Origin of the sequence: Clostridium cellulovorans 743B (genome assembly GCF_000145275.1) — a bacterium.
Classification (GTDB): domain Bacteria; phylum Bacillota; class Clostridia; order Clostridiales; family Clostridiaceae; genus Clostridium_K; species Clostridium_K cellulovorans.
Map to the genome: position 1 here is coordinate 4,152,347 of NC_014393.1, position 115,343 is coordinate 4,267,689.

At 31.0% G+C, this 115,343-nt stretch carries 98 protein-coding genes, 1 pseudogene, 1 riboswitch and 2 other annotated features (1 of these 102 cut by a window edge); of the genes and pseudogenes, 26 read left to right on the forward strand and 73 right to left on the reverse strand.

Going from position 1 to position 115,343, the window contains the following annotated elements:
- On the forward strand, nucleotides 1-409 hold the 3' portion of the coding sequence (locus CLOCEL_RS16930) for a hypothetical protein (RefSeq protein ID WP_010073467.1). It extends 56 nt beyond the left edge of the window; the window shows 409 of its 465 coding nt (coding positions 57-465); its start codon lies beyond the left edge, outside the window; it ends in the stop codon at nucleotides 407-409.
- Between the two features lie 19 nt (nucleotides 410-428).
- On the forward strand, nucleotides 429-737 hold the full coding sequence (locus CLOCEL_RS16935) for a DUF4190 domain-containing protein (protein ID WP_010073468.1): 309 nt from the start codon (nucleotides 429-431) through the stop codon (nucleotides 735-737).
- Nucleotides 738-1,144: 407 nt separating this feature from the next.
- Here CLOCEL_RS16935 and CLOCEL_RS16940 read toward each other — a convergent pair whose 3' ends face one another.
- Both CLOCEL_RS16940 and CLOCEL_RS16945 read right to left on the reverse strand, forming a co-directional pair.
- Nucleotides 1,145-1,543 carry a hypothetical protein gene (locus CLOCEL_RS16940; RefSeq protein ID WP_010073469.1) on the reverse strand — a complete coding sequence of 133 codons (399 nt, stop codon included), beginning with the start codon at nucleotides 1,541-1,543 and terminating at the stop codon, nucleotides 1,145-1,147.
- A gap of 93 nt (nucleotides 1,544-1,636) precedes the next feature.
- Nucleotides 1,637-3,040 carry a multicopper oxidase domain-containing protein gene (locus tag CLOCEL_RS16945; protein WP_010073470.1) on the reverse strand — a complete coding sequence of 468 codons (1,404 nt, stop codon included), beginning with the start codon at nucleotides 3,038-3,040 and terminating at the stop codon, nucleotides 1,637-1,639.
- 237 nt (nucleotides 3,041-3,277) lie between these two features.
- On the opposite strand from CLOCEL_RS16945, the gene CLOCEL_RS16950 reads away from it, so the two are divergent.
- Complete coding sequence (locus CLOCEL_RS16950) at nucleotides 3,278-3,592, forward strand: hypothetical protein (RefSeq protein ID WP_010073471.1); 315 nt, start codon at nucleotides 3,278-3,280, stop codon at nucleotides 3,590-3,592.
- Nucleotides 3,593-3,843: 251 nt separating this feature from the next.
- On the opposite strand, the gene CLOCEL_RS23720 is transcribed toward CLOCEL_RS16950, so the two are convergent.
- From CLOCEL_RS23720 to CLOCEL_RS17015, 14 genes are all read right to left on the reverse strand, one after another.
- On the reverse strand, nucleotides 3,844-3,966 hold the full coding sequence (locus CLOCEL_RS23720; protein ID WP_010073472.1) for a hypothetical protein: 123 nt from the start codon (nucleotides 3,964-3,966) through the stop codon (nucleotides 3,844-3,846).
- A 23-nt stretch (nucleotides 3,967-3,989) separates the two neighbouring features.
- Nucleotides 3,990-4,304, reverse strand: coding sequence for a zf-HC2 domain-containing protein (locus CLOCEL_RS16955; RefSeq protein ID WP_010073473.1), 315 nt, complete (start codon nucleotides 4,302-4,304; stop codon nucleotides 3,990-3,992).
- Nucleotides 4,301-4,777, reverse strand: coding sequence for an RNA polymerase sigma factor (locus CLOCEL_RS16960; RefSeq protein WP_010073474.1), 477 nt, complete (start codon nucleotides 4,775-4,777; stop codon nucleotides 4,301-4,303). The genes CLOCEL_RS16955 and CLOCEL_RS16960 overlap by 4 nt, the downstream gene beginning before the upstream one ends.
- 347 nt (nucleotides 4,778-5,124) lie before the next feature.
- Nucleotides 5,125-6,768 carry a sensor histidine kinase gene (locus CLOCEL_RS16965; protein ID WP_010073475.1) on the reverse strand — a complete coding sequence of 548 codons (1,644 nt, stop codon included), beginning with the start codon at nucleotides 6,766-6,768 and terminating at the stop codon, nucleotides 5,125-5,127.
- 377 nt (nucleotides 6,769-7,145) lie between these two features.
- Complete coding sequence (locus CLOCEL_RS16970) at nucleotides 7,146-8,906, reverse strand: 1-deoxy-D-xylulose-5-phosphate synthase (protein WP_010073476.1); 1,761 nt, start codon at nucleotides 8,904-8,906, stop codon at nucleotides 7,146-7,148.
- 371 nt (nucleotides 8,907-9,277) lie between these two features.
- On the reverse strand, nucleotides 9,278-10,078 hold the full coding sequence (locus CLOCEL_RS16975) for a hypothetical protein (RefSeq protein WP_010073477.1): 801 nt from the start codon (nucleotides 10,076-10,078) through the stop codon (nucleotides 9,278-9,280).
- Nucleotides 10,075-11,100, reverse strand: coding sequence for a MerR family transcriptional regulator (locus tag CLOCEL_RS16980; protein WP_010073478.1), 1,026 nt, complete (start codon nucleotides 11,098-11,100; stop codon nucleotides 10,075-10,077). Before CLOCEL_RS16980 ends, CLOCEL_RS16975 begins: the two co-directional genes overlap by 4 nt.
- Before the next feature lie 155 nt (nucleotides 11,101-11,255).
- Complete coding sequence (locus CLOCEL_RS16985) at nucleotides 11,256-11,837, reverse strand: class I SAM-dependent DNA methyltransferase (RefSeq protein ID WP_010073479.1); 582 nt, start codon at nucleotides 11,835-11,837, stop codon at nucleotides 11,256-11,258.
- A gap of 219 nt (nucleotides 11,838-12,056) precedes the next feature.
- On the reverse strand, nucleotides 12,057-13,049 hold the full coding sequence (locus CLOCEL_RS16990) for a WYL domain-containing protein (RefSeq protein WP_010073480.1): 993 nt from the start codon (nucleotides 13,047-13,049) through the stop codon (nucleotides 12,057-12,059).
- Nucleotides 13,033-14,322: a helix-turn-helix transcriptional regulator gene (locus CLOCEL_RS16995; RefSeq protein WP_010073481.1), complete on the reverse strand. Its 1,290-nt coding sequence runs from the start codon at nucleotides 14,320-14,322 to the stop codon at nucleotides 13,033-13,035. Before CLOCEL_RS16995 ends, CLOCEL_RS16990 begins: the two co-directional genes overlap by 17 nt.
- 19 nt (nucleotides 14,323-14,341) lie before the next feature.
- On the reverse strand, nucleotides 14,342-15,565 hold the full coding sequence (locus tag CLOCEL_RS17000; protein WP_010073482.1) for an RtcB family protein: 1,224 nt from the start codon (nucleotides 15,563-15,565) through the stop codon (nucleotides 14,342-14,344).
- Nucleotides 15,546-17,009: a TROVE domain-containing protein gene (locus CLOCEL_RS17005; RefSeq protein WP_010073483.1), complete on the reverse strand. Its 1,464-nt coding sequence runs from the start codon at nucleotides 17,007-17,009 to the stop codon at nucleotides 15,546-15,548. Before CLOCEL_RS17005 ends, CLOCEL_RS17000 begins: the two co-directional genes overlap by 20 nt.
- Before the next feature lie 554 nt (nucleotides 17,010-17,563).
- Nucleotides 17,564-18,529: a tRNA dihydrouridine synthase gene (locus CLOCEL_RS17010; RefSeq protein ID WP_010073484.1), complete on the reverse strand. Its 966-nt coding sequence runs from the start codon at nucleotides 18,527-18,529 to the stop codon at nucleotides 17,564-17,566.
- Nucleotides 18,530-18,587: 58 nt separating this feature from the next.
- Complete coding sequence (locus CLOCEL_RS17015; protein WP_010073485.1) at nucleotides 18,588-19,151, reverse strand: hypothetical protein; 564 nt, start codon at nucleotides 19,149-19,151, stop codon at nucleotides 18,588-18,590.
- Nucleotides 19,152-19,529: 378 nt separating this feature from the next.
- On the opposite strand from CLOCEL_RS17015, the gene CLOCEL_RS17020 reads away from it, so the two are divergent.
- Entirely contained in the window at nucleotides 19,530-20,315 is a 786-nt protein-coding gene (locus CLOCEL_RS17020; RefSeq protein ID WP_010073486.1) for a C39 family peptidase, read from the forward strand.
- Between the two features lie 199 nt (nucleotides 20,316-20,514).
- On the opposite strand, the gene CLOCEL_RS17025 is transcribed toward CLOCEL_RS17020, so the two are convergent.
- The 13 genes from CLOCEL_RS17025 to CLOCEL_RS17085 all read right to left on the reverse strand — a co-directional run bounded on the left by CLOCEL_RS17025 (nucleotide 20,515) and on the right by CLOCEL_RS17085 (nucleotide 35,488).
- The gene (locus tag CLOCEL_RS17025; protein WP_010073487.1) at nucleotides 20,515-20,856 is read right to left on the reverse strand and encodes a hydrogenase maturation nickel metallochaperone HypA/HybF; all 342 of its coding nucleotides are present in this window, start codon (nucleotides 20,854-20,856) and stop codon (nucleotides 20,515-20,517) included.
- Nucleotides 20,857-21,117: 261 nt separating this feature from the next.
- The gene (locus tag CLOCEL_RS17030; RefSeq protein ID WP_010073488.1) at nucleotides 21,118-23,799 is read right to left on the reverse strand and encodes an FAD-dependent oxidoreductase; all 2,682 of its coding nucleotides are present in this window, start codon (nucleotides 23,797-23,799) and stop codon (nucleotides 21,118-21,120) included.
- 35 nt (nucleotides 23,800-23,834) lie between these two features.
- The gene (gene hypB, locus CLOCEL_RS17035) at nucleotides 23,835-24,506 is read right to left on the reverse strand and encodes a hydrogenase nickel incorporation protein HypB (RefSeq protein ID WP_010073489.1); all 672 of its coding nucleotides are present in this window, start codon (nucleotides 24,504-24,506) and stop codon (nucleotides 23,835-23,837) included.
- A 371-nt stretch (nucleotides 24,507-24,877) separates the two neighbouring features.
- On the reverse strand, nucleotides 24,878-26,629 hold the full coding sequence (locus CLOCEL_RS17040; protein ID WP_010073490.1) for an oleate hydratase: 1,752 nt from the start codon (nucleotides 26,627-26,629) through the stop codon (nucleotides 24,878-24,880).
- A 227-nt stretch (nucleotides 26,630-26,856) separates the two neighbouring features.
- Nucleotides 26,857-27,837, reverse strand: a complete 981-nt coding sequence (locus CLOCEL_RS17045) for a DUF5692 family protein (RefSeq protein ID WP_010073491.1) — start codon at nucleotides 27,835-27,837, stop codon at nucleotides 26,857-26,859.
- Between the two features lie 114 nt (nucleotides 27,838-27,951).
- Complete coding sequence (locus tag CLOCEL_RS17050; protein ID WP_010073492.1) at nucleotides 27,952-28,533, reverse strand: TetR/AcrR family transcriptional regulator C-terminal domain-containing protein; 582 nt, start codon at nucleotides 28,531-28,533, stop codon at nucleotides 27,952-27,954.
- A gap of 138 nt (nucleotides 28,534-28,671) precedes the next feature.
- On the reverse strand, nucleotides 28,672-30,330 hold the full coding sequence (gltX, locus tag CLOCEL_RS17055) for a glutamate--tRNA ligase (protein WP_010073493.1): 1,659 nt from the start codon (nucleotides 30,328-30,330) through the stop codon (nucleotides 28,672-28,674).
- A 59-nt stretch (nucleotides 30,331-30,389) separates the two neighbouring features.
- Nucleotides 30,390-30,845, reverse strand: a complete 456-nt coding sequence (locus CLOCEL_RS17060) for an 8-oxo-dGTP diphosphatase (protein WP_010073494.1) — start codon at nucleotides 30,843-30,845, stop codon at nucleotides 30,390-30,392.
- Between the two features lie 117 nt (nucleotides 30,846-30,962).
- Nucleotides 30,963-31,217, reverse strand: a binding site (T-box leader).
- A 160-nt stretch (nucleotides 31,218-31,377) separates the two neighbouring features.
- Nucleotides 31,378-32,598: an L-lactate MFS transporter gene (locus tag CLOCEL_RS17065; protein WP_010073495.1), complete on the reverse strand. Its 1,221-nt coding sequence runs from the start codon at nucleotides 32,596-32,598 to the stop codon at nucleotides 31,378-31,380.
- Nucleotides 32,582-33,127, reverse strand: a complete 546-nt coding sequence (gene purE / locus CLOCEL_RS17070; RefSeq protein ID WP_010073496.1) for a 5-(carboxyamino)imidazole ribonucleotide mutase — start codon at nucleotides 33,125-33,127, stop codon at nucleotides 32,582-32,584. Before purE ends, CLOCEL_RS17065 begins: the two co-directional genes overlap by 17 nt.
- A 103-nt stretch (nucleotides 33,128-33,230) precedes the next feature.
- Nucleotides 33,231-34,406: a 5-(carboxyamino)imidazole ribonucleotide synthase gene (purK, locus tag CLOCEL_RS17075; RefSeq protein WP_010073497.1), complete on the reverse strand. Its 1,176-nt coding sequence runs from the start codon at nucleotides 34,404-34,406 to the stop codon at nucleotides 33,231-33,233.
- Between the two features lie 120 nt (nucleotides 34,407-34,526).
- Nucleotides 34,527-34,889, reverse strand: a complete 363-nt coding sequence (locus CLOCEL_RS17080) for a Na-translocating system protein MpsC family protein (protein ID WP_010073498.1) — start codon at nucleotides 34,887-34,889, stop codon at nucleotides 34,527-34,529.
- 218 nt (nucleotides 34,890-35,107) lie between these two features.
- Nucleotides 35,108-35,488, reverse strand: coding sequence for a DUF3888 domain-containing protein (locus CLOCEL_RS17085; protein WP_010073499.1), 381 nt, complete (start codon nucleotides 35,486-35,488; stop codon nucleotides 35,108-35,110).
- Nucleotides 35,489-35,833: 345 nt separating this feature from the next.
- Between CLOCEL_RS17085 and CLOCEL_RS17090 the strand changes: the two genes are divergently transcribed.
- The 3 genes from CLOCEL_RS17090 (at nucleotide 35,834) to CLOCEL_RS17100 (ending at nucleotide 39,083) form a co-directional block, all read left to right on the forward strand.
- On the forward strand, nucleotides 35,834-36,682 hold the full coding sequence (locus tag CLOCEL_RS17090; protein WP_010073500.1) for a DMT family transporter: 849 nt from the start codon (nucleotides 35,834-35,836) through the stop codon (nucleotides 36,680-36,682).
- 31 nt (nucleotides 36,683-36,713) lie between these two features.
- A complete protein-coding gene (locus CLOCEL_RS17095) occupies nucleotides 36,714-37,568 on the forward strand; it encodes a DMT family transporter (protein ID WP_010073501.1) in 855 nt (284 codons plus the stop codon).
- Nucleotides 37,569-38,033: 465 nt separating this feature from the next.
- Entirely contained in the window at nucleotides 38,034-39,083 is a 1,050-nt protein-coding gene (locus CLOCEL_RS17100) for a galactose ABC transporter substrate-binding protein (protein WP_010073502.1), read from the forward strand.
- 427 nt (nucleotides 39,084-39,510) lie between these two features.
- Here the strand turns inward: CLOCEL_RS17100 and yjbM are convergent, their stop codons facing one another.
- The 4 genes from yjbM to hcp form a co-directional block, all read right to left on the reverse strand.
- Nucleotides 39,511-40,299 (reverse strand): GTP diphosphokinase, encoded by a 789-nt coding sequence (yjbM, locus tag CLOCEL_RS17105; RefSeq protein WP_010073503.1) that lies wholly within the window; start codon nucleotides 40,297-40,299, stop codon nucleotides 39,511-39,513.
- A 104-nt stretch (nucleotides 40,300-40,403) separates the two neighbouring features.
- On the reverse strand, nucleotides 40,404-41,021 hold the full coding sequence (locus tag CLOCEL_RS17110; RefSeq protein WP_010073504.1) for an NUDIX hydrolase: 618 nt from the start codon (nucleotides 41,019-41,021) through the stop codon (nucleotides 40,404-40,406).
- Between the two features lie 225 nt (nucleotides 41,022-41,246).
- Complete coding sequence (locus CLOCEL_RS17115; protein ID WP_010073505.1) at nucleotides 41,247-42,227, reverse strand: glycoside hydrolase family 113; 981 nt, start codon at nucleotides 42,225-42,227, stop codon at nucleotides 41,247-41,249.
- Nucleotides 42,228-42,497: 270 nt separating this feature from the next.
- Nucleotides 42,498-44,129, reverse strand: a complete 1,632-nt coding sequence (hcp, locus tag CLOCEL_RS17120) for a hydroxylamine reductase (RefSeq protein WP_010073506.1) — start codon at nucleotides 44,127-44,129, stop codon at nucleotides 42,498-42,500.
- 1,011 nt (nucleotides 44,130-45,140) lie between these two features.
- Here hcp and CLOCEL_RS17125 point away from each other — a divergent pair.
- A complete protein-coding gene (locus CLOCEL_RS17125) occupies nucleotides 45,141-45,965 on the forward strand; it encodes a flagellin N-terminal helical domain-containing protein (RefSeq protein ID WP_013291847.1) in 825 nt (274 codons plus the stop codon).
- Between the two features lie 132 nt (nucleotides 45,966-46,097).
- Here the strand turns inward: CLOCEL_RS17125 and CLOCEL_RS17130 are convergent, their stop codons facing one another.
- The gene (locus CLOCEL_RS17130) at nucleotides 46,098-46,634 is read right to left on the reverse strand and encodes a tryptophan transporter (RefSeq protein WP_010073507.1); all 537 of its coding nucleotides are present in this window, start codon (nucleotides 46,632-46,634) and stop codon (nucleotides 46,098-46,100) included.
- Nucleotides 46,635-46,786: 152 nt separating this feature from the next.
- Nucleotides 46,787-47,033: a binding site (T-box leader), on the reverse strand.
- A gap of 615 nt (nucleotides 47,034-47,648) precedes the next feature.
- Between CLOCEL_RS17130 and CLOCEL_RS17135 the strand changes: the two genes are divergently transcribed.
- Together CLOCEL_RS17135 and hydG are read left to right on the forward strand one after the other, a co-directional pair.
- Nucleotides 47,649-47,897, forward strand: a complete 249-nt coding sequence (locus CLOCEL_RS17135; protein ID WP_010073508.1) for a TM1266 family iron-only hydrogenase system putative regulator — start codon at nucleotides 47,649-47,651, stop codon at nucleotides 47,895-47,897.
- A gap of 23 nt (nucleotides 47,898-47,920) precedes the next feature.
- Nucleotides 47,921-49,330 (forward strand): [FeFe] hydrogenase H-cluster radical SAM maturase HydG, encoded by a 1,410-nt coding sequence (hydG, locus tag CLOCEL_RS17140; RefSeq protein ID WP_010073509.1) that lies wholly within the window; start codon nucleotides 47,921-47,923, stop codon nucleotides 49,328-49,330.
- A 55-nt stretch (nucleotides 49,331-49,385) separates the two neighbouring features.
- Here the strand turns inward: hydG and CLOCEL_RS17145 are convergent, their stop codons facing one another.
- The 3 genes from CLOCEL_RS17145 to CLOCEL_RS17155 form a co-directional block, all read right to left on the reverse strand.
- Entirely contained in the window at nucleotides 49,386-49,586 is a 201-nt protein-coding gene (locus tag CLOCEL_RS17145) for a hypothetical protein (RefSeq protein ID WP_010073510.1), read from the reverse strand.
- Nucleotides 49,587-49,613: 27 nt separating this feature from the next.
- Nucleotides 49,614-50,438 carry a B12-binding domain-containing radical SAM protein gene (locus CLOCEL_RS17150; protein ID WP_010073511.1) on the reverse strand — a complete coding sequence of 275 codons (825 nt, stop codon included), beginning with the start codon at nucleotides 50,436-50,438 and terminating at the stop codon, nucleotides 49,614-49,616.
- Nucleotides 50,439-50,567: 129 nt separating this feature from the next.
- Complete coding sequence (locus CLOCEL_RS17155) at nucleotides 50,568-51,599, reverse strand: ABC transporter permease (protein WP_010073513.1); 1,032 nt, start codon at nucleotides 51,597-51,599, stop codon at nucleotides 50,568-50,570.
- Nucleotides 51,600-52,088: 489 nt separating this feature from the next.
- Here CLOCEL_RS17155 and CLOCEL_RS17160 point away from each other — a divergent pair, with 489 nt between their 5' ends.
- Both CLOCEL_RS17160 and CLOCEL_RS17165 read left to right on the forward strand, forming a co-directional pair.
- Nucleotides 52,089-52,949: a YihY/virulence factor BrkB family protein gene (locus tag CLOCEL_RS17160; protein WP_010073515.1), complete on the forward strand. Its 861-nt coding sequence runs from the start codon at nucleotides 52,089-52,091 to the stop codon at nucleotides 52,947-52,949.
- A gap of 246 nt (nucleotides 52,950-53,195) precedes the next feature.
- Nucleotides 53,196-54,041: a sigma-70 family RNA polymerase sigma factor gene (locus tag CLOCEL_RS17165; RefSeq protein WP_010073516.1), complete on the forward strand. Its 846-nt coding sequence runs from the start codon at nucleotides 53,196-53,198 to the stop codon at nucleotides 54,039-54,041.
- Between the two features lie 85 nt (nucleotides 54,042-54,126).
- On the opposite strand, the gene CLOCEL_RS17170 is transcribed toward CLOCEL_RS17165, so the two are convergent.
- From CLOCEL_RS17170 to surE, 6 genes are all read right to left on the reverse strand, one after another.
- Nucleotides 54,127-55,296, reverse strand: a complete 1,170-nt coding sequence (locus CLOCEL_RS17170) for a hypothetical protein (protein ID WP_010073517.1) — start codon at nucleotides 55,294-55,296, stop codon at nucleotides 54,127-54,129.
- Nucleotides 55,289-55,777: an RNA polymerase sigma factor gene (locus CLOCEL_RS17175; protein ID WP_010073518.1), complete on the reverse strand. Its 489-nt coding sequence runs from the start codon at nucleotides 55,775-55,777 to the stop codon at nucleotides 55,289-55,291. Before CLOCEL_RS17175 ends, CLOCEL_RS17170 begins: the two co-directional genes overlap by 8 nt.
- 54 nt (nucleotides 55,778-55,831) lie before the next feature.
- Nucleotides 55,832-56,746, reverse strand: a complete 915-nt coding sequence (locus tag CLOCEL_RS17180; RefSeq protein ID WP_010073519.1) for a hypothetical protein — start codon at nucleotides 56,744-56,746, stop codon at nucleotides 55,832-55,834.
- 213 nt (nucleotides 56,747-56,959) lie between these two features.
- On the reverse strand, nucleotides 56,960-60,394 hold the full coding sequence (locus CLOCEL_RS17185; protein WP_010073520.1) for a S8 family peptidase: 3,435 nt from the start codon (nucleotides 60,392-60,394) through the stop codon (nucleotides 56,960-56,962).
- A 280-nt stretch (nucleotides 60,395-60,674) separates the two neighbouring features.
- Nucleotides 60,675-61,748 (reverse strand): alpha/beta fold hydrolase, encoded by a 1,074-nt coding sequence (locus CLOCEL_RS17190; protein WP_013291848.1) that lies wholly within the window; start codon nucleotides 61,746-61,748, stop codon nucleotides 60,675-60,677.
- A gap of 27 nt (nucleotides 61,749-61,775) precedes the next feature.
- Nucleotides 61,776-62,525, reverse strand: a complete 750-nt coding sequence (gene surE, locus CLOCEL_RS17195) for a 5'/3'-nucleotidase SurE (protein WP_010073522.1) — start codon at nucleotides 62,523-62,525, stop codon at nucleotides 61,776-61,778.
- A 404-nt stretch (nucleotides 62,526-62,929) separates the two neighbouring features.
- Here surE and CLOCEL_RS17200 point away from each other — a divergent pair, with 404 nt between their 5' ends.
- Nucleotides 62,930-64,258, forward strand: coding sequence for a hemolysin family protein (locus CLOCEL_RS17200; protein ID WP_010073523.1), 1,329 nt, complete (start codon nucleotides 62,930-62,932; stop codon nucleotides 64,256-64,258).
- Nucleotides 64,259-64,466: 208 nt separating this feature from the next.
- Here CLOCEL_RS17200 and lgt read toward each other — a convergent pair whose 3' ends face one another.
- Nucleotides 64,467-65,237, reverse strand: coding sequence for a prolipoprotein diacylglyceryl transferase (gene lgt, locus CLOCEL_RS17205; RefSeq protein WP_010073524.1), 771 nt, complete (start codon nucleotides 65,235-65,237; stop codon nucleotides 64,467-64,469).
- A 461-nt stretch (nucleotides 65,238-65,698) separates the two neighbouring features.
- On the opposite strand from lgt, the gene CLOCEL_RS17210 reads away from it, so the two are divergent.
- Together CLOCEL_RS17210 and CLOCEL_RS17215 are read left to right on the forward strand one after the other, a co-directional pair.
- Nucleotides 65,699-66,376 (forward strand): response regulator transcription factor, encoded by a 678-nt coding sequence (locus CLOCEL_RS17210; RefSeq protein ID WP_010073525.1) that lies wholly within the window; start codon nucleotides 65,699-65,701, stop codon nucleotides 66,374-66,376.
- Nucleotides 66,376-67,674, forward strand: a complete 1,299-nt coding sequence (locus CLOCEL_RS17215; RefSeq protein ID WP_010073526.1) for a sensor histidine kinase — start codon at nucleotides 66,376-66,378, stop codon at nucleotides 67,672-67,674. Before CLOCEL_RS17210 ends, CLOCEL_RS17215 begins: the two co-directional genes overlap by 1 nt.
- 236 nt (nucleotides 67,675-67,910) lie before the next feature.
- On the opposite strand, the gene CLOCEL_RS17220 is transcribed toward CLOCEL_RS17215, so the two are convergent.
- The gene (locus CLOCEL_RS17220; RefSeq protein WP_010073527.1) at nucleotides 67,911-68,354 is read right to left on the reverse strand and encodes a GNAT family N-acetyltransferase; all 444 of its coding nucleotides are present in this window, start codon (nucleotides 68,352-68,354) and stop codon (nucleotides 67,911-67,913) included.
- 285 nt (nucleotides 68,355-68,639) lie between these two features.
- Between CLOCEL_RS17220 and CLOCEL_RS17225 the strand changes: the two genes are divergently transcribed.
- Genes CLOCEL_RS17225 through CLOCEL_RS17235 form a run of 3 tightly spaced genes read left to right on the forward strand, consistent with a single transcriptional unit; the run spans nucleotide 68,640 to nucleotide 71,980 of the window.
- Nucleotides 68,640-70,112 carry an efflux RND transporter periplasmic adaptor subunit gene (locus CLOCEL_RS17225; protein ID WP_010073528.1) on the forward strand — a complete coding sequence of 491 codons (1,473 nt, stop codon included), beginning with the start codon at nucleotides 68,640-68,642 and terminating at the stop codon, nucleotides 70,110-70,112.
- A 21-nt stretch (nucleotides 70,113-70,133) separates the two neighbouring features.
- Entirely contained in the window at nucleotides 70,134-70,796 is a 663-nt protein-coding gene (locus CLOCEL_RS17230; protein ID WP_010073529.1) for an ABC transporter ATP-binding protein, read from the forward strand.
- An 11-nt stretch (nucleotides 70,797-70,807) separates the two neighbouring features.
- Nucleotides 70,808-71,980, forward strand: coding sequence for an ABC transporter permease (locus CLOCEL_RS17235; RefSeq protein ID WP_010073530.1), 1,173 nt, complete (start codon nucleotides 70,808-70,810; stop codon nucleotides 71,978-71,980).
- A gap of 155 nt (nucleotides 71,981-72,135) precedes the next feature.
- On the opposite strand, the gene CLOCEL_RS17240 is transcribed toward CLOCEL_RS17235, so the two are convergent.
- The 8 genes from CLOCEL_RS17240 to CLOCEL_RS17275 all read right to left on the reverse strand — a co-directional run bounded on the left by CLOCEL_RS17240 (nucleotide 72,136) and on the right by CLOCEL_RS17275 (nucleotide 84,656).
- Nucleotides 72,136-73,380: a murein hydrolase activator EnvC family protein gene (locus CLOCEL_RS17240; protein ID WP_010073531.1), complete on the reverse strand. Its 1,245-nt coding sequence runs from the start codon at nucleotides 73,378-73,380 to the stop codon at nucleotides 72,136-72,138.
- Nucleotides 73,381-73,565: 185 nt separating this feature from the next.
- Complete coding sequence (locus CLOCEL_RS17245; protein ID WP_010073532.1) at nucleotides 73,566-75,797, reverse strand: methyl-accepting chemotaxis protein; 2,232 nt, start codon at nucleotides 75,795-75,797, stop codon at nucleotides 73,566-73,568.
- A 269-nt stretch (nucleotides 75,798-76,066) separates the two neighbouring features.
- Entirely contained in the window at nucleotides 76,067-78,394 is a 2,328-nt protein-coding gene (gshAB, locus tag CLOCEL_RS17250) for a bifunctional glutamate--cysteine ligase GshA/glutathione synthetase GshB (RefSeq protein ID WP_010073533.1), read from the reverse strand.
- A 27-nt stretch (nucleotides 78,395-78,421) separates the two neighbouring features.
- The gene (locus CLOCEL_RS17255; RefSeq protein ID WP_010073534.1) at nucleotides 78,422-78,640 is read right to left on the reverse strand and encodes a heavy-metal-associated domain-containing protein; all 219 of its coding nucleotides are present in this window, start codon (nucleotides 78,638-78,640) and stop codon (nucleotides 78,422-78,424) included.
- 179 nt (nucleotides 78,641-78,819) lie between these two features.
- The gene (locus CLOCEL_RS17260; protein ID WP_010073535.1) at nucleotides 78,820-79,083 is read right to left on the reverse strand and encodes a metal-sensing transcriptional repressor; all 264 of its coding nucleotides are present in this window, start codon (nucleotides 79,081-79,083) and stop codon (nucleotides 78,820-78,822) included.
- Nucleotides 79,084-79,294: 211 nt separating this feature from the next.
- Nucleotides 79,295-82,393 carry a WD40/YVTN/BNR-like repeat-containing protein gene (locus tag CLOCEL_RS17265; protein WP_010073536.1) on the reverse strand — a complete coding sequence of 1,033 codons (3,099 nt, stop codon included), beginning with the start codon at nucleotides 82,391-82,393 and terminating at the stop codon, nucleotides 79,295-79,297.
- Between the two features lie 345 nt (nucleotides 82,394-82,738).
- A complete protein-coding gene (locus CLOCEL_RS17270; RefSeq protein WP_010073537.1) occupies nucleotides 82,739-83,935 on the reverse strand; it encodes an ABC transporter permease in 1,197 nt (398 codons plus the stop codon).
- Nucleotides 83,928-84,656: an ABC transporter ATP-binding protein gene (locus CLOCEL_RS17275; protein WP_010073538.1), complete on the reverse strand. Its 729-nt coding sequence runs from the start codon at nucleotides 84,654-84,656 to the stop codon at nucleotides 83,928-83,930. The genes CLOCEL_RS17270 and CLOCEL_RS17275 overlap by 8 nt, the downstream gene beginning before the upstream one ends.
- Before the next feature lie 312 nt (nucleotides 84,657-84,968).
- Between CLOCEL_RS17275 and CLOCEL_RS17280 the strand changes: the two genes are divergently transcribed.
- Nucleotides 84,969-85,268, forward strand: a complete 300-nt coding sequence (locus CLOCEL_RS17280) for a rhodanese-like domain-containing protein (protein WP_010073539.1) — start codon at nucleotides 84,969-84,971, stop codon at nucleotides 85,266-85,268.
- 356 nt (nucleotides 85,269-85,624) lie between these two features.
- Here the strand turns inward: CLOCEL_RS17280 and CLOCEL_RS17285 are convergent, their stop codons facing one another.
- Genes CLOCEL_RS17285 through CLOCEL_RS17295 form a run of 3 tightly spaced genes read right to left on the reverse strand, consistent with a single transcriptional unit; the run spans nucleotide 85,625 to nucleotide 88,588 of the window.
- A complete protein-coding gene (locus tag CLOCEL_RS17285) occupies nucleotides 85,625-86,803 on the reverse strand; it encodes an ABC transporter permease (RefSeq protein WP_010073540.1) in 1,179 nt (392 codons plus the stop codon).
- 2 nt (nucleotides 86,804-86,805) lie between these two features.
- Nucleotides 86,806-87,486, reverse strand: a complete 681-nt coding sequence (locus tag CLOCEL_RS17290; protein WP_010073541.1) for an ABC transporter ATP-binding protein — start codon at nucleotides 87,484-87,486, stop codon at nucleotides 86,806-86,808.
- Nucleotides 87,479-88,588 carry an efflux RND transporter periplasmic adaptor subunit gene (locus CLOCEL_RS17295; protein WP_010073542.1) on the reverse strand — a complete coding sequence of 370 codons (1,110 nt, stop codon included), beginning with the start codon at nucleotides 88,586-88,588 and terminating at the stop codon, nucleotides 87,479-87,481. The genes CLOCEL_RS17290 and CLOCEL_RS17295 overlap by 8 nt, the downstream gene beginning before the upstream one ends.
- A gap of 498 nt (nucleotides 88,589-89,086) precedes the next feature.
- On the opposite strand from CLOCEL_RS17295, the gene CLOCEL_RS17300 reads away from it, so the two are divergent.
- Together CLOCEL_RS17300 and CLOCEL_RS17305 are read left to right on the forward strand one after the other, a co-directional pair.
- Complete coding sequence (locus CLOCEL_RS17300; RefSeq protein ID WP_010073543.1) at nucleotides 89,087-90,796, forward strand: methyl-accepting chemotaxis protein; 1,710 nt, start codon at nucleotides 89,087-89,089, stop codon at nucleotides 90,794-90,796.
- A 242-nt stretch (nucleotides 90,797-91,038) separates the two neighbouring features.
- The gene (locus CLOCEL_RS17305; protein ID WP_010073544.1) at nucleotides 91,039-91,452 is read left to right on the forward strand and encodes a bacteriohemerythrin; all 414 of its coding nucleotides are present in this window, start codon (nucleotides 91,039-91,041) and stop codon (nucleotides 91,450-91,452) included.
- A 196-nt stretch (nucleotides 91,453-91,648) separates the two neighbouring features.
- Here the strand turns inward: CLOCEL_RS17305 and CLOCEL_RS17310 are convergent, their stop codons facing one another.
- From CLOCEL_RS17310 to CLOCEL_RS17330, 5 genes are all read right to left on the reverse strand, one after another.
- Nucleotides 91,649-92,497, reverse strand: coding sequence for a cysteine ABC transporter substrate-binding protein (locus CLOCEL_RS17310; protein ID WP_010073545.1), 849 nt, complete (start codon nucleotides 92,495-92,497; stop codon nucleotides 91,649-91,651).
- A complete protein-coding gene (locus CLOCEL_RS17315; protein ID WP_010073546.1) occupies nucleotides 92,494-93,264 on the reverse strand; it encodes an amino acid ABC transporter ATP-binding protein in 771 nt (256 codons plus the stop codon). Before CLOCEL_RS17315 ends, CLOCEL_RS17310 begins: the two co-directional genes overlap by 4 nt.
- A gap of 125 nt (nucleotides 93,265-93,389) precedes the next feature.
- Nucleotides 93,390-94,067, reverse strand: coding sequence for an amino acid ABC transporter permease (locus CLOCEL_RS17320; RefSeq protein ID WP_010073547.1), 678 nt, complete (start codon nucleotides 94,065-94,067; stop codon nucleotides 93,390-93,392).
- Complete coding sequence (locus tag CLOCEL_RS17325; RefSeq protein ID WP_010073548.1) at nucleotides 94,048-94,713, reverse strand: amino acid ABC transporter permease; 666 nt, start codon at nucleotides 94,711-94,713, stop codon at nucleotides 94,048-94,050. The genes CLOCEL_RS17320 and CLOCEL_RS17325 overlap by 20 nt, the downstream gene beginning before the upstream one ends.
- A 158-nt stretch (nucleotides 94,714-94,871) precedes the next feature.
- Nucleotides 94,872-96,041: a M20 metallopeptidase family protein gene (locus tag CLOCEL_RS17330; protein WP_010073549.1), complete on the reverse strand. Its 1,170-nt coding sequence runs from the start codon at nucleotides 96,039-96,041 to the stop codon at nucleotides 94,872-94,874.
- A gap of 428 nt (nucleotides 96,042-96,469) precedes the next feature.
- Between CLOCEL_RS17330 and CLOCEL_RS17335 the strand changes: the two genes are divergently transcribed.
- Complete coding sequence (locus CLOCEL_RS17335) at nucleotides 96,470-97,411, forward strand: IS982 family transposase (RefSeq protein ID WP_010077629.1); 942 nt, start codon at nucleotides 96,470-96,472, stop codon at nucleotides 97,409-97,411.
- Between the two features lie 358 nt (nucleotides 97,412-97,769).
- On the opposite strand, the gene cysK is transcribed toward CLOCEL_RS17335, so the two are convergent.
- Entirely contained in the window at nucleotides 97,770-98,705 is a 936-nt protein-coding gene (gene cysK, locus CLOCEL_RS17340) for a cysteine synthase A (RefSeq protein ID WP_010073550.1), read from the reverse strand.
- 498 nt (nucleotides 98,706-99,203) lie between these two features.
- Nucleotides 99,204-99,306: riboswitch (SAM riboswitch) on the forward strand.
- 182 nt (nucleotides 99,307-99,488) lie between these two features.
- On the opposite strand from cysK, the gene CLOCEL_RS17345 reads away from it, so the two are divergent.
- The 3 genes from CLOCEL_RS17345 to CLOCEL_RS17355 all read left to right on the forward strand — a co-directional run bounded on the left by CLOCEL_RS17345 (nucleotide 99,489) and on the right by CLOCEL_RS17355 (nucleotide 102,538).
- Entirely contained in the window at nucleotides 99,489-100,622 is a 1,134-nt protein-coding gene (locus CLOCEL_RS17345; protein WP_010073551.1) for a trans-sulfuration enzyme family protein, read from the forward strand.
- Nucleotides 100,623-100,769: 147 nt separating this feature from the next.
- Nucleotides 100,770-101,945: a MalY/PatB family protein gene (locus CLOCEL_RS17350; protein WP_010073552.1), complete on the forward strand. Its 1,176-nt coding sequence runs from the start codon at nucleotides 100,770-100,772 to the stop codon at nucleotides 101,943-101,945.
- A gap of 50 nt (nucleotides 101,946-101,995) precedes the next feature.
- Complete coding sequence (locus CLOCEL_RS17355) at nucleotides 101,996-102,538, forward strand: flavodoxin domain-containing protein (protein WP_010073553.1); 543 nt, start codon at nucleotides 101,996-101,998, stop codon at nucleotides 102,536-102,538.
- 183 nt (nucleotides 102,539-102,721) lie between these two features.
- On the opposite strand, the gene CLOCEL_RS17360 is transcribed toward CLOCEL_RS17355, so the two are convergent.
- The 10 genes from CLOCEL_RS17360 to CLOCEL_RS17400 all read right to left on the reverse strand — a co-directional run bounded on the left by CLOCEL_RS17360 (nucleotide 102,722) and on the right by CLOCEL_RS17400 (nucleotide 111,457).
- Nucleotides 102,722-103,249 carry an NUDIX hydrolase gene (locus CLOCEL_RS17360; RefSeq protein WP_013291849.1) on the reverse strand — a complete coding sequence of 176 codons (528 nt, stop codon included), beginning with the start codon at nucleotides 103,247-103,249 and terminating at the stop codon, nucleotides 102,722-102,724.
- A 93-nt stretch (nucleotides 103,250-103,342) separates the two neighbouring features.
- A complete protein-coding gene (locus CLOCEL_RS17365) occupies nucleotides 103,343-104,554 on the reverse strand; it encodes an NAD(P)/FAD-dependent oxidoreductase (RefSeq protein ID WP_010073555.1) in 1,212 nt (403 codons plus the stop codon).
- A 150-nt stretch (nucleotides 104,555-104,704) separates the two neighbouring features.
- Nucleotides 104,705-105,172: a YdeI/OmpD-associated family protein gene (locus CLOCEL_RS17370; RefSeq protein ID WP_010073556.1), complete on the reverse strand. Its 468-nt coding sequence runs from the start codon at nucleotides 105,170-105,172 to the stop codon at nucleotides 104,705-104,707.
- Nucleotides 105,173-105,202: 30 nt separating this feature from the next.
- Entirely contained in the window at nucleotides 105,203-106,672 is a 1,470-nt protein-coding gene (locus CLOCEL_RS17375; RefSeq protein WP_010073557.1) for a nicotinate phosphoribosyltransferase, read from the reverse strand.
- Between the two features lie 68 nt (nucleotides 106,673-106,740).
- Nucleotides 106,741-107,283 carry a cysteine hydrolase family protein gene (locus tag CLOCEL_RS17380; RefSeq protein WP_010073558.1) on the reverse strand — a complete coding sequence of 181 codons (543 nt, stop codon included), beginning with the start codon at nucleotides 107,281-107,283 and terminating at the stop codon, nucleotides 106,741-106,743.
- Between the two features lie 114 nt (nucleotides 107,284-107,397).
- Complete coding sequence (locus tag CLOCEL_RS17385) at nucleotides 107,398-108,195, reverse strand: ribose-phosphate diphosphokinase (RefSeq protein WP_013291850.1); 798 nt, start codon at nucleotides 108,193-108,195, stop codon at nucleotides 107,398-107,400.
- A 77-nt stretch (nucleotides 108,196-108,272) separates the two neighbouring features.
- Nucleotides 108,273-109,157: an NUDIX hydrolase gene (locus CLOCEL_RS17390; RefSeq protein WP_010073560.1), complete on the reverse strand. Its 885-nt coding sequence runs from the start codon at nucleotides 109,155-109,157 to the stop codon at nucleotides 108,273-108,275.
- A gap of 238 nt (nucleotides 109,158-109,395) precedes the next feature.
- Nucleotides 109,396-109,545 carry a hypothetical protein gene (locus CLOCEL_RS22890; protein WP_010073561.1) on the reverse strand — a complete coding sequence of 50 codons (150 nt, stop codon included), beginning with the start codon at nucleotides 109,543-109,545 and terminating at the stop codon, nucleotides 109,396-109,398.
- Nucleotides 109,546-109,563: 18 nt separating this feature from the next.
- Nucleotides 109,564-110,658 carry a response regulator transcription factor gene (locus tag CLOCEL_RS17395; RefSeq protein WP_013291851.1) on the reverse strand — a complete coding sequence of 365 codons (1,095 nt, stop codon included), beginning with the start codon at nucleotides 110,656-110,658 and terminating at the stop codon, nucleotides 109,564-109,566.
- 28 nt (nucleotides 110,659-110,686) lie between these two features.
- The gene (locus CLOCEL_RS17400) at nucleotides 110,687-111,457 is read right to left on the reverse strand and encodes a sensor histidine kinase (RefSeq protein WP_010073564.1); all 771 of its coding nucleotides are present in this window, start codon (nucleotides 111,455-111,457) and stop codon (nucleotides 110,687-110,689) included.
- A 326-nt stretch (nucleotides 111,458-111,783) separates the two neighbouring features.
- Here CLOCEL_RS17400 and CLOCEL_RS22435 point away from each other — a divergent pair.
- Nucleotides 111,784-112,267, forward strand: a pseudogene (locus CLOCEL_RS22435) (ThiF family adenylyltransferase); the annotation flags it as partial.
- Between the two features lie 156 nt (nucleotides 112,268-112,423).
- Here CLOCEL_RS22435 and CLOCEL_RS17410 read toward each other — a convergent pair.
- Nucleotides 112,424-115,240, reverse strand: a complete 2,817-nt coding sequence (locus tag CLOCEL_RS17410) for a glycoside hydrolase family 2 TIM barrel-domain containing protein (RefSeq protein WP_010073567.1) — start codon at nucleotides 115,238-115,240, stop codon at nucleotides 112,424-112,426.
- Nucleotides 115,241-115,343: the final 103 nt, after the last annotated feature.

Consider the following 115,343-nt stretch of genomic DNA (forward strand, 5'->3'; position numbering starts at 1 on the left):
CGGATTTAATAATAAAATTATTGTAGATGGTGAAACTTACAAAGTAAAATCATCAAATATATTTGTCAATGTGATTGATTATGTAATTTCTTTTGGTGATACTCATTGTAATTTAGTTGTTATTGGAAGTAAAGTTGACTTAGCTGTAAATGGTACTTTTCTTGGAAGCAACAAACCATATGAACCAACAAGTAATGTATCTCCATGGATTTGGGTATTAGTAGGCCTAAGTACAATAGGTGGAATGCTTCTCTCAGGGATTTTGAGTCTTGCTATTGGTGTTATAATGAGTACATTTTATATTCAATTTGGAATGAAGAAAAAGAATGGTGCTACAATTGGATGCTTTATCGGATGTACCTTGATTCAAATACTTATTTTTTTTGTTATAGTATTAGCACAATTATAATATTATAGAGGAAATATATTTGAATTTTGATAATAACACTGAGATTACAAAATCAAAGAAAGCGATAGTAAGAAATCAAGTTTCTAATAAAAATAATACTCTAGCAATTACTTCTCTAGTCTTTGGAATTATTTCTTTAATATTTTGTTGGGCTCCTATCTGTCCAATAATCACTGGAATTATAGGTACAATTACTGGATTTATTAGTGTTATAAGAAAACGTGATGGCTCAAATATGGCCATTATTGGAATAGTTTTATCTGTCTTAGGTATATTACTTGGTATAATATTTTTCATTTTATTAAATCTTATAGTAAGTTATAAATAAAGAATGAGGACTATAATTATCTTTGAAACAACTCGTCAGTAATATATGTCTGATGTATTTTGGTTGTGTGCTTTTGATCATTTAATTGAACAGTCTGTTTACCCTAACATTAGCCCTTATATCCAAGTGTTAACCGCATTTTGTATAGCAATAAAATCTACAGATTTTATATGCTTATTCCCAACTTTTTAGGCGAATAAGGAAAAATAGTATTAGAACCACTTGCTAAATAAGAGCCTATGGTACTAGATAAACTTGATTAATTTCTTAATATTGATAAAAAAATTTAGATACTATAAAACCGTACCCTAAATAAGTGGTACGGTTTACTATTATATATATTAAATATAATATAGCGTGCTTAATTGGTTTATTAAAAAATACTTTGACATATGACTTTAAGATTCCTAAATTATATTAACATGTTTTTTTTGATAATCACCGATATTAACAGTAACCTTAGACTCATGTTTTATAACATTTCCCACATTCACAAACATCATATAACCGTATCTTCCTCTCTTTCCTTTTCGAGTTATCATTTCCCCAAACTTTGGTAGACTTAGTAAAGAAAATTTTATTCCAGTTGCCTCATCTATAATATAAATTTCACGGGTACCTTTAACAATATAACCCATTCTATTGATTTTAAAACTGATATTAATAATGTTATCATCACCCGTTAAAATACAACCTATTATTTCAAAGGGACGTTTCCTGGGTATCCAATAATAGTAATAGTATCTGAAAAGAAATATCCCTGTCATTGCGATCAATACACTAATAGTAATTAATACTGTAATCATAATATGCCTCCCTTAGAATATTAAGGGCACCTTATCACGATGCCCCTTTTGATCATATTAAAGTACTGAAAAAACAAACCATGGAACAGTGAATCACTTACATTTTGGAGCAAATCCCAGATTACACGGAGGATGAGGCCTCTCATTTGGTAAATCAGTTTGAATAAATATTAATTGACCGCCTGGGTATACACCATTATTTGTAACCTTATAATCATCATGATTATGAGCAATATAAAACTGAGGAAAGAAGAAATTATCTATTGTACCATAGTTGTTAACTTGGAAGTCTCCTGGGAAAGGACACAGTGTTGTACCCCCTTCTTTCGGAGTGTTAGCCCATAAAGTGTCTGAATCACCAAAACCAGGCATAAAGGTACCAGCATTTCTAGATTCTGCAGTTGCATCAGCCACTTGATTCATTAATGATGGGAAGCCACCTTTGCCACAGAAAATATAATCAGCATAAAGCTTTCGTTTATCATCAGCCATAAAAATAAGGTCGTAGCTTTCTCCAGAACCAACCAATTGGGTAAAGACAGATTCCCCATGTGGATGAGCATGTGCATCTTTATTAACTATTGTGCCATGCCAACCATGAGTATGCCATGGAACTGGCTGATATCCCATATTAATAAGACGAAGCAAAAACCTTTGTCCATTTTTAATATGAACATAAGAATCATATCCTGCCGGAACTTTATAAGCATCTCCACCTACATCAACACCAGCAGGTAATAGTGTATCCGGGAATGCACGTCCATTTACCAACCACCAATCAGGTTTAAAATTTACCGCATTAAAATCAGTTTGATTTTCAACAGCATCGTGCCAAGTAGAGTCGATATCGGATAAGAGTATTACATATTCTTTATCAAAAAAGCTATCATAATTTATATTTGCAAAGTTCCTGTTAGTGATATTCTTTGATGTGATATATCTAGAGACATCTTGAGCTTCCGGATATACAATTAGTCCTCCGTACATGCCCATCTGAACATGTTCAGCAGCCTCCTGATGACAGTGATAAAAATAGCTTCCTGGAGTTTCTGGTTTGAAGTAATAGGTTATACTGATTGAAGGTTCACCTATAGGAGTTACTGGTACTCCAAAGGAAGTTTCAGGTACACCATCAACTTGTGTTGCTACATGACCACCGTGAATATGAATGGTATGAACGTCTAAAATAGGCTCTTTAGCTCTTAACAAACCCAAGTTAGTTAGAGTTATAAATAGTTCATCATCCGCATCCATTTTTATTAACGGCGATGGAATTACAGCTGTTCCTCTTAAAGCATCTCTTGCTGTTATATTTGAAGGATCCAATTCTGAATCAATAATTGTAAACTTGCCTGTACATTTATCTTGTATTTTCCATAAGCCTCCTACAAAACCAAAAACATATATGCTTCTACGTAGTAAGCATCCTGTCGGGTCAGTTGGAAGATTAATAAAACCATCTGTAGCATATAAGCTGTAAAAAAGCCTTTTTGCCATAATGCTTTTACCCTCCTAATTTTTTTATTTTATCTTAGCAATATAATATATGACACCTTTTTATAAATATTTACATTGTTGTCCTTATTATTGATTTTTCCAATAAACTCAAACACCTTTCAACAAACTTTTATTATCTACATTTCCGTTTTGAGAATAATTATCATTTACTTTTTTAAATATTCATGTATAATTTAATGTAAATAAACTATATTGTTTTAAAAGGGAGATAATTTTATGTCAGCATATATGATTACATATTTCTTAAGTGATACTTGTGGATGTGGACATGACCATGAACATAATCATGAACATAACCATGAACATATTGAATCTAGCGAAGATAATATAATCGCAAAGATAAAATCCGTGGGTGCTTGGGCCCATTTCATGCCTGAAGCATATCTTGTTAAAAGCACTTTATCTGCTCAAAAAATATTAGAAGAACTTAAAGAAGTAGCAAATACAGGAGATATCTTGTTTGTGACAAAAACAGATGCTGAGTCATGCGCTTGTCAAAACCAAGCAGTTATAGACTGGCTTGCAAAATAATCTTAATAACTACAACATATAGATATTGATTTCATAAGTAGCGTTCCTTTCTAACTATATATAATTTACATGCTTATGTATTGATATAACAAGTTTATAAAAATATAACCTGTTAAAAACAGTAACATAACCCTCACCTTATGTAAAAGGTGAGGGTTGTTATATACTTGTCTACAATTCACTTAAAATATGAGTTGATATTAGAGTTGTATCATATATTCTTTCCATGTCATTTCTTCCATTCACTATTGTTAAACCGAAACAACTTTAATACCGATAAAGCTATAAAGAATAATAGCAATAACAGCCGCAATTAAAATACCTTTTAATAACGATTTAAGCATTCCCTTTTTAGATTCTATATATTGTTTCAATTTATTCCCTCCATTCAACATTATTAATTTGAAACAACTTTAATACCGATAAAGCTGTAAAGAATAATAGCAATAGTTGCAGCAATTAAAATACCTTTTAGCAAAGATTTGAACATTCCTCTTTTCCATTCCTTTGATAATTTTTTCACTGCCTCTGCTTCCTTTAAGTTCTGTTCAATATCATCAATAGACAATGTATCGTACATTGATTGAATCTCAGCTTTGCAGACATCACAGTGAGCAAGATGTTCTTCAACCACAACTTTGCTTTCATTACTGCAAACACCATCGTAATATAACGGCAACAAATCTTTTATAATTTCACAAGATATTTTCATTTGAATTCCTCCTGTAATTGTTTTTTTGCTCTATAAAAAATCAGTCTTGCCCAACTGTCGGTTTTCCCGAACAACTCTCCAATTTGCGAAAATGGCAGTTCTCCGAATACCCTCAATGTGAAAATTTCCTTATATGGTTCCTTTAGATTATGAATCAAAATATGTAATTGCTTCATAGCTTCTTTGTCAAGATAATCTTTTTCTAAATCTGATGTTGTTTCTGAAAATTCTGTATCAACACTAGAAATATTTCGCTTTTGCTTTTGATAAAGCGAAATATAAGTATTTCTAGCGATTTGGCAAAGCCATACATATAGTTTACAGTTTCCTTTGAATTGATCAATATGCCTCATAGCTTTGAAAAAAGTTTCCTGAGTAACTTCTTCTGCGATAGCTTCATTCCTGCTAAGAGCCAACATATATTTATATACATCAGAAAAATATTTTCTATATATTTCTCCGTAGTCTGTCACTTTCTCACCTCCTATAGATAAGACTATGCTTATGCGAAAGTGTTTCAAATTTTTTTAATATTGTTATTTAAATTTTTTCACCTATTGCTAATCCAAATTTTAAAGGACTCATTTAACTAAATTTTGTACTATGAGTCCACTTTCATAATTAAAAATTTTCACACAAGTAAAAAATCCTCGATATACTTTTCGAAGATTTTTATGATAGGGATATATTAATGGAAAATATTAATCAAATCACCACTTAAGTTCAAACCTCTATAGAAAAAATCGACACCTTTATAGATCTACTTCAGTATATTTGAAGCTTGTATACATTGAATCTTATATACCTTAAAAATTCTATATTATTTATATATATCAGAAAACTCTATATTGATTCTTTCTATGTAGCCTTTGGACATTTCTCCACCACAAGCAATTTCATCATAGGTTTTATCAACTAATTTACATGGAATATATATAATAAACTCAGTGCCATAACCTTCGCTGCTTTTTACAGATATTGTACCACCGTGAAGCTCTACTAATGATTTTACAAGAGAAAGTCCAATTCCACTTCCCTCATGATCTCTAGTAAAGGATTTGTCTACTTGTACAAATCTCTCAAATATAGAGTTTAACTTTTCTTTTGGAATCCCTCGCCCTGTATCCTTTACTCTTATGCAAACATTTTCGGTTGCATCTTCAATATTGACCATTATATTCCCACCCATAGGAGTGAATTTTACTGCATTTGAAAGTAGATTTAGCATAATTCTCTCTATTTTTTCTGGATCACAAGCAATAACTTTTTCTTCTACCTCTGTATCAAATATAAGCGATAATCCCTTATCTTCTATATAATCAGCTACAGACATAGTTATATTTTCTATAAGATTAATAATATTAATATTAACTTCATTTATTTCAACATACATTGTATCTATTTTAGTAATATCTATCAAATTATTAATTAGCCTCAAAAGACGGTAACAATTTTGTTTCATCATTTTTGTATACCCATACATTTCTGTACAGGACTCTTTCGATAAATATTTTTTTAATTTAAGTTCTTGTACCTGTAAAGCCGAGAAAATAACATTTGTTGGTGTTCTGAGTTCATGTGAAATGTTTGCAAAAAAATCTGTTTTTATTCTATCATATTCTTCTAACTCACTTATCCTTCTTCTTTCTTCATCAATGCTTTTTTGCAGTTCTTCCTGTTTATACTTTTCAGTAATATCCCTGCTTATACCTATAAGTCCCATAATATTACCTTGTGAATCATAATAAGGAGTTTTTAATGTATCCACCAACAAAACTTTACCATCAGGATACTTAATCCATTCCTCGTTTCTAAGATGTTTATTTTGACGAATTACTTCTAAATCTCTTCCTCTAAAACTTTCTGCCGTTTCTTTATCAAAAACTTCTAAATCTCTTTTTCCAATAAGCTTTTCCTCTTTTATTCCTGCAAAAACTTCAAAAGCTTTATTACAACCTTGGTATACGCCATCGATGTCTTTATAGAAAAAGAAATCTGGAATTGAATCAATAAGAGATGTTAAAAAAGCTTGTTTCTGCTGAAACTTTATATAAAGGTTCTTATATCTTTCCTCACTCTCTTTAAGTTCACTAATATCCTGAATAATTCCCACTGCTTTTTCTAAAGCTCCATATTTATCATAATATAACTTACCTTTGGCCTTTAGCCACCTTATTGTTCTATCAGTTTGATTTACTATTCTATACTCTACATCAAAATCATCTCCATTTTTTACAATTTCACAAAGTGATGCTTCAAATGCTGGTCTATCACTAGGGTAAATGGTATTTACCCATATTTCTAGATTCATTCCATGAGAAGAATCAACTCCAAATATTTCATAAACTATTTCAGAACAATCAAATATATCCTTTTTCATATCATAAACATAGTTTCCAAGTCTAGCCACTTTCTGTATTTCTTTTAACCAAAATTCATTTTCCAAATCCATAATTATATTCATATTTAACTCCCACATTTCTAACAAAATAAACCTTTATTTCTCTAATACCAAATTCCCCAATTTACTTTCATTATTAAAACTACATTAAAAGTATATTTATATGTTAAAAATCAATAATCTACGAAGAATCTTTATTGAAATATAATTAACTCTCTATTGTTTTAATAAATTTTATTATAAACAATTTTTCTACACTATTCCACTAATATGAATAAATATTAAAATATACTACCACAAGAAATATTTTCATATAGTAGAAGATAATTTTTTCAATAGAAAAAGCATGGTTATATTTTTAATATCCATGCTTTTTCTTAATTTATATACTATCTATCCTTACAAGAACTTATTTTATATACTATCATCCTCACAAGAGCTTATTTTATGATGTTAATAATATCTTTTACTATTTGATCATCTGTAAGTCTATTTTTTCTCATAAGTTCCTCTGGGACATAACGATCTATTAATTCCTTCTTAATTCCATAGTTTAATACCTTCATATCAGAAGGACCATAATATCTTGCAAGCTTTTCACCAAAACCACCATCTAAAATGCCATCTTCAAGAGTAATTACAATCTTATGATTCTTTTTCAAGCTTTCCAGTAATTCTTCATCGATACCAGTAATAAATTTTGGATTAATTAAAGTAGCTTCAATGCCACTTTCCTTTGAAAGTTTTGTTACAACAGCTTCTCCAAGTTGATAAAAATCCCCAAGTGCTACTACTGCAACATCTTTGCCTTCCTTTGTCACCTGATATTTATTTAACTTAGAGTAATCTGTATTATCTTCAATTCCACTTTTAATTACTCCCATTGCTGGAACACGGATAGCCACTGGATGATCCTGTTGATTCATTCCCCACTTAAGCATAGCAAAATACTCTTCCTTACAAGTTGGAGCAAGATATACCATATTAGGAATGTTACTCATCATGCCAATATCATATAATCCAAGATGAGTTACATCATTCATGCCATAAACAGACGCATAATTTACCAATATTACTGCTGGATTATTATTTATGCATAAGTCCTGTGAAAGTTGGTCATAGGTTCTTTGGAGAAATGTACTATACACTCCGTAAACTGGCTTTCCACCATTAGCTGCAATTCCTGAAGCCAAGGCAACTGCATGTTCTTCTGCAATACCAACATCTACAAACTGTCTGCCTGCTTCTTTTCTTCTTTCTGGCCAAAAACCAAACACTGTTGGAGTTGCTGACGTAATAGCAACGACTTTTGGATCCTCTTTCATAGCATTTAATAAATATTCTCCAGTCAAATCTCCATAGTTCTCTCCAGCGCCCATTGAGAACTTTGCTTCCCCTGTCTCTAACACAAAAGGCATTCCCCAGTGCCACTGTTCCTTATTCTTTTCAGCAAATTCAAAGCCTTTGCCTTTGATTGTATGAACATGAACAACTACAGGATGTTCTATATCCTTAACTTTATTAAATACATCAATTAATTGTTCAAAATCATGTCCATCCTTTACATAATAATAATCTAACCCCATTGCCTTAAAGAAGTTACATTCACATCTTCCTTCCGAGTCTCTCAGTTCCTTAAGATTTTTATATAAACCACCATGATTTTCTGCAATAGACATATCATTATCATTGACAATAATAATCATGTTTGTTCCTGCTTCTGCAGCGTTATTTAATCCTTCATAGGCTTCTCCACCACTTAGAGAACCGTCTCCAATAATAGCAATTACATTATCCTTCTCATCTTTTAAATCTCTTGCTTTAGCAAGCCCGCAAGCAAGGCTTATAGATGTGGACGTGTGTCCAATATTAAAAAAGTCATGGTCGCTTTCTTCTGGATTCGAATAACCAGATACATCATCATACTTTTCAGAATTGATAAACGCTTCTTTTCTTCCAGTAAGCATTTTGTGAACATAACTCTGATGAGAAACATCATAAACGATTTTATCCTTTGGTGAGTTAAATACATGATGTAATGCAACAGTCAGCTCTACAATTCCAAGATTAGGACCAATATGTCCACCATGTTCACTTAATTTTTTAAGCAACGCTTGACGGATTTCTGAACTCAACTCTTTCATTTCATCTACTGATAATTTTTTTACGTCCTCTGGTGAATTTATTTTTTCTAAATACATACTTCATCCTCCTATAAATCCCTTTATAAGTTTTATTGAATATTTAGCTTTTTCGATTGTAGTTAACACACATTCTGAAAAGTTATATGCCTATCATAAACCTGTGAGTTAACTCCAGGTCAATAGCTTTTTAAAAAAATTTTTAATTTTTTTTATTAGGACCAAACTATGCACATTTATAAAATTAATAAATTCATTATCCACAACTATACTCACTTTTATAACTGTACCAAGTCATTACTTCTTTGCATTCTTAATAAAGTACATCTATCCTATTGCTACTTGATTCAAATATAAAAAGAATACCTAAATCTTTGATTAAGTATTCCTTTTATATTTTTATATTTTAATTCTATTTTGATTTCTACCTATCATTCAAGCAGTGTAACATTATTCAAAAAATATCTATTTGCCCATTCTGTATATGTTGTAGGAGTCCAAAGTTCTCTAGTTGTACTGATATCTGCTGTAACTGCCATAGCAAGATACTCCTGAAAATGAAGTTTCTCTTTAACTTTAATGATATGTAAACCATCTCTCACTGCAAGTCCATCTTTAATAATTTTATAAGCATCAAAGTACAATCTTACCCCTGGGTTATACGGGATATCTGGCTTAGTACATACATACCCTAATTGCCTTGAATTTACTACAATTTCTCCACATCCATTTAAAATATCAAACATTATATAATCTGAGTAATCTTTTGGTTCTACTAATTCTTTTAACCCGATTTCCTTAACTAATATGTTCATTCTTTTTAACTCAGAAGGCGAATATAAAAATCCACTCTTTTTTATTTCTTCCCATGAATCTTTTGTGGTGCTGTGTACCACCCATCTTGGATCAGTTTCTCTAATAGCTGTATCATTGTCAGCAAAATTATTTCTTAAAACCGCTTCAATGCTAGGTCTTAATTTTTTATGTACTTTTATAATTACGTTTCGCTTATGATAAGTTTCATATTTCACAAAATCAATTATTCTTTGAAAATCCTTATCTAAATCAGGAGAAACCTTTAAACAATACACTTTAGTCTTGTGAACAACATTAGAATAGTACTGGATTTCTTCATCATATATAAATGCTGACCAGCTCTCGCCATATTGTCCATCTACACTAAATGGATTACTTTTAAGTGGAGACCATTCTGAATTTGCATAGTAAATCATCTTTTCTCCAACCTTTTCTTTTGTATATAGCAAAGATACGCATCTATAAAGTATTCATTTTTTTCTTTATCATAAAATGAATATCTATGTGGTTTAACATCAGTATAATGTCCTTTATAGGTCTCAATAATCTCCTGCTCATCAGAATAATGATGTGGTATTTTTTCTTCTCCAGGCATGTTGTAAGTAAATGTATGCTTCTCAATTTCAATTCCAATACCATATCTTTCATCATTTCTAGAAGGGTAATCTACAAAAATAATTCCATTTGGCTTCACTACTCTTAACATTTCATCCGCATGCTTTTTCATATCCTGTAGATTTCCATGACCAGACACCCATGTACATAATATTGCATCAAAGGTATTATCCTTGAATGGAAGCTCTCTCATATCACAGCAAACTGTATCAATTTCAAAGCCAACCTTTTTTGCTTTTCTTCTAGTAACCTCTAAACCTTTTTCAGAAATATCACAAGCTGTTACACAGAATCCTTGTTTTGCTAAATATAAAGAGTGTCTTCCCATTCCACAACCTAAGTCTAATACTTTCTTCATATCATGGTTCTTAAAATATTCTGCCGCTTCCATCACTGTTTTAAGTACTTCGCTCTGAACTTCTCCCTGCTTATGATAAATCTCATCCCATATTAATTCCCATTCAGTTTCGCTATTATCAAAGAAATTGAAATCTATTAGTTTATTATCATTAATCATATTATCAAGCTTGTTAATCAAACTATTTAACCTATTTCTTTTAATGGACAATAATTGCTGCTGACATTCTAGTACTTTATGTTTATCATAATCAGCACTTCTTAAAATTTTTTTGATTCCCTCAAGTGAAACACCTAATTCTTTAAATAGTAAAATTTGTTGCAACATAATTAAATCATCATTTGTATATAATCTATAACCAGCCTCCGTAACTGTTGTTGGCTTTAACAAGTTAATTTCATCATAATAATGTAAGGTTCTTATACTAACGCCTGCTAACTTTGACACTTCATTTACAGTTCTCATAATATACACCCCCTAAAACTAGCATACACTATTACGTAACGTAAGAGTCAATGGAATTCTAAGACAGCCATATATTTAAAAACGACAATTAACAGAAGTTTAGATGAACTTCTGTTAATACTTGATATAATATTAAGATTACTCTTTAACTGAATCTATTTTCTGCAACTAAAAAAGAAAATTTCTTCATCTTCTATATAACATTCTTTAAACCCATAATTCCTTGTAAGTTTTAATAATGTATCGTCACTTGGAATTGCATCTCTTCCTAAACTATAACCTATATTCCTATGATGTTCCTTTAACTTTTCTCTAGTCCTGGAATGAGCTATTGCAAAGGTTCCTCTATCTTTAAGATGTTTATAAACATTAGTGAAAACTGTATCTAAGTTTTCAAAGTGCGGTATGCTGTTAAAGATAACAAGGAAATCGAATTTCTCTCCTAAATCTATATCTTCATCAAAATCAGCACAGATTGTTTTAGCTTCGAAATATAATTTCTTTAATTCTTTCAGCATATTTTCAGAAATATCTAAAGCAACATATTTACTTAAACTTATATCTTTTAAGTTTTCATATAATACACCAGTACCAGAAGCCACATCTAATAATGACTCTCCTTCTGATATTCCAAGTTTTTTTATGATTTTATCTATGATTGCAGTCTTTTCATCCGAGACCTCTTGCCAATTTTTATAGGTTTCATTGAAATATTCCTTTTGATTTTTTATCGCCATCTTAGTGCCTCTCATTTATCTTTTTATTCATCTCATATATAGCAATAAAAAAGTTCCTTATATATTCCTATCTGATATATAAAACTGAATTTTCCTCTAGCTATTTCCTTTTGAAATTCAGAACATAAATAAGCATCTGCTTCCTTTAATAACTACTCATCATTTCATAATTCATCAATAATACTTAAAATTATATCATACACCTTTCAGTACCAATAACTAACAAGATTTTAAAATATCTATAATTTTATTTCTTACACACTCAGGAGATTTTACTGTTACATAAGGACCCAAGGATAAAATTTTTCTTATAACCTCATCCTCATCAAAGGTATAATAAAAAACCTTAACCTCATATTTATTATCACCCAAGTTTCTTGTACTTCTTTCATAAGAAGAGAGCCCCATAAAGCATCTTTCCATGGCCATCTTTTCATCAATAAGCTCCAAAACTATAGGTTCCTTAGAATATCTAGTATCCTTTAAGTTCCTAATAATCTCTTCTCTACTCTTACTAACCTTAATATTAGGCTCCAATGCTATAGTTTTAACATTCTTTAATAAAAGCATGATAGGTCTATCTTCATCTATAGAGTGAACTGATAATCTAAAATTCTCATCCCTCAATGAATACTCAACTCTAATCGGTATGGCAACCTTGTCCTTATATTCATTTCCGTTTTTATCTACACTTGTATATCTTATAGGTGAATTATTTAAAATCCCTTCAATTACAGTAAAAAAAACTTCTCTAAGAAGCCTAAAATCATTTTCTTCATCATCCCAAAGTCTATTGGTCTTTTCTATTACATCACTGTCAATAGCTTGTACATCTTCTAGTTCTTCTTGAAGCTTTGATACTAGTGTATCTCCTAAAAGATTTCTTGCTGTTTTCTCTTTTAACATTACTTTAAGCCACTGTTTTTCCACCTTAGAAAACCTAACGGCAAGTGGCAAGTCTTTATAATTTTCTAAAATCGGATAATATTTTTCCTTTTCTTTCTTAAGTAGATTAAGATTCTCCTCTTCACTATACTGATTTAAAATTAATCCCTCAAAGGTTATAAAATCCTTACCTATTAACTTTTCCTCATAAGCTTCTTTATCTATAATTTCTAATATTTCCTCTTTAAATAAGCCATCCTTTGATAAATTCAATATCTTAAAAACCAAATTAAAATATCTATTTTTATATTCATGAAATAACTCCATAGTTTTTAAGCATCTCCTTCAAATCATTATTTATCTTTCGTCTTATGTAACTTGGCTCTATGACCTCTATTTTGCCGTAATATCCTCTTATCCAAGGTATCATTTCATAACAATCATTGACATCCTTTGTAAATATGAAACTATTCTCTCCATCCTCATAGGCAGTATAAGTTTTAAGCTCCCTTTTCATTTTTTCTACAATGTACATTTCATTATTATCCTTGATAGTTATTTTAAACTTAAGAGTTTGAAGCTGACTTTTGCCATTTAATTGGGTAGCTGACCAACTATTTTCCATAGCAGAACTATATTTTTCTAAAAGTTCTTCTACCTGATAATGCTCCTCTAAAATTTTAACTTCAGTGATTCTATCAAGCCTTGCTACAAGGCATCTATCCTTCTGAAAGGCCACTAAATAAAATCTTCCACACTCTACATCATAACGAATTTTATAAGGTATAACAGCTTCGTCGTCATACCTTATTCTTCTATTCTTATTTAAATTGTACTCTATTTTTATCTTTCTCTTTTCGCTTATAGCCTTAATTAATTTCCAAAGTATTTCTTCTTCTATGATTGGATGAAAATGAAGCTTCTGATATTGAAAAATATCCTCATAATTTTCATTTATATTTCTATGAAAATTCATATATTGCTTCAAGGTATCCTGAAAATAATATCCCCCAATGTTCGGGAATATTATATTTTTATATAACGATGTTACTAGATAAAGACAAACTATTTCTTTATTATCTAAATCCTTTAAAATATCTTTGGCTAAAGAATATTGCTTGACCCTTCCTTGTTTTTCACAATTAATCAATCCCATTGACTCACTAAGTTCTTTTAACTTTCTTTCTATGGTCTTGCTGCTTATTTTATCGTAATCCAAAAGTTCCTTGTCTAATAAAAACTCTTCTAACTGCTTAAAGTTAATAGCTCCATCTTGATAGTTTAGAGCCAAAAGAATGTGATAATAAAGTAATAAATCAGCTTTGGTAAAACTCTTATTTAGATAGGTGCTAACTAAAAAGTTTTTAGTATTTGTAATAGAATCATAACTTAAGCTTAAAAGCTTAGTTTTCCCCTCTCTATCAAACTTAATAAAATCCTTTTCTATATACTGCTGTATTCTTCTCATTTCGTAGCTTACTTTTCTAGAACTCACTATTTTTTTATTTTCATAGTCTTCTCTTGAAAAGCATCCATATAAAAATACATCCCTCAATATGGAGCGTATAAGATCATAATGTTTTATAAAATCATTAAACATTTAGCACCTCTCTATAAAGTTATCCTTGAGCTTTAAAATTATATATTGGTTTAATTATATCAATAATCTCCACAGTTTCGACAATATTTTCGATAATTTCTTTCATCGGTTTATATACCATTGGAGCTTCATCTATTGTTGCCTCTGTAACAGTTGTAGAATATATTCCCTCCATAGATTTTTTAAACTCTTCATAATCAACCTTTTCTTTGGCTTTTGTTCTACTCATTAATCTTCCAGCTCCATGTGGTGCAGAATAATTCCAATCCTCATTACCTTTTCCAACACAAATAAGGCTTCCATCTCTCATGTTTATTGGAATAAGTAGCTTTTCTCCTTCATAAGCTGAAATACTACCTTTTCTTATAATGTTATCTTTGAAATTAATATAATTATGAATAGTAGTGAAAGCCTGAAACTCTTTCAAACTCTTGCCTAAAAGCTTATTAAGAATAATCTCTGCCATAACTTCTCTATTTAGTGTTGCGTATTCTTGACATATGTTCATATCATGAAGATATTCTTCTCTATACTTTCCAGTTAAAAAGCATAAATCTCTTGGGTAAACTGGATTTAACTGATCATAGTTCTTTTTTAAAAACTTTAATTCCTTTTCTATTTCTTTTCTCTTTCCACATTCTTTAAAGTTCTTGATAATTTCATCTCTCTTAATAAAATAATCTTCTTTACCAGAACATAAATCTATAGCTAAATTCTGATATAAATCTGCAACTTGTGTACCTAAATTTCTACTTCCTGAATGAATTACTAAATAAACAGTGCCATCGTCCCCTTTATCAACCTCAATAAAGTGGTTTCCTCCACCTAGAGTTCCTATGCTTCGCTCTATTCTCTTTGTATTTTTTAAATCTCGGAAACATTTTAAATCTTGCAACTTTTCAAATCTAACAGTTCTACCTTCATGAGTGTTTTTACCTGATGGTATATATTTATTTATAACTTTATCTAACATTTCTAAATCTAAATCAACTTTACCAAGATTAACTGTCAGCATGCCACAACCTATGTCCACTCCAACAATATTAGGAATTACCTTATCTCCTAAATCTGCTGTAAAACCTATAACACAGCCTGATCCTTTATGGGTATCTGGCATTATTCTAACCTTGCAGCCTTCAACAAAAGGTTGGTTGCAAAGCTCAACTAATTGTTCAATTGCTTCTTCTGCTATATTATTTGTAAATACTTTTGCAGTATTATACTTACCCTGTACTATTTTCATAATTACCTTGCTCCTTAAAATAATAGTTTTCTATTTTGCTTCTTAAATTTCCTAACCCTTCTTCAACAGTAGAAATAAATTCTAAAGTTCTTTCGCTCCAGCCTGCAATTATATTAATTTGCTCTCCATAGAACTGTTGTGTTCCATAGCCTTGCATATCTATTCCATGAACCCAAACCTTTTGATTTATCTTCTTTTTATATTCCTCAACATATTCTTGGCAAGTACTCTGATATCCACGATTTATTTCGTTATCAGATAGTATTATTATTCTATCTACATAAATATTATTATCCAATAAATACTTTATCGGTAATGTAATATCAGTGCCACCACCAGTAACAGGTATCGATAAGGCATTTGATATAATACCGTTAGTACTAGCTATTGGTCTTAACTTAAACCTTATATCAAAGGTACTTGTAATAGCATCCTCACAGATATAATTAGCCATTGCCATCATAAGCACCGCAATATCTGCTGAAGTAATTTCACTATTTGCACTTATTGGGAATGTCATTGAACCTGAGACATCAGCAGAAACAAAGGTCTTACCCTTAAGCTTTGTAACATTATTAGTTGAATGTTTAATTGACGTTTCTAAAGCATCATACAATTTTGAACTCCCAAAATTTTCTCTATATAAAACACTAAATGCTGTATAAAATCTAAAAGGTAATTGTTTGCTTTTAATTACTCTTTCTTTATTCGCCAACATTTCATAGACCTTATCTAAATTCCTTGGATTAGCCTTTACTATATTTCTTAGATTTCTTAATAAAGCCATATATCCAAGGTTATTATTCTCAATTAACTGCTCCCAAGACTCCTTTGTATTTCCCTGTGCTGATAATTTTGTTTGCCATGTAGTAGGAGTTCTTAGGTTTCCTTCTAGTAACCGCTTAAACATATTACTTTGTTCTTGATTCTTTGCCTTTGGATGAACTAAACACAATATATCTCTAAGCTTTACTTCTTTATCTCCATTATATTTAGCTAAGCTATATTCATCAAAAGTTAATAACTTATCTGCTATTCCCTTCTTCACTGAGTTAGGTATCGGCTTTCCAAATTCATTTAGATAATACACTAAAATCTCTGACATATCGTCTACTCTCTCGATTACTTCATTTATAGTTTCTCTAGCATATCTTTTGCCTAAAGGTGACTTTGCGAGTTCCGAAACTAAAACATGAGATATGCTTCTTAAATGCATTTCTTTTCTAGCGTATATAGCTAAATTAGCAATAAAAGCCGGATCTATTTTGCAAACCGCTCTTATGTCATTAATAATTTCAGAAGAATTATTTCCATAGAATTTATCTTCTCCAAAGAAGCATGATAAAACTTCTATTATTAACCTATCTATTAGACTCATTTTATAAGCTATATGTCCTTGGTTATTTTTGAATAAATTCTTTGAGTTTCTGTTAAACTTACTCATCATTCACACTCCTTTTAGCTATATACTAAATAATAAATACTTACTGATAGAAAAAAACCCCCTTTGTTTCCTCAGGGGAATAAGTTCCGCTGACCAAATCAGAGATTTAGATCATTTTTGGAGAAAAACTATTTGAGTAATAGTGCTCTACCCAACTGAGCTACCAATAATATCACCAATAATGTTATTATCAAAGATAATATTTTATCACGAATACTATTGGACAGGACTCGAACCTGTGACAACTTTCAACCAGAATGAAGTAACTCAAATATGCACTGCCTTGTGCTGAACTTACAATATCATTATATTTATTCCTGCATCTGAGTAAAAGACAAAAACCTTGCAAAAAAACTCCCCTTCGATTCCTCAGGGGAGTAAATTCCACTAGCTAAATCAGAGATTTAGAGTGTTTTTATAGGAAACTCCTCATCGATTCCTCTGAGGAGTAAGTTCCACTAGCTAAATCAGAGATTTAGAGTGTTTTTATAGGAAACTCCTCATCGATTCCTCTGAGGAGTAAGTTCCACTAGCTAAATCAGAGATTTAGAGTGTCACTTATGTTTAAAGCCGCGATATTTTGTTTTGTCTATATCAAGTTCTTTGAACAACATAGCTATCACAGCTTCATAATCTCTTAAACTAGTTGTCTTTCTTATTTTCTTAAGATACTTATCACTATCTGCAAATAAATGTATCATGTAAAACCAAAATTCCATCATTTTAAATAGTACATTTCGTTCTCCAGAAAGTATTTCCTGATAACTATTATAGACTTTATCATGAAACTCCTTCATGACCTTTTTATCTGCACTATTATTGTTTTTAATTTCTCCAATTAATGCTGGATTTGCAATTAATCCTCGTCCTAGCATTACTGCATCTAGATTTGGATACGTTTCTATTAGCTCCGTATAATCCTTAGCATTAAAAATATCACCATTATAACAAATAGGATTTTTGCTTAATGATACTGCATCTTTAAATACATCCATATTAGGCTTATTATTATAGAGATCCTTTTGTATCCTTGGATGAATAATCAGCTCCTCTAAAGGGTATTTATTAAAGATTTCAATTAGTTTATAAAATTCCCCTGGAGAATCTTTTCCTATTCGTGTCTTTATAGAAATCTTCGTCTCTGCCTTTAAAAATATTTCTTCTAAAAATTGATCAAGCTGTTCTCTTTGTGCAAGAAATCCTGAACCTTTATTTTTTGCAACAACTGTACCAGCTGGACAACCTAAGTTTAAATTAATCTCTTTATAACCGAATTTCATTAAATCCTTCATGGTATGAATAAAGTACTCTGAATTATTTGTTAGGATTTGAGGAACAACATTAAGTCCTTCATTGTGCTCCGGCAATATATCGTTTAATTCTCTAGAAGTAAAGCACATATTCTTAGTTGGCGAAACAAAAGGCATAAAGTATTTATCAACTTGTCCAAAGAAGGTTTCATATGCCTTCCTATATAAATATACAGTGACGCCTTCTAATGGTGCAAAATAAAATTTCATATTACGTTACTCCTCATCATAGATGGTTTTGTTATATTCATGTTTTAGTTTAAAGAAACTATCTTCCATTCTCATTAATTAGCTTTAATTGTAATTCCAACGTATTTCTTATATTCTTCTTTCTATTTGAACTCTTCTCTAAGTTTTCTACTATCTTTTCTATTATACCATCCATATCCCATATAAATTCATTATCATACATTTCAAAAGCACATTTTCCGTAATCTGTGACTTCTCTTTCATATGTAACTTCGCCCTCTTCTTTACCATTTGCATAACTTAAACGAGTCACGCAAAATTCATTATTCCATAATAACCACAATTCATATAATCCATATTTCTCATTCATATAACAATTAACATCTTTACTTCCACTCTTATACTCACCTACCTTTACAGCATGTTTGCATAGATCATTAAAAGATATCAACTCTCCGAATTTGGTCTCCAAGCTATAGCGTACTATGTTTTCTATTTTTTCATAAACTAAATGCTTTCTAGATATAGTAATTACTTCCATTATTTCCGTTACTTTAGAATTTAGTAACGCAAAACTTTTTTCATTAATAACCTTATTATTAAGTTCTATTTCATTAACCAAGTTTTTTATTTTATCTAACATACTTCCTCCAATATTTATAAAAATACATCAACCTACAAGTATATTCTTAAAATTACAAATAAACAGTATAATTCTAATATACACTATTACTTATCGACATAAAATAATATATTTTTATATGAAGAACTTACTTTTTACCTATTAAAATTACCTTTCATCCATATATATCCACCTCATAATCATTAACAGCAATTTAATGTAAAATATAATCTTCAAACAGATAAATATAAATATATGACATATTTTTTTAATCTTATTTTAAGATTGTATCTTTATAATCTACTTAAAGAAATATTTTATTATACTTACTTAATATAGATATTTTATAAAAAGTTAGTTAAAATTTATATATACGCATTATATTAGGATAAAAGATTGGTGATAAACTTGAAAAGAATATTTAAACTTTTAATAATTACATTTATAATGACACTCCTTATTGATCCAGTAATTAATTTTGCAAGTTATTTGCATGTAGATGATATCAATATAAGATATCCCCAAAAGGCTCGAAACATTGAATCCCCTGTATCACAACTTGTTGTTAACACAATCACTAAACCAAATGAAGCATTTATAGATGTACCTCTTACTAATCAATTACCTGAGCTAAGAAACGGTTGTGAAATTACAAGTTTAACTATGCTATTAAATTATAATGGAATTACTATCGATAAAAACTATCTAGCTAAAGAAGTTAAAATGGATTCAACTCCCTTAGTTTTAGATTTATCGGGTAACATATTAACTTGGGGAGATCCAAATGATGGTTTTGTTGGAGATATGATTGGTTATAATGCAGATGGTTATTCTATATATCCCAAAGCATTACTTCCTCTTGTAAATAAGTATATGAATAATGCTGGAAAAGACCTTACAGGAGTAACAATTGATACTCTTAAAAATTATTTAATACATAAAAAACCAATATTAGTTTGGGTTACTTATGATTTTAGTATTCCAGATAACTTTATTACTTGGACAAAAAATGGCAAAATCATAAAAGCGACCTTTGACCAACATTGCATTCTATTAACAGGCTATGATGAAAGTAATTTTTACTATAATGATCCGATGGATTCTGAAAAAAATTTAGCTATTGATATAGAAACCTTTGAAGAGGTTTGGAACTCCATGGGCAATTTAGCCTTGAGTTATGATTAGCTTACTTTATAGATGCCCACAGTCGTAACTAAAAATATTTCTGTTACGACGCCAAAGAAGCAAGGTGATAAACTTCACGAATAACTTGAATTTTGGATATGGGTATCTATGAACAATCCTCATTATAAAAATAGAGTAATAAAAAAATAAGAAAAGGCCTATTCCAAAACAAAAGAACAGCACCTTTAATTTCACATCATCAACAAGCAACAATTTCCTTAATCATAAATTCTTTTCCACATAATACTTCCCAGTGTCTGCTTCCACAGTTTGGGCATGTACTATTGTTAGCAATAATGTTAAAAACTTTATTGCACGCTTTACAGATACCATTTCCAGGTAATACTTCAATTTTCAAATTGGTATCTTGTAGCATGGTTCCTTCAACTGCTGCTGGGTAACAAGCTTCAAGATATCTTGGAATCATTGCTGAAAGCTCACCAACTTGCAACACCAAAGTCTCTATTTTTGTTACGCCATTTCTTCTTGCAAAGTTTTCAACAGTTTGAACAACTTCAATCATAACTCCAACTTCATGCAAAGGACTCACCTCTCTTTTCAAAGTATGTAGATTTCAATAATGAAACTCCTCTAAAATTTCTGTCATAGACATAAAACTTTATGATGTAAATCAACTTATTTCAATATATAAAGATGGGTAGAACTATAGTTCCACCCTTCTTTACTCTTTTTATTAGTTATACTGGTCAACATATTAAATAATTATTTATAGAGTTATTTTTCTGGTCAATAATATAACTTTATACATTTTAATGTTTTGCAATCACAATAGGTTTCTTTACTATTTTTTGAATATCTTCTTCACGTTTTTCATAGCTATTTTTCCTTGACGTTTGATTACATGTTTTATAACAAGTGGTTTCATTTCTGTAAAATCTACACCTGAAGCATCATATCTTCTTACCAATGAAATTGCATCGAATTTACACTTTGTAGTACAAACTCCACAACCTACACATTGATATTGATCTACTACTGTAGCACCACAGCCAAGACAACGTTCAGTTTCCTTCTTTATTTGATCTTCTGTAAAAGTAACACGTAAATCCTTAAAGGTTTCTTTTGATTTACTTCCATCTACATGAATAGTTCTTTGTCTAGGAAGGTGATCATATCCAGCCATATCTAAGTTAGCTTTATCAAGAGCATGATAATCTCTTTCACGGTTATATGTTAGGTTATCTCCATGAATATAACGATGAATTGAAACTGAGCCTTGCTTTCCTAATGCAATAGCATCTATAGCAAACTTAGGACCTGTTAAAGCATCTCCACCAGCAAATACATCTGAATCTGCAGTTTGGAAAGTTAATGGATCAGCTTTTATTGTCTTGTTTGGATTTAATTCTATATTAGAACCTTCTAATATAGAACCCCAATCAATTCCTTGACCAACTGAAAGTAATACATGGTTTGCTTTTACGATCTTTGTTGTATTTTCATCGAATTTAGGGCTAAATCTTCTATTTTCATCGAATACAGAAATACATTTCTTGAATTCTACTCCTACAACACGTCCATTTTCTACTACTATTCTCTTTGGACCCCATGAATTGTTTATAACAATTCCTTCTGATTCTGCTTCTTCTATTTCTTCATCTAATGCAGGCATTTCTTGTCTGCTTTCTAAGCAGAACATATCTATGCTTGAAGCTCCAACTCTCTCAGCAGTTCTAGCAACGTCTATAGCAACGTTTCCTCCACCGATTACAATTGTTGGTCCTTCTAATCTTAAATCTTCACCTAGGTTTACTCTACGTAAGAATTCAACCCCAGTCATTACACCTTGCGCATTTTCTCCTTCAAGACCTAGACTTCTTCCAGCTTGAGCACCTATTGCTACATAGAATGCCTTATAGCCTTTCTTTCTTAATTCTGGAATTGTAACATCTTTACCAACTTCAACTCCAGCTTTAAATTCTACGCCTAATTGTCTAAGAACTTCTATTTCTGATTCTACTATTTCTTTTCCTAATCTGTAAGAAGGAATTCCTAAGGTTAACATACCACCAAGTTTCTTTTGCTTTTCAAATACTGTTACCTTATAACCTTCAACAGCTAAGAAATATGCACAAGAAAGTCCTGCTGGACCTGCTCCAACTACAGCAATTTTTTCTTGTCTTTCTTTTCTCTTTTCAGGTACAAAACGATGTTCTGATTTTAATTCTAGATCTGCAATGAATTTTTTAATTTCATCAACTGCTAGTGGTTCATCTATATCTCCTCTTGTACAAACCGCTTCACACTTTCTTGGACAAATACGTCCACAGATTGCTGGTAATGGATTTTCTTTCTTTATAAGCTCTAGTGCTTCTCTATATCTTCCTTGAGCTGCCATCTTAACATAACCTTGAACTGCTATATGAGCTGGACATCCAGATTTACATGGACTTGTTCCACCTTCTTCAACAAGCTTACGGTTACGATAATCAAGATCCCATCTATCTTTTCCCCACTTAGTGTCACGTGGAGTATCTCTTTCCTCAATTGCCTTAGGAACTGGAATAGGAGTCTTTGTACATAGATTTTGTCCTAATTTCGCTGCATTAGCTTGGCAGTTTTCAACACATTCTCCACAAGCAACACATTTATCTTTATCAACAACTGCTACATAATTTGATCTAGACCAGTCTGGATTTCTATACAAAGTTGTATTTCTTAATCCAAAACAGCCACATCCACAGCAATTACAAACTGCAAGAGCCTTTCCAGGACCTGATAAGTTCGGTATAGAGTGAACTAACCCTTCTTCTTCAGCCTTTCTGCAAATTTCAAGAGCCTTTTCCTTAGTAATTTTTCTTCCTCTGCCTGTACGAATATAATACTCAGCAGCTGGTCCAAATTGAATACACATATCTTCAACAGTATGTCCACACCCTTGACCAATAATTCTCATGGAAGTTCTGCATGCACAATCTGCTACAGAGAAAACTTCATGTTGGTTGATAAGATATGAAATTTCTTCATAAGAAGCTCTTCTAGTTTCTCCTTGGATAGCACTTTCAATTGGAATAACTCTCATTACACCCAATCCAATTGGAATATTTCCAGTCATTAATGCTCCTAATTTTCTTGTATATTCTTCAAAACACTCACCGATTTGTGGATACTTCTCAACATTTTCCTTATGTGCAACCATATATTCCATTACACCAGGAACAAAAAGTTCAAGGAAATACGCGTCTTCACCATCAGCTTCTTTTTCTACTTTAATAACACCATCCACGGCCATTTGAAATAGCAATTTTTCTACTTTGTCAGCAGGTTTGCCACAAAGCTTAGCTATTTCTTTTACCTTTTTAGGCTTACGGATTTCTAGCTTTAACGCTATTTCTGCCATTTCATCTGTCATAACAGGTTCTAGTATTCTATATTCTGGGTCTGTTTCTTTTACTTTTACTATTCCGCCAGTAATTCCAGCAGCAATTTTATTTGCTAAATCAAGGACTTTTTGTTTTACCATGATTATTTCCTCCCAAATACTACTTCAGTATGGTACTATTTTTCATTCCAGTCTTTCACTTCGTCACGTACCCACTGAGCCCATTCATCAATTCCTTCACCGGTTTTAGCAGATATCGGGATAACTTTGATATTAGGGTTCAATTTAGTTATACGCTCTTTTACTGCCTCAAAATCAAAATTGAAATAAGATACTGCATCAATTTTATTGATTAACACAACATCAACAATTGAAAACATTAAAGGATATTTTAGAGGTTTGTCATCACCCTCTGGTACGCTTAAAATCATAGCATTCTTAGTTGCACCAGTATCAAACTCTGCAGGACATACTAAGTTCCCTACATTTTCTAAGATAACAAAATCTACATCTTCTGTTCCAAGTCCTTGCAAGCCTTGTTTAGTCATATCTGCATCAAGGTGACACATACCTCCAGTATGTAATTGAATTACTTTTGAACCAGTTTTAGAAACAGTGTCAGCGTCAACATCAGAATCGATATCTGCTTCTAAAACACCAATTCTCATTTCATTCTTTAAAGCTTCAATTGTTCTTAAAACAGTTGTTGTTTTACCTGAACCTGGTGATGACATTAAATTCAATAGAAATGTCTTTTCTTTCTTCAATTCTTCCCTAAGCAAATTCGCTTGTCTATCATTGTCTTGGAAGACACTTTGTTTAATTTCAAGAACTTTATATGTATCCATAGCAGTTCCCCCCTAAATTTATCTTTGTATTTTACTTATTTATATGATTATCCTACAGAAAGTATTTTCAGAGCTAGAAATTAAGCACTGCATATGTTATAAAATGAAGTTTATCTCCCTTCAAATTCTATAGGCTTAATATTTTCAAACTTAAAATTAAAACATCAAATCCACATTAATAAAACATGTTTTATTAACTATTTTCGATTTCTCCTTCATAATAAAGTTACGTTACAAAAACTTAACTTATACATATCTCATAATATCAAAGCTTCGACACTTTTGAGCCATGTATAAGCTTATAGTTAAAGTTATAACTCTATAATATTTTCAGAATCAAACGCTTGGATTGATGTTATAATTTATTCTTACTATATTATGTTGTATCTTCTTAATACTTCTTCTATTACAGTTCCTTGAATCTTCTTTAGTGCTTCCATTGGTACTGGAAGTTTATTTATTGGTTTTTCTCCATCCATCATCTTAACTGTAGAATCAAGTAATACACGTATGTCATAGCATGAATTAAATACTTCTGGTACTCCACGATCTATATCAAGCAATGTATAAACTGCTTCCATAGCTGTTCTTACTGAGTATTCTGTTGTGAACACTGTGTCGCGATCTGTATGTGCAAATTGACCAAGGAACGCAAAGTTTACGCTTCCATCTGGAACAACCTTAGGTCTGTCTTCTAAGCTTCTTGGCATAAAGAATGCAGTGATGTATGGCATCATACAAGGTACGGAGTTAGCTGAATTTACAGCCATATCGTGGATTTGATCTTCTGGAACTCCCATATGATACAACCATTCTTCTGTGATTTCGATACCTGTACATTCTTTCATTGGTTTCTTTATATAGTTTCCTGGAACTTCTGAGAATAAACCATATACCCAAACACAAAGTTGATCTTTTGGTTGTTCCTTAAAGTGAGGTTGTCTATTTAATGTCCAACTCATTAACCAGTTTGAATCTTTACAAGTAACTATACCACCAGTAACAACCTTTCCGCTAAATGGATCACGTTTGCAGATTTTTTGAATGTATGGTGGAATTCTGTCATCAAGAGTAGTTATTGTAGCAGACTCCCAATTTGTTTCTTTTGTATTAGAACAGAACTTATCAGGATTACCGAAAGCTGGATCTTGTGCAGCGATGTTCTTCCATAATTGCCAACATCCTCTTATAGAATCATCAAATTCTGGTGCAGTGTTTTGGTCACCAAGAGTTGAGTTTTCTGTACAGCTTCCATTAGTAACAAAAACTAAATCATTTTCTGTAAGATTTATTACTTCTTCCTTACCGTTGTGGTTGCAAATGATTTGCTTAGCTACTTTCTTTTCACCGGTAGTATCAAAAATAACATTTGTTACTTCAGTGTCATATTGGAAGTGAACTCCATGTGATTCAAGGTATTTTACCATTGGTAGGATTAATGACTCATATTGATTGTATTTTGTAAACTTTAATGCAGATAAGTCAGGAAGTCCACCAATATGGTGAATAAATCTTTGAAGATAAAGTTTCATTTCTAATGCACTGTGCCAATCTCTAAATGCGAACATTGTTCTCCAGTACATCCAGAAGTTAGAGTTAAGAAGGTCTTCTGAGAACACTTCATCGATTCTTCTATCATATAAATCTTCATCACGAGTAAAGAATAACTTTACAAGTTCCATAGAAGCTCTATCACTTAATCCAAATTTATTATTAGTTTGAGCATCTTCACCTCTATTGATTGTTGCTCTTTGAAGAGAATAGTTTGGATCTTTTTTATTTAACCAGTAATATTCATCTAAAACTGAAACACCTTCTGTCTCAATAGAAGGAATTGAACGGAATAAATCCCACAAACATTCAAAGTGGTTTTCCATTTCACGTCCGCCTCTTATAATAAAGCCTCTTTGGTTATCTTTAATACCATCGCAAGCTCCTCCGGATAAGCTTAGTTCTTCTAATATATGAATATTTTCACCCTTCATTTGACCATCACGCACTAAAAAACACGCTGCTGATAATGATGCTAAACCAGCACCAACTAAATATGCAGATTTTTGATCTACACCTTCAGGTTTTAAAGGACATGCAAAAGCTTCATAATTTCCATTGCTATAATACATTATAAGATTCCTCCATCGTCTTTTTTTTAATTTAATTATAGGAATATTTATAATGCATAACAATAGACAAAAAGACTAATTTGTCTATTTATGTTTATTTATGATTATTTATGTTGTGAAGTAATAATATTGAATAACTAAAAAGACTAGCCAAAACTCCTCAGCTAGTCCTTTTATAAAAAAATTTCTTAGATTAAAAACAAGACATGTCCAAATTAATAATAAATTTATTCTGCAAGTGCTTTAATTTCTTTGTATTCATTCAAATCTGTATATAACTCTCCAAGATAAGGATTTCTTTTTGTCTTAACTGCTTTGTAAATCATATAAACAAATACAGCTATATTTGCAGCTAATGATAAGAAACTAAATGCAAATAATGGTGTCTTATTATATGTTGAAGCAACGGCAAAAGCACCAGTATCAATGAATGCTGGGAATGTCTGTGCAAACATACACCATATTGCAAGAGTTTGTGCTCTATGTTGTAGCCATGCTCCTTTTCCTACAGTAAATGCACAAAGTGTTGGAGCTAACAATAACGCAAAACCACAATACCAAGAGTGACTTGGTAAACAATTATATGTGTATGCAAAATTCCATAAATCATATGCTAATATCCAAAACCATAACATATCAGGCCATAGCATATCTTTGCTGCCATCCTTGTTAGTTTTTTTCTTTATGCGAATTCCTACCCATCCAGTTATAGTTATGATATTTAAGATACCTGCTATACCATTCATAAAGTTCCATGGACCACCAAGTACATACGCAGCTTCATCTGCTAGAATCCCTCCACCAGCATACTGAGTACCAACCTGGAAATCACGAGCTACTGCTTCTAGGATATTAATTGCAAGGATAAGTGGTGGAAAGCATAAGGCCCACTTCTTATCAGATAATCTCCACTCTTTTCCTGTTGATTTGTTCTTGAATTTTACGTGTCTAATACACCAAAAACCTATACATCCTGCTGTAGAAGAATATACCTTTGCTAAATGGAACCAATCTGTATAAGTTGTATCACTTAATACAGTAAACCATAATATTGAAAGTACTATTGGTAAAATAATAAAACTAAAAAGTCCGACATATTTCCATCTTCGAGCTATCTCATTAAAACCAAAGAGTGCTATAAATACTAATATCCAAACACCCCATACACTTAAGAATGATGCTCCGCTGGCATAGTTGAAAACAAACATCTTGTTCCCTCCCTTAATGTAACATTTTGAATTTAATCACTTATATTGTACAACCCATGTGAAATCCTTTTCAATAGACAAATCGTCAGAAGTGTCTATTTGTTACCTCATCATTTATCTGTGGATTTTTTTAGTTTCTTCTACAAAAGCAATTACAGAACGTGGTATACTTCCCGGTACCATAATCAAAAGTTCTTTAAGAATAATTTCTGGCTCCTCTTTCATACCTTCACTTACCCAGTCTATCAATAACCCATTAAATACATGCCTATAAAAACTTATGATCATTTTTTTATCATTATCTTTCAATTTTACTTCCAATTTTTCAACGCACTCATCAACTACATCCTCTAATAATTTATTAGAAAGATGTGTAAGATATGTATTTGTTTCAGGCCAGTACGAAGAATTAAATACGTTCAACATCATCTTGGAATTTCTCTTCAGATAATTCATGGTAGCTAAAAATCCGCAACTCCAGGTTTCAAAGGTTCGGTTTTGCGCAATTTCTATCGCTAATTCTTCTTGAAACATAAATTTAAAAACGTCTATAATATCAGCAAAGTGGTTATAAAACGTTTGTCTATTTACATTACAATGTTCACAAACTGCCTTTACAGTAATTTTATCTATAGATTTTTTACTTAATAACTCTTTAAATGAATTAATTATCTCAACTTTAGCACTCTGTTTCATAAAATTCTCCTGTAATAAAAAAGTTTTATTCTTTTACAGCTGTCTTTCACTAACACATTTTTTCTGAACACTTCGGAAAATCAGTGATTTTATGTCTAAATGCTTTAATTAGGGGCTGCAAATCAGCCCCCTTTAATTTTATAAACTTAAAAACTTTTCAAATCTACTTCTAACCTTATCCTCACCAATAATATGCATAATAGTGTAGATATCAGGGGAGTTAGTTCTATGAGTTAAGGCACTTCTTACAGCACCAGCAACATCTGAAATCATACCTTTATATTGTTCTGGATTAGCCTTGAAATCTTTTCTGTTTGCACAGTATCCTAGTCTAAGTCCAATTTCTTTTAAGTCTTCAAACCAAGCTTCTTGGCTTTCTGCATTAAAGTTGAATTCATTTTTATAAACTTCTATTACATCTTTAGCTGATTCTAAAGTAACACCCTTTGGCAGTTCTATCTGTTCTACTGTTTCTTTTACAAATAATTCATCAAAGAAATAGGACACCTTATCTTTAACTTCATCCCACTTAGCAAAGTCTTTTCTTGGTTTTGGGCCTTCCTTATCTATGTTGAAGATAGCTTTTGTCATAGCTTCATTTTCTGTGACCAATTTATACATTTCTTCATCAAATTCTTTTGCCCAAGTTATGTAATTTGCATATACATCTTCTGCTTTCATAGCAGCAATACAATCTTTAGATACGTCGTTTAATTTAACTAAATCAAATAACGCACCACTTTTACTCATTTTTTCTAAAAGTACTTCAAATTCATGATAATCAACTTTAGGATTTTCAGCTCTCCATACTTCAAAGGTTGAATTAACTATGTTTAGTAGATATTCAATTACTGTAACTGTCGGATATCCAACTTCCTTGTAGTAAGAAACAGCAGCTTCTGCATCCTTTCTCTTTGAAAGCTTTCTCTTTGAACCACCATCTTGCTTCATTATTGTTGGAATGTGTGCATATTTGGGAGCTTCAAAACCTAAAACTTCAAATAATTGAACATGTATTGGAAGTGATGCTAGCCATTCTTCTCCTCTTATTACATCTGTAGTTCTCATTAAGAAATCATCTATTGCATGAGCAAAGTGATATGTAGGAAGTCCATCGCCTTTGATAAGAACTATATCTTGATTATTTTCTGGGAAAGATATATCTCCTTTTATTAAGTCATGGAATTCTACTCTCTTCTCTGGATTTCCTGGTGACTTTAATCTTAAAATATATTTTTCGCCATTTTCAATTTTCTTTATAGCTTCTTCTTCAGTTATATTTCTGAATTTAGCATATTCTCCATAATAACCAGGAGTTATTTTATTAGCTACTTGCATTTCTCTTAATTCTGTTAATTCCTCTGGAGTACAAAAACATGGATACGCTAACCCTTTTAAAAGTAAATCCTTTGCAAAGGTATTATAAATATCAGCTCTTTGACTTTGTCTATATGGACCATAGTCGCCTATAAAAGTATCTTGACCTGTCATACCTTCGTTAAAGTCTAAACCAAAATTATGCATTGTAGCTATAGTATCTTCTATTGCTCCTTGTACTTCTCTTTTCTGATCTGTATCTTCTATTCTTAAATAAAAAATCCCTTCACTTTGACTTGCTATTCTTTCATCTATTAAAGCAGCAAATACTCCACCTATATGTTGGAAACCAGTTGGGCTTGGTGCATATCTTGTAACTCTTGCTCCTTCTTTAAGATTTCTCTTTGGGTATTTTTGAATATAATATTCTGTTGTGTGCTCTACATCTTTAAATATCATTTCTGCTAATTTTTCAAACATATTATCTCTCCTTCTTTTATCTCCTGTACAAGGTATTATAAGCCCCTTATTATGGCGATTTATATAAATTTTAATTGACTTTCACTTTCTTCATTCCAAGTTCCAAAGCCTTCTGAATACTTTTTCTCTAAAAACATAGGTAACCTCTCTTTAAAACCATCTGCTAAACTAAGACTTAACAGCTGATCTTTATCCACCCAAAATACTCTACCTTCATCAGTTTTCTCTAATAATTCACCACTAAATATTTCTGTTCTATAATTGAATACAAAATATTTATCACCAGTTTCATTATTACACCAGTATATAATTCCACATGGCTCTAAATTGGATATCGTTAGCCCTGTTTCTTCTTTTATCTCTCTTATGGTTGACTCTATTATGCTTTCTCCATCTTCTACATGACCTCCTGGAAATGAAATTCCTTTCCAAGATTTGATCCTATCTTGAACTAAAACTCTATTATATATTTTATCATAAATCATGCACATATTAGTCAATTCTATCTTGGCCATCGTTCTTACCTCACAAGATCAAAATAATTACTACATTGTTCTTTACGCATTTATAGATGTACTTCAATTTTAATTCTATATCCTCTAAAAAAATAAAAACCTTTCGTCCTAAAATATACTTAGGACGAAAGGTTGACTTCCGCGTTACCACCTAAATTGATTAGGAAAGTATACTCTCCTTACTTTTGAATATACCTATACTTAATCCACTTAATTATCGTTAAGGGAATAACCCCATAAATATACTATGCCTTACGACTTTCTATTTATTGCTCCAAAGCTTCCTTCAATAGTTTTACATTCTAGGTTTTCACCCTCCCTAGATCTCTTTCAAGTAAAATACTATTTACTCTTCTTTCTCAACGCACATTGTTAAATTTATAATTGCTTACGTTCTAAAAATGAAACTATATATAAGTACTTTTCACTGAACTTAACAACTTATATTTACTATTTTCAAAATATAAGACAATTATACATTTTGGAAATGACGATGTAAAGATAATTTCTTTTGCTTAAGAGTTTCTTAATACTATTGATCCCTACTAACCTTTTTAGATAGAAGTATTCCTATAATACATAAAATAATTACAAAATAAAAAATAGCATCATAATTATTGAGTATATCTAATAACAATCCCGAAATCGCAACTCCAAGGACTGCCCCTATACCATATGCGGTGAAGACAACTCCATAATTTTCACTGTAATATTTTTCTCCATAAATATTCATTGTTGAGGTTGGTGCTATAGCTAACCATCCACCAAGATTAAACCAAAATATCGCAAAGGCCATTATAAATAATAATAAGCTTCCCTCATTTGCTATCAACATTAATACTGATGCAAAAATACTTAAACTATAAGAAATTCTCATAGCTTTTTTAGGTGATAACTTATCAGTAACCCACCCAAAAATCGGTCTACTTACTCCATTGAATATTGCGAAAAGGGAAACCAGTAAAGTTACCGTTTGCGATGGTATCTTTATCATTCCACTTCCAACATTACTCGTCATCCCAATTAGTGTTAACCCAATCATAGATCCAATAATAAAATTAAAATATAATCCTTTAAAACTACTGGTTTTAAGCATTTCCTTAGTGTTTTTATGGTCAGTATTTACCTTATCACCAGTTGTTTCTTTTATTTTTTTTGCCTCACTATTTAATGGATATTTCAATGGATATGAAAGAATAGGGATAATAATACCAAAAGCTATTCCTAATATTTTAAAGGTTTCAGTTATTCCATAAAGTTCTACTAAATATCTTGCAATTGGTGCTGTTATAAGTGGAGATAAACCAAATCCACCTAATATAAGACCTACTGCTAGTCCTTTCTTTTCAGGAAACCATTTTGCAATCACCGTCATTGGAGCACCATAAGTTATACCAACTCCAGCTCCAATTATAACTCCATAGGTAAGAGTTAGTACATATATATTAGGTGCATACGAAGATAATATCCAACCTATCGCTACAAGGGTTGACCCAAAAATTATAATATTTCTCGGTCTATACTTTTCTAAATGCTTACTTGTTAAAAACATAAAAAGCGCATAAAATGCCAAGGATATCATATAAGGGAATCCACTTTCAGTAGTACCTACACTATATAGCTTCTCTACATGTAGTCTGAAAACACTCCATGAATATACAGTACCTAAGCACATCATAATAATAATTCCTAAAATTACATATCCCCATCTACTCCAAGGTACAGTATCAATCTGCCTATCTATTTTTTTCATTACCTACATCCCAACTTTCAATAACTTTATCTTCTAAATCGAATATAACTTTTTCTTTTATATCATTTATATAACTGTCTAAATTATTTCTTATCACTTTATGCTTAGTGCCTAGAATTCTAGCAGCTAAAATGCCTGCGTTTTTAGCATTATTGATTCCTACTGTAGCCACCGGAACTCCACCCGGCATTTGCACTATCGATAATAATGAATCCATTCCATCTAACTCTTTTAGTTTTACAGGAACCCCTATTACAGGTAATAAAGTCATTGATGAAATCATTCCTGGTAAATGAGCGGCTCCACCAGCACCAGCAATAATTGCTTCTAAGCCTCTTTCCTCAGCATTCTTTGAATATTCATACATTCTCTCTGGTGTTCTATGTGCAGATACCACCTTTATTTCATATGGTACTTGCAACTGCTCCATTATTTGCGCAGCCATGTTCATAACTCTTAGGTCTGATTCACTGCCCATTACAATGCCTACTAATGGAATATTGTTCTTTTTAAGATTGTTTTCATTCATTTTATCTTTTCCCCCTAATTTCCTAAATTCTAATTGTAAATATATTTATAAAGAATTTCGCAATTTTGCAATATTATTTACCCATACTAAATACTTAACAGCCTTAAGAGACTTCTAAAGACTTTATCACTAAACTATCCATTACTTTCTTCGCTTTTCTCTCTGCCATTTCAACGCAATCAGCTAATGCTGTTATGTGCCCAATTTTTTTCAAGTAGCTAGTCTCTTCCTTACCATACAAATGAAAATAACAATCTTCCATATCAAGAATTTCTTCAACTCCATTGATACAATACTTTCCCTGAACCTCATCACTGCCTAGGATATTATACATAACACAAGGTAATCTCAATTTTGTTGAACCCAAAGGCATTCCTGTTACAATTCTAATAAGTTGTTCATATTGGGACGTAGTACAGCCTTCAATTGAATAATGACCTGAATTATGCGGTCTCGGCGCAATTTCATTTACTAACACGTCTAGATCAGTGTCGATAAAAAATTCTATACAAAACACACCAAAGTCATCTAATGTTTCAACTACTTTTTTAGCTACTTCAATAATTTTTTCTTCTGTGTCCTTTGAAATTTTTGCTGGTATTATTGAATTTATAAGTATACTATCCTTATGGTTATTTTCAGCTATAGGATAAAAGGTTATATCTTCATGATTTTTAGCCACTATTATAGAAACTTCTTTTGTATAATTAATGAATTCTTCTACCATTAGCTCTTTATCTGAAAACTCTTTATAAGCATCTTCAAGCTTTTTAATATTTTTCACTACAATATTCCCTTTTCCGTCATAACCACCTTTACATGTTTTCAATATAATTTTTTCGCCAAGATTATAAAAAATATTTCTAAGTTCCTCTAAACTATTAACTAGATAAAAGGCTGGCACTTTAATCCCTGCCTCTTTTAATATACTTTTCTGTACATATTTATTTTGAATTACCTTAAGAGTCTTTGATGATGGATATATTTTATAACCTTTGCTCTCTATCTCATTAAGCAATCCTACGTCGATATGCTCAAATTCATATGTTAAAACATCAGTTTTTTCAGCTAGCTTTCTTAAAGCATTAATATCCGTAAACTCAGCTGTAATTTGCTTATCAGCAACCTGTGCAGCTGGAGAATTCGGCTTTGGATCTAGTATAATTACGTTGTATCCCATTCTCTTAGCCTCTACAGTTAACATTCTTCCTAATTGACCCCCTCCAATAATTCCTATATTTGAAGGTGGGTTTAATCTAACTATCTCTCTTTTATTCATAGTTCACCATCCTAAATAAGATAATAAAAAAAGCCAATAACAAAAACTCTCCTATAAACAGAGTTTTTTGTTATTGGCTTACTTTTGACTGGTTTCTAACCCTTCAATACGTCTTCCAAATTATTTTATAAATTTTTCTTCAATATTTTGGTCTACCACTATTCCTATGATTTTTTCACCTGTTTTTGTACTCACATCAGAATAAGTACTTATTATATTAACATCAAGTACTGATTTTACTGCTTCCTCTAAACTTTCCCTAGCATTTTCAAATAAAGCAATTCTAACTTTTTTAATTAAATCAATACCTTCCTTATTTTGTGCTAAACTTTTTTCAGACTTACTCAAAAAACCTTTAAGCCTTATAAGTATTAAATCTTCAAGTATAACTGTTCGGATTTTTTCTGGACCTCTGCCCATATGCTCAATCTCAAACCTACTTATTGCTTCGCTTATCTTCGCCTCAATTTGTCCTTTTGTCATTGAACACCTCAGTATATTATTAACCTGATTAATAAATCTCTCATATCTTTTCTATTTCTTAATTTATTTATAGATTATAGCACGATTTACGCATGATTGTAAAATATAAATTACTATAACTTTCATTTCTTAGGCACTAACTATATTTAATTCACTGCCTATTGCTATGTCTTTGAAACCAATAACTCTTGTATTAGATAACTTCAAAAATTTACTAACTAAATTTTTCTACTACTTATATGCTTAAAATCCTTTATTGTAACTTTTCCTTCATTTATTTCAACAGTCATTTCATCTATATGTATAATCTTTTTTTCCTTATCTGTAGTAGTAATTCTGACCTTAAAATTATCATAACTTCTGTAAACATTTAATATATCAATCTTATTGATATCATAATTGTAGTATTGACCATAATAATTTCCAATCTCCTTGGTTATCTCTGGAGTTAATAATTCTTCATAAAGATTTTGATATAACGGCTCATCTCCATAGTATTTTCCTAATCCACCTTTATCCTTGCCATCAGCAAGAACAAATGAACTAGAAAATGTAGTTAAAAGCATTGATAAGATTAAAACTAAAGTAAATTTTTTCATAACCTTTCCTCCTAAACTTATACATAATCATTTTTCACTTCAACATTGTTTATCTATCTTCGAACAATGTTTCTACATTTAATCGGTGCTACGTTGATAAATGCAATGTAGGTTTTTTAATGGGAATATATATAGTCTATACAATCTAGGTTTTATTACTCTCTAGATAACTTAGACTTCCTTTCTTCTACATATTTCTTATTACTGTGGTATGATTAACATATAGGATATTTACTCGTTACACAAATCATCCATAAAAGTATTGGTTTTAGTGATATTATTCGTGCTTTACTCTACCATTGAAAGGGTAAGGCTTCTAAGATAACTATAAAAAAGGAGCACTATATGAAAGACAAAAGTAAAGGTATAATATTTATAATTCTTGCCACTATCAGCTTCTCTTCTATGAGCGCAGCAACTAAAGTGGTGAAAGATGTTGGAGCCCTTCAAAAAAGCTTCTTCACCAGTATCGTTACCTGTGTACTGGTTTTTATTATTTTAAAATGCAATAAGACTAAACTATTTGGACATAAGGAAAACCGAAAGTTTCTATTACTAAGAGCTTTTTTTGGCGCCTTAGCGTTGATAACTACATACTATACTATAGATAAAATGGTTTTATCTGATGCAGTAATACTAGGAAAATTATCACCTTTTTTCACCATACTTATGAGTTTCGTATTGTTAAAGGAAAGAGTTTCAAAATTACAAATAGTTACGTTGATTATTGCATTTTCAGGAAGTTTACTTGTTATTAAGCCAGGCTTTAACTCTGAACTACTTCCTGCTTTAGTTGGAGTAGCTTCAGCATTATTCGCTGGAATTGCCTACAGCTTTATACGCAAAATTGGTAATAAGGAAAACTTCTTTACAATAGTTTTTTGCTATTCAACTACAACTTTACTTCTCACTACACCATACATCCTGTTTAGTTACGATCATATGAATATTTATGAACTAAGCTTTCTTTTGTTAGCAGGGGTATTTTCAACCTTAGGTCAGATCTTTTTAACCTTAGGTTATACTTACGGTAAAGCTGCCGATATATCCATGTATGATTACGTTGGGATTATTTATTCAGCCATAATTGGCTATGGAATTTTTAACGAACTTCCAGATATCTATAGCTTTTTAGGTTATATTATAATTATAGGTTCTTCCTTATACCCTGTACTTATAAAAAGGAAAACGTAATTTCAAGCTATATTTAAGGAGATTTTTACTTATGAATAATAAAACTAAAGGCATCATGTTCATGCTTATCGCTTCATTAAGCTTTGCAATTATGACTGTTTTTGTTAAGCTCTCTGGAGATTTGCCTTCAACACAAAAAACCTTTTTCAGGAATCTGGTTACTGTAGTAGTAGCTTTGATTCCTGCATTAAAAAACAAATCAAAACTTTTCGGAAAAAAAGAGAACCAAGGGCTCTTACTAATAAGATCAACCCTTGGTACTCTTGGAATTGTCGCAAGTTTTTATGCTATAGATCATTTACTCCTTGCAGATGCTACTATGCTAAATAAATTAAGCCCTTTCTTCGTTATAATTTTTTCCTTTTTATTTTTAAAAGAAAAAATTACTAAAGCTCAATTTATTTCACTAATCATAGCTTTTGTAGGAAGTCTCTTTATAGTTAAACCATCTTTTAATGTAAGCATAATTCCTGCATTAGTTGCAATTTTAGGGGCTATTTGTGCTGGTGGAGCTTATACATATGTTAGAACTTTAAGAGGAAGAGAAAAAAATTATACAATAGTATTTTATTTCTCTCTTTTCTCTTGTGTTTCAACTTCACCATTTTTATTTATAAGCTATCACCCTATGACTCTTATTCAACTTTCATCACTTTTAATTGCTGGAGTTTTTGCATCTATTGCACAAATGACTCTGACAACGGCTTATAGCTATGCACCAGCTTCTGACATATCTATTTATGATTATACTCAGATTATTTTCTCAGCATTCCTTGGAATGATGCTATTTAATGAGGCTCCTGATTATCTTAGTATTATAGGTTATATTCTTATAATTGGTTCCTCTGCTGCTGCCTTTCTATATGAAAAATCTAAAGGTAAATAAAAAGTTCCATAATAAAATTAAACTATCTTCTGATTATCACATGAAAAGCTTGTAAAGTATCCCATACGGAACATGATATGGTATAATGATACCCCAAAATGTCATCTAGAGTAAAACTTACAACATTTTGCGAAAACAACGTTCATCAAACTTCATTATCTGATACTATAAACCAAATGCCTAAATATCTTCAAGATATTTTAAAGAACTCTTGAGCACAGACGTTTAGGTACTATATTTTTCCGAGTATTAATGATGAACGTTTTTCTCCTAGTCTATTTAGCATTGGTAATAATACAGGTTATATTGCAAATATAATCGAAACTTTTTCAGATTGAAAGGTTTATACTTTATTTTACCATAAAGTAGTAACATTCTTTTTCTCATACTTTTTCAAATTACGCATAGAATAAATTTAATATTTAAATACACCCTAATGAGTAAGAATAAACACAGGTGACTGTAATGAATATATTAAAAAAAGTAATAATATTTTTTATTCCATTTATAATGCTTTTCACCTCAATGAATAAAATGCCAAATATCATATGCTTACAAACTGCTAGTGTAAGAAAAATAACTAATGTAGGCGTAATGTTTTTTAATATTAATGATCCATATATGTCGCTTGTAAAGCAAAGTCTAAATAATATACAAAACGAACATGAAGATACTATAAAATTCACTTTTTTTGATGGTCAAGATAATCAAGCTGTACAAGATGCAATTTTATCTTCTATATTTAATAAAAATTTTGATCTTTTACTAATCGATATGGTTAATTCAAATGAAACTTTAGTATCAGATGTTGTTAATAAAGCTCAAAAAAATAATACACCTTTAATTTTATTTAGTTTTGAATTATCTAATATACCACAAATTGTTAAGTCCTATAAAAGGGTTGTTTTTATAGCAACCGATTCTAGAAAGTCTGGAATTATTCAAGGCAAAATTATTGTAGATAAATGGCTTGCTAACAAAGATATCCTAGACAGAAATAGAGATGATAAAATTCAATATATTATGCTAAAAGGTAATCCTGACAGCAAAGCAACAAATTACCGAAGTAATTATTCTATATCAACAATCAGTGATTCAGGAATAGCAACTGAAGAATTAGCATCAAGAGTATGTAATTGGGATAAGGAATTAGCTAAATTAACCATGAATTCCTTACTTTTAAACTTATCCAATAAAGTGGAGGTTATAATTTCTAATAACGATGCTATGGCAATAGGAGCTATTGAGGCTTTACAAAAATATGGTTATAATAAAGGAGGGAAAACTAAAAATATACCAGTTTTCGGAGTTGACGGAATACCAGAAGCAAGAGAATTAGTCAATAAAGGTATTATGGCTAGCACTGTTATTCAAGACCCTAACGAATTGGCACAAGCACTTTATACTGTTGGAATCAATCTAGTTTTAAATAGAAATCCTATAGAAAATACAAAATATCAATTTGACAAAACAGGAATAGCAATAGAAATGCCTTACTATGAATACAAACAATAACTCTCAAAGACATAATTCATTTTTTATCCTGTGATTTTATAGGATGACCTTAGCTATAACTGCTCCTTATGTTATTTTCAGTTATGATTCAATGACATAATCAATTGGTTTTTCTTTTACTTGCGGGTGTATTCTCAACCTCAGGACAGATATTTTTAGCCTTTTGCTATACCTATGGCAAAGCGGCAAGTATTTCAATGATGACTATATAGGAATTAATAACTCCTAAACTATCTTATAATAATACTTCTAATTATTAAATCCATATGCTATTGTTAAGACTAATGTATATCCTTAATTGGAATATATATTATGCAAGTTGTTTCTTGAATAATAAAAAATTCCTAGAGGTAGTTTCTCCCTCTAGGAATTTTTTATTATTTAAATATTTTCTTTCTAAGAAATTTTAATTTCACATCAGAAATCTTTATTTAAACATATCAATTGCTCTTTGGGTTTTAGCTAAAAGTTCTGATAATTCAACAACATCTCCATCTTTTAAAACTTTATTTAGATGCTCTCTAAATCTCATAGCTTCATTATGCTTTCCTAAAGAAGAAAGAGTTAAGATGTTATTTACTATCTCTGTGACAAAAGAAGATTTAACTTCAAAAAGCTTTTGAGCATCTGTTATCTCATCCTTTATTCCAGTCATGAGTTCATCTAAATTATATGCAGAATCTGCTGCTTCTTTTAGCTTTCGCTTAATTTCTTCTGGTATAGCTCTCTTATATTTATAATTAAGAGAATGTTCTATAGTTGCCCAGAAATTCATAGCTAGAGTTCTTATTTGTATCTCTGCTAGAATTTCCTTTGTGCCCTCTGCCATATGTACTGGATATTTTATTATCATATGATAACTTCTATATCCACTTTCTTTTACATTTGTAACGTAATCTTTCTCATAGATTACTTGCATATCGTTTCGTCCTCGTAATATCTTAACCACAGTCCAAATATCATCAACAAACTGACACATTATTCTTATACCAGCTATATCCTCCAGCTCGTATTCTACCCTCTCTAAAGGTATTTGGAATTTACTTGCTTTTTCAAGCATACTATTGATTTCTTTAACCCTACCTGTAATAAACTCAATAGGTGAGTATTCATTTCTCTTTCTATACTCTTTTCTTATACTCTTAAACTTTAATTTTAGTTCTTCTACAGCTTGATCATAAGGTACTAATATCTCTTTCCATTGTCGTATAGCCATTGCATTCATCCTTGTATCTATATAATAATCGTATCCCCGTAAATATTATATAATAATTTTCTGGAAATACAAGTCATAAATTACATATTTTTTCCAATTATTTTTTAGTCGAATACTGCCGCTTTGTTTTCATCATCTAAAAACTGAAAAATAATTTCCATTTCATCTTCAGTTATCCTTGCAGTTGATAATGTTGGAAGCGAGTTTCTATCAAAAAAACCTACATCATTAGTCTCAAGTCCTGGCTTTATTTCTCCTTCCACCATTTCACACTGTATGAAAATATTATATACATGTGATGATGTTGGAAGATGCGGATGTTTTGATCTATCAAAAACAGCTAAAAGTTTTACCGGTTTTACCTTTATTCCAGCTTCTTCAAAGGTTTCCTTTGCCGCAACCTCACCTGGAGTATAACCTATATCACTCCAACCTCCTGGAAGTGCCCATTTATAATCAGCTTTTTCTTGAACCATAAGAACCTTTCCATCTTTAAAAACCACAGACCTTACTACAGTCTTTGGAGTTTGATAGCCAGTTTCTCTTGCAAACAACTCTCTTACAGTCTCTATTTCTGTATCAGAATATGTGGCCATAAGCTTTACGCTTATATCTCTAAGTTCCTCATATCTTTCAATGTCATAAGGGTTATTGCAATTCGCTAGCCCTATCTGCGCCAACGCTTGCACTCTTCTAGCATATTCTATCCATTGGTAACTCATTTAATCCACACTCCATTCTTAATACAAAATAAAATTTAACTTGCATTCATATAGTCAAAATTTTTATTCACATAATTAAAACTTTCTCTTATAATTAAAATTTTAATTGTAAAATAATTTTTTATTATATTACAATTATAGTCCATTTATAGCCAATATTCTATACAATATTGATAATAAAATCTTAGACTTATGTTAATTTTTCTACGAAATATTCTACTTTATCTAAAGCTTTTCTTTATACCAACAAGTTACGATTTTTTCAGCCTTTTTTCCGTATATACTAAAGCCCTTTTCTACCTGTGCTTCTGATATGTCATATAATTTTGCAGCCCAATCCCACCAGAAATATCCGCAGAACCAAGTCTTATTCTCTAGTGCAATAAAGGTAGCTTCATAAAAATTTGCCTGTTCATCTTCATCATAAGGAACATCTCTTATAAACTCATATGGAGTCATTGCACAGCCTTCAGCACTTCGACAGCCTATTTCTATAAATAATATCTTTTTATTATATTTTTCGCTGAGTTCCTTTAAAGAAATAAGCTCCTTCTCCCAATTTTTCACCATATTTTCTACAGAATCCTTAGGCTTATCTGCTACAGAAAAATATGCGCTAGTCCCTATGTAATCGACAGCATCCCAAAAAGTAACATTATTTTCTTTACCATGATTTGCATTATATATTACTGGTCCATTATATAATTCTCTTACATCCTTTATAAGCTTTCTCCAATAGTCACTTTTTCTCTCGGTTTTAACCATCTCACAGCCGATACAAAACATCTCACAGCCAGTTTTCTCTGCAATCTCTGCATAATGGTTAATAAAACTATTATAAGATCTAAACCATTCTTTCCAATAGTCCTTTTTTGTACCCCAGCCTATATCATCAGGAAAATCTATATGACCTCTCCACATGCCATCCTTGCAATTAACTACAGGCTTTAAGCAAACCTTAAGTCCTAAGTTATGAGCTTCCTTCACAATATATTCAATATCACTATCTGTTACCGTATAATCATAATCAAAATATATGTTAGTTGAATTATACGTATCTTGCCATGTCCAAAAGGAAAGAGCTATCCATTCACTCCCTGTTTCCTTAAGCTTTTTCAGTGAATCTACGGAATACTGTTCTTTCCACTGTCCCCTTGTGGAGTGCCAACCAAAAGTCATACCTTTAACAAAAAAATTATCCCCCATAATATACTCCCCTTTTCTTATATAATAAGAGTTTTCTTCATAATTATATACATAAGTTTTTGCAATTTAAAGTCAAACTTTAAATCCATTTTTTCATGAGACAAAAGTTAACTTTCTAAATTCCTAGCAAATAAAAACTCCTTACGAAAAATTAAAGTAACTTTTCGTAAGGAAGCTTTTGAGATATAAGTTTTATTAATAAAGATTGTATTATAGAGATATTTTCAATTTAGATATCATGGTTAACTCAAAAATTTTATAAAGTTCTAATTATCCTAAAATTTCCTTTAAATCAGCTTCAACAGTTGTAGTTGGAGCAATATTAAAGTTTTCAACTAATACATTTAGTACATTTGGTGATACGAAAGCTGGAAGTGTTGGTCCTAGCTTCATGTTCTTTATACCAAGTGATAATAGAGATAGTAAAATACATACTGCTTTTTGTTCGTACCAAGAAAGTACTATTGATAGTGGAAGATCATTTACTCCACATTCAAAAGCTTCTGCTAAAGCTAAAGCTATTCTTACTGCTGAGTACGCATCATTACATTGTCCTACATCTAGTAACCTTGGTAATCCTGCTACAGTTCCAAAGTCTAACTTGTTGAATCTATATTTTCCGCAAGCAAGAGTTAATATAACACTATCTTGTGGAAGAGATGTTGCTAAATCTGTATAGTAGTTTCTACCTGGTTTTGCACCGTCACATCCACCGATTAATACAAATCTCTTAATGTCTCCATTTTTAACTGCAGATATAATTTCATTTGCATGGCTCAAAGTTGCATTTCTTCCAAACCCAACTAATATTGTTTTTTCTTCTTCATCTTCTGCCCAACCACCAAGCTCTAAAGCTTTATCGATAACTGGAGTAAAATCTTTTACGCCATCAACATCTTTTATGTGAGTTGTGTTTGGCCAGTATACTACCCCTGAAGTAAACATTCTATCCATATAGCTTGCCTTTGGTTTTTGGATACAGTTTGTTGTCATTAATATAGCTCCAGGAATGTTATCAAATTCTTTTTGTTGTTCTTGCCAAGCTCCACCAAAGTTTCCTACTAAGTGTGAATACTTTTTAAGTTCTGGATAAGCATGAGTTGGAAGCATTTCACCATGAGTATAGATGTTTATTCCTTTTCCTTCTGTTTGTTCTAATAATTGTTTTAAATCTTTTAAATCATGGCCAGATACTACGATAAAAGGTCCTTTTTTCTTTGTAATTCTTACTGCTGTAGGCTCTGGATGTCCATAAGTTCCTGTATTGGCAGCATCAAGCATTTCCATGCATTTGAAGTTAACTTGACCAAGTTCCATAGCAAGTCCTACATAATCATTTACAGTTAAAGTATCGTCAAGAGTAGCTGCTAAAGCTTTTAAGAAAAATTTATTTACATCATCATTGCTTTGTCCTAAAACTTTAGCGTGATGAGTATATGCAGCCATACCCTTTAGCCCATACATTATAAGTTCTCTTAAAGATCTTACATCTTCGTTTAAACTTGCATCAGCTCTAACACCAAATCTAACAGCTTCTTTAATCATTTCTTCTTTATCTGATGGAGCCACATATTCTGCAAACTCAGATCCAATGACTTTTGAAGCTTCTTTCATTTCTTTTTTGATTTCATTTGAAAGAATAACTAAGTCAGCAAATTTATCTTCGTCAAAACTAACATTTGTTAAAGTTGAAAATAATCCATCTGCCACAAAAACACTTAATTTTTCTGATGGAACATAACCGTTTTCTACAGCCTTATTACCATAGAAACCAATTCCTTTTAATTGATGTATTAATAAATCTTGAAGTGCTGCCACTCTTGGATTTTTTCCACAGACCCCTGAAACTGTACACCCTGACTCTCCTGCTCTTTGTTCACATTGATAACAAAACATACTCATAATCTTGCCTCCCAAAATACTCTTATTTATAATTTAAATATTCATGAGTCGAAATTGATTTTTGTTTACCTCTACATAAATTTACTTTCAGTACTTACGTTATATTCTTGGCGCTTTCGATTAATGTTGTTTCCTTAGTTACCTTTAGGATTTATCTAAGCGCCTCAACCCCCTGTAGCTTTAAACTAATTATTTTGTTCCTTGCTACAACTATATAATATACCAACACGGTGCACTTTTTCTGTAACATTGGTTACACTATATGCATTTTTTTAAATATTTTTTGGTAATTTTAAATACATCAATAATATGTAATTGAATATATTTTTAAAAAGCTTTTACAAATAAACAAAGTCTTCTATAATAAGTGATTGATTCGTCTATACTTATTTTTCACTCATTATTATCCAATGTTTCCTCTCATTTATATGTTTCGCATTTCGTAAAGTCATTATATAATGATAACACTTTATAAATCTTATTTCTGTGAGAGGTACTAGTGATACTACCCCATCAATATTAATCTTAGGTAAAACATTCTAAACTCTTTAATAATTTCATTTTCCCAATAAATCATATATTAAATATATAAGTTCTGATTAAAAATTTACATTGATTTCATAGGTGGTATTTTTTTAATGCGCAAACATTATTAAAACTTATACCCACTATTAAGTTCGTAAAAATTTATGGTATTAACTAGCTATAAATACTTCTTCCCATAATTTTATAATATAAATAAGTAGTTTTATAATATTTTAAACTTTATTTTAAATTAAATTAAATATTTCAAATAAAAATTCTAAAAAAGTGTAAAGTATATGAAATCACTCTCGATATACCTAGTGTGAGGACGAGCTATTAAATATCAAATTAGCTAGAATGTCCCGAGAGGTTCCACTGTGGAACTAAAGATTTATACCTTGATCAATAAATTGAACTTAGCTAACTACAAATTAAAAATATAAGCATATTGATGCACAAAAGTGAAAACTTAGGAGGAATTTTATTATGATAATCAACCACAATATGAACGCTATGAATGCACAAAGAAATATGGGGATCAACAATAGTAATGCTGCTAAATCAATGGAGAAGTTATCTTCAGGTTTAAGAATAAATAGAGCTGGCGATGATGCTGCTGGTTTATCAATTTCTGAAAAAATGAGAGCTCAAATCAGAGGTCTTGATCAAGCTTCTAGAAATGCTCAAGATGGTATTTCTTTAATCCAAACTGCAGAAGGTGGCTTAAATGAAACTCAAAGTATCCTTCAAAGAATGAGAGAACTAGCTGTTCAAGGTGCAAATGATACAAACGCTAATGTTGATAGAGCTGCTATTAAAGCCGAAATGGATACTCTAACAACAGAAATCGATAGAATTGCTAAAACAACTGAGTTCAACGAAAAGAAATTATTGAACGGTTCATTAGCTGCAACAGGCGTTAAATTACAAATCGGAGCTAACTCTGATGTTAACTTAACACTTGAAATTAAGATAGTATCCATGGCTGCTTCTGGTCTTGGAATATCTGGTCTATCTGTTGGTACAAATAGTGCAGCAGCAACTGCAATTACTAAGATTAACGATGCTATAAAGGCTGTATCAACTCAAAGATCAGCGCTTGGAGCTACTCAAAATAGACTTGAACACACAATTTCTAACTTAAATAATGCTTCAGAAAACTTACAAGCAGCAGAATCAAGAATAAGAGACGTTGACATGGCTAAGGAAATGATGCACTTTACAAAGAATAACGTTCTTCAACAAGCTGCTCAATCTATGTTATCTCAAGCTAACCAAGCACCACAAAACGTCCTTCAATTATTAAAATAGTTTAATACACTAAATACTAAACTTCTTTAGTGAAATAGGCTAAGAAAGATGACTCAAAAGTTCCTAGGAACTTTGAGTCATCTTTTCAATTCTTTTATAAATATTTTTCTACATTAAACTATAATCCTATTACTATATCTTAAAAGAACTTCTTTTTAATGCAACTAAAACAACATTAGTAGTAAACAAAACTAATACAGTATTACCAACAGTTGCGGGAAGTACAACTGAGTTAAATAATATACCAAATGGTAATTCCACTCCCATTATATAAATTGCTGTTGATAGAAATATAGTTCCACTAACAAGGGTTCCAACAATTGATACAACCACCATTTTAACTTGCTTAATCAAACTGTTGCCTTTAGCTTTTTCTTCTAATGTATTAAATGTCTTAAGTATAAAGAATACAACCTGTGCTGTGATGATTTTATCTATAATATTTGGTATCTGTCCTCCTGGCATAGTAGTTGTCAGTGCTGTTAATATTCCAGAAGCTAGTCCAACTGCTAAAGTAGTCTTATAATCCCCACAGATTAAAATTGTAATAAACATCATGGCTAAAAACGGATCTGGTTTCATTCCTCCAAGAAATCCTGGCATGATATAATGAAGAATAAGTCCAACTGCTAAAAATAATGATGCTATTGTTAATTTTCTAGTGCTCATAAAAAATCTCTCCTTAATATATATTTTTTGTTTGAAAGGGTAATTTCATTGTCTTGTTTGCTTTTTTCATATAAGTCTATATTGTTATACAGAAATACTAAATGTATTAAAATCTATTTTCCTACAAAAAACTAAAAAACCTCGTCCCTAACCAATAGGGCGAAGTTACTCCGCGGTGCCACCTAAATTATACTTATAAAAGTATCACTCTTTTTCAGATACCAACATATCCTATCCCCTATAACGGAGGGCTTCCGCCAAATACTACTACCTTACAATTAAAGGTTTCGGTTTGTTTCTCCAAGGTCCATTCACTACAAGCCATCGTATCGAATTTCCACCATCATCGACTCTCTAAAACTATACTTTATAGCTACTCTTCCTTATCTAAGAATTTAATTATATCATTAATATAATAATATCCTTTTACATGAAGCTTGTCAATAAAAGCATCTTAAATTATCTAAATTTGTTTATGCTCAATATGTAAGCTTTGATAAAAATTCTTTATAGATTATATTGATGGTTCATTATGCCCGTAGAGTTCTGATAAAGTTACAATGATGAAACTTATATATCATATTTACATCTTACGCAATTATTATATCTAAAATTTAGCACTAACTATACCATATCTAAACTTATGCCTCATGAAAAACTTTGTTATAATTTTCACAATTTATATTGTTTTGCTTTATCATTAGTATTATTATATTAGATAATGAATTAACTTCTTATCTTAATTCATTATCTATATCTATTGAAAGTTGTATACTTCATTGTCTAATCACTTTTAATAACATATTTTCAATAGTTACCAAATAACATAACGTACTTTTATTCTCTGTATCCTATGGCATATCCCGTAGATATAGAAAAACATAACGCATTCCTGACTGTAGGGACATATAACTCTACAAGAAGCTAATGCTTAATAATGATGTTCTTTTATAATTTACTATCATAATACTATATACTAATTTTTAGAGTTTTTGTTTTAAGGAGTTAAAATTAATGGAAGATAAGAGAATAGGCATTATAGGGATAATAGTTGAAAACTTAGAAAGTGTCGGTGCAGTCAATAATGTGATTCACAGTTTTAATAATTTAGTTATAGGTAGAATGGGCGTACCTTATAGAGAGAGAAATATTTCCGTTATATCCTTAATCGTGGAAGGAACAAGTGATGAAGTAAGTGCTTTCACAGGTAAACTAGGACGTATTCCTCATATCAGTGTTAAATCTGCCTTAGCTAAAAAATAATTCTAAATGATGGAGGTATAATAATGACATTCCAAAAAGCTAGTTTTATTGACGACGAAAAAATTAAAGAATATTTAAAGCTTGGTGAAGAAAAAGCAAAAGATAAAGAATATCTAAAATCACTTATTGAGAGATCTAAAGATGCTAAAGGACTTTCAATTGAAGAAATTTCTGCACTTATTTTTACTGAAGATGACGATATCCTTGAAAAGCTATACGAAACATCTCATCAAGTTAAAGAATCTATATACGGTAACAGGATAGTTATGTTTGCACCATTATACGTTTCAAATCATTGTGTAAACGGCTGTACTTATTGTGGTTTTAGCTGTAAAAACCAAGAAAAACGTAGAAAGTTAACCCAAGAAGAAGTAGCTAGAGAAGTAGAAATTATAGAATCTATGGGGCACAAAAGAATAGTTATAGAAAGCGGAGAGCATCCAAAGGAAACCCCTATAGAATATATCTTAGATTGTATGAAAACTATCTATAGCGTTAATAAAGACAATGGCTCAATAAGAAGAGTTAATGTGAATATTGCTGCAACTACCGTTGAAGAATATAGAATGCTTAAAGAAGCTGGAATCGGAACCTATACCCTTTTTCAAGAAACCTATCATAGAGAAACTTATAGTAAAATGCATCCTACAGGCCCAAAGCACGACTATGACTATCATACAACTGCAATGGATAGAGCCATGGAAGGCGGCATAGATGATGTTGGAATTGGAGTTTTATTTGGTCTATATGATTACAAATATGAACTTATGGGATTATTCATGCATGCCAATCACCTAGAAGAAGCCTTTGGTGTAGGTCCTCATACTATTTCTGTACCAAGACTTAAACCTGCAATAGGCATGGATTTAGAGAAATATCCTTACCTTGTTAATGATAAGGATTTTAAAAAACTAGTTGCCATAATAAGAGTTGCAGTTCCTTACACTGGTATGCTTATATCCACAAGAGAAGAGCCCTCATTCAGAAAAGAAGTTATTCACGTTGGTATATCTCAAGTCTCTGCTGGATCCATTACAGAAATTGGTGGATACTACGATAGCCTTTACGGAGATTCAAATCTGGAAGGCGCCCAATTTGAAGGCGGCGACAACAGAACTGCTCCTGAAATCTTAAAAGAGCTTTGCCGTGATGGCTATATTCCTAGCTTCTGCACTGGTTGCTATAGACAAGGAAGAACTGGTGAAAGATTTATGGCTTTGGCTAAAACAGGCAACATACAAAATGTATGTCTTCCAAATGCACTGATGACCTTTAAAGAATATCTTGTAGATTATGCTGATGATGAGCTAAAAGAAATAGGATTAAAAGCCATTGAAGATAACTTAAAGAATATAACAAATGAAAAAATTCTTATTTTAACTAAAGAAAATTTAGCTAAAATCGAATCTGGAACTCGAGATTTGTATTTATAAAACTAAGGGGCATCGCTAGCGTTTTTTAACGCTATTGCGACACCCCTTTATTTTCTTATTTATTTTTTTCTATATTCTTTGCTACATGTTTTATTAGGAAAAACAAGTTAAGAATAACAACTAAAAGCCCTAATACTGCTGAAAAATTCAAAAATATGCTACTTGCTCTAGCTGTTTTCAATGCAAATCCTATAACCATTATTCCTGCACCCAAACACATTGCAAGAACATAAAAAGGTAAATTTTTTTCTTTCATTTTTACTTTCCTCCTTTCATTTTGTTTTTATATCACCTCCTCATAAGTTGGACTATTGTTCAAAATATAATGCACTGCTTTCAGTGATATATCTAATTGATCTTTTACTGTAAAGTTTTTTGTTTCTACAATTGGGTCAACTATCGTGAATTGGCTGTAATCATCAGTTATAATATTTATCCCTAATTCATCACGATGCGTATATTGCCAAGTCCCTGGATAAGGAGTATTATATGTAAGTGCAATATCTGCGCCGAAATTTTCATATATTTCTCTAATAAAATCTACTGTTTCTTTCATTGTCTCGATTGTATCACAATAATGGCCAATCATAAAATTCACACTTAATTTCATTCCAGTGTCACAAGTATATTTTATAATGTTTCTTACATGATTTAAATCTATCTTTTTTCTTATCTTATCAAGAATTTCTTGACTGCCACTCTCTATGCCGTATACTATACCCCTACATCCACCCTCAGCCATGCTCTTAATAAGTTCTCCTGTCATTACATCTATTCTTGATTCACATCGCCATGGAACATTTAAATTATTTTTCTCTGATATATCTATAAATTTTAGAACTCTTTCAGGAAAAGCTGTAAAAGTATCATCTATAAAATATACTAAATCCATTTTTCCTTTCAGCAATTCTTTAAGAAGAACAATCTCCATAAACACGCTCTCTATACTTCTCGTTCTATATGTAGCACCAGACAACGCTGTAGCAGAACAGTAAATACAATTTCCTGGACATCCTCTACTTGTCACAACATTTATAACGCGACCGTAAGCCTGTATATTTACAAATTCCCTCTTGATTATAGGGAGCAAATCCTCTGGCAATTTCAAAACCAATGCCCCTACTTGCACCTGTTATAAATACACATTGACCTAAAAACTCATTTCTATTATTTTTGATATTTTCATTTTCCATAGAAACACCTAGCTCAAACTTTCTTGATATTTTATTTTTTACTTTTATATACCATTATTTTTTATTGTTAAATAAATTTGCTTTGGAGTTGGTAACTTTCCATACATAAGAACTCCAACTCTGAAGACAATAGCCGATATGCAACCAACTACAAAAATAAATGCTGAAAGTACTGCAATAGAAGTAAATACTTCAGTCATAGTTATTTCAGATAAAACTATTCTTACAAAGGTCGCCCCCGGTGCAGTAAATGGTATATATGTACAAACTTTCACCAATGTACCATCTGGAACTTGAACAACCAATATTCCTATAAGCATTGAGAACATAAGAATCCTAGTCAAAGGTAAATTTACAAAAGACATTTCTTCAGTCTTATTAACAAGAGATCCTAAAGCCGCAAAAATAACGGAATAGAAAAAATACCCTAGCAAGAAGAAAATGACCAAAAATGCAATATTAGTCCCTGAAATAGATGAAAAATCAATATTTAATCCATCTAATGAAACTGATGATTTACTTCCGAATTTATAAAAAAGTCCTCCAGTAATTCCATATATTTCAATCTGAGTTAATCCTGCGAGCCCTACACCAAAGGTTTTACCAACGAAAAGTGCAAGGGGTTTTGTAGATGTTACAAGAAGTTCCATTACTCTGTTACCTTTTTCCATTGCAACAATAGATGAAACTGTTACTCCATAAGTCATAATAGAAATACTTAAAAGAATAAGCATAAGATAAGCAGGAACTAACGCATTTTGAGTATTCTGTTGAAGACTTTTTATTTGTATTTCTGATGGTGATATCAACTTTGATACAGTGCTAGAATCAATAGAAAATGAATTTGCTAATGTATACATATGAATCGTTTCTATATAACTTTGAAGTATTTTGGGAGTATTATCTACTGTTGAAGAGTTCTTCACAAGATAATCAATATAAATTTCAGTATCATTTTTTTGTTTAACTATAGCAACAGCATCTAAATCTTCATCAAGTACCTTTTCTTTAAGAGCATCTTCATTACTTTTTTTATCAATACTCCATTGAATTTTTTCAGAAGCTATAGGCTTCAAATCCTCATCACTTCAAAGCATAGCTCCGGTCTCATCAACAACAGTAATTTTTGTATCTCACCCTCAGTAAGCTTTTCTAAAAAAATAAGGAGAATTAACAGCGACTCCAATAATCAATATAGTTATTAATGTTAATATTGCAAAACTCTTTGCAAAAACGCGTTCTTTATATGAGTATATTAAAATCTTAAACATCTGTTTCACTACTAGTTTCCCACCTTATCAATAAAAATTTCAAATTTATTTATTATAATATTAGCTGATATACTATTACAAACCTCCATAAGTATAGTATTAAAACTCTAGAACTACATATATTATTTAATGGATTAATTTATAGCTTGCCCTACTTATAAAAAGTAGTTTTTATTTGGATTATAAGTGGAAACTTTCTTCTATTTGTTTAAAATCTATATAGCTAACTAATCTCACTTAGTATATATTAAATAAGGGCAATGCTAGCAATACCGAAAGTGGTGATTTATTTAAATGAGTAATAGAATAAAAAATTTTATAAAAAACTCTATCCATTACATAATACTAGCTGTAAAAAGATATAATGAAGATGCTGCGGACAGCCTAGCTTCTCATATATCATTAAACTTGTTACTTAGCTTTTTTCCTATAATGGTTTTTTTATTAACCTTAGCTGGTTATAGCCCTATTGAAGGCGACCAAGTTATAGCTTTAATTTTAGATTTTATTCCTACTGAAGCTCATACACTTATGAAAAATACTATTTATCAAGTTTTAGACCATAAAAATCCTACTTTGTTATCATTATCTTTATTAACAACTATGTACGGAGCTTCTAGAGGTTTTAAAGCTATACTTTTAGGACTAAATATTGCCTATGATGTGGATGAGAACAGGGGCTTTATAGTAAGAAATCTTTTAGCTATATTTTTTACCTTCGCAATAGTACTTTTAGTCATCGGTTCACTACTTCTTTTAGTTTTAGGGCAAACAATTTGGGACTTTATAGAAAATATGTTAGATTTACCTGATAACTTTTTTATAATTTGGACTTTTATCAGATATGCAGGAATGTTTTCTATCATGTACATAACTTTTGCTATACTTTATGCTAAATCTTCTGCAATCAAATTACCATTCAAAACTGTTCGCTATGGGACCCTATTCACCACTATCAGTTGGTTTGTAGTATCCTATGGATTTTCTTTTTATGTAGATAATTTTGGTAACTATGCCAATATCTACGGAGGTATAGCTGGATTATTTATAATGATTCTGTGGCTAAATCTCATGTCTTCAGTGATTCTATTTGGCGGTGAGCTAAATGCTGCCATATATTATAAAAATCCTGGTAAAAGAAGGCACTTACGATAATATACATATGAAATTTAAGATTAGAAAGAGTTCAGAAGATATGCAAGAAATTTCATTACATTTTCTGAACTCTTTATTAATATATAGATTTAAATCAAAATTTTTTACTAAGCCCTATATTAAGCAATATTCCTCAAAGCACTATCATATATTATTTATATAGGTAATCTTAATAAGCTTTATTTATTAACTTATAATTTTATTAAGATATCCTCAGCTTTTACAAATTATAAAATGGTGATAATTATGCTTCAATTAAAAATCAACTATAAGGAACTTACTAACGAAGAACTTGTAACCTTATACCAAACCAATAAAGACATTACAGCACGTGATTATTTGATAATCAACAATAAAAGATTAGTATACAAAGCTGCATCCTTAAAAAAAGATACTTCTCTTTTAGCTTACGATGATTTGGTACAAGAAGGCTTAATTGGATTGATGATAGGTATCGAAAAATTTAATGCAGACTATAATAGTAAATTTTCAACCTACATTTATTACTGGATAAAGCAAAGGATCGATAGAGCTATATACAATACAGGTACAAGTATCCGGCTTCCAATACACCTAATAAATAAAATCAATAAAGTAATGTATGTTGAAAATAAAAATAACGTAAAAAGCTTAGACAATGATTCAACTGACCTTTGCACTGATCTAGATATAACTGACAAACAATATGATTACTATAAGTTTCTCGTTAAGCAATTTAAAAATATAATATCTCTCAACTCTGCTCTTTTATCTGACAATTCAGAAGGTGATGAGGAACTAATAGATTTCATTGATGAAAACAGCTCAAATTTTGGCGACCCAGGTTCTAAAAATTACTCTATTGACTCTAATATAATAAAAGAGGAACTATCTCATGATTTAAATGAAGTTCTAAAAACCTTAAACGAAAGAGAACAACATGTCCTGAGGATGCGTTTTGGACTTGATGACGGAGAAATGAAGACTCTTGAGCAAATTGGAAATCACTTTAATGTAACTCGTGAAAGAATTAGACAAATAGAAAGCAAAGCCCTAAAAAAACTAAGAAACCCTAAGATTCTAATGAGACTTGAGGGGTATTATTATAATTAGACTTATCTTGATGATATTTATGATATCGATTAACCAAAGAAAAGAGCTATGACAAAAGTATTTACACTTTTATCATAGCTCCTTTTTATTTATATTTTTCTATTAAATTTTTTAAATCTTTGATAAAATCATCATCGTCTCTAAGCTTCATATTATACCACGATGACTTTGGAGGATCTACGACCACATTTTTAGTTCGGCTATTTATCAAGCTAGTCCATCTATCATGAAATAAATATTGGTTATCTAGAGTAACCTCAATCTGCGGTGCAAAATAACAAAGGGTTGTATATTTACCATCCCTTGTTATATTACCTCTAGCATAATAACCACCAGTTGGTAAATGCCCATTGCTACCTTTATAAATGATGGTTTCACCAGCTTCGTCTACAGGAATAATATATTGATGGTTTACCTTTAAACCTGACCCAAATCTCTCGTCTCCAAATTCTTCTCCAGAATTATACTCCTCTATCTTTATTATATCTCCAACCTTTACATCTTCCTCTGAATAAATAATATCATCTATTTTTACTTCGTATACCACCATTTCTGCTTGAGCTGGCACCGTCTCATTTTCTTTAGATTCCTCAGTATAGACTTCAAATTGATAGTTTTTAAAATATATATTAGTCACAGTACCTTTAAACACTAGAACACTATCCTTCAAAAACTCTTCAGCAAATCCTACAACCTTTGCATCTCTACTAGTACTGTAATTTAAGATTGTATTCTTTGGAGTTTCAATAGGCTCTGTTTCTGTAAATCTAAGAGAGGAATAATTTATTGATAAATCATCACCACTCCCCCCGTCCTCTGCTTCTCCTATACTACCAACTTCATTAGCTAGTTCATCACCTTTACCTTCTGTTTCTCTATTTAGAGTACTGTTAGCATCTATTGTATTGCCTTTTGCCTCATTATCAGTTTTTCCATCAGCTATTTCATTAACACTTTGTTGGTCTTCTTTGGTTCGTTTTTCTTCATCTGAAACACTAGAATCAATTGCAAATAATTTATCCAATTCTTTATGATTTGTAAGTTTTGCACCTAAAACTATAACTAGACCTAAAACACAAGCAATAGAAATATATCGTGCAATTTTCAAATTTAATCTATCTCTAATAAAACCTCTGGATTCCTTTTCTAGCTTGTCAATTTCCAAAATACTTTTTTTAGTCCTAGCTCTAAGTGTCTGTGATACTTGATGCTTTTCTAAGTTGTTTTTCATACTTTCCTTTATTTGTTTATCCATTTACACCAAGCCCCTTTTCATTAAATATTATCGCTAACTCTTCTTTAGCTCTATACAACCTTGAATTTACTGCTGCCACTGAGATTCCTAAAACCTTTGCTATTTCTTTTGCAGTCATTTCTTTATAATACTTAAGATACACTACTTCCTTGTAGATGTCCGGCAGTTCTTGAAGAGTATCATAAACCTCGTCCTCAGACTTTTTTTCATCATAATAATGATCACCTGCCTCCTTAATAGTGCTAAACTCTATAACATTCCGTCTCCAAGAACTCTTTAAAATATCTTTGCAAGTATTTATTGCAATGCTTGTTATCCAGGTTTTAATTGAAGACTGGCTTCGAAAAGTATGCCCCTTTTTATATATCTTTACAAAAATCTCTTGAAAAGCATCTTCCGCATCATGCTGATTTTTTAGAAAGTACATACATATATGTAATACTTCATCGCCATACATATCCATTAGATTATCAATATCCATAGATACTTGATCCTCTGCTTTTTTCTAAAAAACAATCATTTCACCTCCTTCTAATTACTTGCTTATCTTAATAAAAACTCTTTTTAAATCTTCCAAGAAGTTTTCATCGTCTCTCATTTTAAATTTCAAAAGTGGATCTTCTAAACCGTCAACAATTACCTCTCTTGAATTACCATTTATCAAGCTAGGCCACCTTGTGTGAAAAATATATTGATTATCTAGTGTAACTTCAATTTGCGGTGCATATGGATAATTTATTGCATATTTGCTATCTCGCTTTATATCTCCTGAAGCGTACTCTGACTGCTCAACAGAATAAATGATGTTCTCCCCCGCTTCATCTACAGGAATAATATATTGATGATTAACTTTTAATTTACAAAATTCCTCTTCCTTTGGGAATGACCAACTATCATATTGGTTTTCTATCTTAATAGTGTCACCAACCTTAAAATTTTCCTTAGAGTACAAAATATCCTCTATCTTCATCTCATATACCACAGTGATTGCTATATTATGAAGTATTCCATTTTTCTCAAATTTATCGCTGTATGTATCATATTTATAGGTTTTATAATAAGCATTAGTAACTGTTCCTTTAAAAACCAACTCACTATCATTTAAAAAACCTTCACTAAAAGCTGCTACATTCACCATAGCAAACTTCTGATCTGAATATTCTGAAGGAGTTATTGGAACTGTTTCAGCAAATCTAAGGGAGTTATAATTTATAGGTGAATTATCCTTAGGCTGAAGTTCACTATATTTTTTAGGATTTTTCGGCTCAGTAACTCCCCCATTCTCTGCTGTCACAATATTCTCTTGCATTGTTTCTTGATTATTATTTCTATTACATAAACTATTAGCCCCTATAATCACTAATGATCCTACCAAACAAATTACTACAAAATAACTCACAAACTTTATATTAAGTCTCTTTTTCTTAATATTCTTTTCTTCTAAATCCATAATCCTTTATCCTTTACCTCAATAATATTTTAATTCTTGTATTTATCCTTCTACCTATTAGACGATTGGAAAATGAAATTCTATTCATAAAATAAATATTTAAAAAAAATATATGGTCTTACATTATAGAAATTAAAAAGTCCTCAGATGTATCAGCTACATCGAGGACTTTTTATATTTCTATCGATATTTAAAAATATTATTTTAGTTACGTTATCCTCTTGGTTCTTTAGGCACTGCAAGTCCTAAATCTACTTTAAGAAGAAACCTTATTGGCTCTGAATAAGTTACTCGTCCACCTGCATCAGTAAACCTCATTTTTAAAACATGATATCCATCTCCAAAATCCCGTAAATCTTGTATTTTCCAAAAGCCTGACTTCTTATTATCGTAATCCTTATAGACATTATATACATCTGTTCTTGTATATCCATAAGATATATCTATGGATATATCGTCTATTAAAGCCTCTACCTTTTTTATATTCGATTTGCTTAATGCCCATCCTTGGATATGAAAATAATTAACTATAGTATTCTGCAGTGGAGTATCTATACAATACTTTAATGTATTCTCAACATTAAAGTTAACTGTTTCTGATACTGTTATTTTTCCTTTTGCATCAGTATATCTCATTGCAATAGAGTGCGTACCAAAAGCTAACCAACTTATATCAATCTTTCCGCTGAAACCTGAATTCTTATTATTGTAACCCTTGTAAGCATTATATACATCTGGTCTACTTAAACCATACTGAATTTCTTCAGCTACTCCATCTATTAACGCTTCAACTTTAGTTATACCAGTTGTACTCAACGCCCATCCTGCTACATATAAAACATCTCCATTAATCTTTGCTCCTTTTGCTGGTAAATCTAAGTTGCACCTTCTATCTTCAACAAAATTAAAAGATGTTACTTTCGAGTTACTCACTATTCCAGCTTTATCAATTATCCTTAGTTGAATCTCATGTTTACCATATGTCAATTTGCTTATATCTATTACGCCATTAAAACCTGAATTTTTATTATCATAATTTTTATAAGCATTAAACACATCCGGTCTACTGTAACCATACTTTAATTCACCATAAGATATTCCATCAACAATAGCTTCAACTTTTCCTACTCCGGCTTTATTTAAAATCCATCCACCAATATTTAATGTATTTCCTGTTATATTTCTTCCTTGGCTAGGTGTATCTATACTATATAAAAATTTATCTAAATTCTCAATTATAAACGGTACATCATTTACTATGCTAATTCTTCCAGTTTTTTCTGTTATTCTTATCTTTAAACGATGTTCACCAAAGCCTAATTTGCTAACATCAAGATTTTCAATATACCCTGATTTTTTGTTATTATAATCTTTATATACATTATATACGTCTAATCTATCATACCCATACTTAATTTGTACAGGTTCATTATTATCTATTATTACTTCAACTTTATCTACCAAATCTTTACTTATTACCCACCCGCCTACAGTTAACAAACCATTTTTTATTACAGTATTCGGTCTAATTGTATCTAAACTATTCTTTATAGTACTAGAAATATTAAATGTTACAGGAACTGATAATTCTGTTTTTCCATCAGCATATGTCACTTTCAACTTCATTGTATGAAGCCCCATGCCATATTTCTTTATATCCACATTTCCAGTAAAACCTGAGTTTTTATTATTATATTCTTTATAGACATTATATACATCAAGTCTAGCTTGTCCATATTTTAATTCTATAGGTGCACCATTATCTATTACTGCTTCTATCTTATTTATTGTGCTATTACTTAAAGCCCATCCATTTACCTGCAAAGAATTACCCAAAATATTCATCCCATGTGCTATAGTATCAATATTAGTTTTTATATTACTAGAAACATTAAAGCTTACAGTATCAGAAAAACTTTTAATACCTCTGTAATCAGTAACTATCAATGTCAATTGATGAGTTCCATAGGATAAATTCCTTATATCTAATTGTTTTTTAAAACCAGAATTTTCGTCATTATAAGTACTGAAAGCCTTATATACATCTTCTCTCTTTATCTTCATATCTAAGTCTATAATTTGATCATCTATCTTTGCCTGAACCTTAGAAATAAAGTCCTTACTTAATGCCCAACCACTTATATCTAAATAAGTTCCTGTAATATTTTGTTCTTTCCTTGGGCTATCTATAGCATATTTGAAAGTATAATCCTTTTGTATTGAAGGATCGTTAGCAGGCAAGTATTTTATATCTATAGAACAAGAACTTTGTTTTTCATAGTGAGAAAGTTGTATATAAAAATATTTATCACTAGAAGAATTCGGCATATAGTATTCTAAATGTCTAGGAGAATCAGAAATCCCATATTTTGTGTCATCGAAAAATGCAAATTCTGCATACGGCTTATGAAGGTCATTTAAAAATACTTTGCCATCTATTTCATCAGGTACATTAATTGCTGTTAGTTTTACCGCGGTATTTGCTGGTACATATATCTTATACCAACTTATATCATAAGAATTTTCTAAATTTGCATTTACTATACTTGGACTTGTTACATTCTGAGCTTTAATATATGTATTGTCATCTAAACTATTAGTTCCTGACGTTTTTAACTCTCCTGCTACTCCCGTAAGTATCTTTTTAACATCTAAAATGCCATATCCATAAGCTATATCTGGCAAATCTTTAGATAGTTTAAAGGTAGAATCTTTGAACTTATCTAATATATCCTTTGTAGTTATTTGTGGATTCTTACTTGCTATTAAAGCAATTTCTCCAGTAACAATAGCTGCCGCTACTGAAGTCCCCTGCAATTCCCCATATTTCTCATAATAATAATCATAATCCTGTATAGTTGAGTTGATATGTACTCCAGGTGCTACTAAATCAATGCCACCCGTATAGTCTGAAAAATAACACAACTGATTATTTTCATTTGTTGCTCCTACTGTTATAACATTACTATAGCTCTCAAGTCTTGTTTTTTTAATCACGTTATACTCTGACGGTGCAACAATAATACAACCTTTTGAGACAGCATAATCAATAGCTTCCTTTAAAATAGAATAATCCATGGATTCACATAATATAGTAAGGTTTAATATCTTAGCACCATTATCAGCTGCCCATCTTACGCCTTTTGCTAAGACACTTTCTTCTAGAATACTATCTTTCTTCACAACTTTAACTGATAATAATTTTGAATCATAGGCAATTCCACTAGTTCCAATATTATTAATATTTGCTGTAATAATACCTGCTGCAAAAGTTCCAAAGTTACAGCTATCATAATATGGAGAATTAGTACCAGTAAGGTCTACTCCACCTATTACCTTGCCAACTAAATCCTCGTGACTGCTATCTATACCAGAACCGATAATTGCTACTGTAACGCCACTACCAGTACTTAATTTCCATAACTCTGGTACTTGTAGATTATTAAAATACCACGGATAACTTGATTCACTACTTGCAGTTGTCGCTACATTAGTAGCTAAGTTATTATTAATTGGAGGTTTATCCTTTACACTAGTATCTTGAGTTCCAGTAATTAGTTCTGCTAAAACTGTTTTTACTTCCACAACCCCAAATAGATTGATTAGAAATAACCAAGCGATAAATAAACTAAATAATCTTTTTTTCAAATATAGCACCCTTTCTAATATGTTCTTTAAAACAATCTTTTTCCTTATTAATACTTTTGTTTTGTTTTCTTTACATAACTTTAATATATTAACTCATTATCTACTATACATTCAAGATATATAACATTAATTTTATACTTTTTTTCTATTTTTTATAATATCTTTAATTTTACTTTAAATCGCACTAACGTTTTCAAACTTTTCCCTTATAAATAACCTAATATTGCATGTAAAAAGAGTTAGTACTCTTTCATCAATACTAACTCTTTTTTAACCCTATCTATTCAATTTTCAACTCTTTACAAGTGCCCTCTAACCATTTAGCAAACTTCTCTTTTTCCTCATATTGAGGGAAATGAGCCGACTCCTCAAAAACTACAAACTCCTTCTTTGGAGCAGAAATAGAATCGAGATATTCTTTTGCAGTATTAATAGCAGTCATATAATCATATCTTCCAGAAACAAAATAACAAGGAACCTTTAAAGTTTTTACTTCCTCTGGGAGATTCATATTCTTTACTTGATTCCATAATACATCACCATTAATTGACACACCTTTAAGATATTTAACACCATCAAAGAGATTATACTCCTTGCTAAATAAAATTCCTTTTATTAAATCAGAACTTTCATCAATTAGTCTATAGGAACCACCATACTTTACTATAAAAGTTCTTGGCAAGGTTTCTTTCTTATTTTCAATTAAAGTTCTGTACCCTTCTATCGCTTCTATGTCCTTGGTATCGCTCTTTTCTTTTGCTTTTTCTAAGGAATATTCCAAGCTTTCAAGTTCACCCTTCCATAGGTTACCCGCTTGTCCAATCCCTATATATGCATGGTATTTCTCTGGAGCTTTAGCAGCAGCTTTTATTCCTAGGATTGTCCCAAAGGAATGACCTGCTAATATAACCTTATCAGCTTTAAGTTCTGACCTCACATAATCTGTTACTTCAAGAAGATCTTTAACAAGGGTATCAATAGAAATCCCCTTATAATCTTCCTTGAAGCTATATGATTTTCCCATGCCTCGTTGTTCATAATTCACTACCACATAATTTTCTTCTAGTATATCCTGATACTTTCTTACATAAGAAATTTCAGGACATCCTGGTCCACCATGTACAAGCAGAATTGCGGGCTTACTTTTGTCTACACCTCGTATCATTATTTCCTGTTTTGCTCCATTGATTTCAATAGTCTTTAACTGTGCAATACTATTAGTATGATTTTTTATTGCTGGTGTCCATGTTGGATGAAAGAACCATACTAGTAGCAATATGATCAATAAGCTACTTATAATTTTCCACTTCTTTATTTTTTTCGTTGGTGTTACTTTTGAGAATCCCAAATCCATAGTTCCCCCTTGAAATATAAATCTTTTCTATTCTTCTGAAAATACTTTTTCTGTTTCCTTCAAAATATTATAATTAGTTAAATCATAATGAAGAGGTGTAACAGTTACATAACCTTTAGTAATAATACCCACATCTGTAGTTTCATCATCACTATCACAAGGGGTGCCTTTAATATCATAAGTCCTACTGCCTTCCTCACTTAAAGTTTCAAAAAAAACATCCTTATATATTCTTTCACCCATTGAACAGATTTTTATCCCCTTCACTGCTTCTGTTTTAGGTATATTAACATTTAACACTATGTTTTCACTTAATTTATTATCCTTTAGCTTTTCAATAACTTTTAAAGCATACTCTGCACCACGTCTAAACCCTTCCTCAGTTCCATCACAAGAAATAGCTATGGCTGGCACACCTACGACTGCTGCTTCTATTGCCGCTGATACTGTTCCAGAATACAATACATCTGTACCTAAATTATAACCATCATTTATTCCAGAAATAACTAAATCCACTTCAAAATTCATAAGTTTTTCTACAGCAAGTCTTGTGCAATCTGCCGGAGTTCCATTGATGCTGTAAGTTGGACAATCAACTTCTGGTACAATCTCTTCCTTTATAGTAAGGGTTGAATTTAATGTAATTGAGTGACTGCTGGCACTTCTTTGAACATTTGGTGCTGCCACAATAACCTCATGGTGCTTATGAAGTTCCTTTGCTAAAATTTGTATCCCTCTTGCATTTATTCCATCATCATTTACAATCAATAATCTCATTTTAAAATCTCCTCCTTATGTTTTTACCTTTTCAACTGTTATAACTATATATTGGTAAACTAGCTCTCCTCTGAATATATATCAGCTATAAAACCTTCAATTGTTATAATTATATGTAGTTCTCAGTCTCTAAATCTATTTAAAATTACTTAATATCTATAGTAATAATTCTTATGATATTTTTGCATCCATTAATACTTTGCTAGTAGCATCTGAAATTTCAATATACTTAATGATAATTCACTTATAAATCTTTGTAAATTAAAAAATATTATTCCTACGAATTTATGCAGATAAATGAGGGAATACTGAATGTTGTAAGGCATCTTATAATAAATAACTATAAAATTCGACTTACCTAGTTTTTATTGTGATGATTCCTAACAGTTTAAGGAGGACTCATTATGGAAGTGGCTTCTAATGGTGTTTTTTCTCAACTTATTTTAATTTTTATCTTAACCTTGATAAATGCTTTTTTTTCTGCTGCTGAAATGGCTATAGTTTCTACTAATAAAAATAAACTTAGAATACTTGTTGAAAGCGGAGATAAAAGAGCTATTAATTTAGAACAACTTGTTTCAAATCCTGCAAATTTTTTATCCACTATACAAGTAGGCATTACCCTTGCTGGATTTTTTTCTAGTGCATTTGCTGCCTCTGGTCTTTCTAAGCATTTGGCTGGAATTCTATATAAATACAATATACCTTACAGCGATGAAATTTCACTTGTTGCTATAACTATGATAATCTCCTATATAACTTTGGTTCTTGGAGAACTATTTCCTAAAAGGCTAGCTTTAAAAAACCCTGAATCCATAGCTTTATTTTCAACAACTATAATAGTATATTTTTCTCGAATAACAAAACCCTTCGTAAAACTATTATCTATATCAACTAATTTACTACTTAGGATTTTCAAATTAGATATAGAAGCTTTAGAAGAAAAGGTTTCAATAGAAGAAATTCGTTCTTTGATTGAAGTAGGACAAGAAAATGGTGTCATTAATGAAACAGAAAAGGAAATGATAGAAAGTATCTTTGATTTCGATAATACATTAGCTGTGGAAGTTATGACTCCACGAACTGAAGTATTTATGATAGACATTGAGGATCCCATTGAAGATCTCCTTCAAGAGATTTCTGCTAAAAACTTTTCAAGGATTCCAGTATTTAAGGACACTTATGATAACATCATAGGTATCTTACTAATGAAGGATCTATATTCGAAAACCTTAGAGGAAGGATTTCACAACATTAACCTTGAAGCTATTCTCAGAAATCCTTACTTTGTTCCAGAAACTATAAACATAGATATATTGTTTCGTGATCTTCAAAAAACCAAAAACCACATGGCAATTTTAATCGATGAATACGGTGGTTTCTCTGGCGTAGTTACTTTAGACGATTTAATCGAAGAAATCATGGGTGATATATATGATGAACATGAGGTTGAAGAAGAAACAGGTATGGAAAAAATAGACGATTTTACTTATCTAGTCAATGGAAGATGTAGCCTTTATGATTTAAACGAGGAGCTTAATATTAACATAGAGGATGATGATGTAGAAACTTTGAGTGGATTGTTGATAAAAATAATGGGGAAAATTCCTTCTAGCAAGGATACTCATGCAGTGATCTATTATGATGGTCTAGGTTTTAAAATAGAGGCTATAAATAAACATACTATAAGTAAGGTAAAAGTTTTTTTAGAACAAAAGGCCAATAAAAAATAAAGTTAGATCCATAGCAAAATTACCCTATATTATAGAAATTTACTGAATCATATAGTTCCAATAATTGATACTTCATTACATATATTAATTTTTCATTTTTAATATATATTTATAATGTAGCTTCAGTTTTTGAACTTATATATCTATAATATAGGGTACATCTTTTTATTAATCTGGTTTTATATTTTTATTGTATATCTTTATATTTTTATTCTATACCTTTATCCTTAATCTTAGAGATATAGGCAAAACCAACAATTGAAACGGCTATACCAAGAAGACTTACTATTTGAGCTGTTCTAAGTCCTAGTATCATTAAACTATCAGTTCTTAACCCTTCAATAAAGAATCTTCCTAAGGAATACAAACCAATATAACTACAAACAGTAGTACCTGTTGTTTTTACTTTTCTAAGAAGATAGAAAAGTATAAAGAATACTATAAGATTCCATATAGATTCATATAAAAAAGTTGGATGATAATATGCTCCATCTATGAACATTCCATTTTTTATAAATTCAGGAAACTTACTTATAAAAGCTTCTGACACAACTCCACCGTGAGCCTCTTGATTAAAGAAATTTCCCCATCTACCTATTGCTTGAGCCAGTATTATTGATGGTACAGCAATATCCATTGCTTTAAAAAAGTTTATCTTCTTCCTTCTAGTATATATGTAGGCAGCCAACGCTCCAAAAATAATTCCTCCATGTATTGCAAGACCGCCTCCTCTGATATTTAATATTTCAGCTGGATTTTGTGAATAATACGAAAACTTAAACAATACATAGTAAAGTCTAGCTCCGACTATACCACAAGGCAATCCTATTAAAACTCCATCTAATACATTTTCGTAATCAATATCTCTGTATTTGCAATTAAATTTCGCAAGGTAAATTCCAAGTAATGCACCTAACGCTATGATAACTCCATACCATTGTATAGATACTCCAAATACAGTAAACGCTACAGGATTCATATTCTACACCTCTTTTGCAGATTTTATATAGGGATAACTATACTTAACCCCTGTTGTTCCATTTAATTATAAGTGTTTTTAATTCTATTGAAAAGGATTATATATAAGTTTGGACAATGCATCTATACCTATAGCTTTATTAATGCCCCAAAATTCCTACAAGTTACGAAGTATTTTTAAGGTTAATTTTTTAAATTTATTTTAAGCTAGCAATTGTATAATTAAAATTAGAAATGAACCATACTTTAAATAATATATGTAGCAATGTCTAATAAAAAATCTCAACTGCGTATGAATTTAATGTAACAGCATTATTGTAACTTGTGTTTCACGTGTTCTATAAAATCATAAATACTATAATAATGATAATTATATATCAAGCTATTATAATATTTAAGTACAAACTTTGATAGAATTTCTATATAATAAAAAAATCAACATATAAATTGGGGAGGAAAATTATGAAAGCACTTATTATTGAAGATGATAAATTCTTACTTGAATCAATATGTCAAAGTATCTCTGAAGATTTTGAATATGAATATGCAATGGATGGAGAAGAAGGCCTCTATATGGCTGAGCAAAATATTTACGATGTTATTATATTAGATATTATGCTTCCTTCTATTGACGGCTATGGAATTCTGGGAAAACTACGGGAAGCCTCTGTCTTTACCCCTGTTTTAATACTCACTGCTAAAGATTCCATCGATGATAAAATTAAAGGCTTTAAACTTGGAGCTGACGATTACTTAGTAAAGCCTTTCCATAGAGAAGAACTTTTACTTAGACTTGAAGCAATCATAAGGCGAAATGGCAATCACCTTAAGGATCACGTTTTGACTTTTAAAGATTTGTCCTTAAACACAAAAAATAAAACTGTATTTATTAATGATTCAGAAATATTTCTTCAAGGAAAGCAATTTGACATATTAGAATACTTACTAAATAATCAAGGAGCGATCTTAACCAAGGAACAAATTTTTGACCGTATTTGGGGCTTTAATTCAGATACTACTGTTAGTGTAGTAGAAGTTTATGCAAGTAACCTAAGGAAATCCTTAAAAGCTCATGGTTATGATAAATATATTAAAACTGTAAGAGGTCTTGGTTATATGCTTGTCCCAGGGGAGGAATAATGAAAAAATTTAAAAATGTAATATTGGAAAAATTTAATTTATCAAAACCTTTTATGAAAGGTGACCTTTTAAGAAGCAGTAAAATCAAACTATTAGCTACTAACGTTGCATTCTTTGTAGGGATAATATCTATTTTTTCTTTAATAATTTTTAATTATATAAAGATTAATCAGTATAAATCAATTGATATGGAAATAACAAAAAGTATTAATGATATTCCTAGATTGATGACAGACCATAGACCTAAACCTGATATCATAGTTATACTTTGGGATACCAAAGGAAACATAATAGATATTTCAACTAAGTCAAATTTTTTCGAAGAAAATAAAACCTCATTCTTTCCAAAGTCTTTTGATACAATACAATCTCTTTCAGTGTCAGACTCAAGTTTTAGAACAGAATCGGTTAAAGTAAAAGCTTATACTGGTGATACTATTTATGCTCAAGTTTTAATATCAAGCAACAGTGAAGACAATGCCCTTAGCAATATTTTTGTGATATTAACAATTGGCGGCAGTTTGGTTATCATACTCTCTGTATTTGCCAGCTATTTCCTAGCAAAACAGAACATGAAACCAATTTTACTTGCTTGGCAAAAACAGAAAGAATTTGTTGAAGATGCATCTCATGAAATGCGTACTCCACTTACAGTTGTTCAAACAAAATTGGAGCTTCTTTTAAGAGAGCCAAATGCAAAAATCATAGATAAATATGACTACATCGCTCCTGCCTTAAGCGAAACAGGCAGACTATCAAGGCTCGTAGGAAATTTGCTTACCTTAGCTAGAGCAGACTCTAATACTACAGAAATCATTAAAGAAGAAATAGAGGTTAACAGCCTAATTTCAAAGATTTGTGAACCTTATATTGAGATAGCTGAGTTAGAAGATAAAAAAATATTTATCAATCTTTCAAATAAAATATACCTACCTTGTGACAAAGATAGAATCCATCAGCTAATGGTTATACTTTTAGATAATGCACTAAAATATACTGTCGATAATGGCATAATTATTGTAAATAGCTATATAAAAGATACAAAATGGTTTTTCCAAGTAATAGACAATGGCATAGGTATAAAAGAAGAAAACCTTGGTAAAGTTTTTGAAAGGTTCTTTAGAGAGGATAAAGCCCGTTCTAGAGAAACTGGAGGGTCTGGCCTTGGGCTATCTATAGCTAAATGGATAGTAACTAAGCATGGTGGAACCATAAAAGCTATGAGAAACCAACCTACCGGAACAATTATTGAAGTTAAAATCCCTATAAATCCTACTACTGCTTTAAAAGAAATATAATCTTAAATGTACTAGTATTGAAAAATATTATTTTTCTCCCCATAATAATAACTTCTAAATATTTAAATAACTCTGGTTGCTTAATTGCATACTGCTTTTAAGCAACCTTTATATTTTTTTCACCAACTCTTTACATGCTTTAATAAAAATCTCCATAAAGTATATTGATTTTTTGATATATTTATATAATCTTGATTCATTTACCATAAATAAAACTTATATGAAATAAAAACCGATTATTTTATACCAAATACCAATATTTTTTCTAAGGTATCTCCATAGCTTTTTAAAGAATCAATCTGTTTAAACCCATACTTTTCATACAAATTATCTTCTTGTGTTGAAATATACACTTTGTCGGAACCTTTTGTTTTTGCATACTCCAATGCTTTTTTAATAATTTTCTCGCTTATTCTATTACCACGATACTTTTCATCAACAAAGATAAATCCAATCCATGGTGTATATACACAATTAGGGATATAATCTGTTTTTGTAATTGTACAAAAACCAATAACTTTCTCCTCTTCAATAGCTACAAATACACCTTCAAAATCTTGAAATTCCTTTGCACGCATTTTACGTCCAAGGCTTGACCCTGCTCTCCACGAACAATTCTCAGCCATTTCAATTGTTTTATTCCAATATTTATCCCTAATATCTAAAAATCTAACTTCCATTAATGTTCCTCCAAGTTTTATTATTACTTATAATGCTTTGTATCAACGCTACAACTATTATACTTTCATTATATATCATCTTCAAATATGTATATAATCCCCTATCATTCCATATTGTTTCATGGCAAATTCTAAATAAATACTTTTTTCAATTTATCCTAGTATTTTATTACATTCTCCTAAAAAAACTTATTATCTTAATATATTTTTTAAGCGACTTTTAAGCTTACAGTATCATAATTCAATTATTGATTATGAGAAAACTATCACGAGAGGGTGTAAAATATGAAGAAAAAAATGATTATTTCCATTATAATAATTGCTGTTTTGGGTGTTGGTGGATTTGCAGGTTACAAATATCTTGGCAATAATAAGCAAACAACAACAGTCCAAGCTCAAACTTATATTTCTGCAGCAGTTACTAAAAGAAATTTAGAAAAAACCTTAACAGGCTCAGGCTCTGTAGAAACTACTAGCACTAAAACTATCTCTGCAAACATTAGCTCTACTAGTTCAACTAGTACTGCGCCATCAAGTACTTCTATTACTTCTACAGCCCCTGCTACTATAGCATCAACCACTACAACTACTTCTAATACTAGCAGTAATACAACTTCTAATTCTAAAGGTTCTTCTTCATCAACTACTGTAACGCCTTCAGTTACCGTAACTTCAATTAATGTTACCTTAAATCAAAAGGTTTCATATGGAGATACTTTAATCACTTTATCTGATGGTACGGCAATAACAGCCCCTTATTCTGGAGTTATATCAAACATAGCAGTAGCTGTTGGTGACTCTATTAAAGCAAATCAAAATTTAATTACTACGTCTCTTACTGTAGCTTCTATTAATGTAGCAGAAAATCAGACAGTTAATGCTGGTGACTCTTTGGTTACCCTATCAGATGGTTCAACAGTAACAGCAACCTATGGTGGTATAATTTCAAACATCTCAGTAGCTGTTGGAGATACCTTGAAATCAAGCCAAAACTTAATTACAACTTCTTTCACAGTATCTTCAGTAAATGTTATTGCTAATCAATTTGTTCCTGCTGGTTATACCTTATTTACCTTATCGAATGGAACTACAATAACAGCTCCCTTTGATGGAATAGTATCTGCAGTTTCAGTAGCTGCTGGAGACACAATAAAATCTGGTCAAGAACTTGGAACAATTTTTGATAGTAAGCATTTAATTATTAAAATGGATGTAGACGAAACAGACCTTAGTACTATATCTGTTGGTCAAGCTGTTGACATCACCCTAACTGCTTATAGCGGAAAAACTTTCCAAGGAACTATAGCTGCTATAGGTGCTCAAGGTAGTTACTCAAATGGATCGAGTACCTTCCCAGTTACAGTATCCTTAAATGATACAACTGATGTAAAGGTAGGTATGTCTGCAGAAGCCTCAATAAAAATTGCTTCTGTTACTGATGCTCTTTCAATACCTGTAGAAGCTGTAAAACAATCAAATGGTAAGAAAGTCGTTATGGTAGCTTCCTCTGATGGAACCACAAAAACTGTTGAAGTAGAAACAGGTCTTACTACAGACACTTATGTAGAAATTAAAAGTGGCCTTGCTGAAGGAGATTCTGTTCAAATAGCTCAAAGAAGCTCTTCTTCAAATAATAATTCTAGCGGCTTTGGGGCTATGGGTGGCACAATGCCAGGTGGAATGCCAACAGGCAATAGACAAAATAGTCAAAGCAGTACTCAAAAATCTTCCAGTGGACAAACCAAAAGACCAAGTTAACCTAATGAAAGGAGAAAAGCTATGATTGATATTAAAAATGTTTCTAAATCCTATACAATGGGGTCAAATATAGTTAAAGCACTAGATGATATAAGCTTTCATGTTGATGAAGGTGAGTTCGTATCCATCATAGGTCCTTCTGGTTCTGGTAAATCCACTTTAATGAATATTCTTGGATGCCTTGATGTTCCAGACAGCGGCACTTATACTTTTAATGGTTTAAATGTAGAAAAAGCTAGAGATTCTAGTTTAGCAGAAATAAGAAATAAACAGGTTGGCTTTGTATTTCAGAACTTTAATCTGTTAGCTAAATTAAATGCTTTAGAAAATGTAGAAGTCCCCCTTTTATACCGTGGCTTAAATAGTAAAGAATGTAGGAAAACCGCTTTAAAATATTTAGATTTAGTAGGCTTAAAAGATCGTGAACATCATAAACCTAGTGAATTATCTGGTGGGCAACAACAAAGAGTAGCTATAGCAAGAGCTCTTGCTGGTTCTCCAAATATTATTCTAGCCGATGAACCTACTGGTGCTTTAGACTCCAAAACTAGCAACGATATTATGGCACTAATTAAAGATTTAAATAGAAATGGACAAACTATTATTTTAATCACTCATGATAAAACTGTAGCAGAACAAGCTAAGAGGGTTGTACGAATAGAAGACGGGAAGCTTTATGAATAAGGAGGGATACCATGAAATTAATACACACAATAAAGTTAGCTCTAAAAAACATAGTAAGCAATAAAATGAGATCCACCCTGACAATGATCGGCTTAATCATTGGTATATCCTCCGTTATAATCCTCGTTGGAATCGGAAATGGATCCTCAAAAAGTATCACTGATCAAGTTTCTTCCCTTGGAACAAATCTTATCACAGTATCGGTAAAAAACTCTTCATTAAAATATCTAAAAAGTGAAGACATAGATGAAGTAGAAAAAATATCAGGAGTAAAATATGTAGCTCCCTCTATTTCAACCTCAGGCACTATAAAATATCAGGATACTTCTCAGTCAATTTCTATATCAGGAGTAACAGACACTTTTCTAGATGTAAGAGCCATGACTCTTTCAAGAGGAAGATTTGTTTCTGTGTTAGATGTGGAAAATAAAAATAAAGTCATAGTTCTTGGTTCTACCCTTGCTACAGATTTATTCGGATTCTTAAATCCAATTGATAAATATGTCACTATTAATGGTAACAACTATAAAGTAATCGGTGTTCTTGCATCTCAAGGCAGTTCTCAAGGAACTAATACTGATGAACTTGCTATGATTCCCCTTTCAACAGCGATGACTTTAGCTAAAACAAAGAATATTTCTACGGTTTATATTGAAGCAAACAGTAAAGATGTAGTAGACTCAACACTGGCTTCTATCCAAACTCTTTTAGCAGAATTATTAAACTCAACCACTACAGATAAAACCTTCTCTATATCAAGCCAGAATCAACTTCTTGAAACAATGAGTTCAGTTTCAAATAGTCTAACTCTACTTCTTGCAGGTATAGCTGGAATATCATTAGTTGTCGGCGGTATAGGAGTTATGAATGTTATGCTAGTATCTGTTTCGGAAAGAACAAGAGAAATAGGTGTAAGAAAAGCTTTAGGCGGAAAAAGAAAAGATATTATGATGCAATTCCTAATTGAAGCCTTGGTATTAAGCATTATCGGTGGTGTTCTTGGTATTGGCGTGGGAATTGCTGGTGGCTATACAGCAAATAGCATTGGAACGACTTTCGTACTTTCCACTAATATCATCTATATCTCTTTCCTATTCTCTATGGCTGTAGGAGTAATCTTTGGTATATTCCCTGCCTATAAAGCTTCAAAGTTAAAACCAATAGATGCATTAAGATATGAATAAAAAACAAGCTGTATCTCTGTAGAGTTTATTCTCTGAGATACAGCTTATTTATATAGATATCAAATTGTTTCTTTATTAAAACTTAACCCTCGTATACAGTATATACAAAGGCTATGAGGCAAATATTCAACGCTCAACCTTTACACTTTAAATATTTATATATAGTAGTTTGTCGGGTCCATCTTCTTATTATTCATATCTCTTACTTCAAAATGTATATGTGGTCCTGTTGACCATCCAGTATTACCTACATAAGAAATAAGTTCTCCACCTTTAACATTTTCTCCCTCTTGTACAACAAGAGAAGCATTATGTGCATATAAAGTTATTATATCTCCATGGTCAATCATAACCACATTGCCGTAACCAGTCATAACACCAGAATAAATAACAACTCCATCCTTCAAAGCATATACTCCTGAACCTTCTTTTGCACCAATATCAATTGCCTCATGTGGTTCAATGTTACCGCTAATAGGGCTTTCTCTTTTTAATTCATAACGGGAAGTTATAGGATATCTAACTCCACCTGTAATACTAAAAAGTTTCCCAGTAGGTGTAACTTCTGGAGTAGGTGTAATCACTGAATTTTGTTCCTCTTTCCTCTTATTATCAGCATCAACGTTCGCTTGCTTTGCTTCATTATTTTTTTGTATTATTTTTTGCATTAAACTATTTACTTCGCTCTCTTGTTGTGCTATCAACGCTTGTTGAACTTCTGCTTGTCCTTCTATTTGTGCATACAGCTTGTTCTTTTCTCCCTTAGCACGCTCTAATTTAGCAGTTTTTGCTTCATTTTCTTTCTTTGAGGCTTCAACATCACTTTTAACCTTTTGAAGCTCATTTAAGCTATCGTTTAACTTATTTTCTTTCTTTTTCAAATCATCTACCATAGCTTGGTCATGAGATGCAATACGTCCTATAAAATTCAGCCTAGAAATTAATTCTGAAAGACTGGAAGATCCGAAGAGAATATCTATATATCCATTCCCCTGATTTTTATAGAGAAATTTAAGCCTTTCTTTCATTTTCTCTTTGCTTTTCTCTAAATCCTCCTGCATCTTCTTTATATCCGCTTCAAGAGTTACAGATTGATTATTCAAATCTTGTAGTTTTTCTTGTAATTTATTTACCTCACCTTGAGCTTTTGTAATATCTTCATCCAAACTCTTTATTTCTTGAAGCATCTTATTCATATTACTTTGCAATTCTGTTAGTTTACCCTTATCCTCATTAATCTCTTGCTGTTTTGTTTCTGCTTCTTTCTTTGCAGAATTAGCATCTTCGACTAATTGATCTGCTTTATTTTGAAGTTCTGTTGAAGTTTCAGCTAAAACTGGCGTAGTCAACGTAACCACACAGAGTATTGTACAAATAAAAGTTTTTAATCTGTTATTCATTTTTCCTCCTTAAGTGACTTTTATATATTTATTTTAAATTTTATCTCAAAATTTTTAATTCCTACAATTACTATTCGACATTGCAACTTTGATTTCCTTTATATCTATAGATTTTTTTAGATAAAAAAACTGGCTCCTAACCTACATTAGGATACCAGTTTTTTTGGACAATGTATATATTCTTTTTAGTCAATTTTAAATTTATCTATTTCCTTTGAAAGTCTTTCAGATGTTACCATTAATTCAGAAACTCTATCATGAATCTTTTCAACATATTGATTTTGTTGTTCCATCGAAGCATTTACTTCTTCAGTAGAAGCTGAAGTTTCTTCGGAAATCGCACTGATATCTGATATAAATTCTACCAAACTATCTTTTTCTTTCTTAAGCTTGTCCAAAGCTTCCTTCAGATTTGTAACTCTTAACTCAACATTATCAACTGACTCCTTTATTGTTGAGAAAGCTTGCAATGTATCTTCTACCTCTGAATCTTGTTTTGATATCTCTGAAATAATATTTTGTGACATATTAACTGATTCTTTGGTTCTTGCATTTATATTTTTTAATATCACAGCTATTTGCTCTGTTGAATTCTTTGTTTCTTCAGCAAGTTTTCTTACTTCTTCTGCAACTACTGCAAAGCCCCTACCTTCAGCACCAGCTCTAGCAGCTTCAATAGCTGCATTTAGTGCCAACAAATTAGTTTGTTCTGAAATACTACTTATGCTTGTAAGAATTCCTTGAACCTCTTTTGTGCTTTGTGAAAGTTCGTTAATAGAATTACTTAACTTACTTGTAGTTTTTAAATTTTCAGCTGACTTAATCTTAAGATTCTTCACAAGTTCCATACCTTCACTAGCTCTGTCTTTTGCATCTCCAGACAAGTCTGTTACTTCATCTGAATAAATAACTACCTTTTCAAGCTGATCTCCAAAGCCTTCTGCTGTTTGTGAACAATCGCTAGATCTTTCAGCTTGTGTAGACGCTCCTTGCGCTATTTGCTCTGATACTTGATATACTTCTGAAGTAGAAACAAGAAGTTCACCTATACCAACAGCTATTTGCTCTGTCGATTGATTATTATTATCTACAGCTGTTTTAACCTCTGAAACTAACTTCTTCAAGGTATTAACCATCTTATTAAAGCTATTTGCAAGAACACCTAATTCATTTTTCGAATTAATATTTATTTTTGCATTTAACTCACCAGCTTCAACCTTATGGATAACCTTTATAATTTCATCTATCGGTCTTGATATAGATAAAGATATACTTAATGCTGTAAATAAAGTTAAAATAAAGCATAAAATACTTAAGACTATAATCATGTGTGTAGTTGTTTTAGCTGAAGAAGTTAGTTCACTATAAGGAACAACTGCTACGTATTTCCACTTTAGTCCTGGTGATGTATTATATACTGCTAACATTTTAGTGTTAGTATCTGGATCTATGAACGCAAAGTCTCCACGTTCACCTGACATACTTGTAAATACTTCCTTCTCAGCCCAGCTTTGTCCTAATGCTTCATTAGCTTTGTGAGAAACTACATTACCAGACTCATCTAGTATATACATATAGCCTTGCTCACCAAATTTAACATTTTCTAAAGCCTTCTGAAAAATTTCTGGTTTAATATTAATTGTTAATATCGCAGGTTTTTTAATTTCTCCTACTCCTATTAATCTATTACTACTAATAACACGACCACTTGCTGAGTAATTAGCATCATCGTGTGGCGCAAACCAAACACGCCTTCCATTTTCTTCCTTCAAAATTTTATACAACTCACTACCACTTATATCATCAGCCTTAATACTACCTGTACCTAGACTAGGATATCCATAAGATGTCCCATTAGGATTCATTACATAAATACTTGCAATGTTAGGATTGGTTGCTGCAATAGTTCTTAATATAGTAGTTTGCTTGTTAAATAGTTGAAGCTTCCCATAAGCATCTACATCAGCATCTTCTGATAAGGCATTGACAAATTCTTGGTTAGAAGATAATTGCATCGCATAATTGTCCATAGTTGCTACAATATAATCTACATAGTTTTTATTTTGATCTAATACCTCATTTGTTGAAGCAATAAACTGTTTTTTTGCTTGGCTATTCATATTTGCAGTAACAATTACATTTATAATAAGCAACGTTACAATAGTTATACCTAAAAATGAGAAGATAATTTTCTTAAAAATACTGACATTTCTCAAAATATTAACCCTTTCAAAAATATTCACCTTCTGAAAAAGTTTAAATTTACTAAAAACTGCCTTCTTCTTAAGAACATCATTTTTCTCGGAGCTAGTACTTTTTTTAAGATCACTGTTTTTCTTAAAAGTAAATCTTTTCTTTAAAACATCTTTTTTTTCTGAAGCATCCTTCTTCTTAAAAAGACTTCTTTTACTTCCCATACTTTTCACCCCTAGCTTATATAGTTTTACAAGCGTTTCCATTCATATCTTTTTTAAGTAGAATGTATAATGTTGATATACCTCTATAAATAACCTATTTCATCTTCTTTGTGTTCATAATATTTTATCATTTTTTGTAATAAGAATCAATTATATTATATAGTATATATTATGCTCCTCTTGCTTCTAATATTATATAGACAGTGCCATAAAAATGTCTTCGACACCGTCTTTAAAATCTCTTTATTGAAACTGAATAACCAAGTTTTTTAAAAAAGAAGTTTTAAAATCGCTTGTCCCGCTTTTCTATTTTTCCCCTTATATGGGTAACAGTGAATATGAATAGCTGGATTGAAATTTAACTCAATTATTCCATAATTAACATTATCCGCAATTTCACTTATGTTATCAATCATCATGTCTACACCACATATTCTAGCATTTACAGCACTTGCAGATTTAATAGCGATTTCTTTATAACTACCATGAATGTCATCAGTAAAGTCTATACTATCTCCACCAGTACTAATATTAGAATTTTCTCTTAAAAATACTCTTTCATCTTTTTTTGGAATATATGTGCTACTTTTTCCTTGATTTTTTAAGAATAGCTCTTCACTTTCTCCAAGTTTAATTTTTTCAAGAGGTGTTTTATATCCATGACCTCTTAATGGATCTAAATTTTTTTCTTCAATAAGCTCAGTAATATTTTTTATCCCATCACCAATAACATTTGCTGGAACCCTATGAAGTATTCCTACAACTTCATTATCAATTACCAAAAACCTATATTCTTTACCACTAAAAAATTCCTCGATTAACACAGTATTATCATGCCTAAATGCCATCTCCAAAGCTTTTTCATAATCTTCTTTAGAAAAAGATTCTTTAAAAATGGTTATTCCAATTCCGAAATTAGTTGACTTAGGTTTAATAACAATTTTTTTATCTTTAAAATATTTAAAATCAGCTACTGCGCTCTTTACTTCATCATAATCCCTTCCTTTAGGAACTCTGATATTATTGTCACTTAAAACTTTTTTAGTTACAAGCTTATTTTCCATTATAAGAACTGTACTATACGAATCCTTCGAGGTTTTAGTTGCTTGCTTTATATATTCTTTTTTACCATTTTTAGATAGCGAAATAAAATTCTCACTCTTATCCAACACTTCTATATTAATACCGCTAGTTACTGCATCCTTTAAAAGTATTTGAGTAGATAATTCAAGATCTTCAAAACCAATAAAATTAAATTCTTTCTTTTTACTTTCTTCTAAATACTGTTTAGCTTTATTCATATGAAATTCAATGAAAGAAGAATTTTTTGTAGATTTTACTATTTCTTCTGAAACAGTATCTATATTATTTAAAATTTTACGTTTTTCTGACTTTATTATATTTTTATATTTATCTTCAAAATCCAAAACACTAGCTAATTCTTCCAATCTTGTTAATATTTCTAACGCTTTGTCCTTTAATAAAATCTTACTGCCATCATCTTCAAATATAAAAAGTTCATCTGCCATACCACTTATTGCCACCAAATCATGGTTTGTATTAGCTATTCTTTGTTCCTCTTCCGTTAAAGGTTTATCTTCGATAAAAAGCATAAGTAAAATAAATAAATGCATGAAGTATAAACTTTCTTTACTTACTCCATTCTTATACATAGGATTTAAATCTAAGATTCTTACTTCTAGATAATTTATACCACCGTCTAATAATTGTTGCAGCAAGTCATCTGTCACACTGGTCTTTAATCTTATAGGATTATAAAACTCCTTGTGACTTATCAACTTACCATTGTTCACTAGACCTTTTAAATCTTCAACATACTTTTCAACAGAATTAAAGGAAACATAGCAATCCTCTTTATTCTTATAACCATAGATACTATTTCTCAGAGAAACCATATTATTAATGCTATAGCTGTCATTATTAATCTTAAAAGCATCCCTCATAAAACCTTCTATATAAGTTTCATGAAATATTGGACTTGCTCCTGTAAGATATATTATAAGCCATCGGTATCTCAAAAAATTCCTAGTTATCCTTAAATAGAAATTATTACGAAACTCCTTATAACCTTCTCCTGTACCTATACTATCATATAGTTCTTCTATAAAACTATCTTTGAAAGAAAAATTATAGTGTATACCACTAATCAGTTGTCTCTTTTTTCCATATTTTTTAGATAATTCTTCTCTATATTCCTCCTCATGCCTATTTTCCATTTTAGCGATAATTATTTCCTCTGCCTCTGGCAGATAAGGTGGATTACTCTGTGGCCATAGATATTCTTCCTCTAAATTTAGGCTTACAATATCCTGAAGATTCTCTAAAAAATTATAAGACTCATCTATGGAATCAAAGGCAGGTGTTATTACTTCAACCTGACTTTCGGAAAAATCCGCCTTTATATATGAATTTTCGACTTTTTTCCCGAAAGCTTTAGGATGAGCTGTTAATGCCAACCTCCCCTTTTTATCAACTCTCAAATTTTCTTTTTCAAGACCAAAATTTCCCAAAAAAAGATACTCATGTAGATTTTTTTCTTCTATAACTTTTAGTAAATTTTCTTGAAATCCTTGCATCAACTCATGCCTCCGAAACTTCTTAAATTATAATACCTCTTCTATACTAACTACATCATATCCAGCATCATCTATCGCAAATTTTATTTCTTCATCTTTAACGCTTTCTTCAGCATCAACTATAGCTGTTTTAGTATCTAACATAACTACTATGTCTTTTATACCTTTTATTTCTTCTAAAGCATTTGTAACATGGTTAACGCAATGATTACATGACATTCCTTCAATAACAATTTTCTTTTTCATAAAAATTCCTCCTCTTTAATTGTAAGTTTCATCTATTCTTCATTTATACAATAGATTTTCACATCCATTAATAATTTTGCTATATCATCGAAAGATAAGTAATTAGTTGAATTTCATCTTTGGAATATCTAATATAATTATTTTTTACTATAGTTATTCATTACCATATATTGTAAACTTTAATCTATAAATTTTGATAAAAGTTTCATAACTTCGTCTAATTTTTCGTCACCTTTATCATGAATTATCGCTTCCTTAACACAATGACTTAAATGTTGCCTTAAAATAAGTAAATTAGCTTTCTTAAGAAGGGCTTGTGCAGCCATTAACTGGTTAGATATATCAATACAATATCTTTCATCCTCTATCATCTTAATTATTCCTTCAATTTGTCCCTTTGAAGTTTTTAAAGCTTGTAGAACTTTTTTTCTCTCTTCGTTCATATACTGCCTCCTAGATAGTGTTCCTATACCTCCCCACCCCCTATACTGGGTGTGCCTATATATTACTCTTATATACTTCCAATGTCAATAGGACTCCTCTTCACCTTAATAGTTTTTTGTACTATTTATTTTATCCGGCTTTTAAGCGAAAAGCTGATTTCTGATAAACACAGAAATCAGCTTTTTCTTACTTAACTACTCTTATTAACTTCTATTTAGCAGACTCTTTTTTTCTTAAGATTATAACTGTTCCTATACCTAATACAATCGTACCTAAAGTTAATAATACAGTCATATCTATAGGTGAACCTGTTGTTGTTAATACTGGAGCCTCTACAATAGATTCAGCTAAAACAAAATTACTAAAGTGAGATGTTTCAAAGGTGAAAGTATTATTTGCACTATCAAATGTTCCTCCTAAGCCTTCAAATTTATTTGTACTATCATTATAGTAATAACTTGCAAGCTTATTTGTATCTAATCCATTAATATCATCAGCAGTTAATTTTAATGTAATAGTTGCTTTATTTCCATTATTAAATTGAATTATGTCTTGCAATTTATTACCATTACTGTCGTAAACAGCTGTAGTAAACTCAAATACCTTATTAACACCCTTTATCAATTGCAATATTGCATTATCTATCAATACGTTTTGTTTAATCGATAAATATGATCCTGGTGCAAATCCAGTATAATCTGCTATGCCTATTGGAAGTATAATATTACTATTTGGTGTAATAATTTCGAAGCTTCCTGCTCCGCCGTTTATTGCTGCTGTATTTACTCTTGTTTCTACAGAAGTAGCAGTGCTAGGTAACGGTGGTTCAACAAGGTTAGCTAAATCCTTATCTATTGTGTTCGAATCAATGGCTACAATAATAGAACCATTATCTTCAGCGATTACCCCATCAGCAATTACCTTTCCATCTTTCATAATTTTAGCACCTGTTGCTATATCTCCAACGACAATTCCGCGGCCATTTGTTCCAAGGTAAACACGACCATAAACCTTAGGATCACCTGTTATAGCAACATCTGTTGATCCATATTGGTGGGCATCATCATTAATTCTAATCCAAGTTTCTCCTTTATCATCTGATCTGAAGATACCACGTTTTCCACCGATTTGAGCAGAAGTGTATATTGTCATATAATCTTGACCAGTAGCTGCCATTCCAAAACCAATGGTATCAGCTTCTTCAACATTCGCAACCTTTGTGAACGTTGCACCTCCATCTGCTGAGTGCCACATACCGTAAAGTACTGGCTCATCTATAGTTTTATCTGGATTTGGAGTCTTTCCAGTTAACCAGATTTCACCTTCTTTACCTGCCATAGCTTTAAATTGTCCAGTGGTTGGTAATTCTGTTGCTGCACTTTCAGTAAATGTAACACCACCGTCCTTACTTATATAGAACTTTCCATCTTTAAAACCATAGAATTTATCTGGATTAACACGATCTGAATAAACCTTTGCCGCAGCTGGAAGACCTGTAGATTTAGTCCAACTCGTTCCTTTATTAGTTGTATAATAAGCTCCACTCATATTTTCAGCACTCCAAAGAATAGTGCCTCCATCAGCATTAACTGCAACAGTTCCTTTCTCTGCATAGGCATCGGAACCATTAACTGTTTCTTTAAAACTATTTGTAGGATATGTCCAAGTAGTTCCTCCATCAATTGAGTATTGAATATTTATGGTTGCACCAGCATTTGAAAATCCACCATTACCAACTCGCACTATCACTTGTGGGGATTTTTCTGCATAATCTATACTACTTGTATAAACACTAGATAATTTCTCTGGTACTACGTTAATATCTGTATGAACAAAGCCATTGACATCAAATAAACCACTTAAAAGCTGAACACCTGGCGTTGTAGGGCTAACTAATGCACTAACTGCTGTTTCTTCAATACCTTGACCTTTTACTTTTATATGCACTACTCCATCAGTTTTATCCCAATCTGTTAAATTGTCAGTTCCATAAACTGTTGCACCAGTTCCATATATCATCTTATTTGAATCAAATGGATCAATTCCAACATAATCAAGCATCCACCCTAGCTTTACATTGGTTTCTGGCATCGATTTATTTGCTCCCCAATCTAGCCATTTTGATGCTGAATAATCTATATCATAATGAAAATTACGTTCTGGATATGCTCCCCATTCCCAAATAGGTTTCCATGTTGCTCCACCATCAGTACTTCTATACATATTTTCATCCGGCCACCAAATGTTCAAAGTTGATACTACTATTGTATCTGGATTTTGTTTATCAACAGCAAGACCTCCGAAGCCAGCATTAATTGCTGCTCCACTAACAGGAGAAATATCTGTCCAAACACCTGTTTTTGTATCATACTTCCACAATTGTCCGTTATCACCATTATATGGACCAGCTCCATCAACATAAGATATATAAAGCATACCATTGGAAGCTAAAATACCGTGATGAGGAAGGAATCCTTCGACACTAGGTGAAGTCCAATCTGTTGGTCTGTGCGGTTGACCTGCAAGTGCTGTCCAAGTTGCTCCACTATCCGCACTATGATAAATAGAGTTACTATCATCAGCTACACCAACATAAATATCTTTTGATGGTGTTCCTTTAGTACTTGAACTTGTATCAAATGCAACCCAAAGTACTCCATATTCATTGCCATAATAATCTTTAATCGTTCCTACTGATGGGAAGTTATCAACTTTACTCCAAGTTACACCATAATCATTACTTCTCCAAAGTCCATCCCCTGTACGTGCACCAAAATAAATAACCTTGTTGTCATTAGGATCTATAACTAGACGTTCTCCCATCCCTCTTCCTGGCATATTTCCACCAAATTTAAATGGAAGTTCAACTCTATCAAAGGTATTCCCTTTATCCTGAGATCTAAGTATGTATCCATTCATTTTTGTCCAGTCATTATTATAAGTACCTGCCGCTATGTACATTCTATTTGTCTCTACTGGATCAGCAGCTAAACTTTCACACCCCAGTAAATTCCACTCATCAAAACTTACCCAGTCTGTAAGTGGTATCCATTTTCCTGCAGCATTATCCCACCTATATGCTCCACCCATGTCTGTACGAGCATACATTAAATCTTTTTCTCCTTCGTTAAAAATTATGGCAGGTACATATCCACCAGCGACAATTTGTACATTTCCCCAATTATAACTTTGGGTTTTATATCCGCTAGTAGCCACTTGTGCATTTACACTTACCTGCGTGCCTGAGGTAAATGCACAAACAACTGCACAAGCAATAGCAGAAATTCTTTTAATTAAACTTCTTTTCATTCTTTTGACCCCCTAAATATATTTTAGAAAACATTTACCTAATTATTATGGTTTATAGTTGAAAAAATAAATCGACATTTTTCATTTTTTTAACCTTTATTTTTCACTTTAATATATGTAATGCAATAATAACTGTATATGACGTTGATTTTTAACAAATGAAGAATCATTATTTTCGATGTGAAACTTTTATTTCACTATATGAGTAAAACTTTTATACTAAATAACTTTTCCTTACAAATAAAAAAACCTATGATTAACAGTTAAACATCCTGTTAATTCATAGGTTCTTCATCATTCATAAAATTAAAACTTTCTACTGCAACTTTTTATTCTGAAAAGTTTCTAAGCTCTAAATACAACGTCTTCCCTATTAAACATAAATCTAGCAGCTAAAATTGCTAATATAATATATACACCTGTCCAAGCAAAAGTAACTCCGATGTGTAATGGATTATATATTCCAGATAAAACTTCTTTCATTACGCATGCTCCATTTGCAATTGGTATATTTAAATATATAAAATCAATATTTTTTGCATCCATCATATATGTTAGGTACGTTGGGATCATTGCAAGAATTATAAGCGGTGAATTATAAGTTTGTGCTTCTTTAAAAGATCTTGCAAATATACTTATCGCTAATTCCAAAGCACCAAAAGCCATAGTTGTAAATACCAATAGAACTCCTATAATAATTATAGCTTGTGGCTCAATAGCTACACTAGCAACTCCGGATTCGCTACCCATTGTAAACATTCCATTTTTCATATTCATGGCAATAAACATACCAATTAATGAAGCACCTGCTGTAATAACTCCCATTACAGTAATTGCAAGTAACTTTCCCCATAAAATTGATATCCTATTTGCCTTGGTTGTTAATAGTGGTTCAAGAGTTCCTCTCTCCTTTTCACCTGCACCAAGATCTGTCGCTGCTGCTAATGGACCTGAAACAGCGTATATCATTAACATTAAAGGAATAATCATGCCAACTAACATTTTTGCCATGCCTTCATCCTCAGCTGTAGAACTCTTTTCATCTACTACTACTGGATTTAAAAGAGTTTCATCTATATTTCTGCTTGCAAGTCTCTCAGTAACTATAGTTTTTGAGTATTGCTCAATTAGTAAGCTAATAGCAGATTTAACATTCTGCGAATCACTACTACTATTATCATAAATCATTGTAATCTTACTGGACTGGTCCTTTGATATTGTTTCATCAAAGTTGTCTGGTATTTCTAGTGCTAAATATACATCACCTTTTTCAACTGCTTCTTCTGGATTATCAGTTTCTATGATATTTATATTATCTTGACTTTTTATGTATTTCTCTATGGCGCTATCACCTTTTGATACTATAGAAATTTTCATATTTTCTGAAACAGAATTCATAGATTTATTGAAAGCGAATCCCATAACAAAAGATAGAATTGGAAATAGTATAAGAGGAATTAAAATCGCTGAAATAACTGATTTTCTATCTCTTAAAATATCACTTAACTCTTTTTTAAATACTATCAGCTTTGGACTACTCATTTTTTTCACCTACCAATGACATAAATACTTCTTCCATATCGCTATTATTATACTTTGTCTTTAACTCTTCTATTGTACCTTGTTCTACTATTGTTCCTTTATTTATTATAATGAGTCTATCACATAACTTTTCAACTTCTGCCATTGAATGGCTTGAAAAAATAATAGCTTTTTTATCAGCCTTGCATTTGAAAATAAAATCCTGAACTATTCTTGCAGCACTAACATCAAGTCCTGCTGTAGGTTCATCAAAAAGCATAACTGATGGTTCATGAACAATAGATCTTGCTATAGCAATCTTTTGTTTCATGCCCCTTGAGAATTTTCCAACTCTTCTCTCAATGTATTCCTCCATACCTAGTTCTCTGGCAAGTTTATCAACACTCTTATCTGAAGCTTCTTTACTCATACCATTTAGTTCACCAAAATATTTTATATTCTCTCTACCAGTTAACCTATCGTATAATCCAACTTCACCACCAAAAAGTATTCCTATTTCTCCTCTAACTTTCTCTGCATCTTTTTTAATATCAAATCCGTTAATAGTAGCAGTACCTGAAGAAGGTTTCAGCATGGTAGCTAGTAGTCGTAGCGTTGTAGTCTTACCTGCTCCATTTTCTCCCAGTAGCCCTACTATTTCTCCTTCTTTAACAGTGAAACTTATATTATCAACTGCCTTCAAATTTTTGAACTCCTTTGTAAGTCCTTTTACCTCTAACACAATTTCAACCTCCTTTTAATGTATGTATTTCATAGATATCAAACTAACTTTTTGTCAAACTTCCTAAAATCTTATTTTCCTCACAATCTCCTCATGACTTATTTTATAACAAAATTTTGCAAATTTCATTAATAACTGAAAATTTTATATAACCTATTATTCAGCATCTCTATAATACATATATTTCACACATTATGTATTAAACCACCTATATTAAATTATTTTATATATTTAAGACTAATAATTTATCATATTTTTTGGTATACTCTACATATAATTTGTAAACCTATACTTTCATAAGGAGGAAACCCAATGGATTATAATATTTTGAGTGTCCACGATTTAAATGGTCGATTAGGAGAAATCGATTTAATTGATATACGTGATGAATATGAATATAAAACTGGGCATATACCAACAGCTAAAAATATACCTATGAGCGAAATTCTTAATAATACAGAAGATTATCTTGAAGAAGACAAAGAATATTATATAGTCTGTCAGTCTGGTGGTCGTAGTTCTATAGCCTGTGCAACTTTAAGCTCAAAAGGCTATAAAGTTATAAACGTATCTGGCGGAACTAGTTCCTACTTCCATCCATTAGAAAAATAAATTTTACTTTATAAAACATATCTTCAGCTTTAATAATAGTTTACTTATTCATTATAAAATTTTCATAGTTAGACCTATATTTAACACGATTATAAAATTAATTGTATAATCTAAAATCAATTTTAAAAACATGTCTCAGAGATAGTTCTTTCTATCCTGAGACACATTTTTATCTTTGTTAGTTATTTTTATAATCCTCATATCCTAAACTTAAACTATTCGCTAAATTTACTAACTTGCTTCTCTGTCATACCAACAAAAATATTTTTAGTTATGGTTATGTGTATCTATAAAAAAGATAAAACTTTAATTGTATTTATATGTTTTCCTTAGTTACTATTTCTCAAATCAACATTTTATTGATATATCGCTTTTATTGGATCAAGTTTTGAAGCTTTAATAGCGGGAACAATACCAAAAATTATTCCTACAGTCACAGAACAAATTGTTGCACCTAAGAAACTTCCAACAGTCATCACTGGTGGGAAAGGTAAAAATGCCCCTGCTATCTTTCCAAAAAGATAACCAAACAAAATTCCTATAAGCCCCCCAGAACCTGTTACAAAAATAGCTTCTATTAGAAATTGCAACATAATACTTCTTGGTTTTGCTCCAATTGCTCTTCTTATTCCAATTTCTCTTTTTCTTTCTGTTACTGAAACATACATAATGTTCATAACTCCAATACCACCAACAAATAGAGATATTCCTGATACTACAGCTATGAATGTAGTTATACCACCGATAACTTTTTCTAAAGCTTTTGTTATAGCTTGAGGGTCTGCAACCTCATATTTTCCAGCTAAATCATTATGATTTTCCTTTAATATGGTTGTTACTTCATCTAACACTTGATCCTTATCTGCTTTTATATCCACAGTAACCTTAAAATTACTTATATATGAGTTATCAGTGATGCTTTCATAAGATTGCTCTTGAATATAATCCTTAGGTCCCAAAAGTGAAAAACCTGTAGACTTTTCCTGGATTCCTATAACTTCAAAATTAGTATTATTTATAGTTACAGCTCTTCCAATCCCCTCTTCTAACTCATCAAAAAGTCCTTCTGCTACTTCTTGAGATAAAATCACTAAATTTTGGTCTTCCTCACCCTCATTGAAATTTCTTCCATATAGCAATTTTATAGTTTCATTTTTATATGGATATATTATTCCCATGGTCGTAGAACTAAAAAATTCTATATTAGATACATTTACATTAAGCATTCCACCTGAATTAGTTTCAACCTTTTCTACTCCATCAATAGCTTCCACTGAATAAACATCATTTTTATCAAAAGGTTCTGCTATTCTACTATCCATTGTAGAATTATCTGGCATAAATTGGATAGAATAGCTATTTGCTGCAGAATCCTCTACTGTTGAATTAAGTTCTGCTTTTAATCCATTTCCAATAGATAAAATTGTAACAACAGAACTTATTCCTATAATTATTCCAATCATAGTAAGAAAAACACGTAGCTTATGAGCACTCATGCTAGATAAAGCTGTTTTAATCAAATCCTTTAAAGACATATTTATTCCACCTTCACCACTAATCCATCTTTTATATGAATTACTTTATTTGCATATGAAGCTAACTCCTCATCATGAGTTACCATTATAATTGTTTTATTATCTTCATTAAGTTTCTTTAATATCTCCATTATCTGCGTGCTAGTTACACTATCTAGTGCTCCTGTTGGCTCGTCAGCGAAGATAACATAAGGATCATTAATAAGTGCTCTTGCAATTGCTATCCTTTGCTGCTGGCCTCCTGATAATTCAGTAGGTTTAACATTTTTCTTTTCAAGAAGTCCTACCATCTCTAGATATTTATTTGTATCATCGATTCTTTTCCTTTTTGGAACCTTGCCTCTGTATACTAATGGCAACTCTACATTTTGTGCTATAGTTAGAGACTCTATAAGATGAAACTGTTGAAATATAAACCCCATATGCTTATTTCTGAGCTGTGATCTCTGGTTTTCATTAAAATGAGTTACATCCTTACCATCAAAAATAAAGTTTCCATTATCAAAATTGTCTAATAACCCAAGTAAATTCAAAAGTGTAGTTTTCCCACTTCCAGATTTGCCCATTATCATAACAAAGTCACCTTGTTCTATAGTTAGATTGATACCTTTTAAAACATGCAGCTTATCACTTCTTAACCTATAGAACTTATTAATGTCTTTTAATTCTATAAGCTTACTCAACTTTTGTACCTTCTTTCGTATCTGCAGTTGGCTCTTCAGCTATTTTATCTCCTTCACTTAAACCTTGAAGAATTATTGCATCGTCTTCTTGATTACCTCCATACACTACTTCCGCCTTTTCAAATTTACCGTCAACATCTTTAAATACATAATATTTATCTTCTTCATTTATAAGTGATGTAGCTGGAATCTTTATGCCTCCATCATTTAACAAAATTGTTGCTTGTACATGGAAACCATTGATAAGATTTTCTTGGCTATCAAAAGCAATTTTTATCTCATAGTTTGAAACTGAAGATCCTGCCGAATTTGTTACATTTCCTAACGCTGCAGCTTCTTTAATTGGTTTTGCTCCAATAGTTGCAATTTTTCCTGTAACATTCTTCTTTTGTCCAAATATATAAATATCTACAGCTTTTCCTTCTGTAAGCTTTAACTTGTCCTTTTCATTTACAGTACCATTTACACACAAAATATTACTTTCAACTGTTATATAAGGTTTCGTCATATTTGTTTCTATTTCTCTAAGGGTGACTATTCCATCGATTGGTGAAACAACATTAGATGTTTCCTTTTCTCTAAGTTTGTTTATCTTGTCTTGATACGATGATATCTGAGCATCAGCTGCACTAATCTGATCATTAAGTGTACTTATTTGAGAATCAAAGTCTTCAACTCCACTCAAAGCACCAGTAACATTTTTCATCTCTTGCTTTTTAGCTTCCAATCTATTTTTCGCTGCTGTATTTGAATCTCTTTGTCTTCTAGCTGTTGCTATTGTATCCTCACAGGTATTTAAGGTTTCTGTAACTTGTTCATTTTTATATGTAAAAAGAATATCTCCAGCCTTAACAACTTGTCCATTTGTTACATTAGTAGTGTTAACGGTTCCTTTACTAGCATCAAGATAAATATCTTTGTAACTCTCAGGTTCAATAATGCCATTCACATAAACCTTTTTACTCTGCGGCACTGTAAATAATTCTACTTTAGTAGCTTTGACATCAGTAGTTTTGCTCTTCTTGGTTCCAATCCCAATAGCTACTGCAGCGCCAACAGCTACAACAATCACTATAATACCAATAATGTGAGTTTTCTTCATAAAATGCACCTCTAATTCAATAAAGTTTTGTTGATTACTTTTTTTTACATATCGCTATATTATCTCAAATGGTACACTATTCACTATTCAGTGTCAATATATTGTCCACTTTTTTTCACTTTAATAAAATAGCTAAGTTTCAATACTAAATTCACCTAAAATATAATAAATCCTTTAATCTCTTTGCAAATCTATCATTAAGAATTCTATTAATCATCCTAATACAAACTTATCTCTTATGCCAAAGTTCAATAAAAACTTTGTCATAAAAATAAATATGCTATAGATACTTCAACCAACTTTAACAATAAATAGTAAACTTACTATTTACATATAATATTCTATGTAATATATTGGAAATGGGCTTATTGTTTTCTTTTACAAATTTGTTAAGAAAATTTTTTCTCATCCGATATTCCTAATGTAGATTTTATATTTTAGTACATCTTTTTTAATTATGTTAGTACATATTTTTTAATTATGATAGGAGGACTTTATATGAATAAATTTAATAATTTAAAAATATCTCATAAACTAATAATATGTTTTATATTGATATTTGTTATATCTGAAATTATAGGTATTTATTCACTTATAAAATTAGCTGATACAAAAAATCATATGGTTTCTATTTATGAAAATGATCTACATGGAGTAATGTATTCTGGAAATATAAAAAGTAATATTTTCGAAATAGAAACAAATGTTTTAACTCTTTTGGATGAAGAAAGTAAATATAAGTTTGACCTTCTAAATACAACTACAGAAAATCTTCAAAAGGATAACACAAATCTGGTTTCTCTATATGAAAAAACTATTGCTGACAGTTCTAAGGATGAACTTGATTTTTTCAAACAGAAACTTGAAAACTTTAATGAAAATGTATCACGAATTCTTTCTTTTATAGAAAAAGGAGATTATAAGACATCTAGAATTGCTTATAGAAATATTGAAGCAACTAACAAAATTCTATCTGATACTCTAAACAAGTACATAAGTGAAACTAACTCAATTTCTCAAAATGATATTGATGAAGCAATAAATAACTATAACAAAGCTAAAAATATTGTAATAATACTCTCCTTACTAACTGTAGTTCTTGTAGTATTAATAAGTTATAACATGTCTCGTTCTATAACAAAACAAATAAATGCAATATTTAAATTTACTGAAGCCTTTGGAAATGGGGATTTATCTGTTCCTCTTCAGAACACATCAAAAGATGAACTTGGACTCGTATCTATTCAGTTAAATAAAGCCGTGGAAAATATAAAAGCTTTGATAAAACATGTAGCAATAAGTTGTGAAAATATAAATGCCTCCAGTGAAGAATTATCAGCAATTACTGAGGAAGTATCCTCACAAGTTAGCCTTGTAAGTGAATCTACAAGTCAAATAAGTGCTGGTATAGATACTCTCAGTACTAGTACCCAAGATGTAAGTATTTCTATTGTAGATCTCACTTCTGAATCAAATGAACTATCAAAAATGGCCTTAGATGGCAAGGTCTCTTCACAAGAAATCAAAGATAGAGCTATCTTAATTCATAATAATGGTGTAGCTTCTGCCACAAAAGCTAATGATTTATATGATCAAAAACGTGCAACTGTAGCTAAAGCTTTAAAAGACGGAGAAATCATCAAAGAAATCAAACTTATAACAGACAGTATTATGAGTATTACAGAGCAAACAAATCTATTAGCTCTTAATGCTTCAATAGAAGCAGCAAGGGCTGGAGAAGCTGGAAAAGGTTTTGCCGTAGTTGCAGAAGAAGTTAGAAAACTCGCAGAACAATCTTCATCATCAGTAGCCGATATAAAAGCTGTTATCGATGGTGTTGAGTCTACCTTTAATAATCTAGCTATAAACACAAAAGCTTTATTAGACTTCATGGAAGGTACAATAAAACCAGATTATGACACACTATTAGATACTTCAATAGCCTACGAAAATGATGCCAATTATATGCAGCAAACTGCTGATAAAACCGCTAGTTCTTCTGATTCTATCAAACACACCCTAAAAGCAATAAGTTCTGCTGTTGAAAATGTATCTGCCGTTGCAGAAGAAAGTGCTGCAAGTTCTGAAGAGATTAGAAATACTATGTCTGATACAGCTAATGCAATTAATGAAATAGCGAGATCTGCCCAACAACAAGCTGAATTAGCAGAAATTCTTAATTCTCAAATTCAAAAATTCAAAATATAGTATTAAATAGATTTATAAAATCATATTATTAAAATAGATATTATATAAGTTCTGTTATTGAGATTACATAAAGCTTCTAAAAAAAATATTAAAAATATCAATATGATCTATGAAAAGTCTTTATTCGAACATATAATTTAAAAATATATATTTTTTACATTACTTAACTTGTATTAATATCAAAGGTTTAGTACAATATAAATAAATCTATCATTAATCCGATAGTATTGGGAGGTTTGTAAATGGCATTTGAATGGAAAGATCGTTACAATTTAGATATTGAAGAAATTGATAAGCAACATAAAAAACTAATGGAAATTGGCTCAAAAGCATATGAAATAGCTATAATAAATGATGGCTATGATAGATATGACCAAATTATGACAATACTTGATGAGCTACAGGAATATACAAAATATCATTTTCACTATGAAGAAGAACTGTTAAAAAAACATAATTATGAACATACTCATGTTCAGGAAGAAGAACATTTGTCTTATGTAGTAAAAATAGCAGAATTATCTTCAAGAGAAGATATCGACGATAATCAAAGAAAAACTATCCTTGAAATTATAGACTTCTTATCTCAATGGATAAGTAATCATATAATGCTTTCTGATCGCAAATACGCAGAGTTTTTAAAAGCTGTAATATAAAATTTATCTCCTTATTATAAGTCTATTTTATAAATTATAAGGAACTAATAATTTATAGTTTATTTTTTCTTGCGTTAATTCTAAATCCCTTGATAGTTTGGCGCATCTTTTAGTTGTTTCAATAATTTTTAGGTTACATGTAAAATCCCCATGCAGTATGTTACTTATACTACATAGGGATTTCTTTTATAAAATATTATTTTATCTTTCCGCCTTCAACAACAACGGATTCTGGATCTATAGAATCACCATAAGCTGGTTGTAATGTTTTATCATAAGCTTCATGAATAAACTTCTCCTCGCCAAGCTTTGTAAGTTCATCATTTATCCAATTTAAAAGTTCCACATTTCCTTTTTGTACTGCTGGTGCAATAGTATCTAAGCTGCCAAGTGACTCCACACCTGTAGTAAATCCTTTATTTTCTCTTGCCCAAGCAAAAAGTAATGTATTGTCATGTGCTAAAGCAGAACCTCTTCCATCCTTTAATGCTTGAAAAGCTTCAGTATTTTGATCATATTTTAAAAGTTCTATATTAGGGTAATTTTTAGTGAAATATGTCTCTGCTGTAGTCCCTTTATTTACTATCAATTTCTTTCCCTTTAACTGGTCTACATTAGTAATCTTATCACCTTCAGGAGAAACCACTCCTAAAGCAACTTTCATATATGGATTTGCAAAATCAACTTTTTCTTTTCTCTCATCTGTAACTGTAAAATTAGCTAGAATAACGTCAACCTTTCCAGTTTCTAAATATTCTACACGACTTGCAGCTTCCACTAAGACAAACTGAACCTTACTTTCATCACCTAGTAAATCCTTAGCAAAACGTCTTGCTATATATACATCAAATCCTTGGTTATTTCCTTTTTCATCTACGTATCCAAAAGGTGGCTTATCACTAAATACACCAATCTTGATGACTCCATTTTTCTTTATAGTTTCAATTGATGATTCCTTTGAAGTTTTAGATGAGCATCCAGCTAATACTCCTATTGCAATTACAAGCGTAGTTAAAATTGATGCTACCTTAAATCTCTTCTTCATTCTTCATTCCCTCTTTCATTATCAAAATTAAAGGTTTTTAAAAAACTCTTTGCTCGTTCAGTTTTTGGATTATTAAAAAATTCCTTGGGAATACTGCTTTCAGTAATTGTTCCTTCATCAATAAACACAATCCTATCTGCAACAGCCTTAGCAAACTCCATTTCATGAGTTACTATAACCATGGTCATTCCTTGTCTTGCAAGTTCTAACATAACATCTAAGACTTCACGAACCATTTCCGGGTCTAATGCTGCTGTCACTTCATCAAAAAGCATTATTTCTGGATTCATGCAAAGAGCTCGTACAATTGCTACCCTTTGTTTTTGGCCTCCTGAAAGTTGTCTTGGATATGCATTTTTCCTATCTATAAGCCCAACTCTTTCTAACAACTTTTCAGCTTGCTCTAAAACCTCATTCTTATCACGTTTTTGTACTTTGATAGGTCCGAGCAATATATTATCTATAATCGTCATATGGGGAAATAAATCATAGCTTTGAAAAACCATGCCGATTTTCTGGCGTATAAGATGCCACTTAGTCTTATCTTCATTAATTACTTTCCCATTTAACTTTATAATTCCTGACTTTATATCTTCAAGTCCATTAATACATCTAAGAAGCGTACTTTTTCCACACCCTGAAGGCCCTAATATAACTAAGACCTCTCCTTTATTAACCGTAAGGGAGACGTTGGATAAAACCGTATTTGAATTTTCGTATTCTTTGTATAGGTCCGCTATTTCTAGCACAGATTGCTGTAACGTCATATCTCTACCTCCTTAACTCCCCGCACCTTTTTCAGTAGAATAAAAAATTTCATTAATGATTAACTTTTATATCTTACATTTTATTTTTGTAGCTACTTAATTAGTTTATATTTTTTATAGTTAATTTAGCTCTGCCACTTTTTCTCTAGTCTTTTTGAAAATAATGACATCGGGTAACAAATTATAAAGTAAAGGATAAAACAAAATCCATATACCCAAAAGGCTGCAGAAGGATTTTTTAAAACTGAAGACTCTATAATCTGTTGTGAAACCTTTAATACCTCTACAACCCCAATAAGTACCACTAAAGATGTTGTCTTTATCATTCGTGTTGCAAGATTCATTGCTGCTGGAACTAGTCTTCTCACAACCTGAGGTATTATTATATATAAATAAATTTGGTTCTCTGTAAGTCCTATAGCTTTTCCGCTTTCTCTTTGATGTTTTGGAAGTGACATTATTGCTCCTCTAACTAAATCTCCCATTTCTGCAGTACCCCATAGAGAAAAAACAATTATAGAACCCAGTTCTCCTTCTAAATGAATCTTTAGAATTTTTGTAATCCCAAAATAAAAAATAAACAACAATACTAAAATTGGTATAATTCTAATACTCTCTAAATATAATCTTGAAAATATTTTTATACTCTTTCTTTTTGAAGTCATAATAATGCCAAATATAATTCCGAGTATGCTTGAAATAGCTATTGATATAAGTGCTATTCTCCCTGTAACTAACAACCCGCTAAGCAACCTTTGTAAATTTACCCCTTGAAAGATGATGCTAGCCCCCAAATCCTGCATAACGCACCCTCCTCTCAATAGTTGTAAATATCAAAGATATTGGAAGTAAAATAATAAGATAAGCTACTACCAACATAGTAAGAGCTTCGGTGGTTTTGTAATACATTCCTATTAAATCCTTTGCCACGAACATAAGATCCGCCAAGGCTATAGCACTAACAATTGAAGTCTCCTTTAGAATAAAAATTGCATTTGCCCCTAGTGAAGGAACTGCCACCGCAAAAGCTTGGAGAAATATTACATAGCGAATAAGTTGAGGCTTTGTTAATCCAATGCTAAGTCCAGCTTCTACTTGAGTTTTGCTAACCGCTTCAAAGCCACCGCGAAAGGCTTCTGACATATAACTTCCTCCCAAAAACGCTAGTCCAACAACAGCACAGGTTATGGCATCAAGTTTTACTCCAACTTGTGGTAGTCCATAATACAAGAAAAATAATTGTATTAGAAGAGGTGTATTTCTAGAAACTTCTACATAAACTCCAACTATTTGTTTCAGTCCCTTAACCCTGTAATAAACTATAATGCTGCAGATAAATCCAATAATTATGGATAATATGATTCCGAAAAAGGCAAGGGTAAGTGTAAGTTTAGCCGCCTTAATGTACATAGGTATATATTTTATAACAAAATATAAATCAAAACGCACTGACTTCTCACTCCTCTCTGAAATATAAATAATAGATGATTTTTATCAATTTAAGATCACCAATCTAATAATGCTTGCTGTTTTTATTCTTAAAGACTGTACGTAATATAATATAAAATAAAGAAAGCACACAACTAGAATTTATATAAGTAAAATTCTTATTGCAATTGTTGAATTGCATAATCTACATATAAATTTGCTGCCAGTAGAATCCCATCCTCATCTATGTCAAATAATCCACAATGATGCGGTTGCAAAGTATTTGGATTATCTTTATTTGCTGTACCCACAAATGCATACATCCCAGGAACCGCTAAGAGATATTCAGCAAAATCATCTGAACCCAAAGATTTTTGTCTATTTGTTATTATCCCTTCTTTGCCTAAGATTTCATTTGCAACTTTATAAACCTCATCACAAACAATCTCATCATTCACAAGAGGAGACGCACATTCTTCAAAGATTATTTCTGCTTCTGCTCCAAAAGCAGCTGCAGTATTCTTTGCTATCTTAACTACACTCTCATTTACTCTTTTTCTATTTTCTATACTGAAAGTTCTTGTCGTTCCTTCTAAAATAGCTTCACTAGCTATAATATTATAGGCTGTACCCGCTCTAAGAACTCCAATACCGACTACTGTTGGATCAAATGGACTTGATTGTCTACTTACTATCGTTTGAAGATTCGTAACAATTTTGCTACTAATATACAGCGCATCAATTCCCATTTGTGGTTCTGAAACATGAGCACTTTCTCCATGAACGATTATTTTAAAGTAATCACAAGAAGCATTAGTAGTTCCTTTTGTAATAGATACTTTTCCAACCTCAATATCTGAAGAAACATGAATTCCGAATACTCTATTCACATCTTTTAGATGTCCTTCTTTTATAAACACTCTTGCACCTTGACCGATTTCTTCCCCTTGCTGAAAAAACAAGTATATCTCTCCAGCTAATAAATACTCTTTAGCCTTTAAGATCTTAGCTGCCCCTAACAGTGCAGCAGTATGCCCGTCATGACCACAAGAGTGCATAAGTCCTTCCTTTTCTGATGCATACTCTTCTATCTTTAAATCTTCTATCATTAGTCCGTCTATATCTGCACGAAGAACAATACGCTTATTGCTATCTATTCTCCCCTTTATTATCCCAAGAACTCCAGTCTCTCCAACTCTTTTATGCTCTATCTGAAGTGAATCCAATTCCTGTTCAATTTTTAAGGCTGTGTTATATTCTTTGAGGCTTGGCTCAGGATTCCTGTGAAAATATCTTCCTAGCGAAATTATATATTCTTTTTCAGCTTCAATATATTCTTTTAATTTCATCTTAATCATCTCCCTTTCTACTTCAAATATTCCATATATCATTTAAAGCTTACAAAACATCTTGATGCTAGTTATTGATGGTCCATACATTAATCTCTAAGTTAATTTATCATTCTAAACTTTAATGGTTATCTAAACTGGAACTTGACAATTTACCCATTACCGGATAAAAAATATTTACGGTAATCATATATGTTTTGTAGGATATGTTTATTATATCACCAGAATTTTCATTAAGCAATAACTTTAAACATAATTAAGAGTAATTCCTATAAATTTCCCAAATGTTAATTTATAAGAATTACCCTAATTTAACCCGTTGTGCTAGTTAAATACGCTGGCAATACTTACAAATAGAAAAACTCCAGCATATTTGCTAACCTATCATTAAAAAACACCACTAATCTAATGATAGGAGGCTAACCTATATGCCAGAGTTTAATAAAGATTCTACCATAACAATAAATGACTTAAAAGATTTTATTGTTGTCACTTATGTTATAATTGATGACTTTTACCAAAAAGTAACTCCAACATTTATTAAAAATCGTCGTAACATCGCTAAATCAGTAATGACTGATAGCGAAATAATTACGATTTCTTTAGTAGGTGAACTCTTAACCATTGACTCTGAAAAAGCATGGTTTGGATTTTGCTCTAAAAACCTACGAGACTTATTTCCCAACTTTTGTAGTAGGCCGAGGTTTCATAGAGTTAGAAAGTCATTATTTCGAGTCATTGATGAAATTCGTAAAGAGTTAACGAAATTTCTTAACTATCAATATGACCGAATGAGAATTGCAGATAGTATGCCAATTCCTGTGTGTAAGTTTGGGAGAGCTCATTTCCATAAAGCTTTTAAGCCGGAGGCTGCCTACGGGCGATGCGCTTCGAAAAAAGAAACATATTATGGATTCAAATTACATGCTTTAGTAGCCCTCGATGGCTATATCACAGATTTTACTGTAACAGCAGCAAATATTGATGACAGAGATGTCGTCTGGGAACTCACAGCTAATTCAGAGATTGATATACTAATAGGTGATAAAGGATATATAGGTCAAAAAGTTGCTTCGCAATTAAAAGAAACAAGGTACATTCGTCTTTTAACAATAAATCGTAACAATAGTAAAACTAAACTTTTAAAACCTTTTAGGCAGTTGATATTCAAGGCTCGTCGTAGAGTAGAAACTACTTTTTCTCAGCTCTCCGAGCAATTAAATATGCAGAGGGTTCTTACAAAATCAACTTGGGGATTTGCCACAAGAATATCAAATAAAATATTAGCTCATAATCTTTGCTATTTTATAAATAAATTTTTTAATATAGGTATAGAAATATCAAAGATTAAAGAATTAGTATTCGGATAATAATTTCCAAAAACAGTATATGAGACAATAGGATAGGACTGCCTAAAATCATGGTATAAATATCCTTTTAATGAAAACTTATCTGCTAGCACAACAGGTTAATTTAACTATTGATTTGAACCACCATTTCTTGTATATAGCTCATTTTCCTGTACCACTCCAATTTATTTATGTAGGATTACATGGAAACTCATAACTATTTGACATAGTTATTGGACGCTTTACTGCTCAGGTCTCTTTATCAATAAAACTGATATCTCTTAAAAATTTCTCAATTATTTCTTACGCATTATCTTCTTATAAACATAAAAAGATAGATGCATTTATTGCCACTGCATCTATCTTCCTGTTATTAGTTTTAGTTTTCTGCGAAAAGAGGTGTTGAGAAATATCTTTCACCAGTATCAGGAAGAAGAACTACGATGTTCTTTCCATGATTTTCAGGTCTGTTTGCTAGCTCAGTTGCTGCCCAAAGAGCTGCTCCTGATGAAATTCCGACCAATATTCCTTCTATTTTCGCAATAGCGCGTCCTGTTTCAAAAGCATCTTCATTTTCTACAGTTATTATTTCATCATATATTCCCTTGTTAAGAACATCTGGTACAAACCCGGCACCAATGCCTTGTATTTTATGCGGTCCTGGTGTACCCTTTGAAAGTACTGGTGAAGCTGCTGGTTCTACAGCCACAATCTTTACATCAGGATTCTTTGATTTTAAGAATTCTCCAACGCCTGTTATAGTTCCACCTGTTCCGATACCAGCAACAAAAATATCAACTTTTCCATCTATGTCCTCCCATATTTCCGGTCCTGTAGTTTCTCTATGAATTTTAGGGTTAGAAGGGTTTACAAATTGTCCTGGGAGGAATGAATTTGGAATCTCTTCTCCAAGTTCCTTAGCTTTTTCTATTGCACCTTTCATTCCCTTTGCACCTTCTGTTAATACAAGTTCAGCACCATAGGCTTTTAAAAGATTTCTTCTTTCTATACTCATTGTGTCTGGCATAGTTAAAATAATTCTATATCCTCTTGCAGCAGCTACAGATGCAAGGCCAATTCCTGTATTACCACTAGTAGGTTCTATTATAACTGAGCCTTCTTTTAAAAGACCTTTAGTTTCCGCATCCTCTATCATAGCCTTTGCAATTCTATCTTTAACACTTCCTGCTGGATTAAAAAATTCTATCTTAGCGATTATAGAAGCATCTATACCTTTTACTTTACCGTAATTTTTTAATTCTACTAATGGAGTCTTTCCAATTAACTCAGTAATACTTTTATAAACTTTAGACATAAACATTCACTCCTTCATACTTTTATAAATCCATTTTATAATTCTTATAGGTTTAGTATGGATTAATTATAAATCTAATATCATTATATGTCAATAAGGAAATATCTTTCATATATGTTTACTATGTTTTGTATTTTTTTAAATAATCTTTTAATACCATATATCTATGCAATTATTATTATCTAAACACTCTGATTTTTATTATTTTTTTCTAAAAACTAATAATCTTTTAACATATAGATAAGTTGCATTATTAAATTTTAGCCGAGCATTATGGACGTATTAAGAAATGTATATACCCTATAGAGATTCTTTATCAAAAACCTCATATAAGTTTTATTATTTAAGTCTCATGAAAAAAATATACTAACGTCTTAAAAAACAATATAACTTATGGAAATTCTTTATTGACATACTTTAAGTTTGCAATTATAATTAAACATATAAAACTTATAACATTACTATGAAATAACATTTATCTTTAAAACTTAATAATATGCCTTATCAAGAGAAACTGAGGGACTGGCCCTATGACGTTTCAGCAACCATGCTTTATAGTGATGGTGCTAAATCCAGCAGATTTAAATCTGAGAGATGAGGATGGATATTTTCATATAAACGGATTTTTGTAAAAAAGTCTCCATCTTTAACCAGATGGGGACTTTTTTTAACTATATAAATATTTTCAATTATTATGATGTAAAAACTAATTTAATTTTTAAATATCTAGGAACATAATTTCGAAAAAATGTTCATACTTTTATAAGAAGGAGAGAATTATTTATGGATATCACAACAGTATGTATTCACGGTAATAGAAAAAATTTAGATTATACAGGTGCTATAAGCGTGCCTATATATCAATCTGCAACTTTTGCTCACCCAGCTGTTGGCGAAAGTACAGGTTATGATTATTCAAGGCTCCAAAATCCTACAAGAGAGCACCTTGAAAATATAATAACAGACCTAGAGCAGGGAAAAGGAACTGTAGCTTTTTCAACAGGAATGGCAGCAATCTCAGCACTTATGGAGTTATTTTCAATTGGAGATCACCTTATCATAAGCGATGATTTATACGGGGGAACTCACAGATTGTTTAGTCTTATCTCAAAGAAGAACGGAATTGAGTTTGATGTAGTCAACACTTCAAAAGATACAGACTTAACAAAATATATTAGAAAAACTACAAAAGCAATATTTATCGAAACCCCATCAAATCCTACAATGCAAGTTACAGATATTAAAGCAGTTGCTGAAATTACTAAAAAACATAACTTATTATTAATTGTAGATAATACCTTCTTATCTCCTTATCTTCAAAATCCAATTTTACTTGGAGCAGACATCGTAGTCCACAGCGGAACAAAATTTTTAAGTGGCCATAATGATACTCTTGCAGGTTTTTTAGTAGCTTCTACCGAAGATATTCTAGAAAAACTAAGAGTAATAAGTAAAACTACTGGTGCATCCCTTTCTCCTTTTGACAGTTGGTTATTAATTAGAGGAATCAAAACCTTATCAATTCGTATGGAAAAGCAACAGGAGAACGCAAAAATTATCGCTGATTGGCTGTGTAGACAGCCTAAAGTTAAAAAAGTTTACTATATAGGCTTACCTGAGCACCCTGGATATGAAATTTCTAAAAATCAAAGTAGAGGCTTTGGCTCAATGATCTCCTTCGAAGTTGAAAATGAAGAAACTGCAAAACAACTTTTAGAAAAAGTAAATCTAATATTGTATGCTGAAAGCTTAGGAGGGGTAGAAACTCTGATAACTTATCCTATGTTACAAACCCACTCTGACGTACCAAAGGAAGAAAGAGAATCCAAGGGCATAAACGAATGTTTTCTTCGTCTCTCTGTTGGTATTGAATCTGCTGATGATTTAATAAAAGATTTAGAACAGGCACTAAGTTAAGATTTTATCTAGATTTTTAACTTTTAAAGCCTCCAACTATAAGTACACTTTTTCAAGTTATAACTACAAATCTTTGTAATTATAACTTGAAATAACTTTTATTTTATGATTTACCTGAGATAATAAATTGTGTTAGGAGTTGATAATATGAAATATGATTTTAATGAAATAATAGATCGAAAAAATACAAATTCCCTTAAATATGATTTTGCAAAAGAAAGAAGAATGCCTGAGGATCTTTTACCCCTTTGGGTAGCAGATATGGATTTTAAAACTCCTCCCGAGGTAATAAATGCATTAGTGGAAGCTAGTAATCATGGCATTTTCGGTTATTCTGACACTAAAGACGATTATTTTGAAACCCTGCAAAATTGGTTCAAAACTTCATTTAATTGGGAAGTTCATAAACCATGGCTGGTAAAAACACCTGGAGTTGTCTTTGCCATAAATACAGCAATTCGTGCTTTTACTGAAGAAGGTGATGCAGTACTTATACAAAAACCTGTTTACTATCCATTTTCAAGTACAGTTTTACTTAATGGAAGAATTCTTGTAAATAACAGTCTTGTTTATAATGATGGAAAATATGAAATAGACTTTGAGGATTTTGAAAAAAAGATAATCGATAATAAAGTTAAACTTTTTCTATTATGCAATCCCCATAATCCAGTAGGAAGAGTTTTGACTAAAGAAGAACTTATAAAATTAGGCGATATATGTGTAAAGCATAATGTTATAGTAGTTTCAGACGAAATTCATGCTGACTTTATCTTTAAACCATATGTTCATGAAGTATTTGCAAATCTTAAACCAGAATTCCAAGAAATATCAGTTACCTGTACTGCTCCTAGCAAAACCTTTAATCTTGCAGGACTTCAAGTATCTAATATTTTTATTCCTAACAAAGATTTAAAAAGTAGGTTTAAAAGTGAAGTAGCTAAAACTGGTTATAGTCAATTGAATACTTTAGGTCTAATTGCATGCAAAGTTGCTTATGCTGAAGGTCGACCATGGCTTGAGGATCTTTTAGTATACCTTCAAGGAAATCTTGATTTTCTTAGAAGATTTTTAAATGAAAAACTACCAAAGGTAAAACTGATAGAGCCTCAAGGAACTTATCTTGTTTGGCTGGATTTTAATGATTTAGGATTTAACGAAAAGGAGCTTAATGATTTAATTATAACAAAAGCTAAGTTATGGCTAGATGCTGGTACAATGTTTGATGATGATGCTACAGGCTTTCAAAGAATAAACATAGCTTGCCCACGTTCTATTTTAGAAAAAGCTTTACTTAATCTTGAAATTTCTATAAAAGAAGTATAATCTTTATTGTAAGGCTTTATACATATTGACAATATTTAAGGAGTGATACTTTGAATAAAATAATTGTAACTTATAAGTCAAAATACGGTAGCACAAGAAAGTATGCCGAATGGATTTCAAATAAACTTGGAGCTGACTTATTTGACAGCTCGAAAATTTCTTCCGACAAACTGTTAGAATATAATACTATAATACATGGCGGCGGGCTCTATGCAGGCGGAATCAGCGGCATATCTCTTATTACCAAAAACTTTGATAAACTAAAAGGAAAAAATCTCATTGTTTTTACTGTTGGACTTTCTCCTACTGAAGATCCAAACGTTTTTAAACCTATTGTTGAAAAAAACTTAACGACTCAAATGCAAAATGCAATTAAGGTTTTCAATCTTCGTGGAGGAATGGATTATAAGAAATTAAATCTCCTTCATAAACCTATGATGGCAATGTTTATGAAAATGATAGCAAAGAAAAAATCTGGTGAACTAACTGCTGATGAAAAAGGTATGCTAGCAGTTAAAAATCAAGAGGCCGATTTTACTGATATTAATACTATTAATCCGCTAATTTCTTATGTAGAAGCCTTAGGCAAATAAAAATAAAGAGGGTTATCTCTAGTACATAAACCTGTACACTGAGTATCCCTCTTTTTATGGTTCTCTAATCAATTCTTACATCTTAATGATATTTTTCAACTTAAAAATTAGTTGCAACTTTTTATTTTTTGGAAATAAATAGACACTTCATCATCACTTGATACATATATATATGTATTCTATCTAAACCCTCATCATATGTAATAACAACCCTGTTAGCGAAAAACCATCAACTATTTCTTTTCTATCAAGCATTCCTCTGATTTCTTCTACTGAAAACCATTTTACGCTCTTCACCTCATTTTTATCAAATGAATGAACATTTGATAAGGCTTTTGCCTTCACTATATGAAACACTTGATTTGATATTCCATTTGACGGATTATATGAATATATGAACTTAGGTTCTTCTATTTTATAACCAGTTTCTTCAAAGGTTTCTCGTACAGCAGCTTCTATTATAGTCTCTCCTTCTTCTATTCCTCCAGCTGGAATCTCCCAACCTACAGAAGATGTTATATATCTATAAGCTTCTATAAGCAATATCTCTTGCTTATGATTTTCTATAATAACTGCTACAGACTCCTTGGAAAAATCTAAATAATGATGTTTTTCCACAATTGCACCATCTGGAAAAACCACTTTATCCACATATAGGTTCACCCAAGGACTTTGATAGATTATATCTCGTGATAGTCTTTTATGAATCATATAAATCTCCAAATTCTACTTGTATTAGTAACTCAATTCTACTTTTGACAGAGTACATATTCTATAGATTTTTATTGCTATAATTATTCTTACCTATTTCTTAAGCTTTAAGAATAGTTCATCCACAGTTATCGCAGAAAAATCCACATCCTCTAAGGATATTCTCTTTTCTATTGCACCTTTAAGTAATGGTGATTTTTTAATATCTCCAATTACTATTGCGCCAACAATAAAACTATCTTTTATAAATATTTTTTTGTATTCTTTTGTAATCTTATTTTCATCAACTAATGCCATTGAAGACTTTGATTCATCGACGATTCCTACAGAAAATAAAGCTATGTCAAGGCCATTTAGTGATGTTACTGGAGTAATATTCTGATATATAGCTTCTTTTCCTACAATATTGTAGCCTGCCACTTGTCCTTGTGATGTGGCAATATTCCAAAGTCCTGGTATTTGACTATTAAGTTCAGCCACATCACCAGCAGCATATATATCTGCAACATTAGTTTCCATCTTATTATTAACTAAAACTCCTCTATTACATTGGATATTGCTACCTTTTAGTATGTCAATGTTAGGCATAATACCTGTAGAGAAAATAACCATGTCACATTTTATTTCTTCACGATCTTCAAGTAAAACTCCTTGAACTTTTTCATCACCGGTAATTTCTTTTATAACTGAACTTGTTATAACGTCTATACCATGTGCTTCAACTTTTTCCTTTAGTATCGCTGAAGCATTATCATCTAATTGATTTGGCATAAGCCTTGGTAACACTTCTAAAACAACGACCTTCTTGCCGTCTTCATGAAGCATCAAGGCCATTTCAAGGCCGAGAACTCCTCCACCAATAATAACAACTTTTTTGCTTTCTTCAATTTTGCTTCTCATTTTTACTGCATCATCAAATGTTCTCAATGAAAATATATTTTTCTTATTTATACCTTCAATTGGAGGTACTCTATTACTTGACCCAGTAGCTATAAGAAGCTTATCATATTTAATCTTACTACCATCTTCAAGTACAACTTCTTTAGAATTTTCATCTAATGCAGTAACCTTCTTATCTAAAGAAATATTAACCTTATTTTGCTCATACCATTCCCTCTTCTGAATGAGGATTTTATTTTCGTCAAGGTTCTCAACTATCCCTTTTGATAACCTTATCCTTATATATGGATATACCTTTTCATTGCTAAATAGAAATATTTCCGATTCTGAATCTGTTTCTCTAATAGCTTTAATCGCTGATATAGCGGCAATACCGCCACCTATAATTACTATATTTTTAGACATGTTAATCACCACACTTCATTTTTTATTTAATCGTTATAAGTCACAATAATCCTACTTCATTAAACATATTGATTTTTTTAATTTTAATATATATTTTTAATGTAGCTTCCATTTTCGAACTTATATATTAATTATATCTTACTATTAGTACTATGGTCTAACTTCTTTTTCCTTAAGCATAAAAATTGTATCCATTATTCTTTTAGACCTAGTTTCAGCTTTTTTTGCACTTAGAATCCAACTAACAAACTTTTTCTGATTAGTATAGGATAAACTTTTGAAAAACTCTGCTGCTTCAATATTTTTATTAAGCTCCTCTTGTAAATCTTCTGGGACTTCAACAACTCTAGGTTCCTCATCTTTTTTTAAAACCACATGTACAATTTCGCCAGGTTGCTTATTTATCTCTTTTCTTATCTTTTGTGTTATTCCAAGTATATGGCAAGTATGACCCATTTTTACAAGAGAGCCTCTATATTCGTATCCATCAAAGGTAACAGCAACTTTTACCCGACCTTTAGTGCCAAATTCTTCTTCCACAACATAAGGAAATTCAATAAAGGCACCATCTATCAATTCCTGACCTTTTATTATTGCATCAAATTCATAAGTTTTCATTTTTCTTCACTACTCTTTCTTTCATTGGTCTTAGAAATCTCCATGTAATCTAGTTCGTATTTCAGCTAGAGAATAATCTTTTATTAACTTTCCATCTTTAAATACTGTTTGTAATAAATTTTCACCTTTCACCTTTTGTTCTGCAATTGTTAATTGATCCTCATATAATATATCTTCTCCAATTTTATATACAAAACACATTCCCTTCTGAGATTTCTTAAAGCTTCCAGTATCAGTTTTCGGATCTTTAAAAATAAAACTTTCCTGTCCATTAATAACTGAATGAGTTGCTTTTAATGCAAAGCCAAAGGTATCTCTGGTATTATATTGATAAGTATACGAACCTATTCCAAAAACACAATTAGATGCAGCAAAACCTTTTTTCATTAAATTTTCACAGATAGCTTCGCAGCGTTCTACAGTTATGCTATCACCATAGATAGTACCTATTTTCTCGTTTAGAACCTTAAATCCCTTTGAATTAATATGTCCACCAAAAATGTCCCAAAGCAATTCTACAGTTCCTTTATATTCTGGACTATCCTTTGATGCATCTAAGTCTCCACAGATTATCTTTACAGGATCACCGCTATCTCCTCTTATAATAACCTTCCCAGTTCTATTTAGAATATCCTGCTTTAACTTTGGAAGTAGTTCTGTAATAACCCTCCAATAGTCATAAGTATCAGATACTATGCTTAAATTCCCACTTGGAAACCTTTTAGTAATCAATGTCTCATATGTTTTATATTCATCTTGACCATAACTACACATAACACTATGCTCCGTAGATGGAGTTCCAAAACCAACCATTTCCTTTTCTAAATCACAATTATAATATTGCTCTAAATAAAGAATTGATGGTATTGTAGCTGTTCCTACAAAAGAAAGAAGATGTGCTGCTGAACTAACTTCTGCACTTTCAAGAGAACTAAAGCCTCTCATACTAAAATCTCCACAAGCTCTTTTTATTTCTCCATTCTCAACAGTTAGGTCAAAATACTTTTTAATTATCTCTCTATATCTATAAGCTATAGTTGCACTGGTCATAGGCTGCCATATATTACAGCTCATCAAGGTTTCTAGATAATTAACAAGCCAAGAAAATTCCTCATGAGTATTTGTGATTTCTATCATTGGAGTTTTTATATTTACTCTTGTCCCTTCAGAAACAGCTTTAATTTCTATTGGAAGATAACTTAAATCATGCAAAGCTTCAATATGTTTTGTATCTGCTGCTATTTCTCCCATAGTCCTTGAAATAACTCTCTTGTACTCTTTAATAATAGTTTCCTTGTCTTTATTAAAAAAGTTATCATTAAAATACTCTATCAAATACTTCTTTATAAAAGGTTGAAGTCCAAACATTACTACCTTATCCACGTCCTCTTTTCTTGACATTCTAGGAGTCCAATAACTCACAAGCTTTGATATGCCCTCAGCATAACACATATGGTGTATTGTTTTATAAAAATCTGTTAAAAGTAATGGATTTATCATAGAATTTCCTCCTATTCTATTAGTCAAATTTATCTTTAGTCTTGTATCGTTCTATTACTAAAGCTATCCTATCTATTTGTAACCTTTACTTGTAATGCTTCAATAACATCCAAAGCCTTTTCATGAAGCTTATCATCAAAACTAGCACATAAGCTTCCATCAACTGATATATTAACATTTGTATATTGAGATTGGAAAGTCACTACATTGCTTATAACACACATGTTTGTTACAATACCAACTATCTCAATATTATCAATATCCTTTCCTAATTCATTGCTTAGTCTTAAAACATCCTCAGGTGACATTCCAAAGCTTCCTTTTTTATAGTGAAATGTGTTCTCTACATTTTGAAATTCTTTTATTTTTCCATACAATTGATGTCCCTCTGTGCCATCTATACAATGAACTATCGGAAGATTTTTACCCTCCCTTGTTTGCAAGTAATCCTCACTATGAGTATCATATGTGAACACTACCTTATCTCCATTCTTTAAATAGTTATTAATTTTATCATATAAAGGAATTTCCAAAGTTACTGCCTTTTTGAAACCCAAAGTTCCATCAACAAAATCCTTTTGAAAATCTACAACTACTAATAAATTTTTCATAACAATTCCTCCCTAATAATTTTAAATTTCATTCATGGTATTACCCACATATATTCCTAAACTTAACTGTCAACTGTCGTATCAAAACACCTTAGTGACTTTGATCTAGCCTATCTATATTCTATAAATAGCAATTTTCTCATGCTCTTTGCTTAAAATACTATCTGTTGTGTAGACCTTTGTTATCAAATCATTTTTTAAGATATCACCTTGAAAAATCGTATTTTCGCAATGAGTAACAACTAAATAAATCTCCCTTGCACCTAAAGCTTTAAGCTTTTCTGCTGTATAAATAAAAGTTCCACCTCTAGAACATAAATCATCAACAATAATTGCTTTGAAATTTTTCCCCTCGGTGCTACCATCTATAATTAGGTTTTTTATGTCTCCTGTTTTGAAATCTCTTTCCTTTCTAGCAGTTAGTACTTTTTCATAATTGATTTGCTTACCATATCTTTTAGCTGCTCCAGCATCAGGATATACTAAATATACATTTTCATCATCACTACCTATTTCATTTAGAGCTTTTTCTGCTAAAAGCTTAGACATATCTATTACTTCAATTCTGTCAAGTAAAGCAACAGATACATCCGAATGAGGTTCATAAATAACAACCTTGCAAAAATTTAAACTATTAATAAGTTTGCAGAAATATTTTAAAGTAAAAACTGTTATACCTTCGGTTCTATCCATTCTACTATAAGGCATATAAGGAATTACTAAGTTACATTTAACGCCTAGGTTATCCAAATGATTTTTAAGGAAAAATAAATGTGTTATATCTTCATCACCTTGAAAATTAAGTTTTACTTCATTTAAATCATCTCTTAGGTTAAATCTCTCACAGCTCATTAGGGCTTCACCATTAGGAAATTTATTAATCTCTACAATTTTATTGTTCAAATACAGCATTTTCTCACCTCTAAATTCTAAAATTACTTTTTGAATCATTCTTTTGTTTAAACTTAGAGAACTAACCAACATCTACTCTAAAAATTATGTTCCCAATCCTCATTAAATTTAAATACCTTTGCTGGTCTAAAAGGCTTTCCTTCTATTACTTCATCGGTTTCTACAATCATTTCACCCATTTTTCTTCTAAAGTTCAAAATTTCTCTTCCCATTATAGCTTCATATACATTTTGTAGTTCTTTAACAGTAAAAAGCCTTGGCAATAAATTAAAAGCAATAGGGGTATATTCTATTTTGTTTCTAAGTCTATCTATCCCATAATCTAAAATTTTATAATGATCAAAAGCTAATTGATTATTAGAATTATCTAGTAGTTTGTAATTAGTTTCTCTTCTTCTAAAAATATTTTTTTCAATTTTTTCAGTAACTTCATAATTCATTTGTACTTCTTCATACTCAGATTTAAGTTCTAGCAAATGAGTATTTATTACATATTGCTTATTACTTACTCTTTCTATAAGTGTTTTATTAATCCAAAACCATTTACTTTTCGTTAACGCCATTTTTGTTAAATCTGTACTTTCTTTTTCTATTAAAGCCATATTACCTACACTTATAACTCTAGTCCTCTTATCCCTGTCAACATCTCCAAAAGTGTATAGTTGTTCTATATAAACATTGTCTATACCTGTTTTTTCTTTCAATTTTCGTTTAGCTCCATCTTCTAGACTTTCTTTTATATCTACAAAGCCTCCTGGAATAGCCCACATATCCTTGTGTGGATGGTTATCTCTCTTGACTAAGACAACTTGCATGCCTTTCTTTGGAACCTTTCTAAGATTTCCTTCTAATTTATCGTCAGTAGTAAAAATAATCATATCATTAGTTATACTTGGTCTTTCATAGTCTTCTTCACGATAATTTTTTAAAAACTCTTCTTCATTTATAAAATCATTACTCAAAATTTTCACTCCTACTTGATCTCAAATAGATATTATCAATTTGATCTTATGTAATTATATTATGCCTTTTTCTAAGACTTGTCAATGGCTATTTTAATTGGATCTTCTCAAATTAAATTGTATTGTCATTGAAATAAGTATTCTTAATCTTTAATGTAAATAACAAAAATAGCCTTATACGAGTCTTTTGTCTCATATAAGACTATTTTTATTTCTTTATTAGCTGTATTTGATTATTTTACTTGCAAATAACTGCTCCATTTTCTGCCGGATTAAATCCACTAGGCCATATTGTATATAAATCGTAGATTGCATTATCAAATTTTGCATAACTAAAGTTTGATTTATCAGCCCAAGCACATATGAGCGATGACTTAGATATTGGCAATTCAACTAAATATCCCCTCTAGACAGCCGTATTCCTATACTCAGAAGGATTCTTGCCATACTCTTTTTTGAACAACTTAGAAAAATAATTAATATCATGGTATCCAATTTGAGAACCTATTTCATAGTTTTTCAGTTTTGTATTAACTAGCAGATATCTTGCCCTTGCCAACCTTACCATAGTTACATAATCATTAAATCCAACTCCTGTTTTTGTAGCAAAGTTGTTACTTAAGTATGTATTATTTATATAAAACTTTTCAGCAATAGCCTTTAACTTCAAATCAGCACTAGGATTATTTAAAATATACTCACAGATCTCTTTTATTATCCCCTGAGAATTTTCAAGATGAAACCTTCTTAAAAAATCAAAAATATAATAGATTCTTTCACAATAAAACTCTATAAAATTATTATCACTGACAATATTCATATAATTAGTAGTTTCGAAGAATTCAATATCGATATAATTATTTAGCCAACCAAATTTTTCAAAGACCTCTGTAATAATATTATGATATAGCTTCTTTACAACAATATCAGCTTTGATTAAATTATCTGATAAAAGCACATATATATTCTCAGCAGTATTACGAAATAACTCTATAGTATTTTTATCTTTATTAAACAAACATTTGATTATTTGCTTTTCATCAGCAACTGGATATATCCATTGTTCATCATTTTCTACTAATTTTATATTACTATTTGGCCACTCTTTTTTAGGCTTATAGTAATTATCTAAAAAAACTTTTGTTCTATCAAGTAGAGCATTTATCGTTTCTTCAGTAGCTGGCTTTACTATATAATCAAAAGCACCTAATACGATTCCCTGTCTTGCATAGTTGAACTCACTATATTCACTTAAAATTACAACGCATGTGCATAATCCTTCATTTTGTATTTCTCGAAGCAGTTGTATTCCATCTATAACAGGCATCCTAATATCAGTAAGTACAATATCATAGCTATTCTTATTCAATAATTCAAGAGCCTCTTTTCCGTTAGACGCTGTGTCTGTAATTTGAAAATCTAATCTATCCCCCCATAATTTAAGCCTTTTCAATTCTACTAAGAATATTTCCCTATCATCTACGGCAAGAACTTTATACATCTATATTCACCCCGACTTTCAATACTAATTACTTCAAAATATTATCTTCTCTAATTGTAAAATACGTGCATGCACCTTTCCCCACTTCACCAATAATCCAAACCCTACCACCTAACTTATTGATTAGCTTTTTTACGATAGCGAGTCCAACTCCACTTCCTTCAAATTCACTATCAGAATGCATTCTTTCAAAAATACCAAAAAGACGCTCTGAAAATTTCATATCAAATCCTACACCATTATCTTTTATATAAAAGATATTTTCATTATTTTCAAAGGTGTATCCAACAGTTATTACAGCCACTTCTTTATTATGCGTAAACTTTAATGAATTCGAAATTATGTTTATAATTACTTGCTTCATCAAAATATTATCTCCTAATATACTAGGCAACTTTCCCTCAAATTGTAGGTGAATCTTTTTTTCATCTGTATATCCAAAAAGTAATTCATCAAAAGTTGATTTTATTAATAACTCTAAATTTATCAATTCCTTTGTAGATTCAACTTCAGCAAACTTTATATAGTCTAATAATTTATTTATAAGCAATAATGTATCACTACAAATATTTCTAATATTATTGATTAGATTAATACCATCTACATTAACCTGTTGTGCATAATCCTCAATAAATATTCTTGCATAACCGTCAATAGCACGAACCGGAGCTTTTATCTCATGTACTATAGTACAATTTAAAGCTCTTAATTCATTATTTGAATTTTCAAGTTCTTCAGTTTTTTCCTTAATATCTTCTACAATATTATCCCATATGTTACCTTTATTAATGATAATCACTCCAATACAATTAATTATTCCTTTAAAGTTAAATCATCTCTAATAATAATTTTTTCTTTCATACTATTTCAATACGATTACTATGTTTAAAGTATATACTAATTTATTGTATTAGTCAAAATTTTTTAGTTTGTATAATATATACCATATTTTCTCTAAGGCTTCAGGTACAAATTTCAAAAATAATTTTACAAATATAACTCCTAAATATCCTCATATAAAATACTAAATTTATTAACATTGTGGATAAAATACATTACATCCTATAATTATTATTAAACGAATGGACTATTTAGAAGGCTAAAACAGTGGATCAGTTATCCTATTATGAAGAAAGAGCTACAGCTACAAACATATTAGATATTATTAAGGACAAGAATTATGATTTCATAATCGATGGAACAGATAACTTCCCAGTGGAATTCTTAATTAACGATGCCTGTGTTATGCTCCAAAGGCCTTTTTCACATGCAGGAATCATTGAATTTCAAGGCCAGATAATGACATATGTTCCTGACTTGCTACCGTTGCGTTTTTCAACACCCGCCACCACCTAATGCTGTTCCAACCTGCCAACAAGCAGGAGTTCTTGGAGTAATGGGTGGCGTTATAGGCTCAATTCAGGCAACTGAAGCCTTGAAATATATTACTAGAGTTGGAGAGTTACTTACAGGAAATTTATTAACCTATGATACCAAAACTATGTTATTCAGAAAAATTGATATTTCACATGGTAGAAATTATAGTATTTGTAATGAAGGTCCAACTATAAATAAGCTAATTGATTATGAATCAAATACCTGTGGATAGATTAAATAAAACATCCAATCTCCTTTGATTATTTTTATAAAATAATTACTAAAGAATATTGGATGTTTTTCTATTATTTATCTTAGTACTTTAATCACTAATATTTCTAAAGTTAAACATGAAGATGATTATCCCTCAATGGGAACTGTATATAAGTTACTTTTGTGAGGCAAGTAAAATACCTTCAAGTTCTGAAACACCAATTTCAACCTTTGGATTGAACTCATTAGATCTTACATAATTTAAAACACTAAATAAGAACTGTTTTGCTTCAGGCATATCAATAACTTTTTCAAAATCACAAGTGCAAACTAGAAGCTTTCCACTTAAAACTTTACACTCAAATATTAAACCAAGCTTATGGTTACGTTCAAAATTATCGATTGTTTGTACAATTGGCCTAAAATCCTTTGAAGTATTATCTAGTATGATTGAACGTGAATTTGAAACTATATTCCACCATTGGTATGTTGAATACTCTTCACAAGGAAAATCCTTGAAAATAGGGTGATTATTCTGAATAAGTAAACCCATAGTCCCAACTGGCACCTCTCTTTTCACGCTTTCAGAAATTGAACGGAACATTGGATAACACCAAAAATCAGTACAATAAAAACCTTCAATAGAGTTTTTTAGAGTTTCAAGTTTAGGGAATAGCACTACTCTTTCACCCTTTTCAAGTAGTGAAATAGCCTCTTTTGATAAACTGTGAACTATATTTAAACCTTCTTTTTCAATAGTAACTTCATTTGGATAAACCCATAAGTCATAAGTTTTTTCAATATCCATACCATCAACTTTTAATGATAGGGTTAGTTTTTCCATTAAGTCTATCTTTGGCATTTTCAAACTAATATCAGCTATATCAATATAGTTTGCAGCCTCTATATTTGAAAGCTCGACTTCTCCCTTTTCATAAATGGTATTATTATTCTTTAATTCCCATAATAGTTTCAAGTTTTTTAATGGAATGTTTTTATAGTAACAAAGCTCTATATGCGCCTTAAAGTTTTCCTCTGCTAAATAATTATACTTATCAAACCTAGCCATTAACACAGCGTCTGAACAAAAACTACGCCATTCTTCTGGTGATATTAATCCCTTGGAATCCATAAATGCATCTAAAACACCTACCAAAGCTGTTCCCTGTCCGCTGAAATCCTGTAAGTCTAAAAGTTGAAAACCTGCTAGCTTCTTTGACCTAAAAGCTGCTTCTAATTCTTCTTTATAACAAGCCATTGCAAGAGTTCCTGAAGCTTTAAAATACTTTTCTGCCAAATCCTCTAACCCCTTCTCTTCAAGTCGTTGTTTGAAGGTTTCAAAGTTTCTTGCTTTTAATGGACCTGTGTATTTTTTTATTTCATCAAAGTTTGGAAATGTCGCATACTGACCAATCTCATGTGAAACAACAGGTACATTAGGAACCATATCTTCACTAAAGTCAGTTGCCTTAACTTTTTTTGTTCCTGTACCAAATTGGATTTCTATTGTTCCATCAGCATTTACTTTTGAATTCTCTATATCTTTAAGTGCCGTTGGGAAAATATTTTCATCATAATCCTTCATGGTACTTGGAATATCAGTTTGAACGTGACCTAAAGGAGCATCACACATTGCATAAGACCCTCTAAAAAGACGATCTCTTGAAAACCTAACCCCAGAGAAGAAATCATCATTTTCTAAAATTACAGGGCAAAACTGAAAATTATTTGAGCCTTGAGTATACAAATGTCGATTATCTAATTCTTTATAATCCTTTAAAATCACATCTAATCTTTCCTTACTTCCCCATAATTCATTACCAAGAGACATCATAACGAAGGATGGATGATTTCCAAATGTTTTTAACATTGAAAAACCTTCACTAACTAAATAATCCTGCTCAGCTTGATTATGATTTTCATCCTTTTCATCAGTTATAGTTCCCCAGAATGGTAATTCAGGTTGCATATAAATACCAAGAATATCAGCAGCAACAAAAGCAGCTTCCGGAGGACAACAAGTATGAAAACGGTAGTGATTTATTCCATAAGATTTTGAAATGTTTAAAACTTCTAACCATTCCTCTACAGTTGTTGGTGCAAAGCCAGTTAGTGGGAAAATAAGTCCATCATGCTTTCCTCTTAAAAAAGTTTTATCACCATTTATCGTGAATTTATCACCTTCTGACTTAAATTCACGTAACCCGAAAGTTATCTCATTTGTATCAACTATACAATCATCGATTATTAAATTTACCTTCAACTTATATAGACTAGGTTCATGCTCACTCCAAAGTAAAGCCTCTTCCCCTAAAGAATAAGTTATATCAATTTCCTTTGAAGTAAATTTAAATTCTTTTTCTCCTACCTTATGTTCCTTTTCACTATTAAAGCTTACTGCTGAAACTGAAATAGTTCCATTGTCTGCACCAGCAACTTTTCCTTTTATTTCAACAGTTTTATCTTTAATATTAGAATAAACTTGAACATCTGTTAAGTATGTTTTATCAAAAACTTGTAACTCAATTTTACCTGTAATACCATTCCAATTTGATTGAGTATCTGGAGAAGTTAAATGTCCTCCTCTAGTAGGATAATCTGTATTATCAACAAGTATAGTTATTTCATGCTTACCGCTAGATAAATAATTTGTAACATCATATATATGTGGAGTAGAAAGACTATTTTGTGTACCTACTTTATTACCATCTATCCATACAGTAGTAACTCGTGTTCTCTCTAGGTACAAAAAATAATTTTTTGCATTATTATCCTCTAAAATCTCAATGGTCTTTGAAAACCATGCATGCCCTTCAAATTTATATTCCTCTGTTAAAAATCCAATTTCAACGTTTTCATTCTTCTCACCTTTTTTAAAATAAGCAGTAGTTCCTGGTAAATTAATTGTGTCATTGAAAGGTTTATTTATACCTTGCTTTTCTTTATCCAATTGAAAATTCCAAATACCACTTAAATCAATCGTTTTATACATTTGGTCACCTCTTTATCATAATTACCCGTAATCAAAACTAAGTACGCTTTGGTTACGTAATCGTTTAAATCTTCCATTGTTATAACACATTTTACTAGATTTA

Coding starts and splice junctions, on each gene's coding strand:
- CLOCEL_RS16970 (WP_010073476.1), bottom strand. CDS start 8,906: ATGTATTTAGAAAAAATAAATTCACCAGAGGACGTAAAAAAATTATCA.
- CLOCEL_RS16990 (WP_010073480.1), bottom strand. CDS start 13,049: ATGGAGTTATTTCATGAATATAAAAATAGATATTTTAATTTGGTTTTT.
- CLOCEL_RS17395 (WP_013291851.1), bottom strand. CDS start 110,658: ATGTATAAAGTTCTTGCCGTAGATGATAGGGAAATATTCTTAGTAGAA.
- CLOCEL_RS17360 (WP_013291849.1), bottom strand. CDS start 103,249: ATGATTCATAAAAGACTATCACGAGATATAATCTATCAAAGTCCTTGG.
- CLOCEL_RS17115 (WP_010073505.1), bottom strand. CDS start 42,227: ATGGGGGATAATTTTTTTGTTAAAGGTATGACTTTTGGTTGGCACTCC.
- hydG (WP_010073509.1), top strand. CDS start 47,921: ATGACATTCCAAAAAGCTAGTTTTATTGACGACGAAAAAATTAAAGAA.
- CLOCEL_RS17235 (WP_010073530.1), top strand. CDS start 70,808: ATGAAATTAATACACACAATAAAGTTAGCTCTAAAAAACATAGTAAGC.
- surE (WP_010073522.1), bottom strand. CDS start 62,525: ATGAGATTATTGATTGTAAATGATGATGGAATAAATGCAAGAGGGATA.
- CLOCEL_RS17260 (WP_010073535.1), bottom strand. CDS start 79,083: ATGAACGAAGAGAGAAAAAAAGTTCTACAAGCTTTAAAAACTTCAAAG.
- CLOCEL_RS17000 (WP_010073482.1), bottom strand. CDS start 15,565: ATGAAAATAGTACAGGGTAAGTATAATACTGCAAAAGTATTTACAAAT.
- CLOCEL_RS17265 (WP_010073536.1), bottom strand. CDS start 82,393: ATGAAAAGAAGTTTAATTAAAAGAATTTCTGCTATTGCTTGTGCAGTT.
- CLOCEL_RS17190 (WP_013291848.1), bottom strand. CDS start 61,748: ATGGATTTGGGATTCTCAAAAGTAACACCAACGAAAAAAATAAAGAAG.
- CLOCEL_RS17370 (WP_010073556.1), bottom strand. CDS start 105,172: ATGAAAACTTATGAATTTGATGCAATAATAAAAGGTCAGGAATTGATA.
- CLOCEL_RS17180 (WP_010073519.1), bottom strand. CDS start 56,746: ATGGATTTAGAAGAAAAGAATATTAAGAAAAAGAGACTTAATATAAAG.
- CLOCEL_RS17345 (WP_010073551.1), top strand. CDS start 99,489: ATGGATATCACAACAGTATGTATTCACGGTAATAGAAAAAATTTAGAT.
- CLOCEL_RS17285 (WP_010073540.1), bottom strand. CDS start 86,803: ATGTCTTTAAAGGATTTGATTAAAACAGCTTTATCTAGCATGAGTGCT.
- CLOCEL_RS17100 (WP_010073502.1), top strand. CDS start 38,034: ATGAATATATTAAAAAAAGTAATAATATTTTTTATTCCATTTATAATG.
- CLOCEL_RS17030 (WP_010073488.1), bottom strand. CDS start 23,799: ATGGTAAAACAAAAAGTCCTTGATTTAGCAAATAAAATTGCTGCTGGA.
- purE (WP_010073496.1), bottom strand. CDS start 33,127: ATGAATGAAAACAATCTTAAAAAGAACAATATTCCATTAGTAGGCATT.
- CLOCEL_RS16995 (WP_010073481.1), bottom strand. CDS start 14,322: ATGTTTAATGATTTTATAAAACATTATGATCTTATACGCTCCATATTG.
- CLOCEL_RS17375 (WP_010073557.1), bottom strand. CDS start 106,672: ATGATAAATCCATTACTTTTAACAGATTTTTATAAAACAATACACCAT.
- CLOCEL_RS17245 (WP_010073532.1), bottom strand. CDS start 75,797: ATGGGAAGTAAAAGAAGTCTTTTTAAGAAGAAGGATGCTTCAGAAAAA.
- CLOCEL_RS17410 (WP_010073567.1), bottom strand. CDS start 115,240: ATGTATAAAACGATTGATTTAAGTGGTATTTGGAATTTTCAATTGGAT.
- CLOCEL_RS16980 (WP_010073478.1), bottom strand. CDS start 11,100: ATGAGAACTGTAAATGAAGTGTCAAAGTTAGCAGGCGTTAGTATAAGA.
- CLOCEL_RS17305 (WP_010073544.1), top strand. CDS start 91,039: ATGGCATTTGAATGGAAAGATCGTTACAATTTAGATATTGAAGAAATT.
- CLOCEL_RS17240 (WP_010073531.1), bottom strand. CDS start 73,380: ATGAATAACAGATTAAAAACTTTTATTTGTACAATACTCTGTGTGGTT.
- hcp (WP_010073506.1), bottom strand. CDS start 44,129: ATGAGTATGTTTTGTTATCAATGTGAACAAAGAGCAGGAGAGTCAGGG.
- CLOCEL_RS17210 (WP_010073525.1), top strand. CDS start 65,699: ATGAAAGCACTTATTATTGAAGATGATAAATTCTTACTTGAATCAATA.
- cysK (WP_010073550.1), bottom strand. CDS start 98,705: ATGTCTAAAGTTTATAAAAGTATTACTGAGTTAATTGGAAAGACTCCA.
- CLOCEL_RS17295 (WP_010073542.1), bottom strand. CDS start 88,588: ATGAAGAAAACTCACATTATTGGTATTATAGTGATTGTTGTAGCTGTT.
- CLOCEL_RS17315 (WP_010073546.1), bottom strand. CDS start 93,264: ATGACGTTACAGCAATCTGTGCTAGAAATAGCGGACCTATACAAAGAA.
- CLOCEL_RS17175 (WP_010073518.1), bottom strand. CDS start 55,777: ATGGATATTGATAATCTAATGGATATGTATGGCGATGAAGTATTACAT.
- CLOCEL_RS17040 (WP_010073490.1), bottom strand. CDS start 26,629: ATGTATTATAGCAATGGAAATTATGAAGCTTTTGCATGTCCTTTAAAA.
- CLOCEL_RS17045 (WP_010073491.1), bottom strand. CDS start 27,837: ATGTTTGTTTTCAACTATGCCAGCGGAGCATCATTCTTAAGTGTATGG.
- CLOCEL_RS17130 (WP_010073507.1), bottom strand. CDS start 46,634: ATGAGCACTAGAAAATTAACAATAGCATCATTATTTTTAGCAGTTGGA.
- CLOCEL_RS17110 (WP_010073504.1), bottom strand. CDS start 41,021: ATGAGTTACCAATGGATAGAATATGCTAGAAGAGTGCAAGCGTTGGCG.
- CLOCEL_RS17365 (WP_010073555.1), bottom strand. CDS start 104,554: ATGTCTAAAAATATAGTAATTATAGGTGGCGGTATTGCCGCTATATCA.
- CLOCEL_RS17335 (WP_010077629.1), top strand. CDS start 96,470: ATGCCAGAGTTTAATAAAGATTCTACCATAACAATAAATGACTTAAAA.
- CLOCEL_RS17200 (WP_010073523.1), top strand. CDS start 62,930: ATGGAAGTGGCTTCTAATGGTGTTTTTTCTCAACTTATTTTAATTTTT.
- CLOCEL_RS17280 (WP_010073539.1), top strand. CDS start 84,969: ATGGATTATAATATTTTGAGTGTCCACGATTTAAATGGTCGATTAGGA.
- CLOCEL_RS17170 (WP_010073517.1), bottom strand. CDS start 55,296: ATGGATAAACAAATAAAGGAAAGTATGAAAAACAACTTAGAAAAGCAT.
- purK (WP_010073497.1), bottom strand. CDS start 34,406: ATGAATAAAAGAGAGATAGTTAGATTAAACCCACCTTCAAATATAGGA.
- CLOCEL_RS17125 (WP_013291847.1), top strand. CDS start 45,141: ATGATAATCAACCACAATATGAACGCTATGAATGCACAAAGAAATATG.
- CLOCEL_RS16985 (WP_010073479.1), bottom strand. CDS start 11,837: ATGGCGATAAAAAATCAAAAGGAATATTTCAATGAAACCTATAAAAAT.
- gshAB (WP_010073533.1), bottom strand. CDS start 78,394: ATGCAAGGATTTCAAGAAAATTTACTAAAAGTTATAGAAGAAAAAAAT.
- CLOCEL_RS16975 (WP_010073477.1), bottom strand. CDS start 10,078: ATGATTTACTATGCAAATTCAGAATGGTCTCCACTTAAAAGTAATCCA.
- CLOCEL_RS16965 (WP_010073475.1), bottom strand. CDS start 6,768: ATGAATATAATTATGGATTTGGAAAATGAATTTTGGTTAAAAGAAATA.
- yjbM (WP_010073503.1), bottom strand. CDS start 40,299: ATGGCTATACGACAATGGAAAGAGATATTAGTACCTTATGATCAAGCT.
- CLOCEL_RS17215 (WP_010073526.1), top strand. CDS start 66,376: ATGAAAAAATTTAAAAATGTAATATTGGAAAAATTTAATTTATCAAAA.
- CLOCEL_RS17005 (WP_010073483.1), bottom strand. CDS start 17,009: ATGAGTAAGTTTAACAGAAACTCAAAGAATTTATTCAAAAATAACCAA.
- CLOCEL_RS17330 (WP_010073549.1), bottom strand. CDS start 96,041: ATGAAATTAAAAGAATATATTGAAGCTGAAAAAGAATATATAATTTCG.
- CLOCEL_RS17135 (WP_010073508.1), top strand. CDS start 47,649: ATGGAAGATAAGAGAATAGGCATTATAGGGATAATAGTTGAAAACTTA.
- CLOCEL_RS17380 (WP_010073558.1), bottom strand. CDS start 107,283: ATGAAAAATTTATTAGTAGTTGTAGATTTTCAAAAGGATTTTGTTGAT.
- CLOCEL_RS17065 (WP_010073495.1), bottom strand. CDS start 32,598: ATGAAAAAAATAGATAGGCAGATTGATACTGTACCTTGGAGTAGATGG.
- CLOCEL_RS17085 (WP_010073499.1), bottom strand. CDS start 35,488: ATGAAAAAATTTACTTTAGTTTTAATCTTATCAATGCTTTTAACTACA.
- lgt (WP_010073524.1), bottom strand. CDS start 65,237: ATGAATCCTGTAGCGTTTACTGTATTTGGAGTATCTATACAATGGTAT.
- hypB (WP_010073489.1), bottom strand. CDS start 24,506: ATGGATACATATAAAGTTCTTGAAATTAAACAAAGTGTCTTCCAAGAC.
- CLOCEL_RS17385 (WP_013291850.1), bottom strand. CDS start 108,195: ATGCTGTATTTGAACAATAAAATTGTAGAGATTAATAAATTTCCTAAT.
- CLOCEL_RS17145 (WP_010073510.1), bottom strand. CDS start 49,586: ATGAAAGAAAAAAATTTACCTTTTTATGTTCTTGCAATGTGTTTGGGT.
- CLOCEL_RS16945 (WP_010073470.1), bottom strand. CDS start 3,040: ATGGCAAAAAGGCTTTTTTACAGCTTATATGCTACAGATGGTTTTATT.
- CLOCEL_RS17010 (WP_010073484.1), bottom strand. CDS start 18,529: ATGAAATTTTATTTTGCACCATTAGAAGGCGTCACTGTATATTTATAT.
- gltX (WP_010073493.1), bottom strand. CDS start 30,330: ATGTTTGAAAAATTAGCAGAAATGATATTTAAAGATGTAGAGCACACA.
- CLOCEL_RS16950 (WP_010073471.1), top strand. CDS start 3,278: ATGTCAGCATATATGATTACATATTTCTTAAGTGATACTTGTGGATGT.
- CLOCEL_RS17225 (WP_010073528.1), top strand. CDS start 68,640: ATGAAGAAAAAAATGATTATTTCCATTATAATAATTGCTGTTTTGGGT.
- CLOCEL_RS17095 (WP_010073501.1), top strand. CDS start 36,714: ATGAATAATAAAACTAAAGGCATCATGTTCATGCTTATCGCTTCATTA.
- CLOCEL_RS17080 (WP_010073498.1), bottom strand. CDS start 34,889: ATGACAAAAGGACAAATTGAGGCGAAGATAAGCGAAGCAATAAGTAGG.
- CLOCEL_RS16955 (WP_010073473.1), bottom strand. CDS start 4,304: ATGAAAATATCTTGTGAAATTATAAAAGATTTGTTGCCGTTATATTAC.
- CLOCEL_RS17165 (WP_010073516.1), top strand. CDS start 53,196: ATGCTTCAATTAAAAATCAACTATAAGGAACTTACTAACGAAGAACTT.
- CLOCEL_RS17220 (WP_010073527.1), bottom strand. CDS start 68,354: ATGGAAGTTAGATTTTTAGATATTAGGGATAAATATTGGAATAAAACA.
- CLOCEL_RS17090 (WP_010073500.1), top strand. CDS start 35,834: ATGAAAGACAAAAGTAAAGGTATAATATTTATAATTCTTGCCACTATC.
- CLOCEL_RS17310 (WP_010073545.1), bottom strand. CDS start 92,497: ATGAAGAAGAGATTTAAGGTAGCATCAATTTTAACTACGCTTGTAATT.
- CLOCEL_RS17320 (WP_010073547.1), bottom strand. CDS start 94,067: ATGCAGGATTTGGGGGCTAGCATCATCTTTCAAGGGGTAAATTTACAA.
- CLOCEL_RS17350 (WP_010073552.1), top strand. CDS start 100,770: ATGAAATATGATTTTAATGAAATAATAGATCGAAAAAATACAAATTCC.
- CLOCEL_RS17255 (WP_010073534.1), bottom strand. CDS start 78,640: ATGAAAAAGAAAATTGTTATTGAAGGAATGTCATGTAATCATTGCGTT.
- CLOCEL_RS17300 (WP_010073543.1), top strand. CDS start 89,087: ATGAATAAATTTAATAATTTAAAAATATCTCATAAACTAATAATATGT.
- CLOCEL_RS17050 (WP_010073492.1), bottom strand. CDS start 28,533: ATGAAACAGAGTGCTAAAGTTGAGATAATTAATTCATTTAAAGAGTTA.
- CLOCEL_RS17270 (WP_010073537.1), bottom strand. CDS start 83,935: ATGAGTAGTCCAAAGCTGATAGTATTTAAAAAAGAGTTAAGTGATATT.
- CLOCEL_RS16940 (WP_010073469.1), bottom strand. CDS start 1,543: ATGATTACAGTATTAATTACTATTAGTGTATTGATCGCAATGACAGGG.
- CLOCEL_RS17060 (WP_010073494.1), bottom strand. CDS start 30,845: ATGGCCAAGATAGAATTGACTAATATGTGCATGATTTATGATAAAATA.
- CLOCEL_RS17015 (WP_010073485.1), bottom strand. CDS start 19,151: ATGTTAGATAAAATAAAAAACTTGGTTAATGAAATAGAACTTAATAAT.
- CLOCEL_RS17230 (WP_010073529.1), top strand. CDS start 70,134: ATGATTGATATTAAAAATGTTTCTAAATCCTATACAATGGGGTCAAAT.
- CLOCEL_RS17160 (WP_010073515.1), top strand. CDS start 52,089: ATGAGTAATAGAATAAAAAATTTTATAAAAAACTCTATCCATTACATA.